Genomic DNA, 114026 nt, shown 5'->3' on the forward strand with positions numbered 1-114026 from the left:
AGGCAGCGCGGGTGGCGGCGCGTCCCGGGCACGTGCTCCTCGTTCAGTCCCTGCAGCGGGCATTCCTGGGAGGCGCAGCCCAGTTGCTGCCGCTCATGGGCGGAGAGGCGCTGCGCGCATGGGCCGTCCGTGTGACAGCGATTCTGCACGAGCGCGACGTGCTGGCACTTCAGCACGAGCTGCCGGCACTGCTGAAGGCTCGCGATGAGCTCGTGCTGAATGCTTTCGCTCCCGTCCCCACGAAGCCTGTGTCTCCAGAGGCCCCGCGCACCCAGGAGTGGCCCCTCGGCGCCACCGTGCAGGACAAGGCACCCGCGGCGCGTCCCTGCGTGGAGGAGCATGGAATTGGCCGCAGCGAATCAGCCGCCGAGCAGCATGAGGCGCTGGAGGCCCTCCCTGGCGTCGAGAGACGTGGCCTCAGCCGCCTCTCACCGACTGTCCCGCGGGACGATTCGCTGGAGGTCCCCCCTCCCTGCGTGGGCGCCCCTGACCACCTTGCACAAGACGTCGAGGACACCGAAGCGCTCGCGGTTCCAGCCCGCCCCCAGGTGGCGGCTCTTGCCGTGAAGCCGGACAACAGGACGCTGCCGTCTCCTACCACCTTGGTGTTCGCTCCGTGCGAGCTCGACCTGGCGTGCGCCGACGAGGACGTGACGAGTGCGGGCTCGGGAAACCAGTCCGACTGTCGGACAGGTTCGAGCGCTTCGTCACCGGAAGAGGGCATCCAGCCTGAGCCTCCACACTCCGACCGCGGTGAGCAGAAACGCGTGACGGCGCACACGGTGAGCGGACTACTTCAGGCCATCCAGGGTCTCCTGGTCCGGTGGGCTGCGCGCCTCTGGCGCTTGCCCATTCCACGACCTTCACCTGTTTCGTGAGTGGCGACAGCCCGGCGTGTCCGCACTCGCCCATGGCGCTCCGCATACCCTCCGCTGACGGGTAGCGACCGCGATTCTGGGCAACCTGCCTGGAAGGCGTACCGCACGCGGCAGTACGGCAGGTGCTTCGCGAGCAGGGCCTGGGAGAGCGAGGCCCGCCGTGGTGGACGGACGGCACGCCGGACCTCAACCGGCGCCTCGTGCGGAACACGCCCTACGCCACCTGGTTCCAGGACCTGTGAACCGGTGGTGCTCTCTTTGGACGAGCACCCGGGGGGGCCGAACCCCTTCAAGCGAATATTTAAATGGCTCGTCGTAACACCCAGGCCTCATCCCCATTGCTCTGAGGTCTGGACATGCCCGTGGTTCATGGAGCTTCACGGCTCGCGTTGTGCCTGCTGCTCACGTTCGTCCTCGCCTGCGGCTCCACCACCGAACCGGGCCCGTCCCCAGGAGGAGGCGGCGACAACGACAAGGTCGCCGCCCTCACCCTTTCGCCGAATGGGGCGACGCTGCTGGTGGGCGAATCGCTGACCCTGTCCGCCCTCGCGGTCGACGCCGCCGGGGAGGCGCTCGAGGACGTCCAGGTGGAGTGGTCCGCTGTTCCGGCCGGCGCCGTCACGGTGACCGGCGGCCGGCTGGAGGGCGTGGCCCCTGGCGGAGCGCTCATCACGGCCAGGGCAGGGGCCGCGAGCGCGACCCTGACCGTGGTCGTGATGCCCTACGACGACTCCAGTCCTTCGAGCGCGGAGGTGCTGACGGCCGCGCATGAGGCCGGGCTCATCAACGACGAGGAGCTGCTGGCCTACCGGGTGTACGCGGCGTTCAGCGATCCCCGGCTGCCCATCCAGTACAAGGCCCGGGTCGATCCGGGGTTCGATGCCACCTCGCTCGAGGAACTGCATCAGCGCTTCAACTCGCTCTCCCAGCCCATGCAGGCGGCGCTCGGGATGTACCTGCTACGCCCGGCGGACCCAGGGAGCTGGCTCAACGCGCCCACGCCCGACGCCCGGTTGAGCAGCATGGCGGATCCGCGCTGCCGCCCCTTCTCCGGTGGCTGGGCCTACGTCAAGAATCCCTCGTCCTCGAAGGTCCGTGTCTGGTACCGGGTCAACTTCCCGAACCAGCGAGCCCAGGCCTCGATGCTCGACGAGGCCATCGCGAAGGACATCTGGCCCAAGCTGATGGCGCTGGGACTCAAGGAGCCACTCACCGACCAGGACGTGGTCTGTAACGGGGAAGGCCCCCAGCTCGACATCTACCTGGTCCTCAACATGGCCGACCGCGGCGTGACGATCCCCGAAGGCTGGGAGACCACGCAGGCCGCGACCTACATCCTGCTGGATGCCGATGCCGACGACGCCTCCCTCAAGGGGGCGGTGACGCACGAACTGATGCACGCCATCCAGTGGTCCTACAAGACGAAGGGGCGGCAGGGCGACTATGGGTGGATCCGCGATGCGACCGCGAACTGGGCCATCGACCACGTTTATCCAACGCTCCTGGTGGGGTCGGGCCAGCAGCAGCAGTACGAACACATGTTCGCCGGCTGTTTCATGAACTCCCCGGCCCTGTCGCTGGACAGCCAGGCTCAGGGCAACTGCACGACCAGCGCGGCGAAAGGCGCCGGGCGCGACTACGGCGCCTACCTGTTCTTCCAGTACGTGGCGAAGAAGTATGGGCCGGCGGTCGTGACGGCCGCGCTGGCGAAGCTGACCACGGAGACCTCCAGCCTCACCGCGGTGGACTCCGTCCTCCCCGGCGGATTCGAGAAGGTCTGGCCGGAGTTCGGGAAGACCCTCTGGAACGGGCCCCCCAGCAAGACCCGGGCGGAGTCCTTCAAGCAGTGGGACAACCTCGATGAGAACGTGAAGCACGGTGAGCTCAACGCCGACCTGTCGGGCTGGCCCGAGGCCTCGGACAACATTCACGACGAGCTGAGCAACCTGGCCAACCGCTACTACCGCATCACGTTCAGCGATCCGGGCACCCGCTCCGTGCTCTTCTACAACGGGTGGTTCAAGAACATCACCGACGCGAAGGACCCCGTGAAGGTGTTCGCGCTCTGGAAGGACGAGGCCGGGGCGTGGCACGACGAGGACTGGAGCGAATACGAGTACGTGGGCTTCTGCCGCGACATGAAGTCCCAGCGGGTCCAGGAGCTCGTCGTCATCGTCAGCAACGCGAAGTTCGAGCCCGGCGGCGGCGGGCGCCTGACGGCGGCGGAGATGCCCTACCTCAAGCGCAACAACGTGGGCTGCTGGAGGTTCAAGGGCACCACGAGGTCCGTCCTGAAGGGGAAGACCTGGTCGTCGGGCCGGAAGCTCATCGACACGAACGTGGAGCTCCAGGTGCTGGGCGGCTTCGAGGACCCGGACTTCGAGCACCCGCTCATCCCTCACACGAAGCGGGTGGGAAGCTCCATGCTCATGCAGCCCGCCGGCGACTTCACGCTCGACGTCGACTACGTGTCCGGAGGGTGCAGGTACACGCACGGGCCCACGCCGTACCCGCTGCTCGCCGGGGGCGGGATCCTGATGCTGAACCCCTTCGATGAATTGACGTCACCGGATCCCGACACCCAGGACTGGCTGTCACATCCCTCGCGCTCCTACACGTCGGCGCTCGCCGATCCGACCCTCGTGCACCTCACCGTCAGCGGTGGCCCCGACTGCCGTGGACCCGAGCTGGACATGCCCGGGAACGTCCTCTTCACGGATGCGGGGGGAACCAAGCCGGTGGTGTTGCCCTCGGGAGAAATGTCCGGACAGTACGTCGACTCGGACACCACCTACTCCTGGATATTGCAGCCGCAGCGCCAACCCTAGAAGGCGTAGCGCACGCGGCAGTACGGCAGATGCTTCGCGAGCAGGGTCTGGAACTCCGCCACGTGGCGGCCCTTGAAGCCGGTGCGGTAGCGCACGTTGACGCCGCCGCCCTGGGACACCTTCGTCTCCTGGATTTCGGGCCGCCACAGCAGCTCCTCCGCCTTCGGGTGCCAGCCCAGGTTCACCTCGTGCAGGCCCGCGTTGTGCGTGAGGAAGATGATTTCACACGCGAGCTGCTGCTTCGCCCGCTCGCCGATGCCGGCGTCCACCTGCTGGAACAGCTCCACGTAGGCGTCCTGCCAGCCCTCGTGGAGGATGACGGGGGAGAAGTTGAGGTGCACCTCGTAGCCGGCGGCCACGAAGTCGTCGATGGCGGCGATGCGCTCCGCGATGGGGCTGGTGCGCACGTCCAGCAGCTTCGCCGGCGCGTGCGGCATCAGGCTGAAGCGGATGCGCGTCCTGCCCTCCGGCTCGTAGGTGAGCAGCTCGCGGTTGACCAGCTTGGTGGCGAAGCTGGCCTTGGCGTTGGGCAGCGTGGTGAACAGCCGCACCAGGTCCCGCACGTTGTCGCTGATGGCCGCGTCCGCGGCGCAGTCGCTGTTGCACCCGATGTCATAGACCCACGCGTGGGGATCCACCGTGTTGGGCTCCAGCTTGGGCCCGCGCTTGTGCGCGTGCTTGCGGATGGCCTCCTGGATGCGGTCGATGTTCACGAACACCGTGACCGGGTTCGCGTAGCCCTTGTTGCGTGGCACGTAGCAGTACGCGCACGCCATCACGCAGCCGTTCGCCGTGGAGGGCGCGATGAAGTCCGAGCTGCGGTCATTGGCGATGAAGGACAGCGTCTTCTTCACACCCAGCACCAGGGTGCTGCCCTTGATGCGGTTCCAGGCCTCCACGTTGCCTTCGTTGCCGAAGAGGCCGGGGATGTGCTGGTGCGCGGCCACCTCCACCCGCTCCGCGTCCGGGTAGCGCGCGAGAATCTCCAGGCCGCGCGCATGCTCCCGCACGGCGGGCTCCAGGTAGATGCGCGACACCTTCAGCAGCCGGTCGAGCGGGCCGGGGCCCGTCGGGACGGCGGCCGGGCGCGGGGCGGGTTCCGGGAGGAAGAGGTCCAGGTTCGTCACCCGGCGGATGTAACCGCGTTTCGTCTCCCATGCACCCGCGGTGGCCCACCCTGACGCCGGGCGGGCCACCGGGCAGGGGCCTGCTGTCAGCGCTCGGACGGAGCCGCGGGGCCCGTGGAGGCGGGAGCCGGCGCGTCCAGTTGCTTCCACAGGGCCTCGGGCAGCGGGGTCCGTTTCTCCAGCGCCGCCGCGACGCTCGCGGTGGGCGCATAGACGCGGTGGTTGTTCACGCGGAAGTCGCTGTCCGTCACGACGGAGATGACCGCGACGCGGCCCAGGTCGTCGATTGGCGGCCCGTCCGCCCGGAACGCGACCCGGTCCACGAGCAGCACCTCCGCGGCGCCCGGCGGCGTCACCCAGACGGAGTAGCGCTTCGCGAGCAGGTCCACGTTCATGCGGAAGTGGTACGTCTGGTTGCGCACGTATGGCACCCGGCGGATCCACGAGTAGCCCGCGCCGTTGCGCACCTGGAAGATGCCGTCCTCGCTCATGCGCAGCGCCATGTTCAGCCGGTTGAAGGCTGTCACCTCCGTGGAGCTGTCCGTCCAGCCCACCACGCCGCCGCCCAGGTTGTCCGCCAGCGGGGTGAGGTCGAACTCCACGATGCGCGTGCCCGTGTTGGTGGTGCCCAGCAGGTGCTGGCTCCGCGGCAGGTCCAGCTTCGAGTACCAGGGGTAGTTGGGGCGCGGGTTGAAGCGCAGCAGCGCCTCCAGGAAGTAGTAGTCGCCGTAGATGAGGCTGACGTTGATCTCCTGCCCCGCCGGGTAGTTGCCCACGCCGTGCAGCAGCAGGCCCGGGCTGTTGGTGCCCTGCGCCAGGTACGCGGGCGACGCCAGCGAGTCGAGCATGGCCAGCGCGGCGTTGCGGTAGGTGGTGCGCCGCGTGGCGTCCGTCTCCAGGGTGCTCAGCTCCAGCAGGGCGGACGCGACGGCGGCCGCGGCGGAGGAGTCCTTGGACTGGCTGGGCGCGTTGAAGTCCCAGTTAGGCACGCGGTCCGCGGGCAGGTTCGCCAGGTAGTAGTCCGTCACCCGGCGGGCCGCGGTGAGGAAGCGAGCGTCCTGCGTGTAGCGGTACACCATCGTATAGCCATAGATGAGCCACGCCTGCCCGCGCGCCCAGGTGGAGCTGGCGGAGTAGCCCTGGAAGGTGCCTCGCGAACGGATGGTGCCGTTGTTGTTGTAGTCCACGTAGTGGAACGAGCTGCCATTGGGGCGCACCGCGTCCTGGAGCGTCCGGAGCGCGTGGTTCACCGCCATGGTGCGCCACACCGCGGGGCCGCCGTTCTGGGCGCCCCAGAGCAGCAGCTCGATGTCCATCATCGTGTCGGTGACGAGCGGGATGTTCCAGTTCGGGTTCCAATCACAACAATCGATGATGCCCACGGTGCTGTTGTAGCGCGTGGCCAGCGACGCGGCGGAGGTGAGCAGCACGTCGCGGTAGTAGGGATTGCCGGTGAGCCGCCAGGCGTTGCCGTAGCTGTTGTACATCTTGAAGCCCAGGTCGTGCGTCTCCGTGTTGGTCTTCTGGACCTCCAGGGGGCGCGTCCACATGTCCGCGCGGTCGCGCCAGTAGGGCTCGTTGGCGACCTGGAACATGAACCACATGCTCCCGGGGAAGAAGCCCTGCGTCCACGCGATCTTGTCCGTGTTGGCCACCGTGGTCCATGTCCCGTTGGACAGGGATGCCTTGGGCGAGCGGTTCACGTTGGGCATCTCCAGGACCGTGTCCGCGAGCTGCGCCCGGGCGAACGTGAACACGCGCACCGCGTCCGCATCCGTGAAGGCATTCGCCACCGGAGCCACCAGCAGCGCCACCATCCACCACAGCTTCACTCCCGGCTTTCTCAATCCCATACACCCTCCCCTGCATGCCCGGCGCGGAAGGTGCCCGCCCCTGTCCTCGCGGACCAGTGGCCGCGAGGACGCAGGCTGCCCGCCCCCCCGGCCTCGCTGGAGGGATGGGATGTGCCCTACCCGACCCGGGGCGCGGCTCCCGTGAACACGGGCTGCGAGTAGCCCGCGGGCTTGTCCCCCACCGCGGTGTTGCCGTGCAGGTTCAGCTGGTAGGGATTGGAGAACATGCCGTGGGGGAACGGCACGGGCGGTGCGCTGGCCTCGTCCAGCTGGCGGCGCAGCTCGGCGGGGATGCTGAAGTCCAGCGCGGCGAGGTTGCCGTCCAGCTGCTTGGGGTTCGTCGCGCCGATGATGACCGAGCCCACCCCGGGCTGCGTGGCCACCCAGTTCAGCGCCACCTGGGACATGTCCCGGCCCAGCTCCTTGGACACCTGCTCCAGCGTGGAGACGATGCGCCAGTTGCGGTCCGTGAACAGGCCCAGCTGGTGGCCGCCCACCGCGGAGTTGAGGCGGCCCTCGCCCTGGGCGCCGGCCTCGCTCGGCCGGTACTTGCCAGAGAGCAGCCCCGCACCCAGCGGGCTCCAGGTGGTGATGCCCATGCCCAGCGTCTGGGCCAGCGGCACGTACTCGTGCTCCAGGCTGCGCTCCACCAGCGAGTACTGGAGCTGCAGGTTGATGAGCGGCGCGAGCGCGTGCGCCTCCGCCCAGGTCTGCGCGCGCGCCGCGTACCAGGACGGCACGTCGGACAGGCCCGCGTAGCGGATCTTCCCCGCGCGCACCAGGTCATCGAACGTGCGGACCACCTCCTCCGCCGGGGTGAGGCGGTCCCAGGTGTGCAGCAGGAACAGGTCGATGTAGTCCGTGCGCAGCCGCTTCAGGGAAGCCTCCACCGCGCGCAGCATGTTCTTGCGGCTGTTGCCGCCCGCGTTCGGGTCTCCCGGCCGGGTGGCGTTGTACGTGTACTTGGTGGCGAGCACGACGCGGTCCCGGTCGCCGCGCTCCTCCAGGAACTTCCCGATGAGCGTCTCGCTGGAGCCGTGCGTGTACAGGTCGGCGGTGTCCACGAAGTTGCCGCCCGCGTCCAGGTAGCGGTTGAACAGCGTCCGGGACACGTCCTCCGTGGAACCCCAGGGGCCGCCGTAGGTGCCCTCCTTCCCGAACGTCATCGTGCCCAGAGACAGCGGGCTGACGCGCAGCCCCGAACGGCCCAGCAGGTAGTAGCGATCCATCGGCATGGTGTGACTCCCTTCCAGCGGCTTATTTGGACTGAATAATCCAAATAAAGACATGCGAAGACGGCGCGGGGGCTTCCCGCGACGGAATGAACAGCGGAGCGGGTTACTGGGCCCTGAGGCCCGCCATCGCGAAGTCCACGACGTCGCGCAGGGCTTCCGGCGGAGTGCCGGCCTTGGCGCTCAGGCGCAGCCCGCCGATGGTGGCCAGGAGGAAGCTGGCGGCGACACCCGGGTCCACCCTGGGATTGAGCTCCCCCTTGCGCTGGGCATCCTTCACCACGCGCTCCAGCGCGCCCTGGCCCAGGGCGCCCCCGGTCTTGAGCAGCGTGGCGACCTCCGCGTCCACGTGCGCCAGCTCCGCGGTGGCGTTCACGAAGAGGCAACCCCGGGCGCGCACCTTCTGGGTGCCGTTGGGGATGGAGAGGAGGTACTCGCGGATGGCGCCCAGGGGCGACGGGTGCGAGCGCAGGCACTCCACCAGGTTGGAGCTGTACTCCGCCTGGTAGGCGCGCAGGGCGTCCAGGTAGAGGCCGTGCTTGTCCCCGAAGGTGTCGTACATGCTCTGCCGGCCGATGCCCATGGCGCGCAGCAGGTCGTCCGTGGAGGTGGCCTCATAGCCCTGCTCCCAGAAGACCTGCATCGCCCGGCGCACCGCCTCGTCCCGGTCGAACTCTTTCGTGCGTGCCATGCCCCCTACGTAATGATTCTGGACTGACCTGTCAAAACAATCGGTCCGGGGGCTTTGGGCGCCTAGAAGCCGGGCGGGCGCTCGCCGGCGACGCCGGAGGCACGCTCCAGGGCGATGCCCACGCGGCCCAGGGTGCCCTCGTCGAAGAGCTGGCCGATGAGTGTCACGCCGTGCGGGACGCGGCGCGGGGTGGTGAAGGTGGGCACGGGGCGCTTGGGGTCCGGGGCCCAGTCGCTGCGGGCCTTGGACACCTCCACGAAGCCGGTGCGCAGCGTGAGCGACGGGTGGCCCGTGTGGTTGGTGATGGTGAGGGCTTCGTCGCGCAGCGAGGGCACGAGCAACACGTCCACCTGCGACATGATGCGCGCCATCTCCTGGGCCACCTTGCGGCGCAGCCGGTCCGCCTGGACGAAGTCCACCGCGGACAGGAAGCGGGACTGGCGGAAGAGGTTGGGCCACGCGTCGGGCGTCTGCATCTTCAGCGCGTCCACGCCGTGGGTGAGCGTGAGCTCCTCGAAGGCGGCGGCGGCCTCCGCGAAGAGGATGACGTTGAGGGCGGAGTACGGCCAGTCGGGGAACTGTACCTCCACCGGCGTCAGGCCCAGCCCCTTGAGCGTCTCCAGCGCCGCGCGGTCCACGTCCGTGGCGGGGTTCTCCTTCATCCACGCGGGCACATAGCCCACGCGCAGGCCCTTCACGGGCGCGTTCGCGTCGAAGTCCAGCTTCGCGGACACGCTCGCCACGTCGCCCGCGTCCGCGCCGTTGAGCGCGGCGAGCACCAGCAGCGAGTCCTCCACTCCGCGCGTCATGGGCCCCAGCTTGTCCAGCGACCAGCACAGCGTCATCGCGCCCGTGCGCGGCACGCGGCCGTAGGTGGGGCGCAGGCCGGTGATGCCGCAGCGCATGGACGGCGACACGATGCTGCCGCCCGTCTCGCTGCCCAGGGAGAAGCCCACGAGCCCCGCGGCCGTCGCCGCGCCCGGCCCCGCGCTGCTGCCGGAGGAGCCCTCCTCCAGGAGCCACGGGTTCTTCGTCTCGCCGCCGAACCAGATGTCGTTGAGCGCGAGCGCGCCCAGGCTGAGCTTCGCCACCAGCACGGCGCCCGCGCGGTGCAGCCGCTCCACCGCCGCGGCGTCCGTGGTGGGGACGCGGTCGCGGAACGGCTCGGCGCCGTAGGTGGTGCGGATGCCCGCGGTGTCCACCAGGTCCTTCGCTCCCCAGGGGATGCCGTGCAGCGGGCCCTTGTAGCGGCCCGCCGCGAGGTCCTTGTCCGCCTGCCGGGCCTGCTGGAGCGCCAGCTCCTCCGTCAGCGTGATGACGCACTGGAGCTTGGGGTCATGGCGCTTCATCCGGGCGAGGTAGAGCTGCGTGAGCCGCTCCGACGTGATGGCTCGCGATTGCACCCAGCGCGACAGCTGCGTGAGCGGCGCGAAGGCGATGTCCTCCTCCTTCGCGGGCAGCGGCACCTTCGCGTCGCGGCTGCGCACGAAGCGGTCCTTCGCGGGGACCGTGGACTTGAGCCCCGGCAGCGACGGGTTCCACTGCGAGGCGGGTGACAGCGTGGGCTCCAGCGCGAGCTTGCGCGGGCCGGTGCGGCGCTCGTGCAGCGGGGCCAGGGACACGCGCCAGTTGCCGGCGGCCTGGGTGCGCTCGGCGGGCGTGAGCTGCACCTGCATCAGCTTTTCGGCCTCCGCGAAGGTGGTGGGGCTCACCTCCGGCCCCACCGTGGGGCCTGCGCCGAACGTGGGCGGCGCTCCGGCCGGCGGGGCGGACGTGCCCGCGTCCGGCGCCGCGGAGACGGCGGTGCTCGCGAGTCCAATCACGGTGTGGGTCAGGAACTGCCGACGCGAGCTGCTCATGGCGCGACCTCACGGCTGAAACGAAGGGGGCGCCAGTGTGCCACCGCCTACGAGCGATGCACGTCGCGGAAGGCGAGCATGTCCCCCAGCCGCTGCTCCTTCGCGTCATCGAACCCGCACGAGGCGTCCCACGTGGCCGGGTTCTCGTAGGTGCCGAACAACATGTCCCAGATGGGCAGGTCGCCGTAGTTGTTCTTGTGCTTGCCGTACTCGTGGTGGATGCGGTGCATCTCCGGCCGCTGGAAGAACCAGCCCACCCAGCGCGGGGTGCGGATGTTGGTGTGGTAGAAGTATTCGCCCAGCGCGCAGCAGGCCGTGTAGATGGCGCCCGCCGCCGGGCTCAACCCCAGCACCGTGTAGACGAGCAGTCCGCCAATGAGGCTATTGGCCGTCATCTCCAGCGGGTGCTTGTAGAAGCTGGTGATGACCTCCAGCCGCTGCGGGCTGTGATGGATTTGATGGAAGAACCGCCAGAGCACATCGCTCTCGTGCCGCGCGCGGTGCCACCAGTAGAAGACGAACGTGGCGATGAGGTAGGCCAGCACCCCGCCCACCACCGGGTTCACATGCCGGGACAGGTGGAAGACCGAGTGCGCGGAGAACCACCGGTCCCAGGTGTAGCCGCCCAGCACCACCACGCCCACCTGCGCCAGGTTGATGAGCACCACCCGCAGGTGCCAGCCGCGCACGCGGGGCAGCTTCCACCCCAGGGACAGCTGTTCAATGAGAAAGCAGAAACCGGCGATGAGGACGAGCCAGGGCAGCATGGGAATCCTTCCGTGATTTCGGACTGCCCCTCATACGAATGATGTCCCCGGATATGTCTTTCGTTCCAGCGGACATTGTCACCTGGGAGGAATGGGACGGGAGGAACGGGGGCTGGCATCCTGCTGGCCATGGCTCGGAACAGCACCCTGACGGCGCGGTTGGGTTACATCGACACGCAGGCCACCTTCGTGCAGGCGGCGCTGCTGGCGGCGCACGGGGCCGGGGCTCGCGCGGGCGGCTTCCGCGTGTCGGACGTGCGCTTCTACTTCCTGCTGTTCACCAACTGGGTCGAGCACGACGTCACCCGGCCCTCGCAGGACATCGACCTGACGCAGGTGCGGCGGACGCTGGAGCGGCTGGTGCGCGGGGGCCACGCGGAGTCGAGCACCAGCGCGCCCGTGAAGGGGCTGCCCCGGGGACGCCGGTACGTGCTCACCGGAGAGGGATTGTGCTCGCTGGCGGAGGGGCTGGCCGGGCGGGAGCGCGCGCCGCTGGAGGAGGCGCTGTTCGTGGTCTGCTTCGCGGCGAGCTATCGCGACGCGGTGCTGTCGCGCGTGGAGGGGCGGGCCCGGGCGCTGTCCCCGGCGGTGCGAAGGCGCGTGGAGCGGGCGTTGGATCCGCTGCGGCTCGTGAAGGAGGCGCAGCGCACGGCGGCGGCGGTGCTCGCGGACTTGGAGGAGCGGGTGGAGGCGGGCTTGCGCTACGAGGAGCAGTCACGCAAGGCCATGGCCCGCGCGGAGCCCGTGGCGGACGTGGTGCGCGCGCTGGAGGCAGCGGGTTCGTACCAGTTGCACCGGGTGCGGCCGTTGGGCGAGGTGCTGCTCGCGCTGCCGGAGGACCTGCGCCAGTTCGAATTGACGGAAGGCATGGGCCTGCGCTCGCGGCTGCTCTTCGCGCCCCTGGCGGAGCGGGCGCGGGCGGAGCATGCGGTGCTGGCGCGACTGGAGGCGCGGCTCACCCCCGGCAAGGCGCCGGGGTGAGCCACGAGGCAAGGCCTACCGCAGCGCCCGGGTGAGTCGGGAGCCCAGGGCCAGCGCGAGGCCGTCTTCGACCAGGCCCGCGGCCACGTTCGGCACGCGCAGCTTCTGCGTCAGGAGGCGGCGGAAGCCATAGAAGACATAGCTGGAGGCGAAGGCGGCGGCGGCGCCGACGAGGGCGAAGCCAATCCGCGCTCCCTTGCGCTTGCGTGACACCGCGGCGCCAGTGATGGCCCCGGAGAGGATGCGGCCCGTCAGGACCGGCAAGGCGGTGCGCGCTGGCGTCCTGGGGTTCTTGTCCCCCACCAGCTCACCGAGCGCCATGAGGCCCAGACGCTGGGACACCTTCTTCGACGTGAGGCCTGGCAGGGCCCGCTTCAACGCGCGCGTCGGCTTGCGCGACAGCTCGCGAGCAAGGAACGCGGGCGCCGTCATGCTGCGCATCCCGGCGAGGACGCCGAAGCCCGCAGCGGTCCAGATTTCATTGTTCGTACGCATGGATTCCAACCCCCAGCTGGGTGGTGAAAACTGGAGGTTGGGGGCGCGGCGTCCGTCTGGCCACGGCCCGGCGAGCGGGCACTCAGGCGGCCGGCGGCGTGGACGGTTTGGGCGAGCGCAACATCCAGCCCGCGAGCAGCGCGCCCAGCGCGGCCACCAGCGTTCCGCAGTTCTCATACACGTGCATGGGGAGCACGCCCACCCCGAGGCCCAACACGCCCAGCCCCAGGAAACCGCGCCGGGCCAGGGTGCGCGCCCACGCCTTCGTCGCGAGGGCGGTGGAGAAGAAATAGAAGACCGCGGATCCAACAACCTGCACCCAGGGCACCAGGGGCCGCATGGGCCACCACGCCACCTTCTCCAGCCTGTCGAAGAAGCCGTCCCCGCCTCCTGGGAGTGCCAGGCCGGATTCTCCCGCCAGTTGCTCAGCGGTGGCCCCGAACATGTGCCGCATGTCATCCGCCAGAAAGAAGTAGATGGCTTGAATCAGGGTCGCCACGACCAGCACCGTGAGCATCCAGCCCTTGGGCGCGGGCGGCACGGAGGGCTCGGTGTGCTTGCGGAGCGCCTCCAGGTGCTCCGGGGCGACCTCCAGCGGATGCGGATAGGACATGGCCAGCAACGCCTGCGTCGCGGCGGCGCTGACGGGCGTGCCCTGCTCGTCCAACAACTGCTTCACGCCCTCCTTCGCCAGCAGCGCGTGCAACGCGGGCGCGAGCGTCGCCGGGTCCTCCGTCTGGCCCCACCGGGCGATGATGGCGTTGAGGTACCCGGCCTTCAGGGCACGCGAGGAGCCCTCCGTCCTCAAGGCCTCCTCGAACAGGGGCACCAACTCATCGACGTGCGGAGTGGCGGGGGACGGCTGTAGCTGCGTGCTCATACCGCGAGTCTATGCCGCGCCGGGGACACCCACGTCCAGCCGCCGCTTCAGGTCGCGCAGTCGTCCCCGGACCTCGCGGGTCAGGGTCCACTTCAGGAGCGGCGTGAGCCAGCCGAAGGGCCGCCGCAATTCAAAGGCATACGTGAAGGTGACGCGCGTGACGCCGGGGGCCTCTTCATCGAACCGCCACGAGCCCGCGAAGCTCTCGAACAGGCGTGGGCCCCGCGTCATCTTCACCGCCGTGACGGCGGGCGGCTGGAAGGACACGTACTCCGTCTCCATTCCCAGCCCGTGCCACGACACGCACCAGGCCTTCACGCCGGGCCCGGCTTCCGTCGCGCCGTCCATCAGCACCGCCTCACGCAGGAACGTGTCCCAGACGAGCCGCTGCCCGTAGTCCTGCGTGTACGCGAAGACGCGCTCGCGCGGACAGGTGATGCGGATGGACTCGGTGAACCTCATCCTTCCGTGTTGCGAAGGAAGTCCGCCACCTGGGCGAAGCGGTCATCCAGGAAGCTTCGCAGGCCGCCGGTGATGCCGCGCTTGTCCATGGCCTTCTGCATGCACCGCAGCCACGCGTCCCGCATCGCCGTGTCCACGGGCAGGTGGCCGTGGCGCATGCGCAGCCGGGGATGGCCGTGCGTCGCGCTGTAGTGCTGCGGCCCTCCCAGCCAGCCCACCAGGAACATGCCGAAGCGCTGGCGCGTGCCCCGGTTCACCTTGCCCTCGGCGTCCAGCTCGTGGATGGCGGCGAGCGCGGGCTCCTCCGCGTCCATCACGTCGTAGAAGGCCTCCGCCAGCGCGTGGACGGGCTCCTCGCCGCCCATGCGGGTGAAGGGGGTGTCGTCCAGCGTGGGGACCCAGCCGTCCGACGGTGGGGGCTTCAATTCCATGCTCATGGCTTCCTCATGCCGCCCAGCGCTTTGGCCGGCGCTGGAGGCTCTTCAATCCCAATCCTTCACAGAACGCCTTGAAGCGCGCTTCCGGCACGCCCTTCCACTCCAGGTCCGCGAGCGACGCCGTGCCCGGCAGCGGCGCGTCCTCCACCAGCGTGGCCAGCGTGCGGTACAGCCGCGCGTCCTCGCGGTGCGCCTTCAGCGTCGCCGCCAGCTTGTCCGCGCCCCGCACCTTCACCGTCCACTCCGCCGCGTTGTCCGGGATGGACTCCAGATGTCCATACGCCTGGAGCACCGCCGCCGCGCCCTTCGCTCCGAAGCCCGGCAGCCCCGGGATGCCGTCCGCGTCGTCGCCCATCAGCGCCAGCAGGTCCGGGACGCTCTCCGGCGCCACGCCCAGCTTCGCCTTCACCCCGTCCGCGTCCACCACCTTCTGCTGCCGCCGGTCCACCTGCACCACGCGCTGGCCGCGCACGCACTGGCCCAGGTCCTTGTCCGGCGTGAGCAGCCGCACCTGCTCCACCTCGCCCGCCCAGCGCGCCGCCCCGGTGGCCAGCGCGTCGTCCGCCTCCTGGTCCTTCATGGACCAGACGCGCACGCCCAGCGCGGATACGGCCTCCTCCACCAGGTCGAACTGCGCGCGCAGCTCCGGCGGCACGCCCTCGTCTCCCTTGTAACCAGCGAACAGCGCGTTGCGGAACGAGCGGATGGGATTGTCGAACGCGACCGCGACGTGCGTCACGGCCTCCTGCTCGTCGTGCAGGAGGGCGAGCAGGGAGTCCATCACACCGGCCGTGGCCTTCACGTCCCGTCCGTCCGGCGCGGTGGTGCCCGGCCGGGGCGAGAAGTGGGCCCGGTACAGCTCATACGTGCCGTCCACGAGGTGCAGGCGCATGTTCCCCCTCTAGCGTCCCTCCCGCCGCACGGCCAGCAGCCCGTGCGTGCCGTGGCCTGTGCGCCTCGTTCCCTACACGACGCCTGTCAACCCCCTTGGCCAGCGTGCCTGGTGGGGACAGGTCGCCGATGCCGACTGGCCGGGCACCGCCCATTTTCCAAACCAACTCCCTCTGGGCCGCGCCGGAGCGTCCCAGCATTTCCACCGGCATGAGGTGATCCATGCGCCCGAAGCTGTTCGCCGCCGCCCTGCTCTCCATCGCGGCCCTTGGCTGTGCAGGCAAGCAGGTGATTGCTACGTCCACCCATCAGCAGCGCGTGCAGGCGGAAGCCGCGCTCCGCTCGGCGGAGAACTCCCAGGCGCCGAACGTGCCCGAGGCCGCCCGGCATCTGCAGTTCGCGCGTCAGCAGATCGCCGACGGTGAGCGGCTGATTCAGGAGGGTGAGCAGGAGGCCGCGGAGCTGCGGTTCCGTCAGGCGGCCGCGGACGCGGACCTGGCGTCGGCGCTGGCCCGCGCGGTGCCCCTGAAGAACGAGGCGCGGCGGGCTTCCGAGCAGGCCGAGTCCCTCCGCCGCGGTCAGTGAGTCCCCCACCTCTAGCCTTGTGAGGAGTGAGTCATGCAGCGTTGGAAACTTGGATGGTTGGCGGTCGCGGGAGTCACGGCGCTCTCGGTGGGGTGTGCGCACGGTCCTCCGCCCAGTGAGTTGACCGCGGCGCGCCAGGCGTACCGCGACGTGTCCACGAGCCCCGAGGGCCGCGAGCGCCCCGCGGACGTGGCGGCGGCCCGGGCGGCCCTGCAGGAGGCGGAGAACGAGTACGTGGAGAGCAAGGGCTCGGTGACGACGCGCTCGCTGGCGTACGTGGCCCTGCGCAAGGCGGAGATCGCCTCTGCGCGCGGAGAGGCGGACCTGGCCGCGCAGCAGCGAGCCCAGGCGGAGGCGTCCCTGCGTGAGCAGCAGGAAGCGCGCGCGCAGCACCTCACGCGCCAGCAGGAGGAGGAGCGCGCGAGGTACGAAGCCCAGCGCCAGCAATATGAGCAGCAGCGCCAGCAGTTCGAAGCCCAGCGTCAGCAACTGGATGCCCAGCGCCAGGCGGAGGCGGATCGCCTGCGTGCGGCGGATGCGCAGCAGCGTCAGCAGATGGAAGCGGAGATGCAGCGGCGCATGGAGCAGCAGCAGTCGGAGGCGCAGCGGCTGGCCGAGCTGAACCAGAAGCTCCAGCAGCGCACGCAGGAGTTGGAGCAGGAGCGGCAGGCGCGGCTCCAGGCGGAGCAGCGCGCGTCGCAGGCGCTGACGCGGCTTCAGGACGAGAACGTGAAGGTGCGGGAGGAGGCGCGCGGCACGGTGGTGACGTTGTCGGGCAGCGTGCTGTTCGCGACGAACGCGACGGAGCTGTTGCCCGCGGCGCGCGACCGGCTGTCGGAGGTGGCGACGGCGCTGAAGGAGTCGAAGAACCCGTTGCTCATCGAAGGCCACACGGACTCGCGAGGCACGGAGGACTACAACGACCAGCTGTCGGAGCGCCGTGCGGAGAGCGTGCGGAACTTCCTGGTGAACCAGGGCGTCCCGCAGGACCGCATCCAGGTCCGAGGCATGGGTGAGAACCGTCCGGTGGCGTCGAACGGCACGGCGGAGGGCCGCGCGAACAACCGCCGCGTGGAGATCGTGGTGGAGCGCAACGTGGCCGGAGCGCAGCCGTCGCGAAGCGGCGGCGTGGGAGGCAGCGGAGCACAGCAGCCGCCCCAGGGCGACCAGGACCAGGGCCAGAACGCGCAGCCGGGAGGCACTGGCGGAAGTGGCACGGATGCGAAGCCGCACGGCGCGGGCGTCGACCACCAGAGCCCGCAGCCCGAGCAGGGCACGGGCGGTGGGGGTGCGCAGCAGCAGGTGCCCCAGCAGCCCATGGACCATGGGCAGTAACGGTGTGAAGTAGAGGGTTGAATCTGGGGCTCGTCGCGGAGGGAACGCGGCGAGCCCCTGATGCGTCATCCGTGAGCAAGCACACGTGCTTGGTGGGATGATGCCGGGCCATGAGCTTCATCGAGGAACTGAAGGAACATCTTCAGAACGTGCGCTCGGCGCAGGACGGCCATCAGGCCCCGCGTTACTTCGTGCCAGAAGCCAAATGGGTGCGGGCGGAGTTCATCCGACTCGTCGAACGCTTCGAGCGGGAACCCGGGGAGCTTCCCCCCGGACGCCTGATGGAACTCCATCAAGAATGGACTTCTGATAATCATGTCGTGAGCTTCGCCATCAACCTCGCCATCCTCCTCCAGGAGGGCTTTCTGCATGGCGAGCCACGCGATGTCGTTGAAGAGCATGTATTGCTCGGAATGATGCGTCGCATGGGGTTCAACGTGCGGGCCTCATCCCTGACTCGCAGGCTGGAGATCGACCGTCTGGCCGCCAAGGCTTGGCACCAAGGACCTCCCCGAGGCACGTCGCAACTCAACAGGGCCGAAAAGTACGCGCTAGAGGTTCGCGCCGTTCGCAAAGTGGGGGAGCGTCAGGAAGTGGGTCCCATTGGGGACGTCCTCCTGGGCTTGAGCGGACGAGATGCCATCCAATGGCTTCTCCAAGTCGAGGCTGCTCAATCCATGGGGCCCATCGACGACTGGAGGCTAAGCAGGGAAACCGCTGAGTACCTTCTCGAGAAGCCAGAGGACGTTCGCATCGAGAGCGACTGGGATGTCTCCGAGCTCGCACACTCCTGGGCGACCCTCCGGCGACTTGGGTCGCTGGGCATCCTGGAACTCATCGGGGAAGTCAGTAGTCCAAACCGGACTGTATACAGTGGATACATGCTCTTGAACGAAGGGAAGCGCATTCTGGAAGCGCTCCTTTCCCCTATGGAAACGCCCTTTTCCGTCCTCGCGGCCACACTCAGCCAGGACGAATCGCTGACGGTCTTGGAGAAGGAAGGAAGCGGCAAGTCCGGTCTCGACACGGTATTCAACTCCTCGGCCATCGCCACCACCCGGCAAGCACGGCTGGTGGTTCACGAGATCCGAAACGCACTCATCCCCGCCCAGATTGCCCTGGGGTCGCTCTACAGCTCCATGGTGGGCAGTCAGGTCGAGGCGGCGGTCGCGCGCTTCCGTCCGCGCATCGACCCCGGCATCGACCGCGCACTGAAGTTCGTCACGGACCTGCTCAAGACCTCTGAGCTGGCCGCACGTGCTCCCGAGGGTTTTGACGTCCTCCGAGTCCTCGCGGACGCGGTCGCCAGTCTCGCCACCTCGCTGAGCATCCAGCTTCACGTGGCTCCGGATCTCCCTTCCCTGTCCGGCTACCGGGAACGCTTCGTCCTCGCCATCGTCAACTTGCTCCGAAACTCCGAGCAGGCCGGTGCGCATCAGGTGCTCATTGACTGCATCCTGGAGGACAACCAGCGGAACCTCCTCCTGACCATGGACGATGATGGCCCTGGTATCCGTCCCGAGGACCGCGAGCGCATCTTCCAGCGTGGCATCTCCCTCCGCTCCGGTGGCGCGGGCGAGGGACTGGCCCTGGTCAAGGAAGTCATCGAGATTGAGCTGCACGGCAAGGTCGCCTGCGTGGACAAACCCGATAGCGGTGCCCGTTTCCGGATGCGCCTGCCTGTGGCAGAGAGGACTCCACGATGACTTCTCCAGGCACCGTACTGGTCGTCGATGACGAGCGGCCCTTCTTCGAGACCTACCAGGACATCCTCGTCCCCGAGGGCTACCGCGTCGAATGGGCCCCAGACCGGAAGACCGCCCAGGCCCGCATCCAGGAATTCGCCTGGGACGTCGTCGTGCTCGACCAGCGCCTCCAGGGTTCCTCCGGAGGCGACTCCGGCATCGATCTCATCTCGGAGATCGTCCCCACGGGCGCCAAGGTCATCGTCGCGACCGCGTATGCCGACGCGAAGATGATTGAACGGGCCTTCAAGGACGGCGCCTACGACTACCTGGAGAAGGTTCCCACCCTGCCCATGATGTTGCGCATCAAGGTGCGCAACGCCTCTGAAGCCGTGCGGGAGCGCCGCCTCGCCTCGCTCACCCATGCCCAGCGGGAGAAGGAGATCCAGGACCTGTGGGCCGCCTGCCGGTCCGAAACCAACGGCAACCGCAAGGGCCGCCTGCTGGAAGAACTCCTGGTCCTCCTGTTCAAGACCGTGCCGGGCCTGATGAACACGAGCACCAACCGGACCAGCGCGGACGAAGAGATCGACATCGTCATCCGCAACGAATCCCAGGATCCGTTCTGGGCCCGCGAGAGCAGCTCCTACATCCTGGTCGAGTGCAAGAACTGGTCGAAGCACGTCGGCCCGGGCGAGCTGGTCATCTTCCGCGACAAGCTCTGGAACCGAGGAGGACGCTGCCGCCTCGGCTTCTTCGTCGCGGCCGGAGGCTTCACCGAAGGGTTCCACACCCGCTCCGCTACCTTCCGGAAAGACGACCACCTGGTCGTCGCCATCGGCCCGACGGAACTGGACGCACTCGTGCGTTCCACGAACCGCAACGAGACCTTCAAGAAGCTCCACGAAGACGCCGTCATGAGCGGTAACGGCCCGGCCTGATTCACGCCCCTGCCGTCGCTAGCCTTGATGCAGAGATGAAGTCAGCCTCCGCCATGATCGACAAGTCGCCCGTCCTGCTCACCACCGAGCGCCTGCACCTGATGCTGCTGCCGCCCGACGCGGCGGAGCGGGTGCTGGCGTACCACGTGGCCAACAAGGACCACCTGGGCCCGGTGTCCCCGGCGCGCCCGGCGACCTTCTTCTCCATGGCCTACTGGCGCACGCGGCTGGCCCAGGACCGCGAGGATTTCCGCCACGACGTGTCCCTTCGTGTCTTCCTCCTCCCCAAGGGCCAGCCGCTCGCGCTCGCGCCCGTCATCGGCAACGCCACGCTCGCCCACATCCGCCGGGGACCGCTCCAGGCCGCGGACCTGGGCTACGGCCTGGATCACCGCCACGAGGGCAAGGGCCTCATGACCGAAGCCCTCCGCGCCTTCTGCGACTTCGCCTTCAGCGCCATGGGCCTGCACCGGCTCCAGGCCAGCCACCTGCCAGAGAACCTGCGCAGCGCCGCCGTCCTCCGCCGCCTCGGATTCATCCCCGAGGGCTACGCCCGCGACTTCCTCCTCATCAACGGCCAGTGGCGCGACCAGGTGCTCAATTCGCTCGTGGCCCCCGCCGAGCCCGGCCTCCGCAGCGGCCCCTGACTCTCCATCAATTTTGTCGATATTGGAGATACGGGGCTCAAAAAGCCGCCCATTCGAGGCTTAACCGTCAATATCGACAAAATTGATCAACGGTCAGTGGCGCAACCACGTGCTCACCTCTCTCGTGGCCCCGCCGAATCCGGCCTCCACAGTCCCTGACCTGTTCCCCGAAATCCCCCCTACCCACCTCCCGCCTGAGGCTGAGTCAAAACCTGTCCGACTGTCGGACAGGTTTCCGATGTCCAGGTGGAACAGGGCCCCTCCCAGCCACGGTCCTTCCAACCTGTCCGACTGTCGGACAGGTTCGTGCTGCTCGGGCGGAACGGTAGCCCCAGCCAAAGGGCCTTCCAGACCTGTTCGACTGTCGGACAGGTTCGTGCCGCTCGGGCGGAGCTGCGGCCCCCTGCCGTGGCGCTCCGAACCTGTCCGACTGTCGGACAGGTTTTCGCGATTCGCGCTGACAGGGTGGCCCCTCTGGGGCCTTACCTTCTCATCCAGTGGGACTGGCCTTGGTGTCCGAAGGCTTAGCGCGCCGGTGCCCGCACCTTCGGCTTCGACTCCGTCACCGCCGGCAGGTTCGCGTCGAACCAGTCCAGCGTGCGCAGCAGCCGGTCCTTCTGGTGCTCGGGCTTGCGCAGGCTGTGGCCTTCATCCGCGTAGATGACCAACTGGGTCTTCACGCCCAGCGTCTTCAGCGCCTTGTGGAACTCGTAGCCCTGCGACGCGGGCACCTCCAGGTCCCTTTCACCGTGCAGCACCAGCGTGGGCGCCTTCACCTGCTTCACCCCGTTGATGGGCGAGGAGCGCGTGTACACCTCCGGCTCGTCGTACACCGACGCTCCGAAGTACGGCAGCATCCATGAGTCGATGTGGTTCGTGCCGTAGTAGCTCTGCCAGTTCGCGATGCCCGCGCCCGCCACCGCCGCCTGGAAGCGCTGCGTCCGCGTCACCGCCCACATCGTCAGGAAGCCGCCGTAGCTCCACCCCGTGATGCCCTGCCTCGCTGGATCCACCGGCGCTGACGCCAGCACCGCGTCCAGCCCCGCCAGCACGTCGTTGAAGTCCCCGAAGCCGAAGTCGCGGCGGTTCGCCTGCACGAACGCTGCACCCTGGCCGTAGCTGCCTCGCGGGTTCGGCATGAACACCGCGTAGCCCCTCGCCGTGAACAACGCCGTCTGCGGACTGAACCCCGCCAGCACTCCCGCCGCCGGCCCTCCGTGCACCACCGTCACCATGGGCGCCTTGCGTCCGGATGCGTCCTGCACCGGCAACACCAGCCAGCCCTGCACGGACTGCCCGTCGCGCGTCCACGTCACGCTGCGCACGTCGCCCACCGTCACGCGCACGTCCGTGTTGAGGTGCGTCACCTGCTTCCACGCCCCCACCCGCCCCGTCCACAGCTCCGGCGCATGGGTGATGGAGTCGCGCACCACCGCGCTCGTCACGCCGTCCCTCCCCAGCGACACCGTCACGCGCTCCGGGCCCTTCCACAACGTCTTCACTTCTCCGCCACCCGGCGCCACCGCCATCAGCGCGGCCTCGCCCTGCGCCTGCGCCACGAACACCAGCCGCTCCGCCGTGGGCCAGAAGAGATCCGTGGCCGTCGCCTTCAGTCCTTCCGTCACGTTCCGCGCGGGCGGCACCTTCGCGGGCAGCTCCGCCTTCTCACCGAACCGCACCTTCGCCGCCAGCCGCTCCGGCACCGACACCACGAGCACGTCCCCGCCCGTGTTGCCCTCGTCGCTCATCAGGCCTTCGATGAACGCGAGCTGCCGGCCATCCGGACTCCACGCGGGCTCCGCCACCTGCCACTGGGGCGTGTGCAAGAGCGACGTCTCCCCCGTCCCCGCCTCCACCGCGTACACCCTCGCGCTCCACCAGTTCGCATCCCCCGGCGGCTTCGACGCCGTCACCGCCACCCGGGCGCCGTCCGGACTCCACGCGTACTCATGGATGAACAGGGCCGCGGGCGACACCGGCCGCAGCCGCGCGTCCTCCACCGTCACCACCGCGAAGCGCTTCACCGGCGGGGACGTCTGCACCACGCCCGTCTCCCGCGCCGCGGGCCCGCGGGGCCCCAGCGCGTCCTCCGCGCCCTCGATGACGAGCAGCCCCACGGACTTCCCGTCCGGCGACCACTTCGGCGCCGCCAGCACGCCCTTCACCGTGGTGAGCCTGCGCGCGGGCCCGCCCGCCCCGGACGCGTCCGCCACGTAGAGCTGTTTCGCCCGTCCCTCGCCCGCCGTGGAGAGGAACGCGAGCTGCCGGCCGTCCGGACTCCACGACAGCGCCCCTTCAGCGCACGGCGCGCCGTCCTTCGACGCGGTGACGCGCACCGGCGCCCGCTCCGGATGCGCCAGCTCCCGCACCTGGAGCCTCGCGGCCTCCGCGGTCCCCGGCACCGACTCCACCCAGGCCACCCGCTTGCCGTCCGGCGACAGCGACACCTCGCGGATGCGCACCATCCGCTGGAGCGCGTCGTACGTCGCGCTGGCCTCCACCCGCACGGGCGCGGGCGCGGGCACCGCCCCGGACGCCAGCGCGCCCCACACCCAACACCCCACCGCCACAGCCAGGCTTGCCGCTCGCATCCGCCGCCTTCCGGAAAACACAGGGGGCGGAGTGTAGCGGACCTCCCGCTCAGTGCAGCTGCGTGGGCAACATGGGCAGCCCGTGGAAGAAGCGCCGCCCGCTCTCGAAGCGGTGGTGGAACGTCACGCGCTGGTCCAGGTACAGCCGCGCCATCTCCTCCTCGCCGTACGCGCGGAAGAACGCGGCGCGCGCCTCGTCACAGGCCCGCTCGTACTCCACGCACAGCGCCTCCCAGTCCTCCGGCGGAAGCTCCCCCTCCGGCCAGCCCTCGCCGGTGAGGCCGTAGTCGCGCTCCATCGCGTCCAGCTCGCGAGCCCGCATCCGCACACGCGGATCCTCCGCGATGGCCTCGTCCGCCATCGCCGTGAGGATGTGCGCCACCAGGAAGAAGCCCGCGTCCGGCGGCACCGCGCCCGCGTCCCGCGCGCTCCGGAACGTCACCAGCAGCTGCGCGTCCATCTCCTCGCCGCCCAGCTCCGCCAGCTTCGTCGCCAGCCCGCGCCACCGGGCCTCGGTCTCCAGGGCCTCCCGCCGCACCCCTTCCAGCTCCTGCTCACCCATCTTTTTCATGGTGTCCTCTCCCGGCCCGCGAAAGTCCCTTCCCACGAAGGTTCCCATCCCCGTCTGACGCTCGGGCCCGGCAAACCGTGCTGTCCCCTTTTTCCGCGACGTACCGGCGCGTCAGGTGCACGACGCCCGAGCGCGGCGCCGTCGCGTGGCGGACGCGCAACCGTGCTCGGGGGGACGGACGGCCTGGCGGCCAACCCGGGCGTTTCGGGGCTGCCGGGGTGACGAACCACGCGGCCGGTGATTGCGTCCGGCGGAGCCCGTTCGCCGTGCCGGGTGTCACCCGCAGGACGCTTGGGCGAGGCCCGGCCCCGGCGCGCACACTTGGAGGACGACAGTGGTTGCCGCCGGGCGCGGGATGACGCATCCGCAGGACATGGGGCCCGAAGCCGGTGGCCTGTCCTGGGGAGCCTCACCGGTGTCCGCGCCCGTCGTCCCGCCGCAGCTGAAGTCCCAGGTGTCGCCCCGCACGGTGTTCACCGTGTGCTTCGTGGTGCTGGGTGTGATGGCCCTGGTGGTGCTCATCGCCAAGACACGCGTGGCGCTCACGCTCACCGGCATGGCGGCGCTCATCGCGCTGTCGCTGGAGCACGGCGTGTCGCGGCTGGAGAAGCGCGGCCTCAAGCGGTGGCTGGCCATTGCCTTGGTGCTGTTCGGGCTGTTCGTGGCCCTCGTCGCGCTGGGCCTGCTGGTGATTCCGGACCTGGTGGAGCAGGTGGACGCGCTGGTGACGCAGTGGCCGCACCTGTGGAAGCAGATGCGCGGCACCGGCATCCTGCGCGCGCTCAACCAGCGGCTGCACAGCCTGGGTTGGAACGAGCGGCTGGAGGAGGCCACGCCCGCGCTCGCCGGGCCGCTGCCCGAGCTCCTGATGAGCGCCATTGGCGGCGTGGTGGGCCTCCTGGGCGGCGTCATCACCGTCTTCTTCCTGGTGGTGTTCATGCTGGTGTTCGGCGGCGGCGTGCTCAAGCGCCTGCTGGACCTGGCCCGCCCCGACCACCGGATGCGCTACGTGCGCGTGCTGCGCAACGTGTACACCGCGACGGGCGGCTACCTGTCCGGCATCACCCTCATCTGCGCCATCAACGCCACGCTCACCACCACCATGCTGGCGGTGCTGGGCATGCCCTTCTACCTGCCCCTGGGCGTGGCCAGCGGCTTCTCCAGCCTGGTGCCCTACGCGGGCCCCATCATCGCGGGCGGCATCATCACGCTGCTCACGCTGGCCACCGGCGGCCTGTGGAAGGCGCTGGCGGTGTTCATCTACTTCCTCCTCTACGGCCAGCTGGAGGGCAACGTGATGGCGCCGCTCGTGTTCAAGCGCACCGTGCACGTCAACCCGCTCGTCACCCTGCTCGCGGTCCTCTTCTGCGTGGAGCTGGCGGGCATCGTGGGCGCGGTGGTGGCCGTGCCCGTGGCGGCCACCGTGCAGATCATCGTCCGGGAGGTCCTCCTCTTCCGCCAGGAGCGCCGCGCCGCGGCCGTGCTCCCAGAGCCCTGACGGGCCGAGCCCCGATGACCGACTCGCCCCTCCAGCTCCTGTTGACGCACGGCTCGGGCCCGCTGCTCTTCCTCGTGCTGGTGGCGGGAGGGTTGGGGCTGCCGTTCCCGGAGGACCTGGTGCAGCTGGCGGCGGGCGTGCTCTCGCACCGGGGCGCGATGCCGCTGCCGGCCGCCATCGCGCTGTGCTTCGCGGGCGTGCTGTGCGGGGACACCGTGCTCTTCTTCACGGCGCGGCGGCTGGGGCAGGCGCTCTACACGCACCGGCGCACCCGCCGCCTGTTCCCACCCGAGCGCCGCGAGCGCATCCAGGGGCTGTACGCGAAGCACGGCTCCCGCGTCGTCTTCGTGGGCCGGTTCATGTCCGTGCTGCGCGTGCCGGTGTTCGCCATGGCCGCCGCGGAGGGCATGCCCTTTCGCCGCTTCCTTCTCTGGGACGGGCTGGCGCTGTGCCTGAGCTCGCCCCTGGTGGTGACGCTGGGCTACCTGGGCTCCGCGAGCGTGGACCGCGTGGCGAAGGGCGTGGGCCGCGTGGAGCACTTCGTCGTGCTGGCCGGCGTGGCCGCGCTGCTCGTCGTGCTCGCCGTGCGGCATGCCCGAGAGAAGCGACAGCCCCGCCCATCCCCCTGAAACCCGCGAGCGGCGGTCCCTGCCACCCCACCCGGGGCCGAAGCAAGCAAGCTCACACTCGCTCTTGATGCCCCGGCACGCGCCGCGCGAATCCGCTATCAACCGGACGCTTCCCCTGGACGAACATCCGAGGCCTCATGACTCCCCCCAGTCCCTTCCAGGCCGGTTCCACGGCGGTGTCGTCCACGGAAGGGGGAATGGACTGGCTGTCCGGCGGCGGTGAGATGGGGCGGTTGATCCGCTCCATGGACTGGTCGAGGACGCCGCTCGGGCCGGTGGAGACCTGGCCGCAGAGCCTGCGCACGACGGTCAGCCTGTGCCTGTCCTCCACCTTCCCCATCCTCATCGCGTGGGGGCCGGAGCGCGTGCAGCTCTACAACGACAGCTACCGGCCCATCTGCGGCGCGAAGCACCCGGAGTCCATGGGCCAGCCCTTCCGCGACTGCTGGGCCACGGCGCTGGCGGCGGTGGGCCCCGTGTTCGAGAAGGCGGGCACGGGCATGGGTTCCTACATCGAGAACCAGCGCATGTTCCTGGACCGGTACGGCTACCTGGAGGAGGCCTTCATGACCTTCTCCTTCAGCCCCATCCGCGACGAGTCCGGAGGCGTGGGCGGACTCTTCCACCCCATCACGGAGGTGACGGAGAAGATGCTCAGCGCGCGGCGCACGCAGACGCTGCGCGAGCTGTCCGCCCTCCTGGGCAAGGTGAAGACGGTGGAGGACATCGGCGCCGCGCTGCCGCGGTTGCAGCAGGACGCCGCGCTCGACGTGCCCTTCCTCCTCTTCTACCGCCGCGACGAAGCGACGCCCCTCGTCCAGTGGGTGGGCGGCATGGGCCTGCCCCCGGGCACCGCGTGGAGCCCGGTGGAGGCGGGGCTGGACGGGCCGTGGCCCTTCGCCTCCGCGGGCGCGGACTCGGTGGACGTGCCGCGCGCGCCGCTGGACGCGGACCTGCTGCTGGGGCCGTACGAGGAGCCGCCGACGCATGCGCGCGTGCTGCCCATCCACCCGGCCGGCATGGCGGAGCCCTTCGGCTACCTGGTGGCCGGCGTGAGCCCCCGCCGCGCCATGGATGATGCCTACCGCAACTTCTACGAGCAGCTCCAGGCCACGGTCACCAACGCCGTCGTCAGCGTGCGCACCTACGAGGCGGAGGCCCAGCGCGCGGAGGCACTGGCGGCCATCGACCGGGCGAAGACGGCGTTCTTCTCCAACGTGTCGCACGAGTTCCGCACGCCGCTCACGCTCATCCTGGGTCCGCTGGAGGAGTCGCTCGCGGACGCGTCCGCGCCCCTGCCGCCATCGCAGCGCGCGCGCCAGGAGCTCACCCACCGCAACGCGCTGCGCCTGCTGAAGCTGGTCAACTCGCTGCTGGACTTCTCGCGCATCGAGGCGGGCCGGGTGAAGGCGAGCTTCCACCCCACGGACCTGGCGCGGCTCACCGAGGACCTGGCCAGCGTCTTCCGCTCCGCCATGGAGAAGGCGGGGCTCCAGTACACCGTGGACACGCAGGACGTGGGCGAGCCCGTCTACGTGGACCGGGACATGTGGGAGAAGGTTGTCCTCAACCTGCTCTCCAACGCGTTCAAGTTCACGCTCCACGGCGGCGTCACCGTGCGGCTTCAGCGCGAGGGGTCGCGGGTGCGGCTCAGCGTGCGGGACACCGGCACCGGCATCCCGGAGGCGGAGCTGCCGCGCGTGTTCGAGCGCTTCCACCGCGTGGAGTCCTCACGCGGGCGCACGCATGAGGGCACTGGCATTGGCCTGGCGCTCATCCAGGAGCTGGTGAAGCTGCACGGCGGCACGTTGGGCGTGCACAGCGTGGAGGGCGAGGGCAGCACCTTCTTCGTGGAGCTGCCGCTGGGCCGCGCGCACCTGCCCGCCGAACAGGTCCAGGAGGACGAAGGGACTCCGCACGCGGGCAAGCTGGGGTCCGCATTCAGCGAGGAGGCCCTGCGCTGGCTGCCGGATGCGCCGGAATCCCTCCCGCCACCGGGTGCCGAGCCGATGAGGGCTCCCGTCGAAACCACCGTGCTGGGAAACACGGGCGCGGGGTTCGCGCTGCCCATGGGACGCGGGCGCATCCTCGTCGCGGACGACAACGCGGACATGCGCGCGTACGTGAGCGGCCTGCTGTCGGCCCACTGGACCGTGCGCGCGGTGGCGGACGGCGAGGCGGCCTTCGAGGCGGCGCTCGAGCTGAAGCCGGACCTCATCCTCAGCGACGTGATGATGCCCCGGCTGGACGGCTTCGGGCTGCTCCACAAGCTGCGCGGCGACGCGCGCACGCGCGGCATCCCCTTCATCATGCTGTCGGCGCGCGCGGGCGAGGAGGCCCGCATCGAGGGGCTCCAGGCCGGCGCGGACGACTACCTGGTGAAGCCCTTCTCCGCGCGCGAGCTGCTGGCGCGCGTGGACAGCCAGCTCCAACTGGGGCGGGCCCGGCAGCAGCTGTCCGACTTCTTCATGCAGGCCCCCGCGGCCATGTGCGTGATGATGGGCTCGGACCTCGTCTTCTCGGTCATCAACCCCATGTTCGCGAACCTGATGGGCCGGGACATGCTGGGCAAGCCCGCGCGCGACGCCCAGCCGGAAGGGGGCCACGGCGTGCTGCTCCAGCACCTGGAGCGCGTCTACCGCACCGGTGAGCCCTTCGTGGGCCGCGAGGTCCCGGCGCGCCAGCCGGACGGCCAGGGCGGCCTCAAGGAGCTGCTGCTGGACGTGGACATCCACCCCCAGCACGACGGCGGGGGCCGCATCCAGGGGCTGCTCGTCGCGGTGCAGGAGGTCAGCGAGCGGACCCACGCGCGCCAGCAACTGGAGGCCCTCACGCGCGACCTCCAGCACGCGGTCGCCGCGCGCGACAGCTTCCTGGGCGTGGCTTCGCACGAGCTGAAGACGCCCGTCACCGCGCTGCTCCTGCACCTGGAGATGACGCGCCGGCGCCTGTCCCCCAAGCGCGGCGATCCGCCCTCCCCGGAGAAGCTCACGTCGGCGATGGACTCCGCGCTGCGGCAGGTGGAGCGGATGTCGCGGCTGGTGGACGAGCTGCTGGACGTCTCACGCATCCGCGCGGGCAAGCTGGACTTCCACATGGAGGAGAGCGACCCGATGGAGCTGGTCCACGAGGTCCTCGACACCTTCCGCGAACAGATGGAGCAGGCCGGCTGCATCCTGCAGCTGCGGGCGGAGCTGAACCTGCGCGTGTGGTGGGACCGCTCGCGCATGCAGCAGGTGCTGACGAACCTGGTGTCCAACGCCATCAAGTACGCGCCGGGCACGGCGCTCGGCATCGGACTCAGGAAGCACGGCGACCGGCTCATCCTCTACGTGTCGGACGGCGGCCCGGGCATCCCGCAGGAGCACCAGGACCGCGTCTTCGAGCGCTTCGAGCGCGGCGGCCCGCCCCGCTCCGTGCACGGCCTGGGGCTGGGCCTCTTCATCGCCCAGCAGATCGTCCAGGGCCACCACGGCAAGCTGGTCCTGAAGAGCGCCGCCGGACAGGGCGCTACCTTCATCATAGACCTGCCGCTCCCCCCGCGCGCCCAGGCCTGAAGCACGCGCCTTCAGTGCGCGACGCTCGGGGGCTTCACCGGGCCGGGCAGGATGTTCTGGTTCACGTGGAAGAGGTTCTGCGGGTCGTAGGCCCGCTTCACCTCCACCAGCCGCGCGTAGTTGTCGCCGTAGGTGGCCTGCACGCGCTCCTGGCCCTCCTCCATCATGAAGTTCACGTAGGCGCCGCCCGCCGAGTACGGGTGCAGCGCGTTCCAGTACTCCTTCGCCCAGGTGGAGATGTCCGCCGCCCGCTCCGGTGACGGGTCCACCCCGACGATGACCTCCGACCAGCGCGCGTCGCGGAAGCGGAAGGCCGTGTCATGCGGGCCCACGCGGTGCGCCGCCCCGTCGATGGGGTACAGGTGCATGGTGGATTGCATGGACGGCAGGCGCTCCGCGAAGGACACGTGGCGCTCGATGGCCGCGTCCGGGATTTCGCGCACGAAGTCCGCGCGCCAGTACCACTGGTGCCCCGGCGGATAGAGCGCGTCGAAGGCGGTCTGGAGCATGGGGAACGGCATGGGCATCACGCCGTGCAGCGCGGGCTTGAGCGCCAGCACGGGCTTGAACAGCTCGTCCGCGCGCGCGGGGTCGCCCGTGTAGCACCACACCACGCCGCACATCTTCTGGAGGTGGAGCTCCTCCGGGAAGGGCGGCGCGGGCGGCACGGTGATGAAGGCGAAGAAGCCGGTGAGGTCCTCCGGCGCGGCCGGGAGGAACTCGCGATACCAGCGCATCACCTCCGCCGCGCGGTCCAGGGGCCAGAGCGTGGGGCCACCGATGACGATGTCCACGGGGTTGGCGCGGAAGAGGAACGACGTCACCACGCCGAAGTTGCCGCCTCCGCCGCGCACCGCCCAGAACAGGTCCGGGTGCCTCTCCTCGTTCGCGGTGACGAAGCGGCCGTCCGCGAGCACCATGTCCACGGCGAGCAGGTTGTCGATGGTGAGCCCGAAGCGGCGCGTGAGGTGCCCCAGGCCGCCGCCCAGCGTGAGCCCGGCCACGCCCGTGGTGGAGATGATGCCGGAGGGCACCGCGAGCCCGAAGGCATGGGTGGCGTGGTCCACGTCCCCCCAGACGGCGCCGCCGGAGACGCGCACCGTGCGGGCCTCGGGGTCCACGCGCACGCCGCGCATGCGAGACAGGTCGATGACCAGTCCGTCATCCACCAGCCCCAATCCGCCGCCGTTGTGGCCGCCGCCGCGCACGGCCAGGGGCAGCTTGCGCTCGCGGGCCAGGGCCACCGCGGCGATGACATCCGCCACGTCCGCGCACCGGGCCACCATGGCCGGGCGCTTGTGGATCATCGCGTTGTACAGCTGGCACGCCTCCGCGTAGTCGGCGTCGCCCGGCTGGATGAGCGCGCCGCGCAGCTGTGCCCGGAACAGCTCCACGCTGTCCGGCGTCAGCCCGGCGGGCAGGCCGGGGCCTGTCTGCGGACGGTGGGTTTCGAGTGTCACGGCGGTTCCCTCCTCAAGAGCCGGCACCGGCACGGCGCCTGACTCAACGGATGCGCACGGTGACGGCCTCGCAGCACCAGAGGGCAGGAGGGGGCTGCCCGGCACGCGCTGGTGGGCGGGTACGGACGCAGCGCTCCGCCACTCCGCCCCCCGGGAGGGACGGCTCAGCCCGCCGCCACCTCGCGCAGGCTGTCCTCCACGCCCTGAAGCAGCAGGTCCAGGTCCGCGTCCGGGATGTTGAGCGCGGGCGCGATGTAGACGGTGTTGCCCATGGGGCGCAGGTACAGGCCACGGCGGCGAGCGGCCTCGTAGACACGCCAGCCGCTGTCCGCGAAGTAGCCTCCGCCGCCCAGGTCCACCGCGCCCACCATGCCCACCGCGCGCGGGCGCACGAGCCCGGGGAGGGTGGCGGCCATGCGCTCGAAGGCGGCCTTCACGCGCGGCGCCTTGCGCTGCACCTGCCCCAGCACGTCCTCGTCGCGGTACACGGCCAGCACCTCGCGCGCCACGGCCGCGCCCAGCGGGTTGCCGCAATACGAGTGCCCGTAATACAGCGCCCGGTCCTTCGCCCCCAGGAAGCCCTGGAAGATGCGCTCCGACGCGAGCGTGGCGGCGAAGGGCAGCATGCCCCCGCTGAGCGCCTTGGCCAGGCACAGGAGGTCCGGCACCACGCCAGCCAGGTCCACCGCGAAGCGAGCGCCGGTGCGGCCCATGCCGGTGAAGACCTCGTCGGCGATGAGGAAGGTGTCCACCGCGCGGGTGGCCTCGCGCACCTCGCGCACGAAGTCCGGCGACGACATCCACATGCCCGCCGCGCCCTGGAGCACGGGCTCCAGGATGACACCGGCGATGCCGTCCGGATCCGCCGAGAGCGCGGCCTTCACCTGAGCCAGGGCGCGCGCGTGGCCGTCGGGTTCAGCGGGGGACGGCACGTGCACCACGTCGAAGAGGAGCGGGCCGAACACGTCGCGGAACTCGTGCACGCCACCCACGCTGGTGGCGCCAATCGTCTCGCCGTGGAAGGCGCCGGTCAGGGTGATGAAGCGGGTGCGGCGGGGGCGGCCGTTCTGCGCCCAGTACTGCGCGGCCATCTTGATGGCCACCTCCACCGCGGTGCTGCCGTTGTCCGAATAGAAGACGCGCGACAGCTTCTGCTCCGAGGGCACGTCCGCCCGGTCCGCGCCCGGGGCCAGCGCGGTCAGCTCCGCGCCCAGCAGGGCCGCGGGGCCGTGGGTGATGCCCGCGAGCGAGACGTGGGCCAGGCTGCCCAGTTGCTCGGTGAGTGCGTGCACGAGGCGCGGGTGGCGGTGTCCCAGGGTGGACACCCACCACGAGCCGTTGGCGTCCAGGTAGCGCCGTCCGTCCGCGTCATGGAGCCAGACGCCCTCCGCGCGGACGATGACCAGGGGGTCCGTCTTCGCGATGTACTGCTCCATGGCGGTGTAGGGGTGCCAGACGTGCTGCTTGTCCAGTCCGACGAGGGTTGCCCGATCCACGGTGGAGGCTCCTGGGCGCAAGGGGAGTGAAGCCCGGGGTGACGCGCCGCGTGCCCTTCTGCCCTCCCTCGGGACGGCCCGCAACGTCGCGGTGCGACACGAGGGACGGGGGCGAATGGGTGGCCGCACCGGGCCTTATCCACCAGCGGACAGGCAGCGGAATGGGACGCTCAATGGCGTGCGTCCGGGACGGGACGGTGGGGTCAGGTCGGTGCCGGTGACGTGGGGAGCGCTGACATTGCCGTGACAGGGGGGGTGTTAGCCCTGTGTCTGTCATCACGGGAGAGTCATGGCCATCATCATCTTCTTCATCAGTCACTGGCTGCTCTGCGTCTTCTTCCAGAGCTTCTTCCAGCACCGTTACGCGGCGCACCGCATGTACAGCATGGGGCCGCGCACGGAGAAGGTGATGCACCTGCTCACCTACCTGGTGCAGGGCTCGTCGTACCTGTCGCCGCGCGCCTACGCCATCCTGCACCGCGAGCACCACGCGTATTCGGACACGGAGAACGACCCGCACTCGCCGCACTACTTCAAGGACGTGATGCGGATGATGTGGCACACGAAGGAGCGCTACACAGGCATCCTGACGCGGAAGATCCAGCCGGAGCCGCGCTTCGAGGGTGGCTATCCGGAGTGGAAGCTCGTGGACGAGACGCTGGGCCAGTCCTGGTTCGCGGTGCTGGGCTGGGTGGCGCTGTACACGGCGTTCTACGCGACGTTCGCGACGTCGCCCTGGATGTTCCTGCTGTTGCCGGTGCACTTCGTGATGGGGCCGGTGCACGGCGCCATCGTGAACTGGTGCGGGCACAAGTACGGATACCGGAACTTCAAGGGCGCGGACAAGTCGCGCAACACGCTGCCGGTGGACGTGCTGTGCATGGGTGAGCTGTTCCAGAACAACCACCACAAGTACGGCAGCAGCCCGAACTTCGCGGCGCGAGCCTTCGAAATCGACCCCACGTGGCAGGTGATGCGCGTGCTGTCCAAGCTGGGCGTCATCCGCATCACCACGCCCCAGCGCGCCGTGTACCCGGAGCCGCGTGAAGTGGCCCGCCAGGGTGGCGCCGGAGCGCAGGCGGCCTGAGTTTCGGCACAGACGTGAAGCAACGAGGGGGAGCCGTCCGTCAGGGACTGCTCCCCCGTGGTGTTTCTCAGGCCAACTGGAGCGCCGCGGCCAGCGTCGTGGTGGGCCGGCCGATGAGACGGCTCAGCGTGCGGCTCGTATCATTCAGGTCGCCTCGGGCGATGCCTTCGTCCGAGTTCGCCAGCACGTCGGCGTAGCCCTTGGGCAGCCCCGCCTGCATGAGCGCGGCGGCGAACTCCGCGGGCGGCAGGTCCTGATAGGGCACCGTCCTGCCGGACTGGCGTGACAGCTCCGCTGCGTACTCCTCCAGCGTGAAGCCGGTGTCGCTCGCGAGCTCATACACCTGGTTCTCATGGCCCGTGCCGGTGAGCACGGCGACAGCGGCGTCCGCGTAGTCCTGGCGGGTGGCAGGAGCGACGCGGCCGTCCTTCGCGCAGCCCCGGAGCACGCCCTGATCCAGCGTGCGCTTCGCGGCCTCCGTGTAGTTCTCCAGGTACCAGCCGTGCCGCAGGAACACGAACGGAAGCCCTGACGCGCGGATGGCCTCCTCCGTGAACAGGTGCTCGCCTGCCAGAATCATCCGCGACGTGTCCGCGTGCAGGATGCTCGTGTAGGCCAGCAGCTTCACGCCGGCCTTCTTCGCCGCGTCCACCACGGTCTGATGCTGCTTGCGCCGCTGGCCCACCTCACTGGAGGAGATGAGCAGGACCGTATCCCCGCTGGAGCACACGCCGTCCCACGTCTCCGGGCGGCTGTAGTCCGCCTTACGTACCTGCACGCCACGCGCGGCCCACTCCGAGGCCTTGTCCGGATTGCGCACCGCGACCGCGACCTGGTTCGCGGGGACCTGCTTCAACAGGCCCTCGATGACGAAGCGGCCCAACCGGCCCGTGGCTCCCGTGATGACGATCATGGCTGCCTCCGTGTTGATTGTAGCAGGGAGCATTCCAAGCCCCCGGCCCCCCTGCTCTACACCTCCCGGCCCGGTGCGGTCCCAAACCTGTCCGACTGTCGGACAAGTTTGAGCGAAGCGCAGCCGCCGGGGAGGCCCAGCAGGTCTCTCGCTTTCTCATCCCCGGGAACCGGACTCCTGTCCGACGACTTAGAGGAACTCGTCCACGATGAAGACGCCCCCGCCGGAGAACTCAAGGACGGCGGTTCCGGGGGCTGAGCCAGGGAGCTTCCTCATCTGTCCCTTGGCCGTCCGCGCCACCGCACAGATGGGCACCCGCTGTGATGCACCCGGTGGAAGTGCCTCGAAATAGCGGATGACTGCCTGGGGTCCGCTCGTCCAGACATATCCATAGAGACGCGCCGGTGCCTCCAGCGTCCCCAGGTCGTCGTTCAACACACTCTCGACACTCCCTTCGTGCAACGTGATGGACCGGCCATGCATCTGGTTCACATCGAATTCGACGGTCGCACCGTCCCCCACGCCCAATCGCAGATAGCGCATTGCCTTGAGCGCCTCTTCCGGGCATTTCTCGGGCCCAGGAGTTCCGTCGGACCGCAGACTCACCTTCCCTGTCGCGGTACCAGCGCAACCCGTGATCAGGGCCATGCAGAAGAGACCGCACGCGAACTCAAACGTCCTGGAAGCCATCCCGTGGACCTTAGAGGAACTTGTCCACGATAAAGACGCCGCCTCGTGAGTACTTGATGACGGCGGTTCCCGGGAGAGAGCCGGACAACTTCAGCATCTGTCCCTGGGCCATGCGAACCACCGCACAGATGGGAACCCGCGCCGCCGAATCCGGGGGGCGCGCCTCGTAGTAGCGGATGACCACCTGCGGCCCGCTTGTCCACACGTAGCCATAGAGCCGAGTGGGCGAGTCCAGCGGCCCCAGGTCACTCAACAGCATGCTCTCGACCCGGCCCTCGTACAGCGTGGTGGGTTCGGCGTCGCCCTGGTTCACATCGAACTCGACGAGCGCGCCGGCTCCCACCGCCAGACGCAGATAGCGCATCGCTTCAAGCGCTTCTTCCGAGCACCGCTCGGGTCCTGGAGTCCCATCAGATCGAAGCGACACCCGTCCCATTGTCGAGCCCGCGCATCCCGAGGCCAGTACCGACAAGGCAAGGCAACACACGCGTTCGAGCTTCCTGGAGACCATTGCCCGGCTCTTACTCACGCACCAATTGGGGGTCCAGCCGCACAGAGGCCTGGAGGCGCCCATCGTGCTGGTAGACCTCCAGCGCCAGCTCCTCGAACTTTCCCTCTGGGTTGAGGAATGCACTGCGGTCCACCACGAACGCGATGGCACCTTTCTGGCCTGCGGCGATCGACTCGCGTTGAGCCCGGATGGCCACGGTCCTCGGCGAGCGACTGGATGACGCGAAGAGCTTCGTCTGGGACAAGTGCCAGGTCCGACTCTCACTCTGATTCATCACGCTGAGCATGACCGCCGCCTTGCCCTTACCCGAATAGACCGTCATCGAGATCTGGGCATCCACGTCATATCCACGCCACGTGTGCTGCCGCTTGAACGGCGTTTGCGCCCCCGCTCCCGACACCAGCAGCGCCGCCAAGGCGTGGTCCGCGGAGGTCTCCTCTTCACGCAGCCGCGCGTTCTCCTCTTCCAACTCGCTCTTCGCCCTGAGCGTGCGTGTCAGGACGGAGACCAGGGCCTGATAGCTCTCCCGGTCCTTGAAGACGTCTACCTGCTGATCCGTCCAGCCGCCCTCCTCCGTGAAAGGCGGCCGCAGCAGGAACGACATCGCGGTCCCATCCGCGAGCGTCACGAGCAGGGGAACGCTCTCATCCGGCCCGAGGGCGCGGAGGGGTTCAATCACCACGCGCTTCCCCGCGACCACCAGCGGCTCGAAGCGTCCCTCCCACCCGAGCAGCTTCGTCTTCAGAGGGTCGCAGGGTTGCTCGAACCGGAGCACCGTGACGATCTGCCCCGCCACGTGGATGCGATGAGCCGCGTCGTCCGGGTGCTCCGACAGCACCAGGGTCCGGACCTGAGCCCTCTCTCTCGGCCCCGCCAGGGCAGGTGTGGCCACGAGGGCGAACAGGACAACGAACCAGCCAGGTAGGACGTTACGCATCGAACCTGGACCCTACCCAAGCCGCCCGTTCCACGCCAATCTTCCGGACCGGACACGTATGCACCGGTGACGTCCACGAACATGCAACGGCTGCTGGCCGAAATCTCCTCCCGCCACGCTCGCCCAGTTCGCCGTCTCCTTCAGCGACTTCCTGGAGAAGGCGCTCACCAGCGCCAGCACCTACTTCTGGCTGAAAGGGTGAGCGCCCCACCATGGCCGCCGTGTCCTCGCCTCTCTCCATGCCTTCTGGGGCACGCATCGTCCGGTCCCGGCCAACGTGTCGGGCCTGGCGGTTATGACCGGGCTCTGCACGCCGCACCGGAGTGCAGTCAGAAGGCGTGAGTGAGGGGCAACCGCTGGTGGGCTGTGCTGTGGCTGGGGCACCTTGCCAGGCGAGGAGCGGCGACGGCTTCGCCTGACTCCGGGGCTTCAGTCCCCAAGGGACCCTCCCGATCCTGGTCCTCACTGGCACGGCTGGAGGTGGCGCCGCTCGCGTTCCTTCCGCGCGCAGGTGGCGGAAGGCTTCATCCAACTGGTGGCCACAGGCGGCACGCGGCTGTTCCCGAACGTTGACGGGGCACTGCGTCCGGGTGCTTTCAGGTCAGTGGGCTTAGGGGTGGACAATGCGCGCTGATGCCCTGTTGCTGGCCCTGGTGCTGATGGCCACGGGATGCGCCTCCGTGTCGCAGGCGCCTGGGCGTGGCCGAAGCTTGAGCTACGCGCCGCGTGAGGCCCGCTCGCCCGCGTGGGAGGATGTTCCGAACGATGAGCCCCCGCGCGCCTGGGACTCCGTCCCACGCGCCTTCTCCGGGTCTGAGCAGCGGCTCCTGCGTCGCCAGCCGCCGCGTGACGACGTGACAGCAGTGGGAGTCGGCAGCAGAAAGGGCGCTGTTGGGGGCGGGGCCCGGAGCGCTGCATCGACGCGTCAGGCAGTCCTCGACGCCACGGACGAAGTGAAAGGCTCCCTGCGCGGCGTCGAGGCCGCGTTCACCAAGCTGGCGGCCCGTCCTCCAGACCCTTGGGGCTGGAGCCTCACCGGCGTCTTCACGCGTTACCTCGACCAGGGCTCCAACCAGGTGACGTGGCTTCATGACGCGCTGGGGAGCGCCACCGCGTTGACGGATGCGGCCTCGGAGGTTGGCGACACGGACATGGAGCTGGGCCTCCTGCGTCTGACAGGGCCGAAGCTCCAGGCGGCTCAATTCGGGACACTCCTGCTGGCCACATGGGTGGACGTCCTCCACCTCGCGGACGCCGTGCTTCGCAATTGCCCGATGTGCAGCGTCGAGAAGCTCTTCACGGACCTGCATCGCGTGCAGGGGCTGATGGAGCCCACGCTGACGGACCTGGCTTCACTGGACCCGGAGCGCGTGGAGGCGGCGACGACCGCGATGCCCGAGTTGATGGGGAAGCTGACCCGCGAGTTCGACACGCTCCAGCGAGAGACTCGCGCGACCATGAAGTTCGGCGGGCAGGTCATCGCGGCGATGCAGGCGGTGGAGATGGTCACCATGATTTCCACGATGAGGCTGTCCCTGCCACGCGTGCCGCCCTCGGCTCCGGCGACGCTTGGCGTGGGCCTCGTGATGAGCTCGGGTGGAGTCATGGTGGGCTCGCGGATGGTGGTCTCCGCCGAGTGGGTGGCGATGATGCGAAGGCTCGTGCAGGCGGGCGTCATCTCCGTTCCCGCCGTCAGCGCGGCCGTCCTCATTCAGGGTGGACAGGTCATGATGGCCCAGGCGCATCAGGACCTGCCCAAGGGTGTACGCGACGCGCTGGGGGACAGCCCGGAAGTGCGCGGCATGCAGGTGACGGGCAGAGCGGGGGCGGGCATGGCGGACGCTCCGAAGCACCATGTGCTGCCGCAAGAGCACCGCGAGTGGTTCGAGCAGCGCGGCTTCAAGGACGACATGGACATCGACCAGTTTTGCGTCCGGTTGGAGCAGGCCCACCACGAGGCGATTCACGGTGGGGGAAACTGGAAGCTGGGGCGCATGTGGCCCGGTGAGTGGAACCGGATGATGATGGAGGTACTGTTCAAAGCCGAGATGAAGGCCGGCCGAAAATTGATGCGGAATGAGATCTTGAAGGAAGTCGCGATGCGTATGCGGGACTACAGAATCCCGATGAGCTTCACCTCCGGAAGAAGCCGATGAGTGGCGGAGAAGCCTGGCGGGGCAACATCAAGGCGCGCTTGTACGAGAGGGCTCGTGAACGGGGCTTTGACTCCCTCATCGCTTTTGCCGAAGCACGCCCTGCTGTCCCGCTATACGCGCTGGCCGACGAGCTTGGCAGCGACGTTGCTGCCGTGCAGGTCCTAAGCGGCTTGCTGTACGAGGCGCAGCAACGCAAGCAAGTCACGCGTTTGGTTCGTGACGTCCTCGTGCGCGAGTTGGCCGAGAGGTTCCCAAATGGTTGGCCGGGGGCGCTGGACGACGTAAGCCGAGGAGAGGTGGCCCTGGGGCTCGGGACGTGGTTCGCCTACACCCCAGAAACGCACAAGGAGCGCGTGGACCGGGCCGGCGATGCGCTCCTCGCCCATCCTCCACCACCCGGCTGGCAACCGCTCGGGCCCGACGACGAACTTCTCCGCACGCTTCTACCCGACGAGGAAGCCTGACCCGCGAGGTGACCTCGCGGGCCAGAGGGCGCCGCCCAAAACTCAGCCCTGCTTCAGCGCCGCGCCAATGGCGTTCCCGAACGGCGCCGTGGGCCGGCCAATGAGCCGGCTCAGCGTGCGGCTCGTGTCGTTCAGCTCCCCGCGCGACAGGCCCGCGTCCGCGTCCGCCAGCGTGTCCGCGAAGGGCTTGGGCACGCCCACCTGCTGGAGCGCCGCGGAGAACTCCGCCACCGGCAGGTCCACGTACTTCACCGGCTTGCCCGACTGGCGCGACAGCTCCGCCACGTACTCCGGCAGCGTGAAGCTCGCGTCCCCCGCCAGCTCGTACACCTGGTTCTCGTGGCCCGTGCCCGTCAGCACCGCCACCGCCGCGTCCGCGTACTCCTGACGCGTCGCCGTGGCCACCCGGCCCTCCTTCGCGCTGCCCTGCACCACGCCGTACTGAAGCGCCGGCCCCACGTGCTCCGTGTAGTTCTCCACGTACCAGCCGTTGCGCAGGAACACGTACGGGATGCCCGACGCGCGGATGGCCTCCTCCGTCGCCTTGTGCTCCCCCGCCAGCGACAGGCCGCTCTTGTCCGCGAACAGGATGCTCGTGTAGGCCAGCAACTTCACGCCCGCCTTCTTCGCCGCTTCAATCACCACCGAGTGCTGCGGGAAGCGCTTCCCCACCTCGTTCGCGGAGATGAGCAGCACCGTGTCCCCCTTCCCGAACGCCCCGTTCAGCGTCTCCGGGCGGTCGTAGTCCACCTTGCGCACCTGCACGCCGCGCGCGGCCCAGGCCTTCGCCTTGTCCGGATTACGCACCGCCACCACCACCTGGTCCGCCGGCACCTTCTTCAGCAACCCCTCCACGACGAACTGGCCCAGCTTCCCCGTCGCTCCCGTGACCACGAACATGGCTTTTGCCCTTTCCTTCCCGCGCTCCAGGCGCGAAATCGAACTGGGGCTTACCGTAACGGGGGTACTCACTTTTCGTAAGTACGCACCTCATGGTAAGTGTCCCATCATGAAGGCAAGCAAGGGCAGTCCATTGCTGGAGAAGGTGAAGCAGCGCGGGGACCTGTACGCGGCGGCGTGTCCCTCGCGCGGCGTCCTGGAGCACGTCACCAGCCAGTGGGGCGTGCTGGTGCTCGTCGCGCTCAAGGAGGAAGGCACCCACCGCTTCAGCGAGCTGCGCCGCAAGGTGGGCGGGGTGAGCGAGAAGATGCTCGCCCAGACGCTCCAGGCCCTGGAACAGGACGGCTTCGTGCACCGGGAAGCCCACCCCGTGATTCCCCCCCACGTGGACTACAGCCTCACGCCCCTGGGCGAAGAGGTGGCCGTCCACGTGGAGGCGCTGACCACCTGGATCGAGGACAACGTGGCCCGCGTGATGAGCGCCCGGACCAAGGCGCCGCCCCGCAAGAAGGCCTCCTGAGCGGCCCCGGGCCCCCTCGCCCGGATGCCCTCCAGCGGGACGAACGGGAGCGAAGGGAACAGGCCCGCGTTAAGACTGCTCCCGTGCCCGCCGACACCCCGCTCAAGGTCCGCATTCTCGATGCCATCCGCGATGTCCCGGCCGCCCAATGGGATGCCCTGGTCGCCGACGGCGCGCCCCCCTTCGTGCGCCACGCGTGGCTGTCCGCCATGGAGGAGAGCGGCAGCGCCACCGAGGACACCGGCTGGGCCCCGCACCACCTGACACTGTGGCGGGGCAAGAAGCTGGTCGCCGCCGCGCCCGCCTACCTCAAGTTCCACAGCATGGGCGAGTACATCTACGACTTCGGCTGGGCCAACGCCGCCGCCCAGCTGGGCGTGGAGTACTACCCGAAGCTGCTCGTGGGCGGCCCCCTGTCCCCCGCCACCGTGCCGCGCTTCCTTACCGCCCCCGGAGAAGACGCCGCGCTTCTGCGCCGAGCGCTCCTCCAGGCCGCCGTGGAGACCGCGCAGGCGCAGGACTGCTCCGGCGTGCACGTGCTCTACCCCACGGATGAAGAGGCGGACTTCCTGGAGGATGCCGGGCTCGCGCGCCGGATTACCCTCCAGTTCCATTGGAAGAACCCGGGCTACCAGGGCTACGAAGACTACCTGGCCCGCTTCGACTCCAAGCGCCGCAACCAGCTCAAGCGCGAGCGCGCCGCCGCGGCCACGCAGGGCATCCAGGTGCGCACCGTGCGCGGCGCGGACCTGACGCAAGAGCACGCCCAACGCGCCTATACCTTCTACACGTCCACCTGCGAGCGCCACGCCTGGGGCCAGGTGCAGCTCACCCCGGGCTTCTTCGAGCGCGTCTTCCGCGACCTGCCCGACGCCGTGGAGATGGTGGAGGCGGTGAAGGACGGGCAGGTCATCGCCGGGGCCTTCAACCTGGCCACTCCGGAGCGGCTCTACGGCCGCTACTGGGGCTGCACGGAGGAGCACCCCTTCCTGCACTTCAACGTCTGCCTGTATCACTCCGTGGACGACTGCATCCGCTCGGGCCGCAAGGTCTTCGAGCCCGGCGCCGGCGGCGAACACAAGGTGTCTCGCGGCTTCGAGCCCACCGCCGTGCACAGCGCCCACCTGATTTTCGACAAACGCCTGGACAAGGCCGTGCGGAGCTTCCTGCGCATGGAGCACGCGCGGCTGGCACCCGCCGTGGAAGAGGCGGAGCGCATCTGCGGCCTCAAACCGTGGGGAACCCCTGGGTCAACCGGAGCCAGAGGGTCCACCGGAACCTGAAAACCTGAACGTCTGTCCGCCAGCCCACCGGCCGGTGGGCATCCGCGCTCGGTTCAAGTTGTGAAATCGGGGTGAACCTCTAGAGTCCGCCCTCATGAAAGTCCCGGAGACAGAGGAAGACTTCATCCAGTGGTACGAAGACTGCTGGGCGGACCGCGACGAGGTGGAGTACCCCAAGCTGTTCGGCGCCATCCGTGAGGAGGTAGACCTCCTGGAGGGCACCGGCGTGCTGGAGGGGTGGCTGGAGAGCGAGCTGGCCCAGGGCACGGAGATGGATCCGAACTGGCTGCCCATGGGCGTGCGCGTGGCGCCTCCCAGTCCGGAGCACCCGTACTGGACCTACGTGACCAGCGGCCTGTCCAACCCCTTCACGGTGGCCCCCGGCGAGGACCTGGCGGACGACGCCAGGAGCGGCCTGGGCTACGAGATGGTCATCCACACGCCCGAGGAGGAGCGCTGGCCGGTGCTGCGCCTCCTGGACATGATGGCCTACAACCTCGTGTGCGCGCGGCTGTTCGCCATGGGCCACCGCTACCCGGTGGACGGCACGCTCACCGGCAGTGAAACGAAGCTCGCCGGCTTCGTGTTCGTGAAGGACGCCAACCGCCCCAGCCACTTCACCCTGCCCAGCGGCCAGGTGGAGCTGCTCACGCTGGTGGGCGTGACGAAGAACGAGATGGCCTTCGCGCGCTCCAACGGCATGGACAGCCTGCTGAAGCGGCTGGCCGACCCCGCGAACCCGAGCACCGCGTTCATCACCCGCCCGGAGCGCGACGAGGTGAAGCTGTAGCGCCCCCACTCTCGCCGCCGCGCTGACCGGCGCGCGGCGGCGAGGACTCCACCAGCGAGTGCAGGAGGCCCGGCTCGAAGGGCTTCTCGATGCGCGGCAGCGGCACGGCCTGGAGGAAGGCGCGGGCGCGCTCCGTGAAGCTGCCGCCCGTCATGAACACGAAGCGCGACAGGAGCTCCGGCCGGCGCCGCGACAGCTCCGCGTGCACGTCCATGCCGGTGAGGTCCGCCATCATCAGGTCGCAGAAGACGCGGTCGAAGGCGTCGTCCTGCTCCAGCAGCGCCAGCGCCTCCCGGCCGCTGTGCGCCACCACCACGTCATGCTGCCGGCCGAGGATGCGCCGGAGCACCGAGGTGAGCTGCGGCTCGTCGTCCACCACCAGCACGCGCTTGCGCAAGGGCCCGTCGTCCGTGCGCACCGCGGGGACGCCCGGGTGCACGATGGGCTCCGAGACGGGCAGCCGCACCTGGAAGGTGCTGCCCAGGCCGGGGATGCTGGTGGCCGTCAATTCGCCGTGCATGCTGCGCACGAGCCCCAGGCAGATGGACAGCCCCAGGCCGCTGCCCTCCCCCACGGGGCGCGTGGTGAAGAACGGCTCGAAGGCGCGCTGGAGCACCTCCGGCGTCATGCCCAGGCCGGTGTCGGACACCTCCGCCAGCACCCACGCGCCCTCGCGGCGGGTGGTGAGCGTCACGCTGTGCCGGTCGAAGGCGCCGGCGGGGATGGCGTGCGCGGCGTTGATGAGCAGGTGGAGGAACACCTGCCCCAGGCGCGCCTCGTGCGCCAGCGCGGGCGGCACCTGGCCGTAGTGGCGCTCCACCTGGGCGCGGCTTCGCAGGTGGGTCATCGCCATGGAGATGCCGAACTCCAGCGCCGTGTGCACGTCCACGGGCCCCAGGCGCAGCTCGTCCGCGCGGGCGAAGGTCTGCAGGTCGCGCACGATGACGCGGATCCGCTCCGCGCCCTCCTTCGCCTCGCGCAGCGCCTCCAGCGCCTCGCCCACCGCGTCCTGGAGCTCCGGGCGACGGGCGAGCGGCGTGAGCTGCTCCACCGCGAACTGGAGGTTGCCGGCGACGTAGGACAGGGGGTTGTTGATTTCGTGGCCCACGCCCGCGGCCAGCTGGCCCGCCATGGCCAGCTTCTCCGACTGCACCAGCCGCTCGCGCGCGGCCATCAGCTCGTGCGTGCGGCGCTGGGCCAGGGCCTCCGCCTCCAGGCGGCCGGAGTGCTCGCGGGTGAGCAGCGCGTCGCGCTCCGCCTGCACGCGCTTCTTGTCGGTGATGTCGCGCGCGTAGGTGGAGATGTTGCGGCCGCTGGACCAGGCGTGCACCTCGTGCCAGCGGTCCCTGCCGGTGCGCAGCTCGAAGAGGCGGTAGCTCTCCTCGGCGGCCACCTCGCGCATCGTGCGCTCGAACGGGGTGCCGCACAGCTCCGGGCACGCCTCCCATAGCACGCGGCGGAAGAGCTCCTCCTGGGGGCGGCCGGTGAGCGCGGCGGCGTTGCGGTTCACGTAGGTGAGGCGCCAGTCCGTGTCCACGGTGAAGAAGGCGTCCGGCATGCTCTCCAGCACGTCGCGCACCCAGTCCAGCGTCTCGCGCAGCCCCTCCTCCACCCGCTGGGCGCTGGTGATGTCACGGAGGCGTAACAGCACCCCGTCCCGCAGCGGCACCGCCGTGCCCTGCAGCAGCACCTCCCCTTCGGTGAAGTGGTCCGCGTGCGGCCGGCCGGACTCCACCACCTGGCGCAACAGGTCCAGGCGGCCGGCGATGCCCCCCTTCGCGGACACCTCGCCCAGGCGCCGGCCGCGCAGGTACTCCGGCCCCCGGCCCAGCGCACGCGCCGCGGCGGGGTTCGCCCACAGCCACTCGAAGTCCAGGATGGCGCCGCCCGGCGAGCGCACGGCGCGCAGCACCATGCACGCCTCGGGGTGCTCGCGCTCGGCCTCTTCCAACGCGGCCAGGAATGCATCCGGGAGCGGAAGGGCCACGGTCGTATCGGTCGCGGACATCCGGCTCCTCGCGGCCCAGGTACCGCCCAACCCCCGGGAAGCCCGCATGTCGCCACGAATCGCACGGCGGCTCAAGCCAGCCCCAGTCTTCGTATCTTTCTTAACCTTCTCGAATTACAGACACGTGAGAGTGAAAGCCGGAAGGAAAGGAAAGACTCCCCTCTGGACCGGAACGTCGGCCACACTCGTGCCTGCCCATGCGCCCTACCCTCATCACGCACGTCGCGTTCGAACCGCTGCACCTGTCCCTGACGGAGCCCTTCGCCATCGCCACCGGCGCGCAGTTGGCGGCGGAGAACGTGCTCGTGCGCGTGACGCTCGCGGACGGCACCGTGGGGTTGGGCGAGGCGGCGCCCTTCACCGCGGTAAGCGGAGAGACGCAGGTCAGCACGCTCGCTTCCTTGGAGCCGGTGCGCGAGCTGCTGGTGGGCCGCGACGCCCAGGAGTGGCGGCCGGCGTCGGAGGCGCTGGGGGATGCGCTGGCGCTGGCGCCGGCCGCGCGGTGTGGCGTGGAGATCGCGCTCCTGGACGCGCTCACGCGGCACCACCGCATCCCGATGTACGCCTTCTTCGGCGGGGCGGGGACGTCGCTGGACATCGACATGACGGTCACCGCCGGAGACGTGACGCACGCGGTGGCGTCGACGCGAGCCATCCTGGGGCGGGGCATCGACACGGTGAAGGTGAAGGTCGGCGCGCTGGACCCGGACGCGGACGCGGCGCGGCTCGTGGCCATCCACCAGGAGGCCCCGAAGGCGCGGCTCATCGCGGACGCGAACGGGGGCTATGACGTGGCGGAGGCGCTGGCGTTCCTCAAGGAGCTGGAGCGCGCGGAGGTGCCGCTGTCGCTGTTCGAGCAGCCGGTGGCCGACGTCGCGGGGCTCGCGGAGGTGACGCGCCGCTCGCGGGTCTCCGTGTGCGCGGACGAGTCGGCGCGCTCGGTGAAGGACGTGCTGCGGCTCATCCGTGAGAACGCGTGCCACGGCATCAACATCAAGACGATGAAGTGCGGGATGGTGGACGCGGTGACGATGTGGAGCCTCGCCCGAGCGGCGGGGCTGGAGCTGATGGTGGGCGGCATGGTGGAGAGCGTGCTCGCGATGACCGCGTCCGCGCACCTGGCGGCGGGGCTGGGCGGCTTCAGCTACGCGGACCTGGACACGCCGCTGTTCATCGCGAACCACCCGTTCCAGGGCGGCGGCCGGTACGAGGGCTCGCGGCTGACCCTGGACCCGGACGCGCTGGGGCACGGCGTCACGCTGCGCTGAAGGCCTTCAGCCCTTCACCTGGGAGGCGGCCACGTCCAGCGCCTTCTCCCTCTGCGGATCCGCGCCGGCCGCGTACGGCAGCGCGTCCGGGACCGCCACGTCCACGGGGACACCCACGCCCTCCAGCCGCTCGCCGTCCACGGTCACGTCCATGACGGCGAGGTAGAGCAGGTCCCCGTTGGACAGCTCCTGCGGCCCGCCGGCCAGCACCGCGCCCGCGGTCCGCTCGCCCACGAGCGTCGCCAGCCGGTGGCGCTTCATCGCGAAGGCCACCAGCTCCTTGCCGCTGCGCGAGTTGCCGTTGACGAGCAGCACCACCGGCTTGCGCCAGGACAGCGCGTAGGGACGCATCTTGCCATCGCGGCCGGTGTTGACGAGGAGGGAGACCTGGGGGTTGAAGAGGTTGATGAAGGCCGGGCTGCATCCGCCCCAGCCGTCGCGGAAGTCGATGACGAGCGCGTCCGCGTCCGCGAAGGTGTCCTGGAGCGCCTCCTCCAAGGCCTGCTGGTACTCGTCGCCCGCGCACGCATAGACGTGTTGGTAGGCGACGCGGCGGCCCTGGCGCTCCACGACCTGCCCACTGGCCTTCTGGACCGCGAGCCATTCCTTGCGCGGGTTCATGCGACGGGGCGTGACGGTGAGTGACAGGGGCGCGGCGCCCTTCACGCGCTCCACGGTGAGGCGCGTGGCCTTGCCCGCGCGGTTCGTGAAGGCGTGCCAGGGGTGGAAGGGCTTGCCCTCCACGGTGACGAGCCGGTCCCCGCGCAAGAGGCCCGCCTTCGCGCCGGGGCCGTCCGCGAAGACGTGGCGGACGAAGAAGCCTTCCGGAGTCTCCCGCACGTCCACGCCGATGCCGGTGGCCGCGATGTCCTCCTTCTTGAGGAAGGTCTGGAAGATGGAGGTCACCTCCGCGTGGCCGGGGCTCTCCTTCGGGTAGTAGGCCGTGTGGGAGGTCTTCAGCTCCGCGAGCGCCGCGTTCGTGCGCCGGGTGAAGTCCTCCACGTCCTTCGCGTCGGCGGCGTAGCCCTGGTGCGCATCGGCCCAGGCGGCGCCCTTCGCCGCGTCGACGTAGCGGGTGCGCACGAGGTTGACGATTTCATCGCCGCGCTTCGTGAAGGGGGACGTGGCGGCCTGGGCGCTCGCCACGAAGAGCAGCCCCGCCACCCACCACCGCGTCGTCCGAACCGTCATTGCGTACCCCTCCCGGGAGGACTTCACGATTCTTCACAGGGGCGCGGCCCAGAGGGAAGCAAAGGCGTCCTGCGCCGTGCGGTGTGGCGAACGCGGCGGGCGCGGTTAGGGATGAGGGGCTCATGTTGGATGCGCCCTCGTCATCGCCCAGGCTCGCGCTCGTGTCGGAGGACCCCCTGGCCCGGGGTGCGCTCGCACGGGCGCTGAGCGACCAAGCGGAGGCCTGGACGGTGGTGGCGGCGGGCACACAGGAGGAGCTGGAGGCAGCGCGGGGTGAGCCGCCCGACGTGGTGCTCTGGGACACGGGCCTGCGGCTGGAGGAAGGCGCGGCGCCGGACCTGGGCGCGCCGGTGCTGGCGCTGGTGGCGGACGAGGCGGCGGGGGAGTTGGCACTGGGCGCGGGCGCGAAGGGCCTGCTGTTCCGCGACGTGGCGCCGGGGATGCTGGGCGCCGCGCTGCACGCGGTCGCGCGAGGCCTCACGGTGTTCGAGCCGGGCCTGTCCCACGTGCGCGCCGCCCCCAGGAGCACGGCGCCCACGGGAGCCCCGGGCCCGGACACGCTGACGCCGCGCGAGCGCGAGGTGCTGGGGCTGCTGGCGGAGGGCCTGTCGAACAAGGCCATCGCGGACCGGCTGGCCATCAGCGAGCACACCGCCAAGTTTCATGTGAACGCGGTGCTGGCCAAGCTGGGCGTGCAGCGCCGCACGGAGGCGGTGGTGCGCGCGGCGCGGATGGGGCTGGTGACGCTCTAAGCGCTCAAGGTGCGAGGAACGATTCCGCGAGCCGCTGTTCGTCATACAGGCTCGCTTCCACCCACTCGCGCTGGAAGGTCGGGAGGGGCCACAGCTCGAACCGGAACTGGTCGAAGGTCATGACCGCGTGCTCGTCGCGTTTGACCTCCGCCGCCGCCCACGCGCGCCCGGCTTCGTCTCCCTTCAACTGGGCGCCCTGCTCCATCAACTCGGAGCCCTTCCAGACCTCCCAGGTCGTGGAGCCCTCCCGGAAGTGTCCGCCCAGCTTCCACAGCGCATGCCCTAGCCGGAGCCGCTCCTCGGGCGTCAGCCGCTCCTTCGTCACCTCCAGCCGTGACAGCAGCTGCCTGGGACCGTGCAGGAGCCGCGTCCCCATGGCCGCCCAGTAGAACGGCCAATCGGGATAGCGGACCCCTTGCGACTCCAGGCGCCACTGGGCGCTATCGCCCAGCCCGGCCATGCGCGTCGCCCGGTATTGGGGCAGCTCCGCGATCCGCTCCAGCTCCCGCAGTTCGTCCTGCGTGAGCGGCGCCTGCTCGGAGGTCTCGCCCAACAGCAGCAACAGCGGCAGGTCGGAATGGTCCGACCGGGAGGCCAGCGCCACCATCTCCGGCCGCAGGAGGTCCCGCCCCCGCTTGCGCGCCTGCGCCACCACACGCGGGCCGATGCTCCGGTGGAAGTATTCGAACGCGGCGAGCCTCAGGACCGGGTTCCGCAGTCCGGAGAGGTGGTCCATCATCCACTGTTCCTGCGCCTCGGACACCGAGCCCGTCAGCATGGCGATGAACCGGTCCTCCACGTCCTCGGTCCGTGCCCAGACGATGGCGACGACGTTCTGCATCTCCGGGACGAGCTCCGTGCGGTCGTCATGGTGGTGGAAGCTGGGACGTCCCGCGTCGAACCACGCCTGCCGCATGGCATCCAGCCAGCTCCCCTTCGGCTGAAGACGGCGCTGGTCGATGAGGGCCGCGAGCACGCGCGGCTCCGGGTCCCCGGGCGCCAGCTCATGCAAGCGCTCCACGGCGCGGGCCGCGGCATCCAGCTTTCCCGCCTCCAGGAACAGACACGCCCGGACGATCCACGCCGACCGGGACAGCGGCTCCTCCTCCAGGACTCCGTCGATCTCCGCGTGTGCCAGGTCCAGCTTCTTCGCCCAGGCGTGGTCCACCGCCCGCTGGAGCCGCGTGGCGACAGGTTCGCGCGGGGTGGCGGAGGATTTCGGCACGGACGCGCAGGCACAGAGCCACCCGCCCAGGAACAGCGACGCCAGGAATCGCGAGGGAGTCCGCTTCATCCCATCATCCTAGCGGGTCTCCAGACAGGCTCCGGCGGATGCTTGCCCGGTGATGGGTGCTCAAGGCGCGACGATGTTGCTCAAGAAAGCCCACTCGTTCTGGACCTGGGCCTGTAGCCACTCGCGCTGGAGCGTGGGCAGGGGCCAACTTCCACTCTGCATCTGCCGGGCGGATTGAAGGACCGGGCGCATCGACTCAAGGGCCTCGGCCAGTTGGGCGCGCATCATCTCGTTCCCCACCAGGACCGCGCCCTGCTCCATCATGCGCGTGCCCACGAAGCGCTCCAGCACTGTGTCCCCTGTCCGAATGCGCGCTCCCAACGTGAGCAACGCCTTCCCCAGTCGGTCCTGGTCCTCCGGGGTGAGCCGGTCCTTCGTCGCCGCGGCCCGTTGGGTGAGCACCGAGGAGGGATCCACGACCAGGTTCGCGACCGCCACCATGAAGGTCTTGTCGGCTCGCGAGGAAGCGCCCGTGGCCGCCAGGCGCCGCTCCGCATCCACATACAGCTGGGACAGCGGAGCGTTCCCATAGCGCTTCAAGCTGGCGATCCGATCCATCGCCACGATGTCCTCGTGGGTGAGCGGCGTCTCTTTCGAGACATCCGCCATCAACAGGAGCAGCGGGATGCGGGACTCGCTCGCCCCAGCGCCGTGCGCCTCGAGCTTGAGTCGCACCACCTCGCGCGCTTGTCGCCGTTGGTCCGCGGACAGTCCGTCGGCATGACTGAAATACTCGTGGGCGGAGAGGAGCAGATCCAGCTCCTTCATCTCGGACACATGCTCCACCAGCCACTGCTGCTGGGCCTCCGAGGCCTTGCCATCCGCCAGGACGGCAACGAGGCGCGACTCCACGGACTCGGTCCGAGCCCACACGTCGGAGACGGCATCCTTCGCGTCCATGACGACCTCCGGATACCAGCGGGTGTCCTCGAAGGAAGGGCGTCCCGCGATCTTCCACGCCTGGCTCAGCGCCTTGGTCCACCCGGGCTTGGGCGTCCGGCGCCGCTGCTCGACGAGCGCCACGAGCATGATGGCGTCCGGTTTGTCGGGGCCCGTCTCCAGGAAGCGGCTCGCGGTCCGGGCTGCCTCATCCTCGGCGCCCTGCTCCAGTTGCAGACAGGTCTGGACCATCAGCGCGCCAGGATGCTGGGGCGCCTCCTTGAGGATGGCGGCGAGCTGCGTCTGGGCCTGGGACAGCTGCCCCTCCCAGACCTGGTTCGCGGCCACATGGACCCGCGCGTCGATACGCTTCCGGATGGCCTCCTGTTCCTCCTCGGAACGCCGGCAGGCCGTGCTGGTGAGAAGCAGGCCCAGGGCCAGCAGGGAGCAACAACCACGAAGGGATGCCATGCCCACGGCCTATGCCGACCTCAAGCGCCGACGCGAAGCTCGCGCAGGTGTTCGACGACCCAGAGGTATACCGGCTCGACGTCCTTGAACTGGTTGTTGGAGATGGCCATCACCAGCGTCTCCGCTTCATCGATCGTAGCGTCCACCTCCAGGCCCATGCACGCCAGGGCCTCGCACATGGCGAGCCAGGAGATGCGCTTGTTCCCGTCCACGAAGACCTGCTTCGTCGCGATGTAGAAGAGCAGGTAGACGGCGAACATCAGCCCCGGGACCGCTTCCGGCGGGGCGCTGTACTCCTCCGCGGTCCAGGCCGCTCCCAGGGTCGCGCCAGGGCCCAGGGCATCACGGACCCCTCCCCTGCCGCCATGCGCGGCGATGCCCTTGGCCTGCAGCTCCTGGAGCCGGGTCAGGCCGCAGAACCGGTCATACGGCTGCGCGTCGCTCATTGGGCCAGCCTCCGCAGCAGTTCACTCCACTTCCGCAGGGCGTGCGCGTCACGCTCCTCCGCGCTTGGAACCGGCACGTCGGCGCCCTGCTCGCGAATCCAGACGAGCCGAGGGGTGGGTCCCATGACGACCATCGCGGAGACCTCTCGCAGGTGAGCGGCCTGCTCCACCTGCTCCGCCGTGGCGGTCACCGCGAGAGTCGCGCCCTCCCGCGGGGCAAGCTGGATCGTCGGCGTGTTCGACACGCCAGGGTCAATCCCCTCGACAGTGCCGTGAATCACTTCCAGGTGAGGCAGCATCATGACTTCTTCTTTCTGACCCCGGACCGAGACGCCCGCTTTCTCGGGGCAGGCGACGCTTCCGCACGAGCCAGGTCCATCTGGCTGCTGCCCGCGGACCACTGCCGGCCTTCGCGCGACTCCCACTCACGCACCGCGCGGGCCACGAGCGGAGCCTTGTCCTCCAGATAGTCCAGCGTCACACGCCGCCGCTCGTACTCCTCCAGCCACTGCCTCCGATACCGGACCACCCGCTCATCGTGGTCCAGCCCCAGGAGGCGCAACGTCTCAACCGCCCGCTCTCGCAGTTGCGGCGGGCAGCGTTCCGTGACCTGGAGTTGAAGCGATGGGAGTAGGAGCGCGAACCAACCATCCTCGATTTCGAAGGGATCCATCAGGCGCTCGGAGACAAGCGCCTGTTTACGGCTGTTGAGCCATCCGGCGGAGTACCGGAAGTTGGTCCATTCGTAGGCGAGCCGCCGATCTTCATCGAGGGGGATGAAGTGATCGACGGTCCCTGGCGCGCCCAGATACATCGCGGTGTAGGCACAGCGCTCGAAGAAGGCCTCCGCGAGTTGAGCATTGCAACGCCGCCAGTACGCGGGCGGCCGGCTGGGGGACTCCGGATTGCGGCGCAGCCACCCGCGTCCGGGCGTTCTCACCCTCGAGTCGAAGTCCTCAGGCTCGCTTCCTGGAACGCACCGGATCACGGCCGCCTCCCCCATCGCGAGCGACGACCCACCGGGGCCAGAACGGATCCTGCTCCGGGAGCAGGCGTCGCAGTTCAGCGTCGATTTCCTTCAGCGTGCCCAAACCCTCACGCTCGCCTCGCATGTAGGCCTCGGCGGCTTCCACCGCGCGTTCAGCCTCCCAGGCACGCGCCTGGGCCAGCCCCATGACAGGCGACGTCAGCCAGTCGTTCGCATCTCCCTGCTTCGCCCAGGGGAGATGCCGCAGGCGCACCTGCTCTTTTTCGAGCTGGAAGAGGAAGAGAGCATCCTGCTCCTCGTCGAAGAATGGCTCCAGGGAGGCCAGCACCAACGGGGAGTGGGTCGTCAGGAACGTCTGGACGGACGTCTCGCTCGCGAGGCCGTCGATGACCTGGATGAGCGATCCGACGATGCGGCGCTGCCACAGCGGATGGAGGTGGGTCTCCACTTCATCCACCAACAGGATGAACCGGGGATCCGGCGCCTGCCCGAGGAACTCCGAGGCCTGGAGATGTTCATGCCACGCCCAGACGACGAGGTAGGCCAGGCCCAGGATGCGGCGCATTCCCGCGGAGGCATGCACCACTGGAATGGTGCCGTACGGCATGTCGAGGGTCGGGTAGTTCTGGACGTCCTCGATGGCCAACCGCATGGGCCGCCCGGGGCGGATGGGCTCGTCGCGAGGGGACAGCTGTTCCAGCGCCCGCTTCAACATCTGGAACGGTGACTGCGCGGAACCATCATCCTGCAACTGCCAGGTCAACCAGTCCCGGACGAGCCCGTTACAGACCGTCGTCCCCTCGTACTTCAGGCCATCCCAGAGGTCCTGGGGCGAGAAGTGGAAGGCGTCCGGCCTTCGAGGCGCATCCGGATCCGCGCGCGACGTCTTGTGCCAGTAGTTCCGTGCGGGGTCCCAGACGGAGAAGCTTCCGTCGACGCGCGCATAGACGGTCAGGCCCGGCATGCTCGGCCGCCCTTCGGGCCAGGGCCACAGCTGCCGTTCCGGGTCGAAGTCGCTCGTCTTGTTCGATGCCCGCCGCGCCTTGCCCGTCAGGGTCCAGTCAATCCGACGACGCCGAGCGCCGCGATGAGGCCACGCGGGCAGACCCGGCCAGGTCCCGGTCAGGCTCCACCACGCCACATCGAGCAGGAAGCTCTTGCCCAACCCGTTGTCACCCGTCAGGACGTTCAGCCGGGGTGCGAACTCGACGTCCAGGCGAGGCGCGGGGCCGACCCCCTGAAGGTGAAGCTCTCGGAGCATGCGCCGACACTTAGCGCATCCCGTCCATGCCGCCCACTTCCGGAAGCCTGGATGGTGGGGGTACACCCATCCAGCTCACACCCGCCCCCGCTCTCCCGCTGCTACACTCCCGCTCCTCCATGGCCAACCAGGATTGGGTCTCGCGCCTGCTCACCGGGCGTGCGTCGGCGGACAAGGGCCTCAGCGTCCACCTCTCCGAGCGCGACGGCGGCAGCCTCCACGACAAGATGCGGCAGGCGTATTGGTGGATCACCAACAACGCCGTCATCTGCCCCTACTACGACATCGAGTTCGGCGGCACCGCCGCCCTCAAGAACACCGCCGGGGACGAGGTCCACCTCCCGGAGGACATGAGCTACAGCTCCTTCGTCCTCATCCCGCTGCTCACCCTCTTCACCTGCCGCCGCGCCCTGCTCGTGGGCGGCCCGGGCCGCGGAAAGACAACCTCCGCCATCCTCATGGCCCTGCTCTCCGGCATGGGCCGCGAGGACGTCCACCGGGGCATCCAGCGCGGCCACCCGCAGCTGTCCATCGCGGACCTGCTCGGCGCGCCCCTGCCCTCGGACATGCTCAAGGCGGAGGACCTGTCCGCAGTGAAGGTCAGTTGGCGCAAGTGGATTGGCCAGCGCGTGAAGATCATCGACGAGTACAACCGCATCCCCACGAAGACCCAGTCCGCCCTGCTGTCGCTCCTGGGCGAGGGCTACGCGGAGATGATGGACCAGTACATCTACACCGGCCGCTCGTCCTGGTTCCTCACCGCCAACGACGACCAGGGCGGCGGCACCTTCCAGGTCATCGAAGCGCTCAAGGACCGCCTGGACGTCGTCGTGCGCGCCGTGCCCTTCAACTCCGGCTTCGTGGACACGCTGCTCCAGCGCATCGAGTCCGACAAGTCTCCGGAGGAGCTGCTCCCCAAGGACATCGTCTTCACGCCCGGCGAGTTGGAGAAGGCCTACGACTCCATCCTCGCCGTGGAGGTGCCCAAGGGCGTGCTGGAGCGCGTGGCCTTCTTCCTGGGCCAGCTGGACTTCTGCCGCATGGCGTCCCCGCGCTTCGAGTTCAAGCACAAGGACACGCTGAAGCTCGCGGGACAGACCGTGTCCGCCGTGTGCAACGAGCAGTGCCCGCTGGACAAGAAGGTGCACCTCTGCACGCAGACGGAGAACGGCACCAGCGTGCGCGCGTACCAGACCATCCTCCACTTCGCGAAGGCGCTCGCGTTCTTCCGGGGCCACCGCGTGACGGAGCTGGAGGACTTCCGGCAGATCATCCCCTGGGTGCTGCACGAGAAGCTCACCCCCAACGCGCGCAGCCCCTTCTTCGAGGCGAAGGGCAACAAGCTGCTGCTCCAGGACCGCGTGGCGTGGATCCGCAACATGTTCGACATGGCCATGGCCCGCTACGGCACGCACGCGCCCGTGCGCCAGAAGGTCGCCGCTTTGCGCACCGAACTGGACCTGGGCCTGTCCGGCGTGGACCTGCGCACCACGGAGAAGCGCCTGTCCACCGTCACCGCGCTGATGAATGACCTGATGACCCGCCAGGAGTTGTCCGGTCCGGTGTACGAGGACCTCATCCACTTGAAGTCCCTCTACAGCCGCTACCGCAACTACGCGACGTGGCTGAAGGAGAACCCGGGCGGTCAGGGGAAACAGCCATGAGCGAGTTCGTCGACGACCTGGAGAAGGAAGCCCGCGGCCGGTTCGTGCGCTGGGACCGCGCGCTGTGGAGCGCGTTCCTCAACGGCCCGGTGGTCCGCTTGGGCCGGGGGCTCGCGAGCGGTGACGCCGCGTCCGGAGAGGAGCTCCTGCGCAACTACATGCGCCTGGGCGCGGAGGGCATCGGGCTGGGCTACATGTATCCGGGGTCCGCCGGGCGGGAGAACTTCTTCACGCTCGCGTGGCGGGACCTGCTGCCGCGCCTGTTGCCAGACCTGCGTCAGGAGGAGCGGGCCCCGGCGCTCGCGCGCGTGTGGAACCTCAGCGAGAACCTGGAGTCCGCGCCGCCGTGGGTGCAGCGGCTGTTCTGCCGCCTGGGCGCGAACCTGTCCTCGCTGGAGGACCTGGAGGGCCACCTGCACACCATCGCCAACGAGGCGATGGAGCCGCCGTCCCAGGCGCTGGGCGACACGTCCACCGCGCAGTGGGTGGACCTGTCCCAGGAGGACGCGCGCTTCATGCCCGGGGAGATGCACTTCCTGGCGCCCGCCGTCGTCTGCGTGCACGACCGTCACCGCGCCACCGCCGCCGGTGGACGCGACGCCGCCACGCAGGGCGTGTGGCTGGTGAAGAAGCCCATGCTGCTGGGGCCCATGGGCTGCAACGAGCGGCTGGAGCCCGCGACGGGCAAGCCCTCCAAGGCGCTCACCTCGCTGGCGCAGCGCGACCCTCGTGCGGGGGACTGGTACAGCACCCAGCACAACGAGTGGCGCGCGGTGGCCACGATGCACACGTCCCAGTGGCTGGCGGTCATCCTGCCGGCATGAGCGCGGGCGCGGCCTTCACCCCGGAGGAGGTGGAGCGGTGCTGGCGCGACGCGCTGGCGCTGTGGGACGTGCACGTGCAGCTGAGCCCGCCCGAACCGCACCAGCCCTTCCGGCCCGGCGAGGCCACGCCGGACGAACCGCTCGCGTACATCGACCTGGTGCGCCGGCAGGTGTTCGTCCACTTCGACCTGCTGGTCCGCATGGGCGCGCGCGACAGCCTCACCGCCGTGCTGGCCCATGAAATCGGCCACCATGTGCGCTTCCCCCACACGCTGGGGTGGGACGCGGAGCTGCGAGTGCTGGAACAGCGCCTCATCCCGGGCCTGGGCCAGTCGCTCACCAACCTGTTCTTCGACCTCCAGGTGAACGAGTTCGTGGGGCGCACCCACGCGGAAGCGCTGTGTCAGGTGTACCGGGGCTTCCTGCGCACGCCCGACGGGCGCAAGAAGAACAAGAAGAAGAAGGAGGACGGCGACACGGGCGGGCCGTCCCCGCTGTTCTGCTTCTACCTGGCCATCTACGAGGAGCTGTGGCGCAGGGAGCCCGGACACCTGGTGCCCGAGGCCCTGCTGCCGAAGCTGGAGGAGGCCTACCCGGGCTTCCGCGCGCAGGCGCGCATGTTCGTGCAGACGTTCTACGCGCTGCCCGACCCGCGCCTGCAATTCCTCTACTTCTGCGCCGCGTTCATCCGCTTCATCGACATGCCGTCCGAAGTGGGCTTCTGCATCCCGCTGGCCGGCGACCTCGGCACTCCGGACGAAGGCGACCTGGACGCGGCGGTGCAGTCCGGCGGCCGGTGGGAGGGCGCGCTGGACGAGGCCCGCGCCAACGGCTGGCTGGACGACTCGCACGACACGAAGGAGTCGGACCCGCTGGACACCATCCGCCGCGTGACGGCGCACCTGCCCGGCAACGACGGCGGCAGGCTGCGGCGCGCGCTGGTGGCCCGGTACTACCGGCGGCTCGTGGACCAGTACATCCTCAAGCTGCCCGCTTCGGCCTCGAAGCCAGAGCCCTACCTGCGCACGATTCCGGAGGCGTGGGAGTACGGCGACGACCCGTCCACCATCGACTGGACGCTCACGGTGATTTCGCAGGGTCACCTGGCCGCCGTGGCCCCGCTGCGCCGCGAGCTGGAGGCGGACCTGCCACCGCCGTCCGACCTGGGCGTGCCCGCGCTGGAGATCTACCTGGACACCAGCGGCTCCATGCCCAACCCGCAGCAGGACCTCAACGCGATGACGCTGGCCGCGCAGGTGCTGTCGGCCTCCGCGCTGCGCAAGGGCGCCACGGTGCGCGGCATCATCTATTCGGCGGACAACCCCATCGTGTCCCCGTGGATGTACGACGAGGAGACGGCGCGCGACTTCTTCTTCCACTACATCGGTGGAGGGACGTGGTTCCCGGTGGAGGTGATGGAGCAGCTGTCCGAGGAGCGGCCGGACGCGCTGCGCGTCGTCATCTCCGACAGCGACTTCCTGTACAACATGCGGCAGGAGGGCGCGCTGCCGCGGTTCGCCCGCGGGATGAACCGGTCGCGCCGCGTGGTGGCCTTCCTCGCGCTGCCGGACGACGCCCCCGCGCGGCAGGTGCTGGCGCCGGTGCTGGGAAGCCCGCGCTTCCGGCTGGCGACCGTGCAATGGATGTCTGACTTTGGCCGTGCCGCCGCGGCACTGGCCGATGCCCTGTTGGAGAAATGATGGCCGTTTCGATTCCCCACCTCCGTGAGCAGCTGGCGGCCACGCCCATCGTGTCGCCGTATCCGCATGACCTGGCGGTGGCCATCGTCTGCGACACCTTCCGTCTGGCCAGCCAGCGCCCCCCGTCCCAAGCCGAGTGGGCGAAGCTGGAGCAGCGGGTGAAGAACCCGCTGTTCCAGGAGCAGGTGGGCATGCTCGCGCACGTGCTGGTGTCGTCCGACCTGCGCAAGAAGACGGTGCTCTACCTCACCGCGGACCGCACCCCGCAGGCGCGCTTGCAGCAGTTCTTCGAGGAGGTGCATCCCCTCACCGCGGAGATGATCCGCTCCAACGCCTTCCGCCAGGAGGAGTTCCTGCGCAAGTGGCTGGCGGCCCTGGGCGCGGACATCGAAGGCGAGACGGAGGCCGAGTCGAAGCGCCACCTCAAGGACCTGGACTACCGGCAGGCCGTGACGGACCTGCGCAAGGTGGAGGAGGCGCGCAAGAAGGAGGCGGACCGGCGCCAGGAGATGCTCCAGGAGGCAGCACGCAAGGACGCAGAGGCCCGGGGCTGGCGCGAGTGACGCTCGGGGTCGCGCCCAGGGCCCGGATCCGCCGCGACAGCCACACGCAGCGCCCGCACCTGCCGTGGGCGCTGGACGTGGCGGCGGGCCTGGCGCGCGGCGCGGCCACGGTGGACGAAGCCACCGCCCGCGCGGAGCTGGAGGCGCGCCTGCCGGCCTTCCGTGAAGCGCTCCGGGGCTCGCCCTACTACGTGCGCGTGCTGCGCGAGTCGGGCCTGCACCCGGGCGACCTGCGGCGCCTGGAGGACCTGCGGCACTTCCCCGCGCTGGACCGCGCCACGCTCGCGCGCCACTGGGAGGACGTGCCCACGCTGCCCGCCGCGTCCGACGAGTGCGTGGTGGTGAAGAGCTCCGGCACCACCGGGGACCCGGTGAACGTGCTGCGCGACCGGCGCGACTGCCTGCTCATGTGGGCCGTGCTGCGCTTCTTCACCGAGCACACCAACACCCTGCCCCCGCCGCGTCCGCGCGTGGTGCTGCTGGATGCGCTGCCGGGCGGGCTGGAGTACTCGGTGCGCCTGCCGCTGTTCCATGACGGCGCCCTGCACCGCGTCTCCGTGCTGCGCGACGACGCGGTGGCGCGTCTGCAACGGGTGAAGGCCTCCGTCGTCTTCTCCGACCCGGAGGGGTTGCGCTGGCTGCTCGCGCATCCGGAGGTGCCGTCCCCCTTGCTGGTGCTCACCTCCGCGCAGCACCTGCCGCACGCGCTGCGCGACGCCTGGAAGCAGGAGCGCGGCGTGCCGGTCCTCGACTACTACGCCGCCACGGAGACGGGGCCGCTCGCGTGGGAGTGCCTGGAGGACACGAACCGGGGCCGCTTCCACGTGCTCACGCCGGACGTCTGGCTGGAGCCGGATGGGGACGAGGTGGTGGTGACGCGGCTGCGCCCCAGCGTGCTGCCGCTGTTGCGCTACCGGCCCGGGGACACGGGCACCGTGCGGCGCGACGCATGTTCCTGCGGCTTCCACGGCTGGACGCTGACGGGCTTCGGCGGACGCGGGGCCTGCGCGTTCCACACGCCTTCTGGCCGCGCGTTGGACGCGTGGTCGCTGGCGTGGGTGTTCAAGCACCACCCGCTGCGCGCGTTCCGGCTGACGCAGGTGACACGGGAGCGCTTCACGCTGGAGCTCTCAGGTGCCCCCGAGGACAGCGTGGCGGCGCTGTGCGAACGGCTCACCGCCGCGCTACGCAACCTGGGATGGACGATGCCCGTGGTGGAGGCGCGCGGGACGCAAGGGCTGGCACCGGCCGCCAAGCCGCTCCCCTTCCGTTGCGAGCTGCCGCTTCCGGGATGAGCCAGGCCTTCGCCTGGTCGTTTGCCCTGGATTCCCGCGCCTCGCGTGAAGATTGTCCCAGGGAGGGTGCACCCGCACGGAGGACACATGGAGACTCGGAAGCTGGGCAGGCAGGGCCTCACCGTTTCGGCGCTGGGCCTGGGCTGCATGGGCATGTCGGACTTCTACGCGGGCCGCGACGACGCGGAGTCGGAGGCCACGCTGCTCCACGCGCTGGAGCGGGGCCTCACCTTCTTCGACACGGCGGACGCCTACGGGCCCGGCCGCAACGAGGAGCTGGTGGGCCGCGTGCTGGGCCCCCACCGTCAGAAAATCGTCCTGGCCACGAAGTTCGGCCTGGTGCGCGACCCGGCGAATCCCCAGTCGCGCGGCGTCAACGGCCGGCCGGACTACGTGAAGCAGGCGTGCGACGCGAGCCTGAAGCGCCTGGGAATGGACGTCATCGACCTCTATTACCTGCACCGGGTGGACCCGAAGACGCCCATCGAGGACACCGTGGGCGCGATGGCGGAGCTGGTGAAGGCCGGCAAGGTGCGCTTCCTGGGGCTGTCGGAGGTGAACTCGGAGACGCTGCGCCGCGCGTGCGCCGTGCATCCCATCACCGCGCTCCAGTCGGAGTACTCGCTGTGGAGCCGGGACCCGGAGGACGGCGTGCTCCAGACGTGCCGCGAGCTGGGCGTGGGCTTCGTCCCCTACAGCCCGCTGGGCCGCGGCTTCCTCACCGGCCAGTTCAAGCGCTTCGAGGACCTGCCGGAAGACGACTACCGCCGCCACTCACCCCGCTTCCAGGGGGAGAACTTCCAGCGCAACCTCAAGCTGGTGGAGCACATCGACCGGCTCGCCAGCCAGAAGCGGTGCACGCCCGCGCAGCTCGCGCTCGCCTGGGTGCTGTCGCGCGGCGAGGACGTGGTGCCCATCCCCGGCACCAAGCGCCGCAAGTACCTGGACGACAACCTGGGTGCCCTGGACGTGAAGCTCACACAGGAGGACCTGGCGGCCATCGAGTCCATCGCGCCGCCGGGCGTGGCCGCGGGCGAGCGCTACCCCACCGCCATGCAGGGCTTCCTCCAGACCGACGCCCGGAAGGAGACACGCTGACGGCGGGCCCCAGGCCCGTCCGCCCCGCGCATCCATGACCGCGCCCGCTCCGTCCGCCCCGCGGTATCCGCCGGTGCCTCCCTCCTCCCCGCCTCCGCGCGCGCCGGAGCCGTTCCGCAAGGAGGGGGGCTCCGAGTTGCTGAACTACGGGCTGGCGGTGGCGGCCGTCGTGGTGGCGTACTTCGCCCAGCGGCTGCTGTGGCCCTACATGTCCAGCGCCCCGTTCCTGTCCTTCTTCGCCGCCGTCGCGTTCGCGGGCTGGTGGGGAGGCTGGGGGCCGGGGCTGCTCGCGACGGCCCTCTCGCTGGTGACGGTGGACTACTTCTTCCTGTCCCCCCTGGGGAACTGGATGATCCACCCCGGCAACCTCATCGCGCTGAGCGTCTTCCTCGCGCTGTCGATGTTCGTCACGTTGCTCAACGTGCGCCTGCGCCGGGCCAACGAGGAGCGCGCGGACCTGCTGGAGCGCGAGCGCACCTCCCGCGCCGCCGCCGAGTACGAACGCGCGCGCCTGCACGAACTGTTCATGCACGCGCCCGCGCACCTGGTCATCTTCCGCGGGCCCCAGCACGTCTTCGAGCTGTCCAACCCCCTCAACTCCGCGATGCTCGGCAACCCTCCGAGGCTGTTGGGCCTGCCCGCGCGCGAGGTGGGGCCGAAGGAGGAAGCGGAGCGCGTGGCCCGCATCCTCGACCACGTCTACACGACGGGAGAGCCCTTCGTGGGCCGGGAGGTGTCCCTCAAGCTGCCCCAGCTGGATGGCACCCTCCGGGAGTACATCTTCGACGTCACGTACACGCCCACGCACGACACGAACGGGCAGGTGGACGGCATCGCGGGCTTCGGCTTCGACGTGACGGACGTGGTGCGGGCCCGCTCCCGGGCGGAGCGGCTGGCGCGAGAGCTGTCGCACAACGAGGAGCACCTGCGGCTGCTGGCCGGGGCCAGCTCCTTCCTGGCCACGTCGCTGGACTACAAGGCCACGCTGCGCAACGTGGTGCGCCTGGCGGTCCCCACGCTGGCGGACTGGTGCCTCATCGACAGCGCGTTGGACGACGGCACCTTCCAGCGCATGGAGGTGGAGCACTCGGCCACGGAGCCGGAGTCGCTCGCGGAGCCGCTGCGGTCCCGCACGACGTACGTGTCAGGCCTCCCCAAGATGGCCGGCCCCGGGTCGCTTCATCACGGGCAGCCCTTCTTCATCGAGAACTTCACCGACGACCTCCTGCCGCGGTTCACGAGTGATCCCGAGCGCATCGCGCTGCTGAAGGAGCTGCGCGTCCGCTCGCTGGTGGTGGTGCCGCTGGTGGCCGGGGAGCGTTCGCTGGGGCTGCTCAGCTTCGTCACCACGCACCGCTCCGGCCGGCGCTACACGACCGCGGACCTGCCCTTCCTCCAGGAGCTGGCCAACCGCGCCGCGCTCTCCATGGAGAACGCGAGGCTGTACCGCGAGGCACGCGAAGCGGTGCGCCTGCGCGACGAGTTCCTGTCCATCGCGAGCCATGAGCTGAAGACGCCGCTCACGCCGCTCAACCTCAAGCTCCAGGCGCTGCGGCGCGAGATGGAGCGCCACCCGGGCCCGGTGCCGCGAGAGCTGGTGGAGCGCTACCTGGATGTGGGCTCGCGGCAGATGAAGAAGCTGGCGGAGCTGGTGAACGACCTGCTGGACGTGTCGCGCATCGCGGCCGGGCGGCTGTCTCTGGAGTGCGTGCCCATGGACCTGGCGGAGCTGGTGCGCGATGTGGTGGCCGTCTACGAGGGCCCCGCCGCGCGCTCCGGCTCCGTGCTCCAGCTGGAGTGCACGGACACCGTGACGATGGGGGTGTGGGACCGGCCGCGACTGGAGCAGGTGGTGGTGAACCTGGTGGACAACGCCATCAAGTACGGCCGGGGGCGCCCCATCCAGGTCCGCCTGGAGACGCGTGACGGCAAGGCGGCGCTGACGGTGCGGGACCAGGGCATCGGCATCTCGGAGGAGTCCCTGCCGCGCCTCTTCGGCCGCTTCGAGCGAGCGGTGAGTGACCGGCACTACGGCGGCCTGGGTCTGGGCCTCTACATCACCCGCACGCTGGTGGAGGCCATGGGCGGCACGGTGCGCGTGGAGAGCCTCCTGGGCCAGGGCTCCGTCTTCACGGTGGAGCTGCCGCTGCCCGCACCGTCGGCGGACGTGGGCGTTCCGGCGCCCTGATCAGGAAGCGGCGCGAGCGCGCGGCAGCTGCGCGTGGGGTTCCCAGGGGCCGCTGGAGCCCAGGCAATGGCGGCAGGTGGCGAGCGGTACGTCGCGCTCCAAATAGGCCAGCAGGCGCGTGAGCAGGTCCGGGTCGTCGAGCGGCACGCCGTCATGTTCGACGAGCGCGGGCAGGTGCGGATGCTCGGCGGCGAAGACGGTGGCGACGTGGGGCGGCCGGGTGCAGGTGTAGAAGCGGCCCTGGTGGACCAGGTGGCAGCGCTGCTTGAGCCAGCACTTGTCGAAGACGTCCCGCACCTCCGCGTCGGACGTGAGTGGTGCGTCCGGGGTGATGCGCTGGAAGCGGTCGATGGCCTTCACCGTGAGGTGGACGCCGTGCTGGTCGCAGCGCTCGGTGATGCGGGCGATGGAGCGTTCGGGCAGGGGCGCGGACGTGTAGAACGACAGGGTCATCCGGTCGAGCCGTTCGTACACGGCGTCGGGGGCACTCTGGGCGAGGAAGCCGTTGGTGGTGACGGACACCTGTTCGGTGAGGCCCGAGGCGCGCACCACGTCCAGCACGGCGGGCAGGTCCGGATGGAGGAAGGGCTCACCGCCGGTCAGCTTGAAGACGTTGGGCTTGAGCACGCGCGAGAGCCGGCGCAGGTCCTCCGCCAGCGCCTGGGGGGACACGGCCCACGCGGGCAGGTGCGGCGACAGCGGGCAACACTGTGCACAGCGCAGGTTGCAGTGCGTGGTGACGTGCGTCTCCAGGGACCAGGTGAGGACGCGGCTGTCGTGAAGCTCGTAGCGCACGGCGCGGGAGTCTAACCGACACACCCACCGCCCTGGAGGCCCGTATCCCTCCACGAAGTCCCAGGGGTACAGGTGCGCCCATGGCGCCGCCCGAGCAGTTCGAGTCCTCGAAGCTCCGCACGCTCGACGTCCTCCTCCGTGAGGGCTTCGACCGGGCCACCCTGGAGAAGACCGTGGCCGCGCTCGTCGGGGCGGAGCCATGGATCATCCGCCCGGTGCCGTTCGAGCCCACCGGCCGCTCGTTCGACCTCCTCCCTACCGGCACCGTCGAACCGGCGCAGGCGTGGGAGCTGGCGCGCCGCCTCCAGGCGGACCCGAGCGTGGAGGATGCGGATCCGGCTTTCGAGGCGGTCTACGCGGAACACACCTCCGTCACGGACACGGCGCCCACGCTCCTCAAGGCGCAGAGCGCGGAGCCTGGGCCTGAGACGTTCAACGAGAACGATTGCGATTGGAGCCCGCGCTTCGTGAAGGCGGACGAGGCGTGGAAGCTGTCCGGCGGCGCGAGCCAGGGCGAGGGCATCCTCATCGGCCATCCGGACAGCGGCTACCTGCCCAGCCCCGAGCTGGGACCGAACTTCACGCCAAGGCTTGGCTGGGACTTCATCGACGATGACCCCACGACGGAGAATCCCGGCGGAGGCCATGGGCTCGGCACCGCGAGCGTCATGTCGAGCCCGTACAACGGACCGAGCGTGGACGGACCGGAGCTGTTCGTGAATGGAGTCGCGCCGAAGGCCGAGGTCGTCCCGCTGCGCGTCGCGAAGCCCACGCTCTTCGTCCCCTCGCCCGTGCTGTTCAACGTGGGCGTCGACCGGCTGCGCGACTCCATCGGGTTCGCCATCCAGCGGCGGGTCCATGTCATCAGCATCAGCCTCGGGTGGCTGCCCAACGCGGGACTGCACCGGATCATCCAGCAGGCGGTGCGTGAGAACATCATCGTCATCGCCGCCGCGGGCAACTACACGGGCCCCATCGTCGTCTGGCCGGGCGCGTATGACGAAGTCGTCGCGATGGCCGCGTGCAACGCGAGCGCACAACCCTGGGCCTTCTCCGCCTGGGGCAAGGCGGTCGACGCCACCGGCCCGGGTGAGAACGTCTGGGTGGCGCAGCCTGCCGACAAGGTCGGGCAGAGCAGTGGAACGTCGTATGCGACCGCGACTGTCGCGGGAATCGCCGCGCTCTGGCTGGCGCACCATGGCCGGGACAACCTGCTCGCGAAGTACCAGGGAGGGCCAACGCTCGCGCAGGTCTTCCGCCACGTGCTGCGCGCCACCTGTGACAGCTGGCCTCAAAGCCAGCTCGCGTGGGGCGCCGGCCTTGTCAACGCGAGGGCGTGCCTCGAATCCGCGCTCCCGGACGTGACGGAGCTGGAGTCATTCACCGCGAGGGCGCTCCGCCAGGAGTCCTCGGACACCGTGGCCGCCACCTTCAGCGGCCTCCCGCAAGCCGACGTCCTGAGAGGCCTCGCGACCACGCTTGGGGTCGATGAACAGAAGGCGGTGCGGCTCGACTCGGAATACGGGCGTGAGCTGCGGTTCTGGGCGCTCACCTATTCCCCCTTCCGTCGAGCGCTACAGGAAGGCGCAGGCAGGGACCGGCAGGCGCTCAAGACACGGGCCCAGGCCGCCCTGCCACCTTTCTCACCGAGCCTGCGGGCCGCGATCGGCTGAACGTTCACCGCCCTTCACAGAACGTCAGCACCTGGGCGAACGGCCACTCCGCCAGGGTGCCGAAGAGCTTGTGCCCGGTGAGCTTCGCCTTGGAGAGCGCGGGACTGCTCAGGCCGCAGAGGAAGCGCGCCGCCTGCCTGGGATGGCCCAGCGCCTCCGGATGCTTCGCGACGAGCGACTTGAACGTGGCCACGTCCAGCTGTGCGCGCAGGTCCGGCCGTGGATGCGGCGGCGGCAGCACGCGCGCCACGCCCGTGCGGCAGAAGGTGCAGTGGCCGCACGGAGCTTCGCGCTGCTCGCCGAAGTGGGCCACCAGTGCGTTGCTCTGGCAGCCATCGTGCGTGACGAGCCGGAGCACGTCGCGCACCCGCGACACCTCCTGGACCTCTCGCTTCTGGAAGCGCTCCTGCAACAGGGCCACGAGCGCCTTCGTGTCCTCGCGCTCGCGCAGCCGCGTGTAGCGCTGACGCGGCTCCGCCACCTGCACCTCCGCGTAGCCCTGCTCCTGGAAGTAGTCGATTGCCTTCACCACCCGGTCTCGCGGCTGGTCCAACGCTTTCGCCACCTCGGAAGGGTCGAACGTGTACCAGGTGCGTCCCTTCTTCGCGTGCGCGAACAACTCCTTCACGAAGCGCGCGCGCTCCCCCTGGAACTTCCCCACGAGCGCTTCCACCGAGCCCGCCGGCTGCACCTTGTAGCCCGCGTAGAACGGCGTGCCCTGGCGCAGCACACCCTCCAATTCCAGGTACGTCAGCGCCGTGCGCAGCACCAGGGGCCGCAGGTCATGGCGGTTGCCCAGCGCGTACATGTCCAGGTGCAGCTCCGGCCCCGAGGACAACAACTCCTTCACCAGCGCGGTCAGCGCCTCCGGCAGCGGCGTGTCCCCGAGCGCGAAGTTCTCCAGCGTGGGCACGTCGTCCGGGCACGCGAGCAACTCCACGACGGACGGTTTGCCGTCACGGCCCGCGCGGCCGATCTCCTGGCTGTAGCTCTCCAGGCCCTTGGGCAGGTTGTAGTGATACACGGCGCGCACGTCCGCCTTGTCGATGCCCATCCCGAACGCGATGGTCGCCACGACGATGCCCTTCGCGGAGTGGGTCCACGCGTCCTGCACCCGCTCGCGATCCTCGGACTCCAGGCCCGCGTGGTAGGCGCTGGCGGGCAGGCCCTCCGCGCTCAAGAGCGCCGCCACGCGCTCCGCGGTCTTCTGCAGCGTGACGTAGACGATGGTGGTGCCGGGTGGGCGCGACTTGAGCCGCTCCACCAGCAGGGCATCGCGCGCCTCCGGCCCCGTGGGCGTGGTCTCCAGCGTGAGGTTGTTCCGGTAGAAGCCGGTGACGACCGCTTGCGACTCCGGGATGCCGAAGCCCTCGCAGATGTCGTGCACCACTTGCGGCGTGGCCGTGGCGGTGAGCGCCAGGATGCGCTCGGCCCGGAGCGTGCGGGCCGCCTGCGCGAGCTTGAGGTAGTCCGGCCGGAAGTTGTGGCCCCACTCGGAGACGCAGTGCGCTTCGTCCACCGCGAAGAGGGAGATGGGGAGCTCACTCAGGAGCCCCATGAAGCGCTCGTTGTTGAAGCGCTCGGGGGCCACGTAGAGGAGCTTCAGCGTTCCGTCTCGCAGGGACTCCGTCACTTCGCGCGACTCCTCCAGCGACAGGGAGGAGTCCAACCGCGCGGCGCGGATGCCCCGCCGCTCCAGCGCGTCGATCTGATCCTTCATCAACGCGATGAGCGGTGACACCACCACCGTGAGCCCTTCGAGCAGCAGCGCGGGGAGCTGGTAGCACAGCGACTTGCCGCCGCCCGTGGGGAACACCGCGAGCGCGGAGCCGTGGGGCTTGAGCAGCTCCGTGAGCACCTCGCGCTGTCCGGGCCGGAAGGACTCCAGCCCGAAGCGCTCCCGCAACACGACGTCCACCGCATCCGTCCTCATGTCCCGCCCTTCCCTGTTCGCGCTGTCCAGGAGGGTTATCTCACCCTCCCTGACTTTCCGCTGGCGACTCCCAGCTCCCTATGATGCGGACCGCATGCCGACCCGACCTCCCAAGGTGTCTCCCGCGCGTGGCCTGTCTCCCCGGGCGGTGAGCGACCTGCTGTTCCATGCCCGCGCGTCCAACGCGGACCTGATGCCAGACACGGAGCCCATCGGCGTGGCGCTGCCGCGAGTCATCCGGGAGGCGGAGGCACGGGATGAGGAAGGGCTCGCGGCGCGGCTGCTGGCCGCCTGGTCCGACACCGTGCGGGCGCATGTCGAAGCGGGCACGCACGAGGTGAGCCTGAGCGGCGGGGTGGACAGCGCGGCCCTGTGCGCGATGGCCGCGCGGCATGCACCGGGGAAGGTGCGCGCGTGGACGATGGACGTGCACTTCGCGGACGCGGTGGAGCGGAGCAACGCGCGGCGGATGGCGAAGGTGACGGGCGCGGAGCTGGTGGACGTGCTCATCCCTGACACCGTGCTCCCGGACCTGTTCGAGCACGCGGTCCTCGCCAACCAGACGGCCATCCTCAACGCCCGGGCCGTGGCGAGCTACGTGTTCTATCTGGAGGCCCGGCGGCAGGGCGCGGGCCCCGTCCTCCTGAGCGGCGCGGGAGCGGACGAAGTGCTCCAGGGCACCCCGGGCGCGCTCGCCTCCGCGAAGGCCCGCGTGGATGAAGACCGGACGCTGGCCGTGCGGGCCCTGGGCTTCGAAGCCATGGCGGCTGTGGACAACTTGCGGGCGCCGTTCCCAGCCGGCTCGCGCGATCATGAAGAGCCCCCCGGAGCGGCACGGGGGGCTGTGGACAACTCGGGGAGGCCCCTGGATGAGGCTCCGCACGGCGATCAGGAATCAAAGCCATCCACGGGGCATTTCCCCTCTGGAAACGACGGTTCCGATCAAGCCGTGGGACGCCGTGAGGACTCCATACCTGTGGACAACTTGAGGACTGTTTCCGAGCGCCGGAACAGCGATCACGCCCCGCGCGGTCCCCCTGTGGACAACCTGGGGACCGTGCTCGCCTCGCTGCCCGCGCCGTGGGAGCTGCCGCAGGAGGATGCGCTCCCGTCCGAGGAGCTGCGGTACGCGAAGTGGGTGCTGGCCGAACTCATCCTCCCGCCCGAGCTGCGAGGCGCCCGGGCCCATGGGCTCACGGTCCGCACGCCGTACCTGGATGAAGGCTTCGCGCGGGTGGCGCTGGCCCTGCCGGAGTCCGTGCTGCAAAGGGATGGGTTCGGCAAGTGGCTGTTCCGGCACGCGGTGCGGTCGCTGGTGCCGGACGAGGTCCGCCTCGCGCGCAAGACGCCCCGGTATGGGCACACCGCGCTCTCCAGCCCGGTGCGAGCGCGCTGGCTGGAGCTGTATCGCGCCTGGCTCTCTCCCGCGCGGCTGGATTCCCTCCAGGTCATCAACACGCAAGCGATGCTGGGCTTGCTGGAGCGCTACGTCCGCCTGTCCCCCGACGACGCGCAGGCCGGACCGATGGATCGGTTGTTGATGCGCCTCATGTCCCTGGCCATGCTCCAGGCCCACACCAAGGCGCCCCCCTGAATGTCCCGAGTCCTCATCGCCACGTCTCCCGAGAAGGGTCACCTCAACCCGATGGTCGGCGTGGCCCAATGGCTGCGCCGCCTGGGGCACACCGTCGGATGGCTGTGCATCCCCGAACCCGCGCCGCAGCTCGAGTCCCTGGGCGTGGAGGTGCTGCGCCTGCCGCACGCCGAAGCCACGCCGCCGGGCATCGAGACGGGAGGCGAAGCGCTGGCGAAGCTGGTGCTCGATGACGTGGCGCTGGGGAAGTGGATCCGGGGTCTGTTGCTGGATGCGGCTCCCGCGCTCCTGGAGCCCGTGCGCGAAGTGGTGCGCGCCTTCCGTCCCGACGTGATGGCGCTGGACGGGATGCAGTACGCGGCGGTGCTCGCGGCGCACACGGAGGGCATTCCCTGGGCGGGCGTGTCCTCCGCGCTCACGCTGTTGGAGCCAAGGCCGGAGATTCCCCTGCTGCGCAACGTGCGGGCGCTGAAGGACGACCGTCAGGCCCTGTTCCGCCGTCACGGCTTCGACGCGCGCTTCCGCACCTGCGAGTGCCTGTCGCCCCGGCTCAACGTCATCTTCGCCACCGAGGCCTTCCTGGGCCCGGACGCGGGAGTGCCCCCGGACACGCTGCTGGTGGGGCCCTCCATTCCGCCGGAGGCCCGGGGTGACGAGGTGCCCTTCCCCTGGGAGCGCCTGGGCGAAAAGCCGGTGCTGTACGTGTCCTTCGGCAGTCAGATTTCGTATCAGCCAGAACTGTTCCGCCTCATCGCGGCGGCCGCGAAGCCCTTCGGAGTGACGCTGGTGTTGTGCGCGGGCGAGTTGGCGGACACGGACTTCCCGAGCACGCTGCCCGGTGACGTGGTGGCGGTGCGCTACACGCCGCAGCGGCAGGTGCTGGAGCGCGCGGCGGCGTTCATCTCCCACGGCGGCGCCAACTCCGTGATGGAGGCGATGACGGCGGGAGTGCCGATGCTGCTGCTCCCGGTGTGCAACGACCAGCCCGTGCAGGCGCACTTCCTGGAGAAGGCCGGAGCGGGGCTCGCGAGGGACCCGAGGACCCTCACGATGGAGTCGTGCCGCGAGGCCATCGCGCAACTGCTCGCACCGGAGTCGCCGATGCGCGACCGCGTGGCGGAGATCTCCCGCTCCTACCGCGCGCACGATGGCGCGAGGACCGCGGCTGAACGCATCGCAGGGCTGGTGACGTGAGCGCCGCCAGGTGGAGTCCTCGCCGGCATCGCCCTGAGGGGATCACACCACTGGAGGTGTGGAACCTGCCCGTGTTCGGCCGTGAGCTGTGGGAGCTGCTGGGCTCCCCGTGGGTGGAGGAAGACCGGCGTGCGGGAGTTCCCGGAGCCACGCTCGCGGCCCGCATGATGCTTCCGCTGGCGGAGGCGCTCGCGTTGCTGGTGAAGAAGCATGCGCCGGATGCCGCGTACCTGAGTGGAGGCCTGGCGGAGCTGGACGGCTTTCCCGCCGCATTGAGGGATGCCACGGCATCGCTGCGCTGCCCGGTGCACATCGCGCTGTCACCGCGCTTCGCTCCTGTGCGCGCGGGGCTGCGCATGCTGGAAGCCAGTGGTGCGCGAAGTCCGCTCTGCGTGGACGTGGGCCAGACGAGCATCAAGCTCGCGCGTGCCGGCGCCACGCGCGTCGTTGAACGGAACCTCTCCACCCTGCCCCCGCTGTTCATCGGTCAGCCGCGTCCGGCGGACGGCCACCACATCCGGGACACGGTGGCGTTCATCGCGGGAGCGCTGCGGACGTTCCTCGCTGAGGACAGCCGCGAGCCTCCGGACGCGCTGTGTCTGGCATTGCCGTGCCCGCTGGATGAGGCCCTGATGCCCGGAGGTTGCACCTACGGCTTCGAGGGCACGGCCTCCCTGGTCCCGGACATCCTCGCCCACGCGGGCCTGCCTGACACGGGAGGCCCGGTGCTCGTGCTCAACGACGCGGAGCTGGCGGCCGAATCCGCGCGGCGAGCCCCCCAGGTGAAGGGACGCCGCGTGCTGTGCCTGTCCCTGGGCTTCGGTCCGGGTGGAGCCCTGCTCGAGCGCGGCTGAGCCTGGTAACCTGGTCGTGGACCCGTGCCCACGCCCTCCGACAACGACCAGGCCATCCGACTGGCGGCCTTCAATGCCTTGCAGGCGCTGGTGGAGCGGCACGGTGAAGTGCTGTCGTGGGAGCGCATCGCGGACGGCTTCCAGCTCCACGGCGAGCAGCACCTGTTCGCCAACCGGACGCGCGGCATCTTCTGGCCCCGGCAGATGCAGGAGACCGCGCTGTCCATCAAGACCACCGTGCCGCGAGGAACCCGCATCGCCCGGTACGACGATGACAACATCGCCTCGGACGGAGCCTTCCTCTACAAGTTCCAGGGCACGGACGTGGAGGCGCGAGACAACCGCCGGCTCGTGCGCGCGCAGCAACTGGACGCACCGCTCATCTACTTCTACGGCATCGAGCCCGGTTTCTATCGGCCCCTGTGGCCCGTCTACATCTCCGACGTGGACCTCGCCTCGCACTCCTTCCATGTCATGGTGTCCGAGCCTGAAACCGTGAAGCAGCTCCAGCCTCAGCGCTATGTGGCGGACGCGAAGCTGCTGCCCCTGGAGCGGAGATACACGACGGTGCAGGCCAAGAAGCGGCTGCATCAGGCGGCCTTCCGTCAGCATGTCCTGAACGCCTACGAACACCGCTGCGCCGTCTGCGCGTTTCCTCGCAAGGAGCTGCTGGACGGCGCCCACATCCTCCCGGACCGCGACGAACGCGGCCACGCGGAAGTCTCCAACGGACTGGCGCTCTGCCGGCTCCACCACGGCGCCTTCGACACAAACCTGATGGGCTTCCGTCCCGACGGCGTCATCGAGCTGGCGCCCAGCCTGCTCGCCACCCGGGACGGCCCCACACTGGAGCACGCGCTGAAGGGCTTCGTGGGCAAGACGCTCCAGTTGCCTCGCGCGAAGGAACTGCGGCCCAAGAAGCTCTATTTGGAAGAGCGCTACGAGCGCTTCCGCAAGGTGAGCTGAATCACCCTGCCCGAAGCACCGGGGCCCTGACCGGAAGGAGAGGCGTCCTGCCCGAATGGGTAGGTCACCGTCCTGCCCGGTCCGCCGATGTGGCGCGATTTCGAGCCCTTTAGTTTCAGGCTCGAAAGGAACACGCCATGTCCACCGACGCCCTCCAGTCCCTCTCGCAGTCCATCTCCACCGTCGTCGAGCGCATCGCTCCCTCCCTCGTCCGTGTCGAGGCCCGCCGTCGCCGGGGCGCCAGCGGCATCGTCTGGGATGCCGACGGTCACATCCTCACCACCAGCCACGCGGTTGAACACGAGGGCTCCATCCAGGTGGGCCTCGCGGACGGCCGCTCGGTGTCCGCCGAGCTCGTCGGTCGCGACCCGAGCACCGACCTCGCGCTCCTCAAGGCCGACGCCCGTGGACTTACCGCGCTCGCGCCCGCGCCGCTCGATGACGTGAAGGTGGGCAACATCGTGCTGGCCATCGGCCGGCCGGGGCGCACGGCGCGGGCCACGCTGGGCATCGTCAGCGCGTTCGGCGGCGACTGGCGCACGCATGCGGGCGGTCAGGTGGACCGCTACCTGGAGACCGACGCGGACCTGCCTCCGGGCTTCTCCGGTGGCGCGCTGGTGGACGCGCAGGGCCGCTTCCTGGGCATCCCCACGGCGGCCTTCTCCCGCACCGCCGCGGTCGTGCTCCCCGGCGGCACGCTGACGCGCGTGGCGAACTCGCTGCGCGAGCACGGCGGCATCCGCCGCGGCTACCTGGGCGTGGGCGCCTACCCGGTGCGCCTGCCGCGTGAAATCGAAGGCACGAAGGCGGGACTCATCCTGCTCTCCGTGGATCCAGAGGGGCCCGCACAGAAGGCCGGGCTGCTGATGGGCGACGTGCTGGTGAGCCTGGGCGGCCAGTCACTGCACGGCGTGGAGGACCTGCTGGGCTACCTGGGCGACGAGAAGGTGGGCACGTCCGTCCCGGCGAAGGTGTTGCGCGCGGGCGAGCTGCGCGAGGTGCCCATCACCGTGGGCAAGCGTTCTTGAAAGGAGCCGGCGATGAAACTGTTGCAGCAACTCTCGGATGACCTGGAAGGACTCGTGGCCGGCGCGGCTCCGGCGGTGGTGGGCGTGGAGCACGCGCGCGGCCACGGCACCGGCCTGTTCCTCACGCCGGACGGCTACGTGCTCACCAACCGGCACGTGGTGATGCGCACGCCCAAGCGCCTCACCGTGCAGCTCCACAACGGCGAGGAGCGCCGGGCCACGCTGGTGGGCGGGGATGCCCCCACGGACCTCGCGGTGGTGCGCGCGGAAGGCGATGACTTCCCCACGCTGCCGCTCGCGGATCCGGAGACGGTGCGGGTGGGGCAGTTGGTGATGGCCATTGGCAATCCCTTCCGCCTGGAGCAGTCGGTGTCGCTGGGTGTGGTGAGCGCCATCAACCGCTCCATCACGCTGCCCGACGGCGTCATCCTGGAGGGGATGCTCCAGACGGACGCGGCCATCAACCCGGGCAACTCCGGCGGGCCGTTGCTCGACACGCGAGGGCGCGTAGTAGGGCTCAACACGCTGGTGCTGCCATTCGCGCAGGGGATTGGTTTCGCGGTGAGCGCCACCACGGCGGCCTGGGTCGCGAGCCTGCTCATCCAGCGCGGCCGGGTGGACCGGAAGTTCCTGGGCATCGCCGCCACGGCGGTGAACCTGGAGCCCGCGCTCGCGAAGGACACCGGCCAGCCGCGAGCCGTGCGCGTGTTGAAGGTGCAGGAGGGCACGCCCGCGGACGACGCCGGTCTCCAGCCGGACGACCTGCTGCTCGGCATCAACAGCCGGCCGGTCAACAGCGTGGACGACCTGCAACGGCTGATGGCGCTCGCCTCCGAGGAAGAGGTGCACCTGGACGTGCTGCGCAAGGGCCGCCGCAAGGACGTCTCCGCCCGGGCCCGCCACCGCCGCGAGCCGGTGGCGGCCTGAGCCTTCCGGGCTCCGGTTCCACCGGGCGGGTATGCCGCGTGGAACCGTGCGCCCGTTATGCTGAGCTCCACGATGTCCTCAGCGAGGGCGCACGACATGGCTTCGGAGGAACTGGCCACGCGCATCGAGCGCGAGGGCTTCGCCATCCTCCCGCACGGCATCACGCCCGCCACCGCGGATGCGCTGCTCCAGGCCCTGCGTCCCGTGAATGAAGAAGCCGCGACCTCCCAGCGGCGAGGCGGCGTGCGAAACCTGCTGGAGAACGTGCCCGCCGTCCGTGAACTGGCCCGCTCAGGTCCGGTGCGCGAAGCCGCGGAGTCCGTCCTGGGCCCGCACTGCTTCGCGGTGCGAGGCCTGCTGTTCGACAAGACGCCGGACGCGAACTGGAAGGTCATCTGGCACCAGGACCTCACCGTCGCCGTGCGCGAGCGCCGCGATGTGCCCGGCTTCGGTCCCTGGTCGGAGAAGGCCGGTGTGCCCTGCGTGCAGCCCCCCACGTCCGTCCTGGAGGACATGGTCGCGGTGCGCGTCCACCTGGACGACTGCGGAGAGGACAACGGCCCCGTGCGCGTGCTCGCGGGCTCACACCGTGAAGGCCGTCTGTCCTCTTCGAGCATCCCCGCCTGGCTCGAACGAACTCCCCCCGTGGACTGCCTCGTGCCCCTCTGCGGCCTGCTGGTGATGCGGCCCCTGCTGCTGCACGCCTCGTCACCGGCACGCGTCCCCGCGCACCGTCGGGTCATCCACCTGGAGTTCGCGGCACGGCCCCTGCCCGGCGGGCTCGAATGGCACGCGCGCGTCTGAGGCTCACGGCCACGTCAGCATCAAGCCCACCCCGTCCGGCGCGGGCACCAGGCGCGCCGTGAGTTCCCCGTTCAGCTTCGCGTTGAGGAACGTCAGCACGCCGTCGAACACCAACAGGAACGCGCCCTGCACGAGCACGCTCTTGCCCCAGCCCCGCAGGCGCTCCGAGTCCTTGCGCAGCCCGCGCTCCCACAGAAACCCGCCGAAGGCGATGTAGCCCACGTCCAGGCCCGCGTTGAAGAGCAGCAACTTCTCCATCCGCTGCCCTTCGGACAGGCTGCGCGCCAGGTCCCATGAGGCCGGATCCGCCGTCGCCTGTCCGTGATAGCCGAGCCCCGCGATGACCAGGTTCACCACGTTCCAGGCCGCGTTCGCCTGGAAGAAGGCCCGCGTCTCGCCCTCGCTCGCGAAGTGCCCGGCGACGCCCGTGCCGATGTTCAGCACCGCCCAGCCGAACAGGATGCCCATCGCGGTCTGGTTCACGCGCACCGCTTCCGCGTTGTGCTCCGCGAGCCATGTCTGCGCATCCGGGGCAGGTGTCTCCTGCGCCACCCCTGGCATCGCGAAGAACAACAGCACCAGGACGCAGCAGGAACGCACGAGGCGGGCGGAGGCCATGTCGGCACTCTAGGCCCCAGGCCTCCAGGCCGTGCACCTCCCGCCCGGTGCGGTCTCAAAACCTGTCCGACTGTCGGACAGGTTTCCGCGGCTCGGCTCCCCGGCGCCCTCGCCCACCGCGAGACGGGTAACGCTACCGTTCGCCGTCGTCGCTGAGCGGCGGCGCTTCCCTCGCGGGCTCCGTGCCCTTCTGCGCGCCGTAGCCGCCAATGCCTTTCTGGAGGATGCGGTCCTCGCCCACGTCCTCGTCCGTCACGTCGCCCCGTTCGGTGCCCGGGCGCTGGTGCCTGGCTTCACGCTCCAGTTCCTCCGCGCTGTGGGTATCCGTACGCTCGGGCCCCTTCACCGGCGGCCCCTTGTTGCTGGCCATGTTCGCGTCTCCTGTCTGGATGTCCTGCCCTCCAGGACAAGGTCCGGCGCGTCCCATCCTCCGACAAGGCCACTGCATGCGACACACGGGCCGGCGGGGGCACGGCGTGCCGTCACGAAGCGGGGTAGCATCGCCAATCGCCTTGCTTCCCGGAGCCGTCCCGCCATGACCCACTCGGCCGACGCTGTCCCCTCCAGCTGTCCCTTCAGCGGCGCGGGAAAGCCATCCACCGCTCGCGTGCCCGGCCCCGTCTACCGGAAGCCGTTCTGGCGAGCGCGTCTGCCCGAAGTGAGCCGGGAGATCGCCTCCCTGGACGCACGGCGTGACTGCCAGCGCATCGTGCACCTGCTGACCAACTACGAGTTCCCCTTCGACATCGTGCGGTCCACGGAGATCGCCCTCTTCCACACCTACGGCAGCCGGTCCGTCTCACGCCTCCTGGACCGCACGGGCGAGTTCAACAAGCGAGGCCAGAAGCGCTACGACGACACGCGGCTGCTCATCGCGCGGTTCATGGAGTGCGGCTGGGAGGGCGAGGATGGACGCCGCTCGCTGGAGCAGATGAACCACATCCATTCCTTCTTCCGCATCCCGAACGAGGACTTCCTCTTCGTGCTGTGGACGTTCATCGACTTCCCCATCCAGTGGATGCAGGAGTTCGGCTGGCGTCCCTTCACCCAGCACGAGCAAGAGGCCTGGTTCCATTACTGGTGCGAAATCGGCCGCCGCATGGGCCTGAAGGACATCCCCGAGGACAAGCCCGCCTACGACGCCTTCATCCGCGACTACGAGGCGCGCGAGTTCGTCCCCGACGAGGCCAGCCACCGCGTGGCCCAGTCCACCGTGGACATCCTCGCCGGCTGGGTGCCGAGCCCGCTGCGTCCGCTGGTGGCCCCCATCAGCCTCAGCCTGGTACCGCCGCGCCTGCTGCCCGCCATCCAGTTCGAATCCCCACCCGCCTGGGTGGGCGGGCTGGTCCGAGGCGCCCTCAAGCTGCGCAAGCGCGTCAAACGCCACGTCTCCCTGGAGCGCTACCCGTCGACCCTGGAGACGACGCTCAACCGCACCTACCCCGGCAACACCTACCGCATCGAAGGCCTGGGCCCGGACTACGCCCACCGCGACGCGGAATGAAACCGGGTGAGCCAGGCACAGAGGGCCGCCACGGCTTCATCCAGCGTCTGACGCGGCCCCCAGAACATCGGGGCAATCGCTTCGAAGGCGGCTTGGATGGCCGCGGTGCCGTCACCCTCTGGGAGGAAGTGCCGAGCATGACCGGAAGGAGGCGTCGCGATCTGCTTCTGCCGGATCATCTCCTCGGCCAGCGCACGGACGTCTGGGTAGTCAGCAAGAGGCGGTAGCGCATCCTCGGCGGCGATGATCCGTGCCGCATCCTCGTAGTGGCGCACGAAGGTGGCAGGCTCCAGCGGCTCCTTCTGGAGCCGGCGCTGGATGGCATCCACCTTTTCCAACAGCGTGACCAAGGGATGAACGCACCGCACGGCCCTGGGGCGGTTGTCCTTGAAGTCCGCCAACTGATGCTGGGCCTCAAGCTCTTCGTGGACGAATGACGCCATGTCGCGCCGGACAAAGGGCGTCACCCGCGCATTGCCAACTTCCAGGAGGACGAAGGGACGCAGGATTCCCACCATGCCGCCCAGGTGCTGCGCCGGATACAGGATGCGCACGCTGGCAGAGCGCCAGTACCGATCCGCTCCGTCGATATCCAGCTCCGTCCGTGCCCCGGGAACCTGGATGCGCTCGGACAAGGCCTCGAAGTACGCCCGGCGGGCCTTCGTCGCTCCTGCTCCGGTGCGGCTCCAATCCGTCACCTGGGGAAGCTCGACCGACCCTGCCTCCAGCTTGAGGTCCAGGTCTTCCGAGAACCGCTGGATGAGCGAGAAGCCCTTCGAGAGCGACGTGCCGCCTTTGAACCAGACATCAAAGCCCGCGTCATGAAGGGCCCACAGCGTATGGGTGACCCAGTAGTCCTTTTCTGTGAGGCCAAGGGAGAGCCGCCGCTTGTCGGCGACGATTCGGAGCAGTTGATCGAATTCGGGGTCGTCGTGGATGAAGGTCATGCAGAGGCAGAGCGGATCGCTTCGTGGATCCACTCACGCGTGCTCTGCCTACCAAACCGGTCAGACATCCCCCCGAGCCGCCGGGCATCGAACGCGCCTCGCTTCAGTGCGCGCATCAATGCACGCGTCAACCCAGCGGGCGTGACGCCGGCACTCCCGGCGTTTTCGAAGAGATCCACCACGAACCATTCCAGCGTCGGAGGTTGGGGGAAGGCGACCCGCCGCAGCTCGAAGGTCCTGCCCCCCAACTCGAAGCGACCCGAGCGCTTCGTGTTGTAGACGAGCGCCGAAGCGAAGACCGCCGTGGCCCCCAACCCGAGCGCGTTCCATCGGTCAGGCCCGGTGAAGACGAACGGGCCGCCCTCCAGGAACGCCTTCATGATGGCTTCATCGGACGGGGCCACCACGCCGAAACGTCCCCGCTTCGGACAGGCGTAGAGCCCATGCGCCAGGGGAATCAGCACGCCCTCGTCCACCAATCGCCGGGCCAGCCGAGGCGCATTCGCGCCCCACGTGGCCAGCTCCTTCGTCCGATAGACGCGGCCCGGCTCCAGCACGGGATGGACGGCGGCGGGCATGGTGGTACGAAATTTCCCGAAGAAAAAGGACAACGTCAACTTCGAAAAAGCCCGCGTCCCTTCGCAGGGACACGGGCCTTCAAACCTCACGACGGACAGCGGCTCAGCTCTTGTACTTCACGGAGCAGCCGTACGGCTCGGAGGTCGGGGTCGCCACCTGCTTGCCGTTGAGGAGCGCGTCCACCGCCGTCTGCACGTAGTTCACCTTGGTGGCTTCCTTGCCGCGCGGGTCGTTGTCGATGGCGCCCGCGTAGCGGACCACGCCCTCACCGTCGATGACGTACATGTGCGGCGTCGTCTTCGCCGCGTAGCTCTTGCCCACCGCTCCGTCCGTGTCCAGCAGCACCGGCTGGCTGAAGCCTTCCTTCTTCTTCCAGTCCGCGGCGCTCTTCGCGTTGTGCGTGGAGGACGAGTCCACCGTCAGCCACACCACCTTCTTCGCGTCGAAGCCCTTCTGCGTGTTCTGCATCGTCTTGGCCTCGTAGTGCCGCTTCACGAACGGGCACTCCGGGTTCGTCCACTCGAGCACCACCACCTTGCCCTTGTACTCGGACAGCGAGTGGGCCTTGCCCGCCTCGTCCTTCAGCGTGAACGCCGGAGCGGGCTTGCCCACCTCCGCGGTGTCAGCCGCGAAGACAGGAGCGGAAACGAAAGCCGCGGTGAGAGCGAGTGCCTTGAAGACCTGCTTCATGACGGAACCTCCAATGAGTTGAACGCCGCGCAACGAACAGCCCTGCCGCCACTTCACTCCCGGCTCAAGGCCGGGCACACACCACCGAGCCACCCTTCAGCGGCGACCCACACTCCGCCGCGCGCTGCACCGCCTGGATGACGCTGTCCGCGGTGAGCAACTCGTTGAGCACCTCCGGCTTGTCCGGCGCGCCCGGGCTCAGCACCAGGTACATGGGCACGCCCGCGCGGCCATGCTCCGCCAGCTTCGTGGTGATGCGCGCGTCCCGCCGCGTCCAGTCCGCCACGAAGAACGCCACGTTGTGCTTCAGGAACGCCTGCCGCACGTCGTCGCGCGACAGCACGGTGCGCTCATTGAACTTGCACGTGAGGCACCAGTCCGCCGTGAAGTCCACGAACACCGGCTGACCCGCCGCCAGCGCCGCCGTCACCGCCGCCTCGTCCCACGGCTGCGCACCACCGTGCGATGCCACCGCCGTGCCGCGCGTCTCCAGGGATGCCTGCGCCTCCTCGAAGCGCAGCGCCACCGCGCCCGCGCCCACCAGCACGAGCACCGCCAGCGCCACCGTCACGCCCCGGCGCCCACCCTCCAGACCCTGCGACTGGCCGTACAGCCACGTGACCAGGCCCACCGCGATGAGGAACGCCAACAGCCGCGCCATGCCGTCCACGCCGGCCAGCCCGCCCATCACCCACACCAGCCACACCGTCGTGCCCAAGAGCGCGAAGCCCAGGACCTGCTTGCCGCGCTCCATCCACATGCCCGGCTTGGGCAGCCGCTTCGCCAGCCCCGGCACCAGCACCAGCAGGCAGAAGGGCAATGCCAGACCCAACCCCAGCGCCATGAACACCGCCACCACCGTGGCCGGGCCCGCCGCGAACGCGAAGCCCACCGCCGTGCCCAACAGCGGCGCCGAACACGGCGTCGCCAGCACCACCGCGAGCACACCTTCGCCCGCGCTGCGCATCAGGCCGTGGCTCTGGTCCACCTTGCCCGCCAGCGCCGTGCCGTCCGCGCCCAGCGTGTAGACGCCGAAGAGGTTGAGCGCGAACGCCACCAGCACCGCGCTCACGCCCGCGACGAACAGCGGCTCCTGGAACTGGAAGCCCCAGCCCACGCTGGCACCGCCCGCGCGCACCGCCAGCACCGCGCCCGCGAGCAGCAGCATCGTCGCCAGGATGCCGCCCGCGTACGCCGCCGCGTGCGGCGCCACCTTGCCCTTCTCCTCCTGCACCATCCGCGTGAAGCCGTACGCCTTGAGCGCCAGCACCGGGAACACGCACGGCATCAGGTTGAGCAGCGCGCCGCCCAGGAACGCGAACAGCAGCGCGACGCCCAGCCCCAGCGGGGACTCGCCCGACGCCACCGGCGCCGCCGCCGCCGCCGCGGGCTGCACCTTGCCCACCGCGTCCTTCACCGACGGAACCTTCAGGGGCGCGGGGCCCGCCGCCGCGCCGGCCGCCGCCACCATCGGCGCGAGCGCCGTGTCCACGTCCACCGCCGTGAAGCCCGTGGCCTTCGTGCCCAGGCGCAGCGCGCCCGTGAGCCGGGGCTCGCCCTTCGGCACCACCGACGACGCCTGGCCCTCCAGCGCGAATGTCCCCGGCGCCGTCTGCTTCAGCTTCACAGTGTCCACACCCAGGATGCGGCCGGGCACGAAGAAGTCACCCTCCACGTCACCCGCGAACGGCTTGCCGTCCGCCGCCGTCACCGTGAGCTTGCCGGTGAACGGCTTGCCCGCCGTCAGCGTCGTGCCGTCCAGCGCCAGGGCCACGCGCGGCGCGCCCTGCGCCTCCACCGGCGCCGGCACCTGGGCCTGCGCGGCGTCGAACTGCGGCGCGAACTCCGGATCCGTCACCGTCTCCGGCCCCACCGGCAGCGTGCGCGTCAGCACCAGCTGCGCGGGGATGCAGTGCACCTTGCACGCGAGCGCGTCCACCGCCGCCGACACGTTCAGCGTGCCCGTGGCGTTCTGCGCCACGTGCGCGGGCGCGAACAGCAGCACCTCGTCGTGGTAGCCGTGCGTGGTGATGAAGCCGTCCGGCGTGCGGAACGTGCTGGGGAAGGGCCAGCGCAGATCGCCCACCGTGACGCCCGGAATGTCCCACGACACATCCGTGGCCAGGCCGGAGTCGCCCGGGTTCTTCCAGTAGACGTGCCACTCCGGGTCCAGCTTGAGGCGCACGCCCACGCGGAAGTCGCCGCCCGCCTTCACCTGCGTGGCGTCCAGGAGCAGCGCGCCCTCCAGGCGCGGGTCACCCTCGTCCGGCGCGGTGCTGCCCACGGCGGTCGGAGGCAGCGCGGCCTGGGCCCACGTCGCCAACAGCAACGCGCCCACCACGCCCAGCCCACCGAGCCGGCTTCCAGACCTCTTGCTCCACGGATGCGTCATTCGACTCCCGTTAATCCACCTGGAAACGCCGTGCTACCTGGGATGCGTCCCCACAGGATGCACTCAACCTTCCGGGCAGCCGGGCATTCCGCATGCCCGCACGCCCGGCGTCAGGGGCCACCCGGGCCTCCGCGCCTTCCCCGTACGCTCAAGGACTCCGGGCGGTTACGGCTCGGTGTTGCCCGTCTTCCAGGGCAGCAGCGCCGCGCCGTCCAGCGTGCCCGCCGGGGGCGCACCGCCGTTCGCCTTCGCGGGCAGGGCCGGCCTCGGAGGCGGACCCACATTCACCGCGGCCGGGAGCGCCGGCCCGATGCGGCTCATGGTGATGCGCGACACCTCCGACTGCGCCCGGCGCACTCCCAGGGCGGACGGCTGGGCCGCCCGGCGCTCCACCGCGCGGCGCAGGTCCGCCAGCCGGTCCACGTGCCGCTGCGCGGGGACCTCCGCGGAGCCCAGGCGGGCCAGCTTGTAGAGCCCCTTGTCCGCGCCCTCGAGCGCCCGCTCGGCCGCGTCCTGCTGACGGCGGGAGAGCGCCTTCCAGGCGGCGGCCTCGTGGGAGACCAGCTCCAGCTCCGCGGACACCGCGCGCACGAAGCGGCCCTCGTCGCTCTCCGGCAACAGGCGCGTCACCGGCACGGACAGCCGCCGGGTGTCGCCGTGCTCCGTGTACGAAGCGGTGACGGTGAGGTTCCAGTCGCCCTTCTCCAGCCCGCCCGCGAAGAGGACGCGGCGCGGGAACGCGTGCGACACCGCTCCCAGCGCGGCGCTCATCGCGTCCCCCTCCACGCGCGACGGGTAGCGGTGACGGCAGCGCAGGTCCGCGAAGCCCGTGGGCAGCACGTACACGCGCGCGTCCGCCACCACCTCGCCGAACAGCTCCGCGCCCAGCGCGCCCACCGCCAGCGGCAGGCCCTCCGCGTCGTCCACGTGCGTGAAGCCCGTGCCAGACGGGCCGGTGAGGGCCTCCAGGATCTCCGGCAGGTAGTGCTTGCCCAGTCCCAGCGCGTGCAGCGCCACGCCGGAGTCGTGCACCCGCTGGCCCAGCACCTTGAACTCACCCAGCGCGGTGGGCCCCACGGAGGGCTCGCCGTCCGTGAGCATCAGCAACTGCGGCCGGGCGCCCGGCACCAGCACGCGCCGCACGGCCTCCGCGCCGTTCTCCACGGCCTCGTGCAGCGCGGTGCCTTCACCCGAGTCCAGGCGGGACAGCGTCTTCAGGAAGGCCGACTTCGCACCCGACTCCATCGCCCGCACGGGCAGCACCTGCTCCGCGTCCGCGTCGAAGGTGAGCAGGCCCACGTAGTCCTTGGGCCCCGCCCGCTCCACCAGCGCGCGCGCCGCCTCCACCGCCGCCGCCAGCGGCGCGCCCCGCATGGACGCGCTGCGGTCGATGACCAGGTTCACCGCCACCGGGGCCCGAGGCGTCTCCGCTTCGGCCTCCAGGGTCACCAGCAGCAGCACTTCGCGGCCGCCCTCCGCGTCGCGCTCCACTGCCCAGGCCGTCTGCTTCATCCGCACTCCCGCATGGTGGGTGGGCCCCATCCTGCTCTTCGCGATTGCCGTCGCGACGACCCCCTGGCCCCGGACGCCCCTGCACGGGCCCGCGTCCGCCCGGAAATCCTGTCGCTTGTCCCCGGAGGATGTCGGGTTTCCGGTCGTGAAAGCAACGTGTCCGGCCCGACCAACCCCTGGTCTCCCGAGCCTCCGCCGGGCACCGGCGATCCCCCACCCGCCGCGCCTCGGGACACCTCGCGTCACCCACGGACACGTGGATTCCGGCGGGTTCGTTCAGCCATTTACGGATTTACTTCCTGGAAGGTCCTACACCGGTCATTCCCGGGGACCGCTCCGTGGGGCTCGACCCGGCCTTGGGCGGGGAGCGTCACGGCGTCCAGCGCACTGCATCAGCGTCCGGGAGTGCCAGTCCCGGAACCTGTCCGACGGTCCGACAGGTTCGACAACGAAGGCCCCCGCGCAGGCCACGGGCCGCGGGGGCAGGGCGTCACTCCGCCACGTGCCAGCCGCCCCAGGCCTCTTCATCCAGGTGGGCCCAGCGCCGGTCATCCGTGGAGTCCAGCGGAACCGAACGGCCGTGTTCACCCGTCGCGGACAGCTCCAGGTCGTCCAACCCCTCGTCCAGGTACGTGCTCTCGTCGTGGCTCATGTCCGGCTCCTCGGCGCTCCATTCACGGGGTGTACGGCCTGTGACGGCTCGCGTCCCCTTGGACGCCCTGCGTCGGTCACCGGGCCCGCCCCATGCGGGTCCCTTTACAAGCGCTTCTTGACCGATTTACGAACATGTTGGGAGTCCGCCCCGATTTTGTAAAGCCCTCGGGACAGCAAAGTTCGTGGAGCGTCCGGCGAACCACGCCCGGCCGCCTGCCTTCCAGCACGCCAGGCGTGGTGGTTTCGCGCACGGCAGGTCCTGGGGCGGAGGGTGGGTGGGCACCACCCTGGAGGGCGGTCTGGAAGCGGTGGAGGGAACGCTGCGGGACACGGCCCCCGCACGGTGCTTGATTCGCGAATCACCCCTGCTAGGGTTGAAAATCACTCCAGAATTGCCGCGTCGCAGCAACCGGCGTTGCCGCTGTGCGGCCCCAGAGGGTCCCGAGGTTCCATGAACCCCATCATCACCGGCCTGCTGCTGGCAGGCGCAGTCTCAATCTTCATCATCACGATGTCCGGCCGCGTGGGCGTGCTGCTCGCGATGAAGAAGGAGAACCGGCTGGACCACATCCCCTACCGCGTGGCGCAGCTGGTGCGCTTCGGGTTGGGCCAGAAGCGCATGGTGGATCCGGAGGAGTTCACGCCGGGCCTGTTCCACATCTTCATCTACGCGGCGTTCATGGTGCTGGCGGTGCGCACCGTGATGCTGTTCGTGATGGGCTTTTCGACCACCGCGCTGGACGTGCTCACCGACCTGTCCCACCCGGCGTGGGACGTGGCGCCGCCGCTCTTGGGCCTCTACAAGGTCTACCTGCTGGTGAAGGACATCGTGGCGGCGCTGGCGCTCGCGGGCGTGGCGTACTTCGTGTGGACGCGCTGGAAGGTGAAGCCGGACCGCATGTCCCAGTCCTGGGAGGCCTACCTCATCCTGGGCTTCATCGCGGGCCTGATGATCACCGAGTTCATGTTCGGCGGCAGCCACATGGTGGCCGCGCACGCCGCCGCGCAGCAGGTGCCCATGGGCGCCACGCAGGTGCCGGCGGCGCCGGCCGCGATGGTGTGGTGGGAGCCCGTCACCAGCATGATGGGCCTGGCGATGATGCCCCTGGGCCACACGACCGCTCACGTGCTGGGCGTGGCGGGCTTCTTCATCCACCTGACCATCATCCTGGCGTTCCTGAACTTCCTGCCGCTGGGCAAGCACTTCCACATCATCACGGGCCTGCCCAACGTCTTCTTCCAGCGCACGCACTCCACCGGCAAGCTGTCCACGCCCAACCTGGAGAAGGAGGAGTTCGGCGCCGCCACGGTGAAGGACCTCACCTGGAAGAACGGCCTGGACCTGTACTCCTGTACGGAGTGCGGCCGGTGCCAGACGCACTGTCCCACGTACATCACGGGCAAGCCGCTCACGCACAAGGCCGTGAACCAGGACCTGAAGCACTGGCTCTGGGACAACGAGCGCTGGGTGGAGGAGGGCTACGGCCCCAACGGCGTGAAGGAGCCCCTGCCTGAGATCGTCGGCAGCGCGCTGAAGGCGGAGACGGTGTGGGCGTGCACGAGCTGCGGCTGGTGCGAGCAGGCCTGCCCGGTGTTCATCGAGAACGTCCCGCGCCTCATCGACATGCGCCGCTACCAGGTGCAGGTGAAGGCGGAGTTCCCGCCGGAGATCCAGCGCGTGTTCGAGGGCATGGAGCGCCAGGGCAACCCCTGGGGCCTGGGCCAGGACCGGCGCGACGAGTGGGCGGAGGACCTGGCGCTGCCCACCTGGGGTGACGGCGGTGAGTACGAGTACCTGTTCTTCGTGGGCTGCGCGGGCAGCTACGACGACAAGCAGAAGAAGGTGAGCCGCGCGCTGGTGAAGATCATGCGCGAGGCGGGCGTGTCCTTCGCGACGCTGTCCAAGCAGGAGATGTGCAACGGCGACTCCGCGCGCCGCATGGGCAACGAGTACCTGTACCAGACGCTGGCCAAGACGAACGTCGAGTCCTGGAACGCGATGGGCGTGAAGGCGGTCATCACGCAGTGCCCGCACTGCTTCAACACCATCAAGAACGAGTACCCGGAGTTCGGCGGCGAGTACCGCGTCATCAACCACACGCAGCTCATCAACGAGCTGCTCAAGGACAAGCGCATCAAGCTGTCCTCGGTGATGAACGCCGGAACGAAGCTGACCTACCACGACCCCTGCTACCTGGGCCGGCACAACGGCGTGTACGACGCGCCCCGTGAAGTGCTCAAGAGCATCCCGGGCCTGGAAGTGGTGGAGATGCAGCGCAGCCAGCGCGAGGGCTTCTGCTGCGGCGCCGGTGGCGGCCGGATGTGGATGGAAGAGCACATCGGCACGCGCATCAACCACAACCGCATGAACGAGGCGGCCCTCACGCTCAAGCACGCGGAGGACCCCAACACGCCCTACCCCGACGCCGCGGACAAGAAGAAGCCGGGCATGGTGGGCGACTACAAGGAGCCGGGCGGCAAGGGCATCGTCGCGGTGGCCTGCCCGTTCTGCTCCACGATGCTCAACGACGCGAAGAACGACACCGGCCGTGAGCAGATTCAAATCAAGGACATCACCGAGCTGGTCGCGGACTCCATGGAGACGAGCAACAAGGGCGGCACTGTGAGCCCCAGCCCCGTGGTGAGCGCCAAGCCGGAGTAGCGGTTCCCGGCCACTGATGTGACGAGGGCCCGGTGGCTCCCCGAAATGGGAGCGGCCGGGCCCTTCGCCTTTTCAGGGCTGGGAGACTACTTGCGGCCCTTGGGCGCGTTGCCCTCCGAGCGCAGCACGCGCTCCAGGCGCTTCGTGGCGCCGGCGTCGCCCAGCTTGCCCGCGACGTAGGCGCCCGCGGAGGCGAGCTTGCGGCGGAAGTCGTCGGGCGAGACCTCGGAAGCGCGCGAGGGACGCGCGGGAATCTCGTCGATGCCCTGGTTCTTGAGCAGCGTGCGCGCCATGTCCTTCTCGTCCGAGGTGGCGTGCGGGGACAGCAGTGCGCAGACCCGGAGGTGGCCATAGGCGGCGGCGGCGACGAAGGGCGTCTCGCCCACGGAGTCCGGCAGCGTGGGGTCCGCGCCGGCCTCCAGGAGCACCTGCACCAGGTCGTCCTGGCCCGAGCGCGCGGCCATCATCAGCGGCGTACGGCCCTCGGCGTCGAAGGGGTTGGGGTCCGCGCCCGCGTCGAGCTGGGCGCTCAGGGCGGCGCGGTCACCCGCGGCGACGGCATCGAACAGGGACACGGTGCGTACCTCCGGACAGGACGCGCGGGAGCATGGCGGTTCGGCGGACGCGACGCCAGGGAGGGACCCGCGCGCTGGCTCTACGGCGGGGCGCGGAGGGCATTGCCATTTCGCGTCGCCGGGTGCCCGCTTAAAGGGCGGGCAGGAGGCACGGCGTGGCTCTCTTCGCGGCGCGAGTCCTGGGTGCGACGTTCGTGGTGCTGGGGGCGTCCATGCTGGTGCTGACCTGGGGGTCGTACCGGCGGGACATGGGCATCCTGGCGGAGGGGCTGCACGCGGAAGGCACGGTGGTGAAGAAGGAGTTCTTCGCGGCCTCGGACGACAGTGACTACATCCTGGTCTACGCCTTCACGCCCCAGGGCGGTGAGCGACAGGAGCACCGGCGCCACATCTCCTCGGCGCTGTGGAAGCGGCTGCGCCCCGGGGACCGCGTCCAGGTGCAATATGGCCAGAGCGACCCGCGCCGCAGCTTCCCGGAGGGCCACGGGGTGATGTCGCTGGGACTCGCCCTGTTCCTCAGCTTCGTGGAGGTGTTCCTCACCCTCATCGGAGGGGTGGCCCTGCTGGCGAGGGCCGAGACAGACACGCCCCAGGTTGCCTCCCCCTCCCTCCCTCCCCCATCCTGAAGGATTCATGACCTTCATCTTCGGGTTCCTGATCTGGGCCATCCTCCCGGGGGCCTGCCTGTTCACCATGGTGAGGGTGCTGCGCCAGCACCGGCTCACCCGGGAGCTGCGAGCGCGGGGACTGCGCGCTCCGGGCGAGGTCGTCAACCTGCGCACGGACTTCCTGTCGAACTCCGTGGTCATGGAGTACGTCTTCCATCTGCCGGACGGTTCGGAGCACCACGAGGCGCTCCGCCTGAGCAGGCGCCCCCTGCGCTCGCATCCCTCGGTGGGGGACCCACTCGAAGTCACCTACCTCCCGGACGACCCCCGCCAGCATCAACGCGCAGGGGCGGAAGTCGGGCTGCTCACGCTCGTGGCCACGATGGTCGTCCTGGTGCTCGTCATGGTCGTGGGCGGGTACATCGTGTACCAGATGATGATGCCCCACCCCACGCAGGGCCACGCGCGAGCCCCGCTGGAGCCCGTCACCTCTCAGGGCTTGCGTCAGACCGGCGAGCCTCCGCGGAATGCCGTACAGGAGCAGCAGCGGCAGGATGTGGCACGGGAAGCCCCCTCCCCGTGAACCCCCTCATCCAGAGGGTGGCCCTGGCGCGCTTCGTCCTGGACCGTGGCGTCCGTCTTCTCCCTGCCGGACGGCGCGGAGCACCACGGCACGTCTTGCAATGACGGGGGAAGGGCCAATCCCTCCGGGTTGCCTTCGAGTCCGCGCCCCCGTCATCCTGAGGCATCCATGCTCCCCATCAATGCGATCCTGCTCATGGTGTTCTTCGTGGGAGCGCCCCTGTCGCTGACGGTGATGCTGGTGCGCCAGCACCGGCTCACCCTGGCGCTGCGGGAGCGCGGACGGCCCGCCCGGGGCAAGGTGGTCCGCATCCGCGAAAGCTGGTTGAACGTGAACCACGTGTTCGTGGAGTACGTCTTCCGCCTGCCAGACGGTTCGGAGATCCACGGCAAGTACAAGCTCCACCGGCACGTGTTGCCGTCCCAGCCCGTGTCCGAGGGCGACCCCCTGGAGTTCCTCTACCTGCCGGACGCCCCCCACAGGCACCAGCGCGCGGACGTGGAGAGCGGGCGCCTCAACCTCCTGACCGGGATCTTCGGCCTCGCGGTCCTCTTGACCCTGGCCTTCATCACGTGGATGAACGCGCGCTGAAGGGTCCCGGACCGCGCGGCCCCAGGGCGCGGTTTAGTTGGGCCCGTAGAAGGGCTCGTTCGCGGCGGGCACCGCGAGCGTCACGGAGCTGGCCACGGAGGACACCGGGGCGCGGTAGATGCTCGGGTCACCGCCGGAGTCGTTGAAGAGGAAGCCCAGCTCCGTGCTGCTCGTCCAACTGGGGAAGCTCTCCTCCACGGTGCTCGACGTGTAGTCCGTCAGCCGCCGCAGGGCGCCGCTGATACCCGAGGCCGTCGCGTTGCCCACGAAGATGCGCGTGCTGCCGTTGGACTGCCGCCCGTCCAGCGCCACCTGCCGCCCGTCCGGGGACACGACCGCGCGGTTCGCGATGGCCAGCACGTCACCGCTCATGAACACGGACTGCGCGGAGCCTCCGCCCACCGGCACGAACGCGAGCTGGTTGTAGAAGGAGGCATTGTTGCCCGCGGGCGCCACCACCGTGTTGCCGCTGGGGAAGAAGGACGGCGACCCGAAGGCGATGCCCGCGTTGGGCGTCAGCTCCACGAAGCCGCTGCCATCCACCGCGATGCGCGCCAGCGAGCTCAGCGCTCCCGACGTCCGCTCGAACGCGAAGACGATGGTGCGGCCGTCCGGGCTGAACGTGGGCCCGCGGAAGTTGGTGCAACTGCCGCATGCCGCGTCGTTGGTGCTCAGCAGCGTGGCCACCGGCCCGCCCGTGGTGGGCACCGTCTGGAGCGAGTACGTGCTGCCCGAGCGCTGCACGAACACGATGCTGTTGCCGCTCTTGGAGATGGAGGGCGTGTACGCGCCGCCGGCCGTCGTCAGCCGCTGCGGACTGTTGGGGTCGCCGTCGTCGTCCACCACGTAGATGTTCCGGTCGCCGCGCACGAAGGCGAAGCCCCGGTCGAAGAGGACGTCACCCGTGGTGCCGCCACCGCCAAAGTCCGTGGGCTCACACGCCCCCAACAACCCCACCGCCACCACACCGCCGAGCCATCGCCGCATGCCCATCATCGCTGTCTCTCCCGCCGTGCCGGCCCTGTCACACGCGCTTCGCGCCCGAACACTACAGGGCGCGCCGGACAAGACGTCAACGCGCACGAAGGCATTCACGCGCGCCCGTGTCCGGGAGCGCGCACGCACCTTCAGCGGTTGAGGCGGTTCAGTTCGTTGCGGCAGACGTTGCAGGGGCCCAGCGACTTGCGGTCGATGTCCTGCGGGAACTGCGGGAGGAACATCACGCAGCGCGAGTCCTCGCAGTACGACAGGCCGATGAGGTGCCCGGCCTGGTGCACCGCCTCCACCTGCACGCGGCGGCGCAGCGTTTCGCCCTCCGCGCCCTGGCGCAGCCGGTACAGGCTCATCACCGCGACCTTGGACTCCCGGTCCGCCTGCCCGAAGACGAAGGGCGAGTCCGGTTCGAAGAGGTCCGCGTCCGTCACGCCCATCACCAGGTCCTGCGGCGCCTCATCCAGCACCGTGCCCAACCGGCGCATGATGGCGTTGCAGTGGTACTGGCTGCGGTCCTTGTTGAAGGCGTAGGCCGGGGAGGACAGCGCCATCCGGCTCACGACCGCGCTGACGCCCAGATGGGTCGCCAGCGGATCCTGCAAGGCATTCACGATCGCGGACGGTGGACTGCCCACGGTGACCAGCAGGAGCGTCTTCTGCGGCATCAGCCCACCGCCTTCTACCTCCGGACGGACGTTGACCGCGTCCCCCCGGAGCGGAGTGGCTGGGGCGCAAGGATTCGAACCTTGATAATCAGAGTCAAAGTCTGACGTCCTGCCATTAGACGACGCCCCAGCAGGTTCGCACGCGTACTCGTGGGCCGATACTACGGCACTTTGACGGGCGCGGGAACCCACTCTGACGCGGGTCCCCTCAGTCCATGGCGTCCGGGGGGTGGATCACTCCCCCGGACGCCACTCGGAAGGCCGCCGGGGGGCCGGGCTGTCATCCACCCGACAGGTGCGGTCCCCCTTCAGCCCTTCAGCACGGCCAGGGGCGTGAGCCGGACGCGGGGCGTCACGAGGTCCGCCTCGTCCTCCAGCACCTCGGAGAGGTCCCGGTAGGCGGCGGGCGCCTCCTCCACCAGGGTGTGCGTCCGGCCCGGGTCGAACACCACGCGGCGCAGGGCGTGGACCAGGGCGTCCGTGCGGATGCGGGCCCGGGCCTCCGTGCGGGTGAGCACGCGGCCCGCGCCGTGCGAGCAGGAGCGGAAGGCACGGGGCTCCGCGAGGCCTTCGACGACGTAGGAGGCCGTGCCCATGGAGCCGGGGATGAGCCCCCGGGCCCCGGCCTCCAGCCCCACCGCGCCCTTGCGGTGGACCCAGAGCGAGCGGCCGAAGTGCGTCTCGGAGGCGACGTGGTTGTGGTGCACGTCCACGGTGCGGTCCGGGTCCGGGGCCACGCCCAGCACGTCCGCCAGCACCGCCAGGGCCCGGGCCGCGAGCTGGTCCCGGTTCGCTCGGGCGAAACGGCACGCCAGGTCCAGGTCATTCACACAGGCCCGGCCCGCTTCGGTGCCAATGTCGAGCGCGGGCGGCGTGCCCTGTCCCAGAACCTGGGCCACGCGCTGGTGGTGTTCCCCCACGGCGCCCCCCACGCCCCGCGAGCCGGAGTGGATGAGCAGCCAGAGGTCCCCTGCCCCGTCGCGGTCCAGCTCCAGGAAGTGGTTGCCCCCACCGAGCGTGCCCAGGTGGCGTGGCGCCAGCCGTTCCCAGGCACGGGCGAGCTTGTGGGTGGACAGCGGGGGAGCTTCGAGCCCCGGCGGCAGGGGCAGCCCCCGTCCCCGGTGCACCGCGTCTCCCACCGGGATGACCCGGGCGAGCTGGGACAGGAGCCGCTCCAGGTCCGCGCGCGAGAGTGAAGCGGCGGGGAAGGCGAAGCGGTGCGCGCTCACGCCGCAGCCCAGGTCGTTGCCCAGCGCGCCGGGGACGACGTGGGCTTCCGTGGCGAAGACGGTGCCCACCGCCACGCCAGACGCGAGGTGCACGTCCGGCATCACCGCCACGTGCTCCGTGACGTAGGGCTGCGCGGCCAGCCGCTGGAGCTGCTTCAGGGCCGCCTCGGGCACCGTGCGCGCCCAGGCGAGGAGGGGCACGGCGCCGGGTGGGACTTCGAGAATGCGGGGCATCATGCGTCACCCCCTTCGCCGTCCTCGGTTTCCGTGCGTGGGGCGGTGCCCACGAGGACGAAGCGCAGGTGCGGGGTGCGCTTGAGGTTCAGGTGCTGCGCGAGCCGAGAGCGCAGGAAGCCCTCCGCACGGGCGAGGGCCTCCTTCACCGCGGCGGGGTCCGCGTCGTGCGGCAGCGAGTAGCCGATGCGCACGGTGCGGCCTTCGGGGGACAGCTCGCACGACGTCAGCGCGACGCCTTCGAGCATGGGGTCGGACAGCTCGCTCCGGAAGAGCAGCGAGACGTCCTCGGAGAGGGTGGACTGGACGCGCAGGTGACGCGCGGACGGAGCTTCGGAATGGAACAGCGAGGAGCCCGAGCGCCGGACGGACGCGCGGGTACGGCGATGCTTGGAAGAGGACATGAACGAAGACGGATTCCTGCGGGCCGTGCCGGAGCACGGCCGGGTGTGCACGCGAACGACACCGCGCGGACACGCCGTCTGGACCTCACGTCGGAGGCGTCCTCCACGGCCGCGACAGCGCTCGCACGGGCGCTGTCTTCGGACGGGCGCTGGACACCGCCGGTGACGCTAGAAGCGCGACCCCGCGGAGCGGACCGAGACCACCTTGGCGACACGTCCCATGGCACACCTCCCGCCGCGCACCCGACGCGCGGACCTTCCACCGGACGCGGGGAACACACGCATCCATGCGCGCCCTGACGCGGTGGCCTTCCAGGTCCTGACAAAAGGAGGTGCTGTCCTCTGGTGACCAGCCGTTCCATCCACCATCCGACGCGCGGCGCCAGTCGGATTGGCGTGACGGCCGTCCCCGGGCAAGCAGGGGGCGGGAGGGGTCATGGCCGAGACTTTCGACGTGGTGGTGATTGGAGCGGGTCCCGCGGGTGAGAACGCGGGCGCGCGCGCGGCGGCGGGGGGGTTGAAGGTCGCGCTGGTGGAGCACGAGCTCCTGGGCGGCGAGTGCTCCTACTGGGCCTGCATGCCCAGCAAGGCGCTGCTGCACCCCAGCGAGACGCTGTGGCTCGCGAAGCACACGCCCGGCGTGCGCGAGCTCATCCAGGGCCCGCTCAAGGCGGACGCCGTGCTCAAGCACCGCGACCAGATGGTGTCCGGCTACGACGACAGGTCGCAGGTGAAGTGGGCGGAGGGCGCGAAGCTCACCGTCATGCGCGGCCACGGCCGGCTCACCGGTCCGCGCAAGGTGGCCGTCACGGGCAAGGACGGCAAGGTGCGCGAGCTGGAGGCGAAGCAGGCCGTCGTCATCTCCACGGGCAGCAAGCCGCGCTTGCCGGACATCCCGGGCCTGAAGGACTCCAAGCCGTGGGACAACCGCGAGGGCACCGGCGCCAAGGCCGTGCCGGGCCGGCTGGTGGTGCTGGGTGGCGGCGTGGAGGCGGTGGAGCTGGCGCAGGCGTGGCGCGAGCTGGGCTCGGAGGTGACGCTGGTGCAGCGCGGGCCCCGCGTGCTCAAGCGCTTCGAGCCCTTCGTGGGCGAGCAGGTGGCCGAGGCGCTGCGCGACTCCGGCGTGCGAGTGCTGCTGGAGACGCAGGCCACCAAGGTGCAGCGCTCCGGCGCCCAGGGCGAATACACCATCACGCTGACCGGCGGGGACACGCTGCGCGCGGACGCGCTGCTCGTCGCCATGGGCCGCACCGCGCGCACGGACGACCTGGGCCTGGACACGGTGGGGCTCAAGCCCGGCGCATCCATCGAAGTGGATGATCAGCTCCGCGCCACGGGTGTGGACGGCGGCTGGCTGTACGCGTGCGGCGACGCGAACGGCCGAAACCTGCTCACGCACATGGGCAAGTACCAGGCGCGGCTGTTGGGCGACGTCCTCTTGGGCAAGCCCGCGAAGGCGTGGGCGGACGCGAAGGCCACGCCGCAGGTCATCTTCACGCACCCGCAGGTGGGCAGCGTGGGCCTCACCGAGGACAAGGCGCGCAAGGCGGGCGTGCCGGTGAAGACCGTGCAGTACGAGCTGGGCGACGTGGCCGGCGCGTCCGTCATGGGCAAGGACCTCAAGGGCACGGCGAAGCTGGTGGTGGACGAGCAGCGCCGGGTCATCGTGGGCGCCACGTTCACCGGGCCGGGCGTGGGCGAGATGATCCACGCGGCCACCATCGCCGTCGCGGGCGAGGTGCCGCTGGACACGCTCTGGCACGCGGTGCCGTCGTACCCCACCGTGAGCGAGGTGTGGCTGCGGCTGCTGGAAGCCTACGGCCTGTGATTGCGGCGGGGCGCTCCCGCGTGGAATGGTGCGCGCCCCACCGTGTCCCCGTCCGTGAATGAGCACCGCTGAGCCCGCCCGCCAACGCGCGTCCCTGAAGGTGGAGTGGGCGCTGTTGCTGGTGCTCGCCGTGGCGGCCGTGGCGGTGGGGCAACATCCCCGGCGCGGCGCGGACTTCCGCGTCTACCTCACCGCCGCCGAGCGCTTCCGCGAGGGCACGGACCTCTACCGCGCCGAGGACGGCACCATGCCGTTCAAGTACGCGCCCGTCACCGCGCCCCTGTTCCTGCCCTTCACCGCCGTGCCGCCGCGCGTGGCCGTGGCGCTGTGGAACCTGGGCTCCGTGCTCGCGCTAGGCGCCGTGTCCGTGCTCACGCGCCGCGCGGTGCCCAGGGACGGAGAGGCCACGCCGTGGCCGTGGGCTCCGGTGCTCGCCACCGCCGCGCTGCTGCCCGCGTTCTCCTTCGAAATCTTCTACGGCCAGGTGGACGTCGTGCTGCTGTGGCTGCTGGTGCTCGCGGCCGTGGGTGCGGAGCGGGGCCGAGCGTGGGGCCCCGGCGCGGCCTTCGCCGTGGCGTGCCTGCTCAAGCCTCCGGCCGCGCTCCTGGGGTTGTTCTTCCTCGCGCGCCGGCACTGGCGCGTGGTGGGGACCACCGCCCTCTTCGGCATCCTGCTGGTGCTGCCCACGCTGGGCCGCTACGGCTGGACGGGCACGCTGTCACAGCTGCGTGAGTGGACGGAGATCCTGGCGCGCACCACGCCACCGTGGGCGCTGGGCCATAACCCGCAGGGCCTGCCCACGCTGCTGCTGTCGCTGGTGCTGCCTCCGGAGTCGCTGCCTCCCGCGGGTGCGATGACCGCGGCGCAGGTCGTGGCGATGGGGTTGTTCATCTGTGCGCTCGTGTGGGCACGGCCCGGTCCGGTGGAGCTGCTCGCGTTCTGCTGCCTGGGCGTGACGCTTTTGTCACCGTTGGCGTGGCGCGCGAACTACCTGCTCGCGTGGCCGGTGATCCGCGCGGCGCTGGAGGGACGCTCGCGGCTGGGACAGGCGTGCGTGGCCGGAGTGGCCCTCATTGGCATGGTCGTGTCCGACGCGGTGTTGGGCGCGGAGTGGGCCCGGCACGTGTTGCTCTTCCGGCCGTTCGCGGTGGTGTACTCCGCGCTGCTGATCGCGCTGTTGTGGCAGACGCGGCGTCACGGAACGCCCACGGCGGTGATTTCCGACAAGACCGTGACTCACCTGCCGCGCGGATTTTTGAACGCTCGCGGTTCGTGACCCAATCGAAACAAGGCCGGGGGCAAAGTGTCACGGAGCCTGAACCTTCGTGACACACGGTGTCGCTATATGCGTCCCCGTCATGTTCGAAACGTTCGACAGCGCTTCCAGCGCCCCCGCCGCCCGGCGGTTCGCGCTCTCCACCACCGCGTCGGTCGCCGTCTTCGGACTCATCGCCGTGGCGGCGATGACCGCGGCCAACACGGTGAAGGAAGTCATCAAGGAGAAGAAGGTGGACGTCGTCTTCCGTCCCCCTCCGCCTCCGCCGCCTCCCGTCGTGGAGGTGAAGCCGCCGCCCCCGCCTCCGCCCGTCGCGAAGCCGCCGCCCCGCGCCGCGCCGCCTGTCGCCAAGGCCGCTCCTCCGCCCGCGGCGATGCCCACCGTCGCTCCCGCGCCGCTGAAGGCCCCGGACGCGGTGCCGCTCGACAAGCCGCCCGAGGCTGAGAAGGAGGTCGTCGCCGCGGCGCCCATGGCCGTCGGTGGCACGGGCACGCTCGTCCCTGGTGGTGTGGTGGGTGGCACCGGCAGCGGCGAGGGCATGGCCATCGGTGGTGGCCGCGCGCAGCCCATCAATCTCCCGGAGGCGGGGACGCCGCCGGAGCCGCTGGCCTCGAACCTCATCCCCGAATACCCGTCCGACGCTCGCTCCAAGGGGCTGGAGGGCATGGTCATCCTCAAGGGCGTCGTCGAGGTCGACGGCCGCGTCACCGGCCTCAAGGTGATGCGCGGCGATGAGCCCTTCGCCAGCGCCGCGCTGGCCGCCGCGCGCACGTGGCGCTTCAAGCCCGCCGTCGTGTCCGGTCAGCCGACCGCCGTCTTCCGCATCTTCAAGGTCCCGTTCCGCCTCAAGTCCTGACGCCTTCCTCCCCCTTCGGAAAGCCACAGCCATGAACTTCAATCTCAAGGAAATCTACGCGCACATGGGCGTCTTCGCCCTGGGCATCGCCTGGACGCTGATCGCCTTCGCGGTCGCGTCGCTGGCGGTCTTCTTCGAGCGCCTGTTCGTCTACTTCCGCTCGCGCGCCGCGTCCCGCCAGTTCGCGGGCCGCGCCGGTCCGCTGCTCGCGCAGCAGCAGCACGACGCGCTGGTGAAGGAGGCGGACGGCAACAAGAGCAGCCACCTGGCGATGATGCTGGGCGGCGGCATGAAGACGTTCCTCGCGAAGTCCCGCGCTCCCGCCGGGAAGCTGGGCGCGGTGGAGCTCACGCGGCGCGACCTGGTGCGCATCAACGAGCGCATCACCGCGGACGTGCGCCGGGGCATGTCGGTGCTGGCCACGGTGGGTTCGGTGGCGCCGTTCGTCGGACTGCTCGGCACGGTGGTGGGCATCATCGAGGCCTTCGCCGGTATCGCGAAGGAGGGCTCCGGTGGCCTGGGCGCGGTGTCCGCCGGTATCGCGGAGGCGCTCGTCGTCACGGCGCTGGGCCTGCTGGTCGCGATTCCCGCGGTGCTGATGTTCAACTTCCTGTCCACCCGCGCGGACGCGCTGCTGCTCTCCCTGGAGCAGGCCCGCAGCGAGTTCATGGACCACCTGGAGGACATGGCTGGCGACAAGCGCGCGGCGGCGGCCCACGGCGGCTCGCACGGCGCCACGGACGTCGTCTCCACGCGGACCGAGGCGGGCGATGTCGGCCACGCGTAAGAGCAGCCTCACGCCGGAGATGAACGTGACGCCGCTGGTGGACGTGGTGCTCGTCCTCCTGATCATCTTCATGGTCGTCACGCCGCAGCTGGAGGCCGGCGCCGCGGTGGACCTGCCCGCGGCGATGAACCCGGACGCGGAGAACAAGAACCTGGAGCCCACCACGGTGAGCTTGGCGTCCAACGGGTCGTTCTACCTGGACCGCAAGCAGCTGACCCGGGACGCGCTGGTGGTGGAGCTGAAGGCGCTGCACCAGGCGAAGCCGGACGCGCCCGTGGTGCTCAAGGCGGACCGGGGCGTGGCGTACGCGCAGGTGCGCGGCGTGTTCAAGGCGATGCAGGACATCGGGTTCCCGGGCATCAGTCTCCAGGTCATCGACCGGAAGAAGAACTGAAGGGGAGGCACGCGCCATGGCTTTCGACGTCGGTGGCAACAAGGGCGGCGGCGTCCGCCCCACGATGAACGTGACGCCCCTGGTGGACGTGGTGCTCGTCCTCCTGATCATCTTCATGGTCGTCACGCCGCTGATGACCAAGAACCTGTGGATGAACGTGCCCGCGAAGCCGGACAAGAAGGAGGACACCACGCCTCCGCCTCCGGACGCGAAGCCGCCGGTGGTGCTCACGGTGGACAAGGCCGGCACGCTGCGCATCAACCACGAAGAGGTTCCGCGCGACCAGGTGGTGGTCCGCCTGCAGCGCATGCTGAACGCGCGCGCGGACAAGATCGTCTTCTTCGACGCGAGCGACGCGGTGCCGTACGGAAGCGCCATGGAAGTGCTGGACCTGGCGCGAGGCGGAAACATCACCGTCGCCGTGCTGCCGGAACGACTGGCGGACTGACTCCAGGCGCCCCGCGCGCGGCTCGTGAAGCCGCGCGCGGTTCGTGACGCCGAGTTTTCCCGCCGCCGCCACAGACGTCACAAACCCTTCATCCCAATGCCACGGGCGTCGCGTTGAGTGCGCGTCGCTGTCGGCAAGGAGAGCCGTGTTGTCTCGTTCAAGCTTCGTGCGCGCATTCGTCGCGTCACTCGTGCTCATCACCCTGCCTGCCTTCGCGCAGGCGCCCGGCGCGGACTCCACCGCGCCCGCCGCGCCTTCGCCCTCCGCGTCTCCCGGCCAGCAGCCGGCCGGAGAGATTCCCCCTCCGCCGGGCAGCACGCCCGCGACTTCCGCCCCGTCGCAGCCGGACGGCGCGCTGCCCACCAGTCCCGCGCCGTCCCTCGGCACGCAGCCCGGCAGCGCCGCGAACCCGCTTCCCGCGCAGCACGGCAACGCGGATCCATCGCAGGCCGCACAGCCCTCTGCTCCCGCGCAGGCCTCGCAGCCCACGAATCCTTCCGCTCCCGCGCAGGCCTCGCAGCCTGCGGATCCTTCCGCTCCGGCCGCCGCTCAGTCCGGGACGCCGGCCGACGACACCACGCCTTCCGACGAGGCCACTGCTTCCGATGAAGCGGCCATGGACGATGAGGCCCTGGCCGAATCCTCCACGCCGCCTGCGGGCTTCACCGGCATCTACGGCCGGCTGACGGACGAGGCCAACGGGGAAGGCCTCATCGAGGCCACCGTGAAGGTCGTGACGGGCGCCGACAAGCAGGCCCTCACGGACCTGGACGGCAACTACCGGCTCGCGCTGCCGCCGGGCAAGTACGACCTGCGCGCCTTCTACGACGTGTACCAAGGCCGCCGCATCACGGGCGTCGTCGTCACGCAGGGCAAGGCCACGAAGCTGGACGTCGCGCTCAGCACGGACGTGGGCGCGGTGCAGGAGGTCGTCGTCGAGGCCCGCTCCGACCGCCGCGCGGAAGGCGCCCTGCTCCAGGACCGCAAGAAGGCCGCCGCCGTCTCCGACGCCATCAGCGCGCAGGAAATCGCCCGCACGCCGGACTCCAGCGCCGGTGACGCCGTGAAGCGCGTGGTCAGCGCCACGGTGGTGGACGGCCGCTACGTGCTGCTGCGCGGCCTGGGTGGCCGCTATGCCACCACGCTCCTCAACGGCGCGCTCCTGCCCAGCCCGGAGCCGGACGAGCCCAGCGTGCCGCTTGACCTGTTCCCCACCAGCCTGCTCGCCAACCTCAACGTGGTGAAGAGCTACACGCCGGATCTGCCGGGCACCTTCGGCGGCGGCACGCTGCTCATCGAGACCAACACCTATCCCTCCCAGTTCGAGTTCAAGCCGCGCCTCACCCTGGGCGGTGACACCGTCACCACCTTCCGCGAGCGCAACTCGCAGGCGCAGGGCGGCTTCGGCGAGACGCTGGGCTTCGCTTCCTCCGACCGCTCCCTGCCGGACGCGCTCCCCCGCGACCACCGCCTGGGCGCGGGCGGCGAGACGGCGCAGCAACTGGAGAGCCAGTGGGAGAGCTTCTCCAACGTCTGGGAGAAGCGCACCACGCGCGCCGTCCCCAATATGGGCCTGGGCGCGTCCCTGGGTGACACGCTGCGCTTCGGCAACCAGCGCCTGGGCTACCTGGCCACCGTCAACTACGGCCACCGCGACGGCGTGCAGACGGGTGACTTCGCCCGCGCGGCCCGCGACGAGTCCGGCAGCCTCATCTCCCAGGACGTCGCGCGCACCACGCAGGGCTTCTCCACCGCGAACCTCAGCGGCCTGGCCAGCGTGGGCTACCAGTTCGACCGCGACAACGAGCTGACCCTCTTCAGCCTCTACACGCGCGGCACCGACACGCGCACGTACACCGCCAACGGCAACAACAACGTGCGCGGCGACACCTACGCCAGCACCCGCCTCCAGTTCATCACCCGCGCGCTGTCCTTCACGCAGCTGCGCGGCTTCCACCGCCTGGGGCTGCTGGGCGACTCCGAGGTGGACTGGCAGGCCAACATCTCTCGCGTGGACCGCGACGAGCCCGACACGCGCGACACGCTCTACAGCGCCGCCCTCAACAACCCGGACGCGCAGCTGTCCTTCCCCAACCAGCCCAACAGCGGCGAGCGCTTCTTCGCGGAGCTGGGCGAGACGTCCACCGGCGGCAGCCTCAACCTCACCCTGCCCTTCACCTCCGACTTCCGCCTGAAGGTGGGCGGCCTCACGCAGGTGTCCTTCCGCGACTTCAACGCGCGCCGCTTCCGCTACCTGCTCACCAACGAGCCGGTGGACCGCACCCAGTCCCCCGAGCGGCTCTTCTCGCCGGACAACGTGGGCACCTCCATCAGCGTGCGTGAGACGACGCGCGCGGATGACGCCTACAACGCCTTCCTGGGCATCTACGCCGGCTATGTGTCCGCGGACTACAAGCCCGTGGAGCCGCTGCGCCTGGTGGGCGGCGTGCGCCTGGAGGCATCCAACCAGCAGCTGACGCTCAAGGACCCGTTCACCGGCGTGGAGAGCGACTCCGGCGGCGCGGACCAGAACTACCTGGACGTGCTGCCGTCGCTCAACGCGACCTACGCGCTGTCCCCGGAAGTGAACCTGCGCGCGGGCTACAGCTACACGCTGGCGCGGCCCACCTTCCGCGAGCTGGCGCCCTTCATCTTCTTCGACTTCGTGCGCCGCCGGAACGTGTCCGGCAACCCCGACCTGCTGGAGACGCGCATCCACAACGTGGACCTCCGCGCCGAGTGGTTCGTGGGCGAGAACGACGTGCTTGCCGCGAGCGCCTTCTACAAGCGCTTCCAGAACCCCATCGAGCGCGTCATCCGCAACCCTGACTCGGGCGACCTGGGCTTCGAGAACGCCGCGGGCGCGGACAGCTACGGCGTGGAGCTGGAGGCGCGTACGTCGCTGGCGCGCTTCAGCCCCGCGCTGCGCCCGGTGCGCGTGGGCGCGAACCTGACGCTCATCCAGTCACAGGTGGACCTGGGTGACTCCGCGCTGGGCGCGCAGACGAACAAGGACCGTCCGCTCCAGGGCCAGTCCCCCTACGTGGTCAACGTGAACGTGGGCTACGAGCGGCCGGAGAGCGGCACGGATGTGGCGGTGCTCTACAACGTGTACGGCCAGCGCATCAGCGAGGTCGGCGTGCAGGGCCTGCCGGACGTGTACGAGCGGCCCTTCCACCGCGTGGACATCAGCCTCACCCAGAAGCTCGGCGCGACGCAGCTGAAGCTGACCGCCGCGAACCTCCTCAACGCGTCCGTCACCCTGCGCCAGGGAGACGTGACGGTGCAGACATACAAGCCCGGCGTGGCGTTCACCGCGTCGCTCGGCTGGGCCCTGTAGTTCCTCCCATTCCCCTGAAAGGACGCACCGACATGAAGAGCCTCTTTGCCTCCGTCCTCACTCTCTCCAGCCTCGCGCTGCTCTCCGGCTGCGGCGACGACGACGACAAGAACAACGGCAACCCGGACGGCGGTGACCCGCAGGCCACCGAGCAGGACGTGAAGGGCAGCATCCAGGGCGACACGACCTGGAAGGCCGGCACGACGTACACCCTGAAGGACTACGTGTTCGTGGAGAGCGGCACGCTCACCATCGAGCCGGGCGTCACCGTCAAGGGCGACATGGGCAGCGCGCTGGTCATCACCCGCGAAGCGAAGCTGAACGCGGTGGGCACGGCGGAGAAGCCCATCGTCTTCACCAGCTCGAAGGCGGTGGGCTCGCGCGAGGCCGGTGACTGGGGCGGCGTGGTGCTCCTGGGCAAGGCGTCCATCAACGTGGCCGGCGGCGAGAACACCATCGAGGGCTTCTTCGCCACCAGCGGCGACACGCGCACGAAGTACGGCAGCGCCAGCAACCCCGACGACGCGCACGACTGCGGCAAGCTGAAGTACGCGCGCATCGAGTTCGCGGGCTACGAGCTGGCCGAGGACAACGAGCTCAACGGCCTGACGACGGGCGCGTGCGGCACCGCGACGGACATCGACTACGTGCAGGTGCACAAGGGCGCGGACGACGGCGTGGAGATGTTCGGCGGCACTGCGGGCCTGAAGCACATCGTCATCAGCCAGCCGGACGACGACGGCCTGGACTACGACCTGGGCTGGCGCGGCAAGGTGCAGTTCCTGGTGGTGCAGCAGAACGCCATCGTGGGCAACCGCGCCATCGAGGCGTCCGGCAACAAGAACGACAACGGCGCGCAGCCGCACACGGTGCCGGAGATCTGGAACGCGACGTTCATCGGCTCCGGCCGTGCGGCGGGCACGACGCCGGCGCAGGAGGGCCTGGTGTTCAACACGGGCGCGGGCGGTCTGCTGCGCAACGTCATCGTGGCGAACTTCGCGGACAAGGCGGTCGACGTGGACGGCACGGCCTCCGCGGCACTGTGGAACGCGGCCACCCCGGAGCTCTCCATCCAGAACGCGCTCTTCTGGAACAACAAGGGTGACTCCGTCTCCATCCCGAACGCGCCGAACCCGAAGAAGGACGCGTCGGGCGCGGTGACGGATCCGGACGCGAGCAAGTTCGCGGAGGCGGAGAAGGTGCTGGCCACGGGCCTGAACAACAAGGTCGTGGACGCGCAGCTGACGGCGGCGACGAACCTGGACGCCCCGAACTTCACCCCGGCGACGGGCTCCCCGGCGCTGAACCCGGACAACGCGGCCACGCCGGGCGCGGGCTTCGACACCAGCGCGCGCTTCGTCGGCGCGGTGGGCACGACCAACTGGCTGTCCGGCTGGACTTCGTTCCCGAAGAACTAGCCCTTCGGTGAACATGGACCGCGTGCTCCCGGAACGCCGTACGGGGGCACGCGGTCTTCTTTTTTACGGCTGGACCAGTCCCTGTCGGACGAGTTCCTTGGCCAGGAAGGGGAAGTGCTTCCGCAGGTGCCGGAAGGCCAGGTCCCCATCCCGATAGCTGTCGTAGTACGCCGTCCTCGCGGTGATGAACTCATCGTCGTTGAGGTCGAGGCGATCGATGGTGTCCTGGACTCGCTGCTGGACCTGCGCTGGCAGCCCCGCGCCAGGAGTGACCTGCAACGTGGACAAGTCGAGTGCGAACCAGCCGTCCTGCACTTCGAACGGGTCGAGCACGTCCTCGAAGGCGTTCTTGCGCGCGTTCATCCGGCTGCAGGCCAGCCGGTAGTTGCTCCACTCGTAGGCCAGTGCACGCTGCTTCGACTTGGGCAGCAGGTGGTCCACGGTGAGGGCACCGGTTCCACGCGGGATGTACAGGCACGAATAGGCGCAGACGCCCCTGTAGGCGGCCCAAAGCTGGAGGCTGCAATGCCTCCAGTGGGGACGAAGTTCGTCCGTGCCCTGGAGGTCTTCCTGTCCCTTCTGACGAACCCGGGCATCGAAGTCCGCGGGCTCTGGCTGCGGGGCGACGTGGATCATGGGTCGATGCCCGCGGCCTCCGCGCGCGCAAGCCATCGTGGCCAGAAGGGGTCCGTGTCGCGGAGCACCCGGTAGAGCGCGTTGTGGATGCGGCGGACCTCTTCGATGGGGAGGTTCGGGTCCTTGAGCGCGGCCTTCGCCGCCGTGATGGCCTGCTCGGCCTCCACGGAGCGGGGTTCCTTCAAGTCGAACACTTCAGAGGTGAGCCAAGCGTTGGCGTCTCCGCGTGGACGCCACTCCGCCTTCGTCGCCTGAACCTCCCGGTCCACCAGGTCGAACATGAAGAGCGCATCCTGCGCCTCATCGAACAGGGGCTCGGCGGAGGCCAGGACCAGGGGTGAGTGCGTGACGGCAATCACCTGGACCTTCACGTCCTCGCGAAGCGCGCGGACGACTTCGAGCAAGGAGGGAAGAATGAGCCGCTGCCACCGAGGATGGAGATGGGACTCCAGCTCGTCGACGAGCAGCACGATGTGGTCCGTCACGGGTTCATTGCGGAACTCCGCTGCGCGGACGTGCTCTTCCCATGCCCAGACCAACAAATATGCGAGTCCGACAATGCGCTTCACCGCGGCGGAGGCATGCGTGAGCGGCACGACTCCATAGGGCATCTGAAGGGTGGGAATATCCCGAACGTCATCGATGCTGATGCGCGTTGGCTCGCCTGGAACAAGCGGCTCATGTGCTCCTGGCGAGAGTGCCGCCAAGACTTTCTTCAACCGCTGAAAGGGCTCTGCGTTCTTGATCTGCCATGCCACCCAGTCATGGATCAGACCGTTGCAGAGCGTCCGCCCGTCTTTCTCCAAGCGATTCCAGAGTTCGTCAGGCGTGAAGTCGTAAGCAGGCAGGCTGGGCACCAGGGAGTGCCCGTCCCGTCGTCCATTCCGGATCCGATCCCAGAGGGAAAAGCTCCCGTCGACCCGTGCGTAGACGGTCAACCCGTTCTCGGGAGGAACGAATATCTGCACATCCTGCGCTCCGAGTTCGTGATGGATGTGAGTCCGACTGTTCACGCCCCGGATGTCAGCCGCGATAAAGGACCGGCCTTTCCAGTCGGCCCTACGTAGCGAGGGGGCGTCATCCCAGTGCCGCGTCAGCGCCCACCACGCCAGCTCCAGCACGAACGTCTTGCCCAGCCCGTTGTCGCCGGTCAGCAAGTTGAGGCGCGGAGCGAACTCGAACGAGAGGCGCGGGCTGGGGCCCACGCCCTCCATCTCCAACCGCTCAAGCATCCTGGGCCTCCGCCTTCGGCATCATGGCTGCCTCCTTACTTCAACTTCGAGGCTCCACCCCAGTTCAGCACCCCGCCGAAAACAACACGGCCCGACACTCCCTCGCAGGAGCGCCGGGCCGGAGGCCAGGGGACCGGCTACGACTGAAGGCTCGCCGCCGCCTCGTCCTGCCCGCCGTCCGCGCCGTTGCCGCCGTCCGTGAAGAGGTTGGCCACCGGGCGCAGCTTGGGGGGACGGCCGCGGCGGCGCGGGGCGTTGTCGTCGTTGCCCGGCGCCGCGCCCACCGGCTCCACCTGGGCCTGGCCACCCTTGCGCACCGGACGCGGCAGGTGGATGGCCTCCAGCTTCGCTCCCAGCTCCGCGTCGTCCTCCGCGAACACCTTCGCGTACGCCAGCGCACGCTGGCCCTTCTGGAGCAGCGACTCCTGGCTCTCGTTCAGCTCCTGCCTCGCCGCGTCCAGCGCCGCCTGCACCCTGGCCACCGCCTCCGCCTTCTCACGCACGTGCGCCGCGGACTCTCCCAGCACCGCGGTGTCCACGTCCGGGAACTTCACGTCCGCCAGGTCCGTGGCGAACAGCTCGAGCAGCGCGCGCAGCGCGGGGGAGATGGAATCGTTCTCGGGGGTTTCGAACATGGACAGGCCTCCTCACAAGGCGTCGTTGGACGGCGCCTATCTGCCCAGATGTTCAGTGCCCTTTCAAGGGGGTCTTCTAACAGGCCGGAAAGTCGGCCCCGCAGCCACCGTCAAGGCCGGTGCTGATCAATCCACCCGCACCAGCCCCACCTCTCGCACCCCCGCCGACGGATCCACGTCCACCGCCAGGTAGTGCCGGCCCACCCCGTCGAAACGCTCCGGAATCGCCCCGCCCCCTCCGGAGATGTACGCCGGGATGCCCGCGTTCGAGAACGAATAGTAGGAGTGGATGTGGCCGTACAGCGTCAGGTCCACCCCCGCCCGCGCCATCTTCCCCACCAGCCCCGCCGCCTCGTTGCGCACCGCGAAGCCTCCACCCCGGACACCCACCGGATCCAACGGCGGGATGTGCATCGCCACCACGTGCACCGCGTCGCGCGCCTCCTCCAGCCAGCCGTCCAGCGCCTCCTCCACCATCGGATCCACCGTGCTGCTGCCGGAATCCACCAGGCTGAAGTGCACGCCATGGAAGGTGAAGTGCTGGCTGCCCCGGCCCACCAGCCGCTGGTACTCACGCGCGTCGTCCGTGAAGGTCTCGTGGTTGCCCAGCGTGGCGTACAGCGGGATGCGCGAGTCCGCCTCCAGCCGCTGCTGGAACTCCTCCAGTTGCTCTCGCGTCCCGTACTCCGTCAGGTCCCCCGCGAAGAAGATGAAGCGCAGCGTGGGGTCCTGGTTCAGCTTCGCGTAGATGTCCCCCACCTTCGACAGCGCCTCCTGCACGTCCGCCAGCGCCGCGAACCGGAACGGCTCGCGCGTGTCCCAGTCCGGCGGCGCCACCGTCAGCCGCGCCGTCGTCCCCGGCCGCAGGGCCACGCGCCATGCCTTCACCGTCGGGTGCGCGTCCGGCATCGCAACCACCGTCAGCGGCGTGCCCGCTTCGTCCACGGCGTCCAGCACCGCGTCCGGCATCGCGTTGTGCACCATGAACAGCCAGTCCGTCCGCGCGTCCGCGCCCGCGGTGACTCGCGTGGTGAACACCGGCGCCTGACCCCACAGCTCCAGCGTCCCCGACGCCAGCGTCCGCACCGACGCGAGCCCACCCTCCACCTCCACCGTCAGCGCGTCCGCCTCCGCCTTCCCCACGCGCGTGTCCCGCACCGCGCGGTCCTCGCTGGGGCGCATGCAGCCCGTGGTCAGCAGCGCCGCCGTCAGACCCAGCGCGCCCAGTGCACGAAGTCCACCGCTCACGTGTCACCTCCCACCGCGTACACCAGCGACAGCCGCCCCATCAGCGCGCCACCCGCCTGCGCCTCCGCCGCCACGCCCCAGCGCTCCGTCACCAGCACGCGCCCCTTCAGACCGAACGACCCGATCATCCCGCCGCCCCGGCCCCGCAGCCCTCCCACCAGCCCGTCCTTGCGGTGGTCGTAGAAGAGCACCGCCTCGCCCCTCAGCGGCCCGCCCCGCCCCAGCCACACGCCGTAGCCGAACGTGTAGAGCAGCTGGCCGTACAGGTTGTCGTCGTCCACGCGCCCCGGATAGCTGTAGGCCTGCGCGGACAGTCCCACGCCGCCCTCCACGAACGAGCCCGCGAAGCGCGGCCCGAAGCGCTCCATCGCGTAGCGCCCCTTGAGCCCCACCTCCCCGCCTCCCAGCGTGAAGCCCTCCGTCGGGTAGCGGTGGTAGGTCGCGATGCCCTCCACGTCCAACGACGTCCCGTCCCCCAACCCCGGCGTCCGCTCCGGCGCGCCCCACAGCCGGTACGCCGCGCCGGCGCGGATCAACGTGTTGCCCTCGTCCGGCGCCAGCCGCGCGGACGCCTGGAGCCGCACCTTCGACAGGCGCGCCACCGCGCCCAGCGCGAAGAAGTTCCGGTAGTCCGCCGTCGCGTCGTGCACGTACTGGTAGCCCAGGTCCAGCTCCAGCGGCGGCAGCGTGTCCGGCACCCGCCCCGGGTCGAACGCAGGCGACGTCACCGCGTACAGGTTCGCCAGCATCGACAGCGAGAACACCCCCGCCCCCGTCAACGTCACCGCGTACAGCGGCCCGATGGTCTTGCGCGACGCACCCGTCAACGCGATGGGCACCAGCCCCGCGGCGATCAACCCCAGCCCCGTCGCCTCCGCCGCGAACAGCCCCCTCGCCGTCACGGAGTCCCCCGCCGACCACGCCCCCAGCCCGTGCAGCAGCAACCCCGGCACCACCGCGACCGCCACCGGCAGCACCTTGAACGGCGGCCTCGGCGCGTCCTCCGTCAGGCGCACGCGGGGCTCCGACACCCGGCCTCCTTCCGGCGCGCCCTGCTCCGGCGCCACCACCGGACCGGACTCCGCCGCGGACGCCGTGGGCACCGGCCGGGGCCCCTCCTCCGTCAGCACCCGGGCCATCACCTCCGGCGGCACCACCGACGCGTCCGAACCCCGGCGCTTCGGCACGTCCCGGGGGATGTCACTCCCGCCCAGCTCGGGACCGCTCGCCAGCAGCTCGAAGGCGGACCGCCAGCCGCCGCCGTCCTGCGCCCGCGCGGGCCCCGAGGCCAGCCAAAGCCCCAGCACCACCACGAAGGTGGCTCGCGCACTCCACACCGGGCGCCCATGCCCCATGACCGTCGTCTCGCTTCCCTGGGAGCGGCCTTCCACCCCTCCCACCCCGGCCCGAAGCCCGGAATGGCGCAGGTGATAACCCCGCCCCCGGAATGCGCTGAACGAAGCAGCGTGAAGAAGTGTGAACCGGCGCAACAGTCCGCCTCACGCCCCCCCCATCCACCCACCTGGGACATCGCGTCACTCCCGAGGGCCGTTCCGACCCACCAGGATGCCCGCTGCTGCCCGGACAGCACCCGGAGCGAAATCTTCGCATGCCATGCGAGCGTGGTCGGGACTTTCGGTGGAAGGCGAGTATGCTGGGGCTTCCCCAAACCCGGCCCCGCCTCCCCGCCCGTGGCAGAACCCAGTCCCCAGCAATTCGGCAAGTACGTCCTGATCTCCAAGCTTGCCGCGGGGGGCATGGCGGTCACCTACCGCGCGCGTATGACGGGCGCGATGGGCGTCACCAAGCCCTGCGTCATCAAGCAGATCCTCCCGCACTTCGTGGACGACCACGACTTCGTGGAGATGTTCATCAGCGAGGCGCGCCTCGTGGCGGGCCTGACGCACGGGAACATCGCGCAGATCTTCGACTTCGGTGAGGTGGACGGGCAGTACTTCATCGCCATGGAGCTGGTGCACGGCCAGCCCCTGTCGAAGGTGCTGCGGCGCGCGTCGCGCGCGGGCGTCGGGTTCCTCCCGCAGCCCCTGGCGCTGCACATCGCCAGCAAGCTGTGCGAGGGCCTGGACTACGCGCACCGCCACGTGGGCGAGGACGGCCAGCTGCTGGGCCTGGTCCACCGCGACGTGTCCCCGGACAACGTCCTCATCTCCTACGAGGGCGAGGTCAAGGTCATCGACTTCGGCATCGCCAAGGCCACGAGCGCCGTGGAGGCCAGGACGTCTCCGGGCACGCTCAAGGGCAAGTACCCGTACTTCTCCCCGGAGCAGGCGCAGGGCCGGCAGGACCTGGACGCGCGCACGGACGTGTACGCGGCGGGCGTCGTCCTCTACGAGATGCTCTGCGGCCGGCGCCCCTTCGAGGGCGAGTTCGTCACCGTGCTGCCCCGCATCATCACCGGCGACTGCCTGCCCCCGTCCGCCGTCAACCCGGGCATCGGCGAGGACCTGGAGACCATCGTCGCGCACGCCATGGCGGTGGACCGCGAGGCCCGCTACCAGACGGCGAAGGACCTGAGCGAGTCCGCGGTGGAGCTGCTCTACCGGGACACGCCGCGCTTCACGCCCACGATGCTGAGCCAGCTCATGACGTACCTCTTCGCGGAGGAGCTGGCCGCCGAGGGACGCAAGGTGGAGCTGCCGCCCGGCTTCAAGGAGCAGCTGGCCGCGTGGCAGTCGCCGTCGTCGGAGCCGTCCCAGGGCCGCGCGCGGATGCCGTCCAGCAACGGCCGGGCTTCCAGCCCCGGCGTGGCCCGCCCGTCCAGCCCGGGCGTGGCGCGGCCCTCCAGCCCCGGCGTGCGCGCGTCCGGCAGCACCCCCGGCCTGCGCCCCTCGACGGATGGCACCCCGCGCCGCTCGGCCACCCAGGCCACCGCCGTGCGCAGGAGCAGCACCGGCGTGCGCCGCGTGACGACGCCAGGGGGCACCCGCGAGAACACCAGCACCGGCCGCCGCCCCCTGCCTCCCGAGCTTCAGCCCGAGCCGGACACCGACGGGGGCACGGAGCCCACGGCGATGCCGCGGGCGCTGCCCACGCTGGCCGCGCCGCATGACACGCCGGTGGAGACGGCCATCGCGACGGAGCCGCGGGAGTCTCCCGAAGCGTCCGAGCCGGACGAGAAGGAGGCCCCCCGCGCCCGCACCACCGCGGACGACGCGCGCGAGAAGCTGGCCGCCGAGGCCGCCGAGCGCGAGGGCAAGCGCACGAAGCAGGTGCGCCAGCTGAGCATGGCCGTGTTCGGCATCACCGGCGTGCTGCTCGTCATCGGCCTGCTCATCCACTTCCTGTCCCCGTCCGAGGAGGGCGAGGTCTCCAACGAGCCCGTCGTCCTGTGGATCACCTCCAAGCCGGAGGGGGCCTCCGTCGTCGTCAACGGCCGGCCGGTGGGGAACACGCCCAGCCGCATCATCGGCGCGGATCAACGGACGTCCCACACCATCGTCGTCACCAAGCCGGGCTACCGCGCCTGGACGCGGCGCTTCACGCCCAACCAGCAGGAGGTCCACCTCAAGGCGGAGCTGGAGGTGGCGCCCGGCACCACCCAGATGGCGTCGGAGATTCCCACCTCCACCACGCTCGACGCGGGCGCCCCGGCCCCTGACGCGGGCACGGGCGCTGTCGCCGCCGCCGTTGTCCCTGGCGGCGACGCGGGCACCTCCCTGGATGGGGACGGAGGCCTGGCCTCCACGGACGCGGGGACCGGGTCCGTCGACTCCGCCGGGGCCGCCAGCTCCGACGCCGACCCGCTGGCCAACGACAAGGACCGCGAGATGCGGCGCATGGACTACCCCACGCGCCTGCTGGTGCTGCGCCCCAGGTACAACGCGCTGCCGCTGCCGGAGTACCCCACGGCCACCATCGACGTGTCGCCCGGCGCCGCCTACTCCGTGTGGACCGAGGGCAGCGCGGCGTTCGCGGAAGGCGACGGCACCGCGTCCGGCACGCTCGTCTACTACGCGGAAGGCGACCTGCCGGCGGACAACACCGTGGGCTTCGTGAGCAGCGCGCCACGCACCATCAAGGGCGCGAAGAAGCTCCACTTCTTCGCCCTGGACGACACCGGCCCCGAAGACAACCGCGGCTCCATCCGCGTGCACCTGCGGCAGTCCGCGTACATCCCGCCCCGCTCCGTGCTGTTCGAGCCGGAGAAGAACGCCCTGAACGTGAAGCCCCAGCACCAGATGCTGCTGCGCGGACTCAACCCCAAGTCCACCTATGCCTTCACCGTGCGCGACGACTTCGCGGAGGTCCGCTCCGGCCCCAATGGCCGCGTGCACACGGTGCTGTGCGTGGAGAAGGGCCCCAAGGCCGAGTCCGTGCGAAGCACGCACCGCCTCTTCGAGACGGGCAAGCGCTACCAGGTGTCCGGCGTACAGGACCTGAGCTGCCTCTTCCCCGACCTGCAGCTGGGGGACAACCAGGGCGCGCTCGACTTCGACATCGTCGACGTGACGAACATGTCCCGCAAGGAACGCGCGGAGGCGCTGCGCGGCGCCAAGCGCTCCGAGCGCTAGCGGGCGGACACCCGGGCCCCCGCCCGGGAGCACGTCCAGCAGACGGGCGTTGGCTCCACTCCCAGTGCCACCCTGACGCGCTGCTCCCGCGCGCAAGGGCAGTGCCTACCCTCACGGACATCCACTTCTTCTCTTCTGGAGTCCGTCCATGATGCCTGTCCTGTCCTCCACCGGTCTGGTGCTGCACAACCTGGGGCTCGCCGTGGGGTTCGGCGGTTCGCTCTTCGGCAAGGTGGCGCTCAACCCCGCCGTGAAGGTGATTGGTTCCCAGGCGGAGCGCGGGCAGGTGGTGAACGCCGCGTGGAACGGCTTCAACATCGTCAACGCCGCGTCCGTGGGCCTGGCGGCCATCACCTGGCTGGTGGGCCGCTCGCACCTGACGGGCCGGGAGATCGACCGCACCACGCGCGGGCTGGTCATCGCGAAGGACGTGCTGCTGGGCGCCACCGTGGCGCTGGGCGCGGCCAACATCTTCGGCGGGGCGTACCTGGCGAAGCAGGCCCCCGAGGGCGCCGTCCCCGTGGAGTCGGGCCTCACGCCCACCGTGGGCACGCCGGAGAAGGCCGCGAAGACGATGCGGGCGCTGGACGCGGGCGGCATCGCGAACCTCGCCGCCATGGCGGGCGTCATCGGCATCACCGCCATCCTCAACATGCGCGCGGGGGCGTCCTCGCGCTGGTCACTGGTCGCCAGGTTCCTTCCGTAAGGGCTCACGGGGGCCGCCGTGCGTCACTTCCGCGGCCCGGCTCGAAAAGGATGGGAAGGGCACGTGGGCGCGGAGCCGGAAAACGGCACCGGGCCCACGGGTCTTTCTCCCATGGGCCCGGCGTGGTGATTCAGGCACCGCGGACAGCGAACCTCAGATGTCCAGGTTCTGCACGTCCAGCGCGTTGCGCTCGATGAACTCGCGGCGCGGCTCCACCGCTTCACCCATGAGCAGGGAGAAGATCTCGTCGCTCTCCACCATGTCCTCCACCCGCACCTGGAGCAGCGTGCGGCGGGTGGGGTCCATGGTCGTCTCCCAGAGCTGCTCCGGGTTCATCTCGCCCAGACCCTTGTAGCGCTGCAGGCCCAGGCCCTTCTGCGCGTCCTTGCGGACCGCGGCCAGCACCTCCTGCACGGAGAACGCCGACACCTCGCCCGCGTCCACCTGGACGAGGTAGGGCGTCTTGCCCAGCGAGTCGAACGCTTCGCGCAGGGCGACGAGCTCCAGGTACTCCGGCGAGGACAGGTAGGCCTGGTCGAAGACGGACTCGCGCATGGAGCCGTTCACGTCCGTCGTCACCACCAGCCGTTTTGCCTCCTGGTGCTCCGCGTCCTGCTCCAGCCGCGTGGACAGCCGGCCCATCACGTCCGGCATGCGCCGCTGGCAGTACTCGCGCATGGTGACGATCTCCGCCTCCACCGCGGCCCCGTCCGCGAGCGTCTCCGAGCGCAGGCGGGTGGCCTGCACCAGCGCGTCCACGATGCGCGCGTCGCGGCGCTTGGCCTGCTTCTCCAGCCGCTCCTCGTAGGTGATGACCTTCTCCAGCAGCGCCTTGAAGTCGCTGCCGCCCAGCTCACCGGCCGGCGTCTTCACCCGGCAGTGCTCCGCGGCGATGCGCAGCAGGTACTCGTTGAGGGCGCGCTCGTCCTTGACGTAGCTGTCCTTCTTGTTGCGCGTGACTTTGTAGAGCGGCGGCTGCGCGATGTAGACGTAGCCCCGGTCGATGAGCTCGCGCATCTGCCGGTAGAAGAACGTGAGCAGCAGCGTGCGGATGTGGCTGCCGTCCACGTCTGCGTCCGTCATCAGGATGATGCGGTGGTAGCGCGCCTTCTCCGGGTCGTAGTCCTCCGCACCGATGCCCGTGCCCAGCGCGGTGATGAGCGTGACGATTTCGGCGCTGGTCAGCATCTTCTCGAAGCGCGCCTTCTCCACGTTCAGAATCTTGCCGCGCAGCGGGAGGATGGCCTGGTTGCGCCGGTCCCGGCCCTGCTTCGCGGAGCCACCTGCGGAGTCACCCTCCACGATGTACAGCTCGCTCTCGTGCGGGTCGCGGCTCTGACAGTCCGCGAGCTTTCCGGGCAGACCGCCGCCGTCCAGCACGCCCTTGCGGCGCACCGTCTCACGGGCCTTGCGCGCGGCGAGGCGGGCGCGGCACGCGTCGCCAATCTTCACCACGACCTTCTTGGCGAGCGGCGGGTTCTCCTCCAGGAAGGAGGCGAGCTGATCATTCACCATCTGCTCGACCAGGCCCTTCACCTCGCTGTTGCCCAGCTTCGTCTTCGTCTGGCCCTCGAACTGGGGGTTGGAGAGCTTCACGGAGATGACCGCGGAGAGGCCTTCACGCGCGTCTTCACCCGTGGGCGTCTCCTTCAGGTCCTTCCAGAGACTGCCCTTCTCCGCGTAGCTGTTGAGCGTGCGCGTGAGCGCGGCCTTGAAGCCGGACAGGTGGCTGCCACCCTCGTGGGTGTTGATGTTGTTGGCGAAGGTGAAGATGCGCTCGTCGTAGCCATCGTTCCACTGCATGGCGATTTCCAGCGACACGCCCTCGCGCTCCGACTTGATGTAGACGGGCTTGTCGTGCAGCGCTTCCTTCGCCTTGTTGAGGTACTCCACGAAGGAGGAGATGCCGCCGTCGAACTTGAAGTCGTGCTCCTTCTGGGTGCGCTCGTCGCGGATGGTGATGTGCAGGCCCGCGTTGAGGAACGCGAGCTCACGCAGGCGCTGGCTGAGCGTCTCGAAGTTGAAGTCCACCGTCTCCATCACCATGGAGTCCGGCTTGAAGTGGATGGTCGTGCCGACCTTGTCCGTGGTGCCCACTTCCTGGGGCGAACCGTTGGACACGCCGCGCGCGTACGACTGCTCGTAGACCTTGCCGGCGCGCTGGACGCGGACCTTGAACCACTCCGACAGGAAGTTCACGCAGGTGACGCCCACGCCGTGCAGGCCGCCGGACACCTTGTACGCGCCGTTGCCGAACTTGCTGCCGGCGTGCAGCTCCGTGAGCACCACTTCCAGCGTGTCCTTGCCCTTGAACTTGGGGTCGGGGTGCGGGCCCACAGGGATGCCGCGGCCGTTGTCCTGGACGCTGAGCGAGCCGTCCACGTGGATGACCACGTCGATGTCCGTGCAGTGCCCGGCCAGGGCCTCGTCCACCGAGTTGTCGACGACCTCGTAGACGAGCTTGTGGAGCCCGTAGGTCATCGTGTCGCCGATGTACATGCCGGGGCGCTTGCGGACGGCCTCCAGCCCTTCGAGCTTGGTGATGGCGTCCGTCCCATAATCGGCGGGCGGCGCGGCCGGCGCGACACCGGTAGCGGGGGTCTTTTCCATGTGAAGCGTGTCCTTGGGAAAGGCTGCCGTTGCGACAGGGCTCAAGCCCGTTGTGCCTACCACCACCGGGCATCCCGGACAAGCTCCGGGAGCCCACGCAAGGCTGCGGAAAGATTCATGAATCAGGCGTCGAAACGCGAGGGCGGGAGGCGGTCCTCCAGCGCCGCGAGCAACTCTTCATAAACAGCCTTGCGGGCGAAAAGATGTCGCGTGACGAGCACCCTTCCCTCCTCCTTGAGGAACAGGCCCAGCACGCTCCCTTTGCGGCCGACCCGGCGCACGGAATCAATCTGTCCCCAGTGCAACTCCAGCGGCTGTCCGCTGAAGGGCCGGGCCACCCGCACGCCCGCGGCGT

98 protein-coding genes and 1 tRNA gene (1 of these 99 running past the window's edge) are annotated in these 114026 nt (G+C 69.8%); 48 read left to right on the forward strand and 51 right to left on the reverse strand.

All coding sequences use genetic code 11. The features are described from left to right. Positions 1-1234 precede the first annotated feature (1234 nt). A complete protein-coding gene (locus D7X30_RS23985) occupies positions 1235-3706 on the forward strand; it encodes a hypothetical protein (protein WP_147443290.1) in 2472 nt (823 codons plus the stop codon). On the opposite strand, the gene D7X30_RS23990 is transcribed toward D7X30_RS23985, so the two are convergent. From D7X30_RS23990 to D7X30_RS24015, 6 genes are all read right to left on the reverse strand, one after another. Beyond that, positions 3703-4833 (reverse strand): spore photoproduct lyase family protein, encoded by a 1131-nt coding sequence (locus D7X30_RS23990; RefSeq protein WP_199724535.1) that lies wholly within the window; start codon positions 4831-4833, stop codon positions 3703-3705. The genes D7X30_RS23985 and D7X30_RS23990 overlap by 4 nt on opposite strands. An 86-nt stretch (positions 4834-4919) precedes the next feature. Further along, entirely contained in the window at positions 4920-6665 is a 1746-nt protein-coding gene (locus D7X30_RS23995) for a glycoside hydrolase family 88 protein (protein ID WP_233591749.1), read from the reverse strand. 137 nt (positions 6666-6802) lie between these two features. Next, on the reverse strand, positions 6803-7921 hold the full coding sequence (locus tag D7X30_RS24000; RefSeq protein WP_120565285.1) for an aldo/keto reductase: 1119 nt from the start codon (positions 7919-7921) through the stop codon (positions 6803-6805). 103 nt (positions 7922-8024) lie between these two features. Beyond that, positions 8025-8609: a TetR/AcrR family transcriptional regulator gene (locus tag D7X30_RS24005; protein ID WP_120565286.1), complete on the reverse strand. Its 585-nt coding sequence runs from the start codon at positions 8607-8609 to the stop codon at positions 8025-8027. Positions 8610-8671: 62 nt separating this feature from the next. After that, the gene (locus D7X30_RS24010; protein WP_120565287.1) at positions 8672-10468 is read right to left on the reverse strand and encodes an amidase; all 1797 of its coding nucleotides are present in this window, start codon (positions 10466-10468) and stop codon (positions 8672-8674) included. 47 nt (positions 10469-10515) lie between these two features. Next, positions 10516-11235 (reverse strand): sterol desaturase family protein, encoded by a 720-nt coding sequence (locus tag D7X30_RS24015; RefSeq protein WP_120565288.1) that lies wholly within the window; start codon positions 11233-11235, stop codon positions 10516-10518. A 129-nt stretch (positions 11236-11364) separates the two neighbouring features. Between D7X30_RS24015 and D7X30_RS24020 the strand changes: the two genes are divergently transcribed. Next, entirely contained in the window at positions 11365-12216 is an 852-nt protein-coding gene (locus D7X30_RS24020; protein ID WP_120565289.1) for a hypothetical protein, read from the forward strand. Between the two features lie 15 nt (positions 12217-12231). Here D7X30_RS24020 and D7X30_RS24025 read toward each other — a convergent pair whose 3' ends face one another. The 5 genes from D7X30_RS24025 to D7X30_RS24045 form a co-directional block, all read right to left on the reverse strand. Beyond that, positions 12232-12711 carry a DUF4126 family protein gene (locus D7X30_RS24025; RefSeq protein ID WP_120565290.1) on the reverse strand — a complete coding sequence of 160 codons (480 nt, stop codon included), beginning with the start codon at positions 12709-12711 and terminating at the stop codon, positions 12232-12234. A gap of 82 nt (positions 12712-12793) precedes the next feature. Then, the gene (locus D7X30_RS24030) at positions 12794-13591 is read right to left on the reverse strand and encodes a hypothetical protein (protein WP_120565291.1); all 798 of its coding nucleotides are present in this window, start codon (positions 13589-13591) and stop codon (positions 12794-12796) included. Positions 13592-13600: 9 nt separating this feature from the next. Further along, on the reverse strand, positions 13601-14053 hold the full coding sequence (locus D7X30_RS24035) for a type II toxin-antitoxin system RatA family toxin (protein WP_120565292.1): 453 nt from the start codon (positions 14051-14053) through the stop codon (positions 13601-13603). Then, positions 14050-14490 (reverse strand): group II truncated hemoglobin, encoded by a 441-nt coding sequence (locus D7X30_RS24040; RefSeq protein WP_120565293.1) that lies wholly within the window; start codon positions 14488-14490, stop codon positions 14050-14052. Before D7X30_RS24040 ends, D7X30_RS24035 begins: the two co-directional genes overlap by 4 nt. Positions 14491-14497: 7 nt before the next feature. Next, on the reverse strand, positions 14498-15382 hold the full coding sequence (locus D7X30_RS24045; RefSeq protein WP_120565294.1) for a 5'-3' exonuclease H3TH domain-containing protein: 885 nt from the start codon (positions 15380-15382) through the stop codon (positions 14498-14500). A gap of 221 nt (positions 15383-15603) precedes the next feature. On the opposite strand from D7X30_RS24045, the gene D7X30_RS24050 reads away from it, so the two are divergent. The 5 genes from D7X30_RS24050 to D7X30_RS24070 all read left to right on the forward strand — a co-directional run bounded on the left by D7X30_RS24050 (position 15604) and on the right by D7X30_RS24070 (position 20574). Beyond that, complete coding sequence (locus D7X30_RS24050) at positions 15604-15966, forward strand: DUF4398 domain-containing protein (RefSeq protein WP_120565295.1); 363 nt, start codon at positions 15604-15606, stop codon at positions 15964-15966. Between the two features lie 33 nt (positions 15967-15999). Then, positions 16000-17301, forward strand: coding sequence for an OmpA family protein (locus D7X30_RS24055; protein ID WP_120565296.1), 1302 nt, complete (start codon positions 16000-16002; stop codon positions 17299-17301). A 110-nt stretch (positions 17302-17411) separates the two neighbouring features. Next, entirely contained in the window at positions 17412-19007 is a 1596-nt protein-coding gene (locus D7X30_RS24060) for a HAMP domain-containing sensor histidine kinase (protein ID WP_120565297.1), read from the forward strand. Further along, positions 19004-19927, forward strand: coding sequence for a response regulator (locus D7X30_RS24065; protein WP_120565298.1), 924 nt, complete (start codon positions 19004-19006; stop codon positions 19925-19927). Before D7X30_RS24060 ends, D7X30_RS24065 begins: the two co-directional genes overlap by 4 nt. 35 nt (positions 19928-19962) lie before the next feature. Next, positions 19963-20574: a GNAT family N-acetyltransferase gene (locus D7X30_RS24070; protein WP_120565299.1), complete on the forward strand. Its 612-nt coding sequence runs from the start codon at positions 19963-19965 to the stop codon at positions 20572-20574. 524 nt (positions 20575-21098) lie between these two features. Here the strand turns inward: D7X30_RS24070 and D7X30_RS24075 are convergent. Together D7X30_RS24075 and D7X30_RS24080 are read right to left on the reverse strand one after the other, a co-directional pair. Further along, positions 21099-23165, reverse strand: a complete 2067-nt coding sequence (locus tag D7X30_RS24075; RefSeq protein ID WP_120565300.1) for a S9 family peptidase — start codon at positions 23163-23165, stop codon at positions 21099-21101. A 49-nt stretch (positions 23166-23214) separates the two neighbouring features. Next, a complete protein-coding gene (locus D7X30_RS24080) occupies positions 23215-23736 on the reverse strand; it encodes a hypothetical protein (protein WP_120565301.1) in 522 nt (173 codons plus the stop codon). Between the two features lie 355 nt (positions 23737-24091). Here D7X30_RS24080 and D7X30_RS24085 point away from each other — a divergent pair, with 355 nt between their 5' ends. The 3 genes from D7X30_RS24085 to D7X30_RS24095 all read left to right on the forward strand — a co-directional run bounded on the left by D7X30_RS24085 (position 24092) and on the right by D7X30_RS24095 (position 29420). After that, the gene (locus tag D7X30_RS24085) at positions 24092-25234 is read left to right on the forward strand and encodes an AI-2E family transporter (protein ID WP_233591750.1); all 1143 of its coding nucleotides are present in this window, start codon (positions 24092-24094) and stop codon (positions 25232-25234) included. 14 nt (positions 25235-25248) lie between these two features. Then, positions 25249-25863: a DedA family protein gene (locus tag D7X30_RS24090; protein ID WP_120565302.1), complete on the forward strand. Its 615-nt coding sequence runs from the start codon at positions 25249-25251 to the stop codon at positions 25861-25863. Positions 25864-26000: 137 nt separating this feature from the next. After that, a complete protein-coding gene (locus D7X30_RS24095) occupies positions 26001-29420 on the forward strand; it encodes an ATP-binding protein (RefSeq protein ID WP_120565303.1) in 3420 nt (1139 codons plus the stop codon). 11 nt (positions 29421-29431) lie between these two features. Here the strand turns inward: D7X30_RS24095 and D7X30_RS24100 are convergent, their stop codons facing one another. Continuing rightward, entirely contained in the window at positions 29432-30880 is a 1449-nt protein-coding gene (locus tag D7X30_RS24100) for an FAD-binding oxidoreductase (RefSeq protein WP_120565304.1), read from the reverse strand. A 164-nt stretch (positions 30881-31044) separates the two neighbouring features. Continuing rightward, positions 31045-32376 (reverse strand): adenosylmethionine--8-amino-7-oxononanoate transaminase, encoded by a 1332-nt coding sequence (gene bioA, locus D7X30_RS24105; RefSeq protein ID WP_120565305.1) that lies wholly within the window; start codon positions 32374-32376, stop codon positions 31045-31047. A gap of 289 nt (positions 32377-32665) precedes the next feature. On the opposite strand from bioA, the gene D7X30_RS24110 reads away from it, so the two are divergent. Then, complete coding sequence (locus D7X30_RS24110) at positions 32666-33463, forward strand: acyl-CoA desaturase (protein WP_120565306.1); 798 nt, start codon at positions 32666-32668, stop codon at positions 33461-33463. 67 nt (positions 33464-33530) lie between these two features. Here D7X30_RS24110 and D7X30_RS24115 read toward each other — a convergent pair whose 3' ends face one another. The 4 genes from D7X30_RS24115 to D7X30_RS24130 all read right to left on the reverse strand — a co-directional run bounded on the left by D7X30_RS24115 (position 33531) and on the right by D7X30_RS24130 (position 36514). After that, positions 33531-34376 (reverse strand): SDR family oxidoreductase, encoded by an 846-nt coding sequence (locus D7X30_RS24115; RefSeq protein WP_120565307.1) that lies wholly within the window; start codon positions 34374-34376, stop codon positions 33531-33533. Between the two features lie 189 nt (positions 34377-34565). Then, positions 34566-35066 carry a serine/threonine protein kinase gene (locus tag D7X30_RS24120; protein WP_120565308.1) on the reverse strand — a complete coding sequence of 167 codons (501 nt, stop codon included), beginning with the start codon at positions 35064-35066 and terminating at the stop codon, positions 34566-34568. A 10-nt stretch (positions 35067-35076) separates the two neighbouring features. Further along, positions 35077-35430, reverse strand: coding sequence for a serine/threonine protein kinase (locus D7X30_RS24125; RefSeq protein ID WP_370038531.1), 354 nt, complete (start codon positions 35428-35430; stop codon positions 35077-35079). A 157-nt stretch (positions 35431-35587) separates the two neighbouring features. After that, positions 35588-36514, reverse strand: coding sequence for a DUF2381 family protein (locus D7X30_RS24130; protein ID WP_120565310.1), 927 nt, complete (start codon positions 36512-36514; stop codon positions 35588-35590). 953 nt (positions 36515-37467) lie between these two features. Here D7X30_RS24130 and D7X30_RS24135 point away from each other — a divergent pair. Both D7X30_RS24135 and D7X30_RS24140 read left to right on the forward strand, forming a co-directional pair. Next, positions 37468-38670, forward strand: coding sequence for a DUF2380 domain-containing protein (locus D7X30_RS24135; RefSeq protein WP_370051592.1), 1203 nt, complete (start codon positions 37468-37470; stop codon positions 38668-38670). Continuing rightward, positions 38667-39134 (forward strand): NUDIX hydrolase, encoded by a 468-nt coding sequence (locus D7X30_RS24140; RefSeq protein WP_120565312.1) that lies wholly within the window; start codon positions 38667-38669, stop codon positions 39132-39134. Before D7X30_RS24135 ends, D7X30_RS24140 begins: the two co-directional genes overlap by 4 nt. Positions 39135-39176: 42 nt before the next feature. On the opposite strand, the gene D7X30_RS24145 is transcribed toward D7X30_RS24140, so the two are convergent. Beyond that, on the reverse strand, positions 39177-40034 hold the full coding sequence (locus tag D7X30_RS24145; RefSeq protein ID WP_120565313.1) for an SDR family oxidoreductase: 858 nt from the start codon (positions 40032-40034) through the stop codon (positions 39177-39179). 109 nt (positions 40035-40143) lie between these two features. Between D7X30_RS24145 and D7X30_RS24150 the strand changes: the two genes are divergently transcribed. From D7X30_RS24150 to D7X30_RS24160, 3 genes are all read left to right on the forward strand, one after another. Then, positions 40144-40554, forward strand: a complete 411-nt coding sequence (locus D7X30_RS24150) for a helix-turn-helix domain-containing protein (RefSeq protein WP_014400500.1) — start codon at positions 40144-40146, stop codon at positions 40552-40554. An 83-nt stretch (positions 40555-40637) separates the two neighbouring features. Beyond that, the gene (locus D7X30_RS24155) at positions 40638-41837 is read left to right on the forward strand and encodes a GNAT family N-acetyltransferase (protein WP_120565314.1); all 1200 of its coding nucleotides are present in this window, start codon (positions 40638-40640) and stop codon (positions 41835-41837) included. 94 nt (positions 41838-41931) lie between these two features. Beyond that, complete coding sequence (locus D7X30_RS24160; protein WP_120565315.1) at positions 41932-42627, forward strand: suppressor of fused domain protein; 696 nt, start codon at positions 41932-41934, stop codon at positions 42625-42627. On the opposite strand, the gene D7X30_RS24165 is transcribed toward D7X30_RS24160, so the two are convergent. Then, complete coding sequence (locus tag D7X30_RS24165) at positions 42593-44635, reverse strand: ATP-binding protein (protein ID WP_120565316.1); 2043 nt, start codon at positions 44633-44635, stop codon at positions 42593-42595. The genes D7X30_RS24160 and D7X30_RS24165 overlap by 35 nt on opposite strands. A 197-nt stretch (positions 44636-44832) precedes the next feature. On the opposite strand from D7X30_RS24165, the gene D7X30_RS24170 reads away from it, so the two are divergent. Then, complete coding sequence (locus D7X30_RS24170; protein WP_120565317.1) at positions 44833-45903, forward strand: dipeptide epimerase; 1071 nt, start codon at positions 44833-44835, stop codon at positions 45901-45903. Positions 45904-45909: 6 nt separating this feature from the next. Here the strand turns inward: D7X30_RS24170 and D7X30_RS24175 are convergent, their stop codons facing one another. After that, complete coding sequence (locus D7X30_RS24175) at positions 45910-47094, reverse strand: S41 family peptidase (protein ID WP_120565318.1); 1185 nt, start codon at positions 47092-47094, stop codon at positions 45910-45912. Between the two features lie 122 nt (positions 47095-47216). On the opposite strand from D7X30_RS24175, the gene D7X30_RS24180 reads away from it, so the two are divergent. Further along, positions 47217-47846 carry a LuxR C-terminal-related transcriptional regulator gene (locus D7X30_RS24180; protein WP_120565319.1) on the forward strand — a complete coding sequence of 210 codons (630 nt, stop codon included), beginning with the start codon at positions 47217-47219 and terminating at the stop codon, positions 47844-47846. 4 nt (positions 47847-47850) lie between these two features. Here D7X30_RS24180 and D7X30_RS24185 read toward each other — a convergent pair whose 3' ends face one another. From D7X30_RS24185 to D7X30_RS24210, 6 genes are read right to left on the reverse strand one after another with little or no spacing between them, the layout of a single operon-like run. Next, positions 47851-49140, reverse strand: coding sequence for a M48 family metallopeptidase (locus tag D7X30_RS24185; RefSeq protein ID WP_120565320.1), 1290 nt, complete (start codon positions 49138-49140; stop codon positions 47851-47853). A 60-nt stretch (positions 49141-49200) separates the two neighbouring features. Further along, positions 49201-50490, reverse strand: coding sequence for a hypothetical protein (locus tag D7X30_RS24190; RefSeq protein WP_120565321.1), 1290 nt, complete (start codon positions 50488-50490; stop codon positions 49201-49203). A 20-nt stretch (positions 50491-50510) separates the two neighbouring features. After that, the gene (locus tag D7X30_RS24195; RefSeq protein WP_120565322.1) at positions 50511-50936 is read right to left on the reverse strand and encodes a type II toxin-antitoxin system death-on-curing family toxin; all 426 of its coding nucleotides are present in this window, start codon (positions 50934-50936) and stop codon (positions 50511-50513) included. Beyond that, a complete protein-coding gene (locus tag D7X30_RS24200) occupies positions 50933-51238 on the reverse strand; it encodes a hypothetical protein (RefSeq protein WP_120565323.1) in 306 nt (101 codons plus the stop codon). Before D7X30_RS24200 ends, D7X30_RS24195 begins: the two co-directional genes overlap by 4 nt. Beyond that, a complete protein-coding gene (locus tag D7X30_RS24205) occupies positions 51235-51876 on the reverse strand; it encodes a hypothetical protein (RefSeq protein WP_199724537.1) in 642 nt (213 codons plus the stop codon). The genes D7X30_RS24200 and D7X30_RS24205 overlap by 4 nt, the downstream gene beginning before the upstream one ends. A 16-nt stretch (positions 51877-51892) precedes the next feature. After that, positions 51893-53185: an AAA family ATPase gene (locus D7X30_RS24210; RefSeq protein WP_120565324.1), complete on the reverse strand. Its 1293-nt coding sequence runs from the start codon at positions 53183-53185 to the stop codon at positions 51893-51895. Between the two features lie 119 nt (positions 53186-53304). Between D7X30_RS24210 and D7X30_RS24215 the strand changes: the two genes are divergently transcribed. The 7 genes from D7X30_RS24215 to D7X30_RS24245 all read left to right on the forward strand — a co-directional run bounded on the left by D7X30_RS24215 (position 53305) and on the right by D7X30_RS24245 (position 62517). After that, positions 53305-54849: a MoxR family ATPase gene (locus tag D7X30_RS24215; RefSeq protein ID WP_120565325.1), complete on the forward strand. Its 1545-nt coding sequence runs from the start codon at positions 53305-53307 to the stop codon at positions 54847-54849. Beyond that, entirely contained in the window at positions 54846-55673 is an 828-nt protein-coding gene (locus tag D7X30_RS24220) for a hypothetical protein (protein WP_120565326.1), read from the forward strand. The genes D7X30_RS24215 and D7X30_RS24220 overlap by 4 nt, the downstream gene beginning before the upstream one ends. Then, positions 55670-57373 (forward strand): M48 family metalloprotease, encoded by a 1704-nt coding sequence (locus D7X30_RS24225; RefSeq protein WP_120565327.1) that lies wholly within the window; start codon positions 55670-55672, stop codon positions 57371-57373. The genes D7X30_RS24220 and D7X30_RS24225 overlap by 4 nt, the downstream gene beginning before the upstream one ends. Continuing rightward, complete coding sequence (locus tag D7X30_RS24230) at positions 57370-57936, forward strand: hypothetical protein (protein WP_233591752.1); 567 nt, start codon at positions 57370-57372, stop codon at positions 57934-57936. Before D7X30_RS24225 ends, D7X30_RS24230 begins: the two co-directional genes overlap by 4 nt. Next, positions 57933-59231: a phenylacetate--CoA ligase family protein gene (locus tag D7X30_RS24235; RefSeq protein ID WP_120565329.1), complete on the forward strand. Its 1299-nt coding sequence runs from the start codon at positions 57933-57935 to the stop codon at positions 59229-59231. The genes D7X30_RS24230 and D7X30_RS24235 overlap by 4 nt, the downstream gene beginning before the upstream one ends. Positions 59232-59318: 87 nt before the next feature. Next, a complete protein-coding gene (locus D7X30_RS24240) occupies positions 59319-60329 on the forward strand; it encodes an aldo/keto reductase (protein WP_120565330.1) in 1011 nt (336 codons plus the stop codon). A 73-nt stretch (positions 60330-60402) separates the two neighbouring features. Next, positions 60403-62517: an ATP-binding protein gene (locus tag D7X30_RS24245; protein ID WP_233591753.1), complete on the forward strand. Its 2115-nt coding sequence runs from the start codon at positions 60403-60405 to the stop codon at positions 62515-62517. Here D7X30_RS24245 and D7X30_RS24250 read toward each other — a convergent pair whose 3' ends face one another. Beyond that, positions 62518-63312: a radical SAM protein gene (locus D7X30_RS24250; RefSeq protein WP_120565332.1), complete on the reverse strand. Its 795-nt coding sequence runs from the start codon at positions 63310-63312 to the stop codon at positions 62518-62520. Positions 63313-63392: 80 nt separating this feature from the next. Here D7X30_RS24250 and D7X30_RS24255 point away from each other — a divergent pair, with 80 nt between their 5' ends. Further along, entirely contained in the window at positions 63393-64985 is a 1593-nt protein-coding gene (locus D7X30_RS24255; RefSeq protein ID WP_120565333.1) for a S8 family serine peptidase, read from the forward strand. A gap of 4 nt (positions 64986-64989) precedes the next feature. On the opposite strand, the gene D7X30_RS24260 is transcribed toward D7X30_RS24255, so the two are convergent. Next, positions 64990-66918, reverse strand: a complete 1929-nt coding sequence (locus tag D7X30_RS24260) for an ATP-dependent DNA helicase RecQ (protein ID WP_120565334.1) — start codon at positions 66916-66918, stop codon at positions 64990-64992. A gap of 94 nt (positions 66919-67012) precedes the next feature. Between D7X30_RS24260 and D7X30_RS24265 the strand changes: the two genes are divergently transcribed. The 7 genes from D7X30_RS24265 (at position 67013) to D7X30_RS24295 (ending at position 74285) form a co-directional block, all read left to right on the forward strand. Beyond that, positions 67013-68512, forward strand: coding sequence for an asparagine synthase C-terminal domain-containing protein (locus D7X30_RS24265; protein ID WP_158619361.1), 1500 nt, complete (start codon positions 67013-67015; stop codon positions 68510-68512). Next, positions 68513-69706: a glycosyltransferase gene (locus D7X30_RS24270; protein ID WP_120565336.1), complete on the forward strand. Its 1194-nt coding sequence runs from the start codon at positions 68513-68515 to the stop codon at positions 69704-69706. Between the two features lie 71 nt (positions 69707-69777). Continuing rightward, positions 69778-70560, forward strand: coding sequence for an ROK family protein (locus D7X30_RS24275; RefSeq protein ID WP_233591755.1), 783 nt, complete (start codon positions 69778-69780; stop codon positions 70558-70560). Between the two features lie 24 nt (positions 70561-70584). Beyond that, entirely contained in the window at positions 70585-71526 is a 942-nt protein-coding gene (locus D7X30_RS24280; RefSeq protein WP_120565337.1) for an HNH endonuclease, read from the forward strand. A 137-nt stretch (positions 71527-71663) separates the two neighbouring features. Beyond that, positions 71664-72554 (forward strand): S1C family serine protease, encoded by an 891-nt coding sequence (locus D7X30_RS24285; protein WP_120565338.1) that lies wholly within the window; start codon positions 71664-71666, stop codon positions 72552-72554. Positions 72555-72566: 12 nt separating this feature from the next. Continuing rightward, positions 72567-73481, forward strand: coding sequence for a S1C family serine protease (locus tag D7X30_RS24290; protein WP_120547197.1), 915 nt, complete (start codon positions 72567-72569; stop codon positions 73479-73481). Between the two features lie 96 nt (positions 73482-73577). Next, positions 73578-74285: a phytanoyl-CoA dioxygenase family protein gene (locus D7X30_RS24295; protein WP_120565507.1), complete on the forward strand. Its 708-nt coding sequence runs from the start codon at positions 73578-73580 to the stop codon at positions 74283-74285. Between the two features lie 3 nt (positions 74286-74288). On the opposite strand, the gene D7X30_RS24300 is transcribed toward D7X30_RS24295, so the two are convergent. After that, positions 74289-74903, reverse strand: coding sequence for a hypothetical protein (locus D7X30_RS24300; protein WP_120565339.1), 615 nt, complete (start codon positions 74901-74903; stop codon positions 74289-74291). Between the two features lie 133 nt (positions 74904-75036). Continuing rightward, positions 75037-75273: a hypothetical protein gene (locus D7X30_RS24305; protein WP_120565340.1), complete on the reverse strand. Its 237-nt coding sequence runs from the start codon at positions 75271-75273 to the stop codon at positions 75037-75039. Between the two features lie 165 nt (positions 75274-75438). Here D7X30_RS24305 and D7X30_RS24310 point away from each other — a divergent pair, with 165 nt between their 5' ends. Further along, positions 75439-76407: an oxygenase MpaB family protein gene (locus D7X30_RS24310; protein WP_120565341.1), complete on the forward strand. Its 969-nt coding sequence runs from the start codon at positions 75439-75441 to the stop codon at positions 76405-76407. Here D7X30_RS24310 and D7X30_RS24315 read toward each other — a convergent pair. From D7X30_RS24315 to D7X30_RS42025, 6 genes are all read right to left on the reverse strand, one after another. Then, complete coding sequence (locus D7X30_RS24315) at positions 76383-77354, reverse strand: nucleotidyl transferase AbiEii/AbiGii toxin family protein (RefSeq protein WP_120565342.1); 972 nt, start codon at positions 77352-77354, stop codon at positions 76383-76385. The two genes, D7X30_RS24310 and D7X30_RS24315, sit on opposite strands and share 25 nt — an antisense overlap. After that, complete coding sequence (locus D7X30_RS24320; RefSeq protein ID WP_233591756.1) at positions 77351-77965, reverse strand: hypothetical protein; 615 nt, start codon at positions 77963-77965, stop codon at positions 77351-77353. Before D7X30_RS24320 ends, D7X30_RS24315 begins: the two co-directional genes overlap by 4 nt. Before the next feature lie 70 nt (positions 77966-78035). Further along, positions 78036-78623: a redoxin domain-containing protein gene (locus D7X30_RS24325; RefSeq protein WP_120565343.1), complete on the reverse strand. Its 588-nt coding sequence runs from the start codon at positions 78621-78623 to the stop codon at positions 78036-78038. Between the two features lie 64 nt (positions 78624-78687). After that, a complete protein-coding gene (locus D7X30_RS24330; RefSeq protein WP_120565344.1) occupies positions 78688-81015 on the reverse strand; it encodes a protein-disulfide reductase DsbD in 2328 nt (775 codons plus the stop codon). A 165-nt stretch (positions 81016-81180) separates the two neighbouring features. Further along, complete coding sequence (locus tag D7X30_RS24335; protein WP_120565345.1) at positions 81181-82527, reverse strand: VWA domain-containing protein; 1347 nt, start codon at positions 82525-82527, stop codon at positions 81181-81183. 490 nt (positions 82528-83017) lie between these two features. After that, positions 83018-83179 (reverse strand): hypothetical protein, encoded by a 162-nt coding sequence (locus D7X30_RS42025; protein WP_158619363.1) that lies wholly within the window; start codon positions 83177-83179, stop codon positions 83018-83020. Positions 83180-83632: 453 nt separating this feature from the next. Here D7X30_RS42025 and D7X30_RS24340 point away from each other — a divergent pair, with 453 nt between their 5' ends. Beyond that, positions 83633-85843: a (Fe-S)-binding protein gene (locus D7X30_RS24340; protein WP_120565346.1), complete on the forward strand. Its 2211-nt coding sequence runs from the start codon at positions 83633-83635 to the stop codon at positions 85841-85843. Positions 85844-85929: 86 nt separating this feature from the next. Here the strand turns inward: D7X30_RS24340 and D7X30_RS24345 are convergent, their stop codons facing one another. Beyond that, positions 85930-86418 (reverse strand): ankyrin repeat domain-containing protein, encoded by a 489-nt coding sequence (locus D7X30_RS24345; RefSeq protein WP_120565347.1) that lies wholly within the window; start codon positions 86416-86418, stop codon positions 85930-85932. A gap of 155 nt (positions 86419-86573) precedes the next feature. Between D7X30_RS24345 and D7X30_RS24350 the strand changes: the two genes are divergently transcribed. The 3 genes from D7X30_RS24350 (at position 86574) to D7X30_RS24360 (ending at position 88200) form a co-directional block, all read left to right on the forward strand. Next, positions 86574-87044 (forward strand): DUF3592 domain-containing protein, encoded by a 471-nt coding sequence (locus tag D7X30_RS24350; RefSeq protein WP_120565348.1) that lies wholly within the window; start codon positions 86574-86576, stop codon positions 87042-87044. A gap of 7 nt (positions 87045-87051) precedes the next feature. Next, positions 87052-87609 (forward strand): DUF3592 domain-containing protein, encoded by a 558-nt coding sequence (locus D7X30_RS24355; RefSeq protein WP_120565349.1) that lies wholly within the window; start codon positions 87052-87054, stop codon positions 87607-87609. A gap of 168 nt (positions 87610-87777) precedes the next feature. Then, positions 87778-88200 carry a DUF3592 domain-containing protein gene (locus D7X30_RS24360; protein ID WP_120565350.1) on the forward strand — a complete coding sequence of 141 codons (423 nt, stop codon included), beginning with the start codon at positions 87778-87780 and terminating at the stop codon, positions 88198-88200. A 33-nt stretch (positions 88201-88233) separates the two neighbouring features. Here D7X30_RS24360 and D7X30_RS24365 read toward each other — a convergent pair whose 3' ends face one another. The 5 genes from D7X30_RS24365 to D7X30_RS24385 all read right to left on the reverse strand — a co-directional run bounded on the left by D7X30_RS24365 (position 88234) and on the right by D7X30_RS24385 (position 91725). Next, entirely contained in the window at positions 88234-89187 is a 954-nt protein-coding gene (locus D7X30_RS24365) for a TolB family protein (protein WP_370039896.1), read from the reverse strand. Positions 89188-89327: 140 nt separating this feature from the next. After that, positions 89328-89858, reverse strand: a complete 531-nt coding sequence (locus tag D7X30_RS24370) for a non-proteolytic archaemetzincin-like protein (RefSeq protein WP_120565352.1) — start codon at positions 89856-89858, stop codon at positions 89328-89330. Positions 89859-89914: 56 nt separating this feature from the next. Further along, a tRNA-Gln gene (locus D7X30_RS24375) sits at positions 89915-89988 on the reverse strand. 178 nt (positions 89989-90166) lie between these two features. Beyond that, positions 90167-91324, reverse strand: a complete 1158-nt coding sequence (locus D7X30_RS24380; RefSeq protein WP_120565353.1) for an RtcB family protein — start codon at positions 91322-91324, stop codon at positions 90167-90169. After that, positions 91321-91725 carry a ribosome-binding factor A gene (locus D7X30_RS24385; protein WP_120565354.1) on the reverse strand — a complete coding sequence of 135 codons (405 nt, stop codon included), beginning with the start codon at positions 91723-91725 and terminating at the stop codon, positions 91321-91323. Before D7X30_RS24385 ends, D7X30_RS24380 begins: the two co-directional genes overlap by 4 nt. A gap of 436 nt (positions 91726-92161) precedes the next feature. Here D7X30_RS24385 and D7X30_RS24390 point away from each other — a divergent pair, with 436 nt between their 5' ends. The 8 genes from D7X30_RS24390 to D7X30_RS24425 all read left to right on the forward strand — a co-directional run bounded on the left by D7X30_RS24390 (position 92162) and on the right by D7X30_RS24425 (position 102072). After that, positions 92162-93553, forward strand: coding sequence for an NAD(P)/FAD-dependent oxidoreductase (locus D7X30_RS24390; RefSeq protein ID WP_120565355.1), 1392 nt, complete (start codon positions 92162-92164; stop codon positions 93551-93553). A gap of 58 nt (positions 93554-93611) precedes the next feature. After that, on the forward strand, positions 93612-94829 hold the full coding sequence (locus D7X30_RS24395; protein ID WP_199724538.1) for a glycosyltransferase family 87 protein: 1218 nt from the start codon (positions 93612-93614) through the stop codon (positions 94827-94829). Positions 94830-94911: 82 nt separating this feature from the next. Then, positions 94912-95685: an energy transducer TonB gene (locus D7X30_RS24400; protein WP_120565356.1), complete on the forward strand. Its 774-nt coding sequence runs from the start codon at positions 94912-94914 to the stop codon at positions 95683-95685. 31 nt (positions 95686-95716) lie between these two features. Next, on the forward strand, positions 95717-96472 hold the full coding sequence (locus D7X30_RS24405; protein WP_120565357.1) for a MotA/TolQ/ExbB proton channel family protein: 756 nt from the start codon (positions 95717-95719) through the stop codon (positions 96470-96472). Next, positions 96456-96866, forward strand: coding sequence for a biopolymer transporter ExbD (locus tag D7X30_RS24410; protein WP_120565358.1), 411 nt, complete (start codon positions 96456-96458; stop codon positions 96864-96866). The genes D7X30_RS24405 and D7X30_RS24410 overlap by 17 nt, the downstream gene beginning before the upstream one ends. 16 nt (positions 96867-96882) lie before the next feature. Further along, a complete protein-coding gene (locus D7X30_RS24415; RefSeq protein WP_120565359.1) occupies positions 96883-97314 on the forward strand; it encodes a biopolymer transporter ExbD in 432 nt (143 codons plus the stop codon). A 145-nt stretch (positions 97315-97459) separates the two neighbouring features. Beyond that, complete coding sequence (locus D7X30_RS24420; RefSeq protein ID WP_120565360.1) at positions 97460-100654, forward strand: TonB-dependent receptor domain-containing protein; 3195 nt, start codon at positions 97460-97462, stop codon at positions 100652-100654. 32 nt (positions 100655-100686) lie between these two features. Further along, entirely contained in the window at positions 100687-102072 is a 1386-nt protein-coding gene (locus tag D7X30_RS24425; protein ID WP_120565361.1) for a hypothetical protein, read from the forward strand. 63 nt (positions 102073-102135) lie between these two features. On the opposite strand, the gene D7X30_RS24430 is transcribed toward D7X30_RS24425, so the two are convergent. The 5 genes from D7X30_RS24430 to D7X30_RS43645 form a co-directional block, all read right to left on the reverse strand. Continuing rightward, on the reverse strand, positions 102136-102708 hold the full coding sequence (locus tag D7X30_RS24430; RefSeq protein ID WP_120565362.1) for a hypothetical protein: 573 nt from the start codon (positions 102706-102708) through the stop codon (positions 102136-102138). After that, positions 102705-103940, reverse strand: coding sequence for an AAA family ATPase (locus tag D7X30_RS24435; protein ID WP_120565363.1), 1236 nt, complete (start codon positions 103938-103940; stop codon positions 102705-102707). The genes D7X30_RS24430 and D7X30_RS24435 overlap by 4 nt, the downstream gene beginning before the upstream one ends. Positions 103941-104077: 137 nt before the next feature. Beyond that, positions 104078-104575, reverse strand: coding sequence for a hypothetical protein (locus D7X30_RS24440; RefSeq protein WP_120565364.1), 498 nt, complete (start codon positions 104573-104575; stop codon positions 104078-104080). A 126-nt stretch (positions 104576-104701) separates the two neighbouring features. Continuing rightward, positions 104702-105823 (reverse strand): metallophosphoesterase, encoded by a 1122-nt coding sequence (locus tag D7X30_RS24445; protein ID WP_304984713.1) that lies wholly within the window; start codon positions 105821-105823, stop codon positions 104702-104704. Next, positions 105820-107178 carry a hypothetical protein gene (locus tag D7X30_RS43645; protein WP_120565365.1) on the reverse strand — a complete coding sequence of 453 codons (1359 nt, stop codon included), beginning with the start codon at positions 107176-107178 and terminating at the stop codon, positions 105820-105822. The genes D7X30_RS24445 and D7X30_RS43645 overlap by 4 nt, the downstream gene beginning before the upstream one ends. 336 nt (positions 107179-107514) lie before the next feature. Here D7X30_RS43645 and D7X30_RS24455 point away from each other — a divergent pair, with 336 nt between their 5' ends. Together D7X30_RS24455 and D7X30_RS24460 are read left to right on the forward strand one after the other, a co-directional pair. Then, entirely contained in the window at positions 107515-110355 is a 2841-nt protein-coding gene (locus tag D7X30_RS24455) for a serine/threonine-protein kinase (protein WP_120565366.1), read from the forward strand. A gap of 148 nt (positions 110356-110503) precedes the next feature. Then, complete coding sequence (locus D7X30_RS24460) at positions 110504-111061, forward strand: hypothetical protein (protein ID WP_120565367.1); 558 nt, start codon at positions 110504-110506, stop codon at positions 111059-111061. A 153-nt stretch (positions 111062-111214) separates the two neighbouring features. Here D7X30_RS24460 and gyrB read toward each other — a convergent pair whose 3' ends face one another. Together gyrB and D7X30_RS24470 are read right to left on the reverse strand one after the other, a co-directional pair. Beyond that, on the reverse strand, positions 111215-113671 hold the full coding sequence (gene gyrB / locus D7X30_RS24465; protein WP_120565368.1) for a DNA topoisomerase (ATP-hydrolyzing) subunit B: 2457 nt from the start codon (positions 113669-113671) through the stop codon (positions 111215-111217). A gap of 122 nt (positions 113672-113793) precedes the next feature. After that, positions 113794-114026: the 3' portion of a hypothetical protein gene (locus tag D7X30_RS24470; protein WP_120565369.1), read on the reverse strand. 223 nt of this gene lie beyond the right edge of the window; the window shows 233 of its 456 coding nt (coding positions 224-456); the start codon falls outside the window, past its right edge; it ends in the stop codon at positions 113794-113796.

Source organism: Corallococcus sp. AB011P (assembly GCF_003611605.1).
In the GTDB taxonomy this organism is placed as follows: domain Bacteria; phylum Myxococcota; class Myxococcia; order Myxococcales; family Myxococcaceae; genus Corallococcus; species Corallococcus coralloides.

Excerpts from the sequence above, each read along its gene's own strand:
- D7X30_RS23985 (WP_147443290.1), top strand. The coding sequence starts at position 1,235 with ATGCCCGTGGTTCATGGAGCTTCACGGCTCGCGTTGTGCCTGCTGCTC.
- D7X30_RS24000 (WP_120565285.1), bottom strand. The coding sequence starts at position 7,921 with ATGCCGATGGATCGCTACTACCTGCTGGGCCGTTCGGGGCTGCGCGTC.
- D7X30_RS24005 (WP_120565286.1), bottom strand. The coding sequence starts at position 8,609 with ATGGCACGCACGAAAGAGTTCGACCGGGACGAGGCGGTGCGCCGGGCG.
- D7X30_RS24010 (WP_120565287.1), bottom strand. The coding sequence starts at position 10,468 with ATGAGCAGCTCGCGTCGGCAGTTCCTGACCCACACCGTGATTGGACTC.
- D7X30_RS24015 (WP_120565288.1), bottom strand. The coding sequence starts at position 11,235 with ATGCTGCCCTGGCTCGTCCTCATCGCCGGTTTCTGCTTTCTCATTGAA.
- D7X30_RS24020 (WP_120565289.1), top strand. The coding sequence starts at position 11,365 with ATGGCTCGGAACAGCACCCTGACGGCGCGGTTGGGTTACATCGACACG.
- D7X30_RS24025 (WP_120565290.1), bottom strand. The coding sequence starts at position 12,711 with ATGCGTACGAACAATGAAATCTGGACCGCTGCGGGCTTCGGCGTCCTC.
- D7X30_RS24030 (WP_120565291.1), bottom strand. The coding sequence starts at position 13,591 with ATGAGCACGCAGCTACAGCCGTCCCCCGCCACTCCGCACGTCGATGAG.
- D7X30_RS24035 (WP_120565292.1), bottom strand. The coding sequence starts at position 14,053 with ATGAGGTTCACCGAGTCCATCCGCATCACCTGTCCGCGCGAGCGCGTC.
- D7X30_RS24040 (WP_120565293.1), bottom strand. The coding sequence starts at position 14,490 with ATGAGCATGGAATTGAAGCCCCCACCGTCGGACGGCTGGGTCCCCACG.
- D7X30_RS24045 (WP_120565294.1), bottom strand. The coding sequence starts at position 15,382 with ATGCGCCTGCACCTCGTGGACGGCACGTATGAGCTGTACCGGGCCCAC.
- D7X30_RS24050 (WP_120565295.1), top strand. The coding sequence starts at position 15,604 with ATGCGCCCGAAGCTGTTCGCCGCCGCCCTGCTCTCCATCGCGGCCCTT.
- D7X30_RS24055 (WP_120565296.1), top strand. The coding sequence starts at position 16,000 with ATGCAGCGTTGGAAACTTGGATGGTTGGCGGTCGCGGGAGTCACGGCG.
- D7X30_RS24060 (WP_120565297.1), top strand. The coding sequence starts at position 17,412 with ATGAGCTTCATCGAGGAACTGAAGGAACATCTTCAGAACGTGCGCTCG.
- D7X30_RS24065 (WP_120565298.1), top strand. The coding sequence starts at position 19,004 with ATGACTTCTCCAGGCACCGTACTGGTCGTCGATGACGAGCGGCCCTTC.
- D7X30_RS24070 (WP_120565299.1), top strand. The coding sequence starts at position 19,963 with ATGAAGTCAGCCTCCGCCATGATCGACAAGTCGCCCGTCCTGCTCACC.
- D7X30_RS24075 (WP_120565300.1), bottom strand. The coding sequence starts at position 23,165 with ATGCGAGCGGCAAGCCTGGCTGTGGCGGTGGGGTGTTGGGTGTGGGGC.
- D7X30_RS24080 (WP_120565301.1), bottom strand. The coding sequence starts at position 23,736 with ATGAAAAAGATGGGTGAGCAGGAGCTGGAAGGGGTGCGGCGGGAGGCC.
- D7X30_RS24085 (WP_233591750.1), top strand. The coding sequence starts at position 24,092 with ATGACGCATCCGCAGGACATGGGGCCCGAAGCCGGTGGCCTGTCCTGG.
- D7X30_RS24090 (WP_120565302.1), top strand. The coding sequence starts at position 25,249 with ATGACCGACTCGCCCCTCCAGCTCCTGTTGACGCACGGCTCGGGCCCG.
- D7X30_RS24095 (WP_120565303.1), top strand. The coding sequence starts at position 26,001 with ATGACTCCCCCCAGTCCCTTCCAGGCCGGTTCCACGGCGGTGTCGTCC.
- D7X30_RS24110 (WP_120565306.1), top strand. The coding sequence starts at position 32,666 with ATGGCCATCATCATCTTCTTCATCAGTCACTGGCTGCTCTGCGTCTTC.
- D7X30_RS24115 (WP_120565307.1), bottom strand. The coding sequence starts at position 34,376 with ATGATCGTCATCACGGGAGCCACGGGCCGGTTGGGCCGCTTCGTCATC.
- D7X30_RS24120 (WP_120565308.1), bottom strand. The coding sequence starts at position 35,066 with ATGGCTTCCAGGACGTTTGAGTTCGCGTGCGGTCTCTTCTGCATGGCC.
- D7X30_RS24125 (WP_370038531.1), bottom strand. The coding sequence starts at position 35,430 with ATGCGCTATCTGCGTCTGGCGGTGGGAGCCGGCGCGCTCGTCGAGTTC.
- D7X30_RS24130 (WP_120565310.1), bottom strand. The coding sequence starts at position 36,514 with ATGCGTAACGTCCTACCTGGCTGGTTCGTTGTCCTGTTCGCCCTCGTG.
- D7X30_RS24140 (WP_120565312.1), top strand. The coding sequence starts at position 38,667 with ATGAGTGGCGGAGAAGCCTGGCGGGGCAACATCAAGGCGCGCTTGTAC.
- D7X30_RS24145 (WP_120565313.1), bottom strand. The coding sequence starts at position 40,034 with ATGTTCGTGGTCACGGGAGCGACGGGGAAGCTGGGCCAGTTCGTCGTG.
- D7X30_RS24150 (WP_014400500.1), top strand. The coding sequence starts at position 40,144 with ATGAAGGCAAGCAAGGGCAGTCCATTGCTGGAGAAGGTGAAGCAGCGC.
- D7X30_RS24160 (WP_120565315.1), top strand. The coding sequence starts at position 41,932 with ATGAAAGTCCCGGAGACAGAGGAAGACTTCATCCAGTGGTACGAAGAC.
- D7X30_RS24165 (WP_120565316.1), bottom strand. The coding sequence starts at position 44,635 with ATGTCCGCGACCGATACGACCGTGGCCCTTCCGCTCCCGGATGCATTC.
- D7X30_RS24170 (WP_120565317.1), top strand. The coding sequence starts at position 44,833 with ATGCGCCCTACCCTCATCACGCACGTCGCGTTCGAACCGCTGCACCTG.
- D7X30_RS24175 (WP_120565318.1), bottom strand. The coding sequence starts at position 47,094 with ATGACGGTTCGGACGACGCGGTGGTGGGTGGCGGGGCTGCTCTTCGTG.
- D7X30_RS24180 (WP_120565319.1), top strand. The coding sequence starts at position 47,217 with ATGTTGGATGCGCCCTCGTCATCGCCCAGGCTCGCGCTCGTGTCGGAG.
- D7X30_RS24185 (WP_120565320.1), bottom strand. The coding sequence starts at position 49,140 with ATGAAGCGGACTCCCTCGCGATTCCTGGCGTCGCTGTTCCTGGGCGGG.
- D7X30_RS24190 (WP_120565321.1), bottom strand. The coding sequence starts at position 50,490 with ATGGCATCCCTTCGTGGTTGTTGCTCCCTGCTGGCCCTGGGCCTGCTT.
- D7X30_RS24195 (WP_120565322.1), bottom strand. The coding sequence starts at position 50,936 with ATGAGCGACGCGCAGCCGTATGACCGGTTCTGCGGCCTGACCCGGCTC.
- D7X30_RS24200 (WP_120565323.1), bottom strand. The coding sequence starts at position 51,238 with ATGATGCTGCCTCACCTGGAAGTGATTCACGGCACTGTCGAGGGGATT.
- D7X30_RS24210 (WP_120565324.1), bottom strand. The coding sequence starts at position 53,185 with ATGCTCCGAGAGCTTCACCTTCAGGGGGTCGGCCCCGCGCCTCGCCTG.
- D7X30_RS24215 (WP_120565325.1), top strand. The coding sequence starts at position 53,305 with ATGGCCAACCAGGATTGGGTCTCGCGCCTGCTCACCGGGCGTGCGTCG.
- D7X30_RS24220 (WP_120565326.1), top strand. The coding sequence starts at position 54,846 with ATGAGCGAGTTCGTCGACGACCTGGAGAAGGAAGCCCGCGGCCGGTTC.
- D7X30_RS24225 (WP_120565327.1), top strand. The coding sequence starts at position 55,670 with ATGAGCGCGGGCGCGGCCTTCACCCCGGAGGAGGTGGAGCGGTGCTGG.
- D7X30_RS24230 (WP_233591752.1), top strand. The coding sequence starts at position 57,370 with ATGATGGCCGTTTCGATTCCCCACCTCCGTGAGCAGCTGGCGGCCACG.
- D7X30_RS24240 (WP_120565330.1), top strand. The coding sequence starts at position 59,319 with ATGGAGACTCGGAAGCTGGGCAGGCAGGGCCTCACCGTTTCGGCGCTG.
- D7X30_RS24255 (WP_120565333.1), top strand. The coding sequence starts at position 63,393 with ATGGCGCCGCCCGAGCAGTTCGAGTCCTCGAAGCTCCGCACGCTCGAC.
- D7X30_RS24260 (WP_120565334.1), bottom strand. The coding sequence starts at position 66,918 with ATGAGGACGGATGCGGTGGACGTCGTGTTGCGGGAGCGCTTCGGGCTG.
- D7X30_RS24265 (WP_158619361.1), top strand. The coding sequence starts at position 67,013 with ATGCCGACCCGACCTCCCAAGGTGTCTCCCGCGCGTGGCCTGTCTCCC.
- D7X30_RS24270 (WP_120565336.1), top strand. The coding sequence starts at position 68,513 with ATGTCCCGAGTCCTCATCGCCACGTCTCCCGAGAAGGGTCACCTCAAC.
- D7X30_RS24285 (WP_120565338.1), top strand. The coding sequence starts at position 71,664 with ATGTCCACCGACGCCCTCCAGTCCCTCTCGCAGTCCATCTCCACCGTC.
- D7X30_RS24290 (WP_120547197.1), top strand. The coding sequence starts at position 72,567 with ATGAAACTGTTGCAGCAACTCTCGGATGACCTGGAAGGACTCGTGGCC.
- D7X30_RS24295 (WP_120565507.1), top strand. The coding sequence starts at position 73,578 with ATGGCTTCGGAGGAACTGGCCACGCGCATCGAGCGCGAGGGCTTCGCC.
- D7X30_RS24300 (WP_120565339.1), bottom strand. The coding sequence starts at position 74,903 with ATGGCCTCCGCCCGCCTCGTGCGTTCCTGCTGCGTCCTGGTGCTGTTG.
- D7X30_RS24305 (WP_120565340.1), bottom strand. The coding sequence starts at position 75,273 with ATGGCCAGCAACAAGGGGCCGCCGGTGAAGGGGCCCGAGCGTACGGAT.
- D7X30_RS24310 (WP_120565341.1), top strand. The coding sequence starts at position 75,439 with ATGACCCACTCGGCCGACGCTGTCCCCTCCAGCTGTCCCTTCAGCGGC.
- D7X30_RS24315 (WP_120565342.1), bottom strand. The coding sequence starts at position 77,354 with ATGACCTTCATCCACGACGACCCCGAATTCGATCAACTGCTCCGAATC.
- D7X30_RS24325 (WP_120565343.1), bottom strand. The coding sequence starts at position 78,623 with ATGAAGCAGGTCTTCAAGGCACTCGCTCTCACCGCGGCTTTCGTTTCC.
- D7X30_RS24330 (WP_120565344.1), bottom strand. The coding sequence starts at position 81,015 with ATGACGCATCCGTGGAGCAAGAGGTCTGGAAGCCGGCTCGGTGGGCTG.
- D7X30_RS24335 (WP_120565345.1), bottom strand. The coding sequence starts at position 82,527 with ATGAAGCAGACGGCCTGGGCAGTGGAGCGCGACGCGGAGGGCGGCCGC.
- D7X30_RS42025 (WP_158619363.1), bottom strand. The coding sequence starts at position 83,179 with ATGAGCCACGACGAGAGCACGTACCTGGACGAGGGGTTGGACGACCTG.
- D7X30_RS24340 (WP_120565346.1), top strand. The coding sequence starts at position 83,633 with ATGAACCCCATCATCACCGGCCTGCTGCTGGCAGGCGCAGTCTCAATC.
- D7X30_RS24355 (WP_120565349.1), top strand. The coding sequence starts at position 87,052 with ATGACCTTCATCTTCGGGTTCCTGATCTGGGCCATCCTCCCGGGGGCC.
- D7X30_RS24360 (WP_120565350.1), top strand. The coding sequence starts at position 87,778 with ATGCTCCCCATCAATGCGATCCTGCTCATGGTGTTCTTCGTGGGAGCG.
- D7X30_RS24365 (WP_370039896.1), bottom strand. The coding sequence starts at position 89,187 with ATGCGGCGATGGCTCGGCGGTGTGGTGGCGGTGGGGTTGTTGGGGGCG.
- D7X30_RS24370 (WP_120565352.1), bottom strand. The coding sequence starts at position 89,858 with ATGCCGCAGAAGACGCTCCTGCTGGTCACCGTGGGCAGTCCACCGTCC.
- D7X30_RS24380 (WP_120565353.1), bottom strand. The coding sequence starts at position 91,324 with ATGATGCCCCGCATTCTCGAAGTCCCACCCGGCGCCGTGCCCCTCCTC.
- D7X30_RS24385 (WP_120565354.1), bottom strand. The coding sequence starts at position 91,725 with ATGTCCTCTTCCAAGCATCGCCGTACCCGCGCGTCCGTCCGGCGCTCG.
- D7X30_RS24390 (WP_120565355.1), top strand. The coding sequence starts at position 92,162 with ATGGCCGAGACTTTCGACGTGGTGGTGATTGGAGCGGGTCCCGCGGGT.
- D7X30_RS24395 (WP_199724538.1), top strand. The coding sequence starts at position 93,612 with ATGAGCACCGCTGAGCCCGCCCGCCAACGCGCGTCCCTGAAGGTGGAG.
- D7X30_RS24400 (WP_120565356.1), top strand. The coding sequence starts at position 94,912 with ATGTTCGAAACGTTCGACAGCGCTTCCAGCGCCCCCGCCGCCCGGCGG.
- D7X30_RS24405 (WP_120565357.1), top strand. The coding sequence starts at position 95,717 with ATGAACTTCAATCTCAAGGAAATCTACGCGCACATGGGCGTCTTCGCC.
- D7X30_RS24410 (WP_120565358.1), top strand. The coding sequence starts at position 96,456 with ATGTCGGCCACGCGTAAGAGCAGCCTCACGCCGGAGATGAACGTGACG.
- D7X30_RS24415 (WP_120565359.1), top strand. The coding sequence starts at position 96,883 with ATGGCTTTCGACGTCGGTGGCAACAAGGGCGGCGGCGTCCGCCCCACG.
- D7X30_RS24425 (WP_120565361.1), top strand. The coding sequence starts at position 100,687 with ATGAAGAGCCTCTTTGCCTCCGTCCTCACTCTCTCCAGCCTCGCGCTG.
- D7X30_RS24430 (WP_120565362.1), bottom strand. The coding sequence starts at position 102,708 with ATGATCCACGTCGCCCCGCAGCCAGAGCCCGCGGACTTCGATGCCCGG.
- D7X30_RS24435 (WP_120565363.1), bottom strand. The coding sequence starts at position 103,940 with ATGCTTGAGCGGTTGGAGATGGAGGGCGTGGGCCCCAGCCCGCGCCTC.
- D7X30_RS24440 (WP_120565364.1), bottom strand. The coding sequence starts at position 104,575 with ATGTTCGAAACCCCCGAGAACGATTCCATCTCCCCCGCGCTGCGCGCG.
- D7X30_RS43645 (WP_120565365.1), bottom strand. The coding sequence starts at position 107,178 with ATGGGGCATGGGCGCCCGGTGTGGAGTGCGCGAGCCACCTTCGTGGTG.
- D7X30_RS24460 (WP_120565367.1), top strand. The coding sequence starts at position 110,504 with ATGATGCCTGTCCTGTCCTCCACCGGTCTGGTGCTGCACAACCTGGGG.
- gyrB (WP_120565368.1), bottom strand. The coding sequence starts at position 113,671 with ATGGAAAAGACCCCCGCTACCGGTGTCGCGCCGGCCGCGCCGCCCGCC.